The organism is Curvivirga sp. (assembly GCF_965219885.1).
In the GTDB taxonomy this organism is placed as follows: Bacteria; Pseudomonadota; Alphaproteobacteria; order UBA8366; family Aestuariispiraceae; genus Curvivirga.
Window position 1 is genome coordinate 2,618,699 of record NZ_CBDCOT010000009.1, and the last position, 115,343, is coordinate 2,734,041.

Annotated in this window: 103 protein-coding genes and 1 tRNA gene (2 of these 104 running past the window's edge); 40 read left to right on the forward strand and 64 right to left on the reverse strand. The window is 42.0% G+C overall.

Annotation, left to right across the window (positions count from 1 at the left end):
* Nucleotides 1-1,247, reverse strand: the 5' portion of a protein-coding gene (locus ACOQOA_RS17815) for a flagellar hook-basal body complex protein (RefSeq protein WP_420549943.1). Its footprint begins 19 nt before the window's first position; 1,247 of the gene's 1,266 nt are visible here — the first part of the coding sequence; it begins with the start codon at nt 1,245-1,247; its stop codon lies off the left edge, out of view.
* A gap of 212 nt (nt 1,248-1,459) precedes the next feature.
* Here ACOQOA_RS17815 and ACOQOA_RS17820 point away from each other — a divergent pair.
* Nucleotides 1,460-1,535: transfer RNA gene (locus ACOQOA_RS17820), tRNA-Glu, on the forward strand.
* Between the two features lie 67 nt (nt 1,536-1,602).
* On the opposite strand, the gene ACOQOA_RS17825 is transcribed toward ACOQOA_RS17820, so the two are convergent.
* Nucleotides 1,603-2,505 carry a LysR substrate-binding domain-containing protein gene (locus ACOQOA_RS17825; RefSeq protein WP_420549944.1) on the reverse strand — a complete coding sequence of 301 codons (903 nt, stop codon included), beginning with the start codon at nt 2,503-2,505 and terminating at the stop codon, nt 1,603-1,605.
* Nucleotides 2,506-2,622: 117 nt separating this feature from the next.
* Here ACOQOA_RS17825 and ACOQOA_RS17830 point away from each other — a divergent pair, with 117 nt between their 5' ends.
* From ACOQOA_RS17830 to acuI, 3 genes are all read left to right on the forward strand, one after another.
* Nucleotides 2,623-3,747 (forward strand): dimethylsulfoniopropionate demethylase, encoded by a 1,125-nt coding sequence (locus tag ACOQOA_RS17830; protein ID WP_420549945.1) that lies wholly within the window; start codon nt 2,623-2,625, stop codon nt 3,745-3,747.
* 88 nt (nt 3,748-3,835) lie between these two features.
* Nucleotides 3,836-5,479, forward strand: coding sequence for an acyl-CoA synthetase (locus ACOQOA_RS17835; RefSeq protein ID WP_420549946.1), 1,644 nt, complete (start codon nt 3,836-3,838; stop codon nt 5,477-5,479).
* 23 nt (nt 5,480-5,502) lie between these two features.
* Entirely contained in the window at nt 5,503-6,495 is a 993-nt protein-coding gene (gene acuI / locus ACOQOA_RS17840; protein WP_420549947.1) for an acryloyl-CoA reductase, read from the forward strand.
* A gap of 15 nt (nt 6,496-6,510) precedes the next feature.
* Here the strand turns inward: acuI and ACOQOA_RS17845 are convergent, their stop codons facing one another.
* The gene (locus ACOQOA_RS17845; protein WP_420549948.1) at nt 6,511-7,029 is read right to left on the reverse strand and encodes a hypothetical protein; all 519 of its coding nucleotides are present in this window, start codon (nt 7,027-7,029) and stop codon (nt 6,511-6,513) included.
* The gene (locus tag ACOQOA_RS17850; protein WP_420549949.1) at nt 7,029-7,544 is read right to left on the reverse strand and encodes a hypothetical protein; all 516 of its coding nucleotides are present in this window, start codon (nt 7,542-7,544) and stop codon (nt 7,029-7,031) included. The genes ACOQOA_RS17845 and ACOQOA_RS17850 overlap by 1 nt, the downstream gene beginning before the upstream one ends.
* A 154-nt stretch (nt 7,545-7,698) precedes the next feature.
* Between ACOQOA_RS17850 and ACOQOA_RS17855 the strand changes: the two genes are divergently transcribed.
* The 5 genes from ACOQOA_RS17855 (at nt 7,699) to ACOQOA_RS17875 (ending at nt 13,787) form a co-directional block, all read left to right on the forward strand.
* Nucleotides 7,699-7,962: a hypothetical protein gene (locus ACOQOA_RS17855; RefSeq protein WP_420549950.1), complete on the forward strand. Its 264-nt coding sequence runs from the start codon at nt 7,699-7,701 to the stop codon at nt 7,960-7,962.
* An 81-nt stretch (nt 7,963-8,043) separates the two neighbouring features.
* Nucleotides 8,044-9,102, forward strand: coding sequence for an N-acetyl-gamma-glutamyl-phosphate reductase (gene argC, locus ACOQOA_RS17860; protein ID WP_420549951.1), 1,059 nt, complete (start codon nt 8,044-8,046; stop codon nt 9,100-9,102).
* Between the two features lie 22 nt (nt 9,103-9,124).
* A complete protein-coding gene (locus tag ACOQOA_RS17865) occupies nt 9,125-9,667 on the forward strand; it encodes a gamma carbonic anhydrase family protein (protein WP_420549952.1) in 543 nt (180 codons plus the stop codon).
* A 153-nt stretch (nt 9,668-9,820) separates the two neighbouring features.
* Nucleotides 9,821-12,073, forward strand: coding sequence for an EAL domain-containing protein (locus tag ACOQOA_RS17870; RefSeq protein WP_420549953.1), 2,253 nt, complete (start codon nt 9,821-9,823; stop codon nt 12,071-12,073).
* Nucleotides 12,074-12,239: 166 nt separating this feature from the next.
* Nucleotides 12,240-13,787: a trimethylamine methyltransferase family protein gene (locus ACOQOA_RS17875; protein ID WP_420549954.1), complete on the forward strand. Its 1,548-nt coding sequence runs from the start codon at nt 12,240-12,242 to the stop codon at nt 13,785-13,787.
* Between the two features lie 73 nt (nt 13,788-13,860).
* Here ACOQOA_RS17875 and ACOQOA_RS17880 read toward each other — a convergent pair whose 3' ends face one another.
* Together ACOQOA_RS17880 and ACOQOA_RS17885 are read right to left on the reverse strand one after the other, a co-directional pair.
* Nucleotides 13,861-14,124 (reverse strand): hypothetical protein, encoded by a 264-nt coding sequence (locus tag ACOQOA_RS17880; RefSeq protein WP_420549955.1) that lies wholly within the window; start codon nt 14,122-14,124, stop codon nt 13,861-13,863.
* Between the two features lie 93 nt (nt 14,125-14,217).
* Nucleotides 14,218-15,069, reverse strand: coding sequence for an NAD kinase (locus ACOQOA_RS17885; RefSeq protein ID WP_420549956.1), 852 nt, complete (start codon nt 15,067-15,069; stop codon nt 14,218-14,220).
* Between the two features lie 151 nt (nt 15,070-15,220).
* Between ACOQOA_RS17885 and ACOQOA_RS17890 the strand changes: the two genes are divergently transcribed.
* Both ACOQOA_RS17890 and ACOQOA_RS17895 read left to right on the forward strand, forming a co-directional pair.
* Nucleotides 15,221-15,706, forward strand: coding sequence for a molybdopterin-guanine dinucleotide biosynthesis protein A (locus ACOQOA_RS17890; RefSeq protein WP_420549957.1), 486 nt, complete (start codon nt 15,221-15,223; stop codon nt 15,704-15,706).
* 17 nt (nt 15,707-15,723) lie between these two features.
* Nucleotides 15,724-16,143, forward strand: coding sequence for a nuclear transport factor 2 family protein (locus ACOQOA_RS17895; RefSeq protein ID WP_420549958.1), 420 nt, complete (start codon nt 15,724-15,726; stop codon nt 16,141-16,143).
* Here ACOQOA_RS17895 and moaA read toward each other — a convergent pair whose 3' ends face one another.
* Entirely contained in the window at nt 16,144-17,169 is a 1,026-nt protein-coding gene (moaA, locus tag ACOQOA_RS17900) for a GTP 3',8-cyclase MoaA (RefSeq protein WP_420549959.1), read from the reverse strand.
* Between the two features lie 163 nt (nt 17,170-17,332).
* On the opposite strand from moaA, the gene fdhD reads away from it, so the two are divergent.
* Nucleotides 17,333-18,205, forward strand: a complete 873-nt coding sequence (fdhD, locus tag ACOQOA_RS17905; protein WP_420549960.1) for a formate dehydrogenase accessory sulfurtransferase FdhD — start codon at nt 17,333-17,335, stop codon at nt 18,203-18,205.
* A 4-nt stretch (nt 18,206-18,209) separates the two neighbouring features.
* Entirely contained in the window at nt 18,210-18,845 is a 636-nt protein-coding gene (mobA, locus tag ACOQOA_RS17910) for a molybdenum cofactor guanylyltransferase MobA (protein WP_420549961.1), read from the forward strand.
* Here the strand turns inward: mobA and ACOQOA_RS17915 are convergent.
* Entirely contained in the window at nt 18,826-19,905 is a 1,080-nt protein-coding gene (locus tag ACOQOA_RS17915) for a phytanoyl-CoA dioxygenase family protein (RefSeq protein WP_420549962.1), read from the reverse strand. The genes mobA and ACOQOA_RS17915 overlap by 20 nt on opposite strands.
* 263 nt (nt 19,906-20,168) lie before the next feature.
* On the opposite strand from ACOQOA_RS17915, the gene ACOQOA_RS17920 reads away from it, so the two are divergent.
* Both ACOQOA_RS17920 and ACOQOA_RS17925 read left to right on the forward strand, forming a co-directional pair.
* Entirely contained in the window at nt 20,169-21,371 is a 1,203-nt protein-coding gene (locus tag ACOQOA_RS17920) for a threonine ammonia-lyase (protein ID WP_420549963.1), read from the forward strand.
* A gap of 174 nt (nt 21,372-21,545) precedes the next feature.
* Nucleotides 21,546-22,232: a hypothetical protein gene (locus ACOQOA_RS17925; RefSeq protein WP_420549964.1), complete on the forward strand. Its 687-nt coding sequence runs from the start codon at nt 21,546-21,548 to the stop codon at nt 22,230-22,232.
* A 114-nt stretch (nt 22,233-22,346) separates the two neighbouring features.
* Here the strand turns inward: ACOQOA_RS17925 and ACOQOA_RS17930 are convergent, their stop codons facing one another.
* The gene (locus ACOQOA_RS17930) at nt 22,347-22,529 is read right to left on the reverse strand and encodes an RSP_7527 family protein (protein WP_155153791.1); all 183 of its coding nucleotides are present in this window, start codon (nt 22,527-22,529) and stop codon (nt 22,347-22,349) included.
* 251 nt (nt 22,530-22,780) lie between these two features.
* Here ACOQOA_RS17930 and ACOQOA_RS17935 point away from each other — a divergent pair, with 251 nt between their 5' ends.
* The gene (locus tag ACOQOA_RS17935; protein WP_420549965.1) at nt 22,781-23,695 is read left to right on the forward strand and encodes a LysR family transcriptional regulator; all 915 of its coding nucleotides are present in this window, start codon (nt 22,781-22,783) and stop codon (nt 23,693-23,695) included.
* A gap of 205 nt (nt 23,696-23,900) precedes the next feature.
* Here the strand turns inward: ACOQOA_RS17935 and fdhF are convergent, their stop codons facing one another.
* The 3 genes from fdhF to speB form a co-directional block, all read right to left on the reverse strand.
* Nucleotides 23,901-26,684, reverse strand: coding sequence for a formate dehydrogenase subunit alpha (gene fdhF, locus ACOQOA_RS17940; RefSeq protein ID WP_420549966.1), 2,784 nt, complete (start codon nt 26,682-26,684; stop codon nt 23,901-23,903).
* A 211-nt stretch (nt 26,685-26,895) separates the two neighbouring features.
* The gene (locus ACOQOA_RS17945) at nt 26,896-27,276 is read right to left on the reverse strand and encodes a PilZ domain-containing protein (RefSeq protein ID WP_420549967.1); all 381 of its coding nucleotides are present in this window, start codon (nt 27,274-27,276) and stop codon (nt 26,896-26,898) included.
* 113 nt (nt 27,277-27,389) lie between these two features.
* Nucleotides 27,390-28,376: an agmatinase gene (gene speB, locus ACOQOA_RS17950; protein WP_420549968.1), complete on the reverse strand. Its 987-nt coding sequence runs from the start codon at nt 28,374-28,376 to the stop codon at nt 27,390-27,392.
* Between the two features lie 153 nt (nt 28,377-28,529).
* Between speB and pncA the strand changes: the two genes are divergently transcribed.
* The gene (gene pncA / locus ACOQOA_RS17955; protein WP_420549969.1) at nt 28,530-29,141 is read left to right on the forward strand and encodes a bifunctional nicotinamidase/pyrazinamidase; all 612 of its coding nucleotides are present in this window, start codon (nt 28,530-28,532) and stop codon (nt 29,139-29,141) included.
* Between the two features lie 24 nt (nt 29,142-29,165).
* Here the strand turns inward: pncA and ACOQOA_RS17960 are convergent, their stop codons facing one another.
* A complete protein-coding gene (locus tag ACOQOA_RS17960) occupies nt 29,166-30,251 on the reverse strand; it encodes a DUF2336 domain-containing protein (RefSeq protein ID WP_420549970.1) in 1,086 nt (361 codons plus the stop codon).
* A gap of 227 nt (nt 30,252-30,478) precedes the next feature.
* On the opposite strand from ACOQOA_RS17960, the gene ACOQOA_RS17965 reads away from it, so the two are divergent.
* Both ACOQOA_RS17965 and ACOQOA_RS17970 read left to right on the forward strand, forming a co-directional pair.
* Nucleotides 30,479-31,654 (forward strand): vWA domain-containing protein, encoded by a 1,176-nt coding sequence (locus ACOQOA_RS17965; protein ID WP_420549971.1) that lies wholly within the window; start codon nt 30,479-30,481, stop codon nt 31,652-31,654.
* A complete protein-coding gene (locus tag ACOQOA_RS17970) occupies nt 31,654-31,935 on the forward strand; it encodes a hypothetical protein (protein WP_420549972.1) in 282 nt (93 codons plus the stop codon). The genes ACOQOA_RS17965 and ACOQOA_RS17970 overlap by 1 nt, the downstream gene beginning before the upstream one ends.
* A 65-nt stretch (nt 31,936-32,000) precedes the next feature.
* Here the strand turns inward: ACOQOA_RS17970 and ACOQOA_RS17975 are convergent, their stop codons facing one another.
* From ACOQOA_RS17975 to ACOQOA_RS18010, 8 genes are all read right to left on the reverse strand, one after another.
* Nucleotides 32,001-33,227, reverse strand: coding sequence for an NADP-dependent isocitrate dehydrogenase (locus ACOQOA_RS17975; protein ID WP_420549973.1), 1,227 nt, complete (start codon nt 33,225-33,227; stop codon nt 32,001-32,003).
* 287 nt (nt 33,228-33,514) lie between these two features.
* Nucleotides 33,515-34,018, reverse strand: a complete 504-nt coding sequence (locus ACOQOA_RS17980; RefSeq protein WP_420549974.1) for a DUF934 domain-containing protein — start codon at nt 34,016-34,018, stop codon at nt 33,515-33,517.
* A complete protein-coding gene (locus ACOQOA_RS17985; protein WP_420549975.1) occupies nt 34,005-35,663 on the reverse strand; it encodes a nitrite/sulfite reductase in 1,659 nt (552 codons plus the stop codon). The genes ACOQOA_RS17980 and ACOQOA_RS17985 overlap by 14 nt, the downstream gene beginning before the upstream one ends.
* Nucleotides 35,664-35,687: 24 nt before the next feature.
* On the reverse strand, nt 35,688-36,014 hold the full coding sequence (locus ACOQOA_RS17990; RefSeq protein ID WP_420549976.1) for a DUF2849 domain-containing protein: 327 nt from the start codon (nt 36,012-36,014) through the stop codon (nt 35,688-35,690).
* A 17-nt stretch (nt 36,015-36,031) separates the two neighbouring features.
* Nucleotides 36,032-37,459, reverse strand: coding sequence for a siroheme synthase CysG (gene cysG / locus ACOQOA_RS17995; protein WP_420549977.1), 1,428 nt, complete (start codon nt 37,457-37,459; stop codon nt 36,032-36,034).
* A gap of 162 nt (nt 37,460-37,621) precedes the next feature.
* The gene (locus ACOQOA_RS18000) at nt 37,622-38,158 is read right to left on the reverse strand and encodes a hypothetical protein (protein WP_420549978.1); all 537 of its coding nucleotides are present in this window, start codon (nt 38,156-38,158) and stop codon (nt 37,622-37,624) included.
* 89 nt (nt 38,159-38,247) lie between these two features.
* Nucleotides 38,248-38,832 carry a TIGR00730 family Rossman fold protein gene (locus tag ACOQOA_RS18005; protein WP_420549979.1) on the reverse strand — a complete coding sequence of 195 codons (585 nt, stop codon included), beginning with the start codon at nt 38,830-38,832 and terminating at the stop codon, nt 38,248-38,250.
* Nucleotides 38,833-38,916: 84 nt separating this feature from the next.
* Nucleotides 38,917-39,666, reverse strand: a complete 750-nt coding sequence (locus ACOQOA_RS18010; protein WP_420549980.1) for a sulfite exporter TauE/SafE family protein — start codon at nt 39,664-39,666, stop codon at nt 38,917-38,919.
* Between the two features lie 304 nt (nt 39,667-39,970).
* On the opposite strand from ACOQOA_RS18010, the gene ACOQOA_RS18015 reads away from it, so the two are divergent.
* From ACOQOA_RS18015 to ACOQOA_RS18030, 4 genes are all read left to right on the forward strand, one after another.
* Nucleotides 39,971-40,975: a LysM peptidoglycan-binding domain-containing protein gene (locus ACOQOA_RS18015; protein ID WP_420549981.1), complete on the forward strand. Its 1,005-nt coding sequence runs from the start codon at nt 39,971-39,973 to the stop codon at nt 40,973-40,975.
* A 211-nt stretch (nt 40,976-41,186) separates the two neighbouring features.
* Nucleotides 41,187-41,891 carry a phosphatidylserine decarboxylase gene (locus ACOQOA_RS18020; protein WP_155154916.1) on the forward strand — a complete coding sequence of 235 codons (705 nt, stop codon included), beginning with the start codon at nt 41,187-41,189 and terminating at the stop codon, nt 41,889-41,891.
* On the forward strand, nt 41,891-42,730 hold the full coding sequence (locus ACOQOA_RS18025; RefSeq protein ID WP_420549982.1) for a CDP-alcohol phosphatidyltransferase family protein: 840 nt from the start codon (nt 41,891-41,893) through the stop codon (nt 42,728-42,730). Before ACOQOA_RS18020 ends, ACOQOA_RS18025 begins: the two co-directional genes overlap by 1 nt.
* Before the next feature lie 14 nt (nt 42,731-42,744).
* A complete protein-coding gene (locus ACOQOA_RS18030) occupies nt 42,745-43,350 on the forward strand; it encodes a CDP-alcohol phosphatidyltransferase family protein (protein WP_420549983.1) in 606 nt (201 codons plus the stop codon).
* Nucleotides 43,351-43,418: 68 nt separating this feature from the next.
* Here ACOQOA_RS18030 and ACOQOA_RS18035 read toward each other — a convergent pair whose 3' ends face one another.
* The 3 genes from ACOQOA_RS18035 to ACOQOA_RS18045 form a co-directional block, all read right to left on the reverse strand.
* Entirely contained in the window at nt 43,419-43,784 is a 366-nt protein-coding gene (locus ACOQOA_RS18035) for a GcrA family cell cycle regulator (protein ID WP_155154919.1), read from the reverse strand.
* Nucleotides 43,785-44,159: 375 nt separating this feature from the next.
* Nucleotides 44,160-44,522, reverse strand: coding sequence for a DUF2794 domain-containing protein (locus tag ACOQOA_RS18040; RefSeq protein ID WP_420549984.1), 363 nt, complete (start codon nt 44,520-44,522; stop codon nt 44,160-44,162).
* A gap of 102 nt (nt 44,523-44,624) precedes the next feature.
* Nucleotides 44,625-44,960, reverse strand: coding sequence for a hypothetical protein (locus ACOQOA_RS18045; RefSeq protein WP_420549985.1), 336 nt, complete (start codon nt 44,958-44,960; stop codon nt 44,625-44,627).
* Between the two features lie 312 nt (nt 44,961-45,272).
* Here ACOQOA_RS18045 and ACOQOA_RS18050 point away from each other — a divergent pair, with 312 nt between their 5' ends.
* The 4 genes from ACOQOA_RS18050 (at nt 45,273) to ACOQOA_RS18065 (ending at nt 49,228) form a co-directional block, all read left to right on the forward strand.
* Nucleotides 45,273-45,917 (forward strand): tetratricopeptide repeat protein, encoded by a 645-nt coding sequence (locus tag ACOQOA_RS18050; RefSeq protein ID WP_420549986.1) that lies wholly within the window; start codon nt 45,273-45,275, stop codon nt 45,915-45,917.
* Between the two features lie 35 nt (nt 45,918-45,952).
* Nucleotides 45,953-47,290 carry a PQQ-binding-like beta-propeller repeat protein gene (locus ACOQOA_RS18055; RefSeq protein ID WP_420549987.1) on the forward strand — a complete coding sequence of 446 codons (1,338 nt, stop codon included), beginning with the start codon at nt 45,953-45,955 and terminating at the stop codon, nt 47,288-47,290.
* A gap of 110 nt (nt 47,291-47,400) precedes the next feature.
* A complete protein-coding gene (gene der / locus ACOQOA_RS18060; RefSeq protein WP_420549988.1) occupies nt 47,401-48,822 on the forward strand; it encodes a ribosome biogenesis GTPase Der in 1,422 nt (473 codons plus the stop codon).
* The gene (locus ACOQOA_RS18065) at nt 48,809-49,228 is read left to right on the forward strand and encodes a hypothetical protein (RefSeq protein WP_420549989.1); all 420 of its coding nucleotides are present in this window, start codon (nt 48,809-48,811) and stop codon (nt 49,226-49,228) included. The genes der and ACOQOA_RS18065 overlap by 14 nt, the downstream gene beginning before the upstream one ends.
* A gap of 31 nt (nt 49,229-49,259) precedes the next feature.
* On the opposite strand, the gene ACOQOA_RS18070 is transcribed toward ACOQOA_RS18065, so the two are convergent.
* The 9 genes from ACOQOA_RS18070 to ACOQOA_RS18110 are packed head-to-tail and all read right to left on the reverse strand — an operon-like array spanning nt 49,260 to nt 59,154.
* Nucleotides 49,260-50,558: an NAD(P)/FAD-dependent oxidoreductase gene (locus ACOQOA_RS18070; RefSeq protein WP_420549990.1), complete on the reverse strand. Its 1,299-nt coding sequence runs from the start codon at nt 50,556-50,558 to the stop codon at nt 49,260-49,262.
* Nucleotides 50,559-50,562: 4 nt separating this feature from the next.
* Nucleotides 50,563-51,282, reverse strand: a complete 720-nt coding sequence (locus ACOQOA_RS18075) for an SDR family NAD(P)-dependent oxidoreductase (RefSeq protein ID WP_420549991.1) — start codon at nt 51,280-51,282, stop codon at nt 50,563-50,565.
* Nucleotides 51,279-52,733, reverse strand: coding sequence for an amidophosphoribosyltransferase (gene purF / locus ACOQOA_RS18080; protein WP_420549992.1), 1,455 nt, complete (start codon nt 52,731-52,733; stop codon nt 51,279-51,281). Before purF ends, ACOQOA_RS18075 begins: the two co-directional genes overlap by 4 nt.
* A 13-nt stretch (nt 52,734-52,746) precedes the next feature.
* The gene (locus ACOQOA_RS18085) at nt 52,747-53,424 is read right to left on the reverse strand and encodes a CvpA family protein (RefSeq protein WP_420549993.1); all 678 of its coding nucleotides are present in this window, start codon (nt 53,422-53,424) and stop codon (nt 52,747-52,749) included.
* Between the two features lie 36 nt (nt 53,425-53,460).
* Nucleotides 53,461-54,837, reverse strand: coding sequence for a DNA repair protein RadA (gene radA / locus ACOQOA_RS18090; protein WP_420549994.1), 1,377 nt, complete (start codon nt 54,835-54,837; stop codon nt 53,461-53,463).
* 22 nt (nt 54,838-54,859) lie between these two features.
* Nucleotides 54,860-55,642, reverse strand: a complete 783-nt coding sequence (locus ACOQOA_RS18095) for an ABC transporter ATP-binding protein (RefSeq protein WP_420549995.1) — start codon at nt 55,640-55,642, stop codon at nt 54,860-54,862.
* The gene (locus ACOQOA_RS18100; RefSeq protein ID WP_420549996.1) at nt 55,639-56,442 is read right to left on the reverse strand and encodes an MlaE family ABC transporter permease; all 804 of its coding nucleotides are present in this window, start codon (nt 56,440-56,442) and stop codon (nt 55,639-55,641) included. Before ACOQOA_RS18100 ends, ACOQOA_RS18095 begins: the two co-directional genes overlap by 4 nt.
* Before the next feature lie 18 nt (nt 56,443-56,460).
* Nucleotides 56,461-57,573 (reverse strand): alanine racemase, encoded by a 1,113-nt coding sequence (gene alr, locus ACOQOA_RS18105; RefSeq protein WP_420549997.1) that lies wholly within the window; start codon nt 57,571-57,573, stop codon nt 56,461-56,463.
* A 39-nt stretch (nt 57,574-57,612) separates the two neighbouring features.
* Nucleotides 57,613-59,154 (reverse strand): replicative DNA helicase, encoded by a 1,542-nt coding sequence (locus tag ACOQOA_RS18110; protein ID WP_420549998.1) that lies wholly within the window; start codon nt 59,152-59,154, stop codon nt 57,613-57,615.
* Nucleotides 59,155-59,264: 110 nt separating this feature from the next.
* Between ACOQOA_RS18110 and ACOQOA_RS18115 the strand changes: the two genes are divergently transcribed.
* Nucleotides 59,265-60,377: a hypothetical protein gene (locus ACOQOA_RS18115; protein WP_420549999.1), complete on the forward strand. Its 1,113-nt coding sequence runs from the start codon at nt 59,265-59,267 to the stop codon at nt 60,375-60,377.
* A gap of 60 nt (nt 60,378-60,437) precedes the next feature.
* Here the strand turns inward: ACOQOA_RS18115 and rplI are convergent, their stop codons facing one another.
* From rplI to ACOQOA_RS18145, 6 genes are all read right to left on the reverse strand, one after another.
* Nucleotides 60,438-61,067 (reverse strand): 50S ribosomal protein L9, encoded by a 630-nt coding sequence (rplI, locus tag ACOQOA_RS18120; protein ID WP_155154936.1) that lies wholly within the window; start codon nt 61,065-61,067, stop codon nt 60,438-60,440.
* A 12-nt stretch (nt 61,068-61,079) separates the two neighbouring features.
* Nucleotides 61,080-61,325, reverse strand: coding sequence for a 30S ribosomal protein S18 (gene rpsR / locus ACOQOA_RS18125; RefSeq protein WP_155154937.1), 246 nt, complete (start codon nt 61,323-61,325; stop codon nt 61,080-61,082).
* Nucleotides 61,325-61,762: a 30S ribosomal protein S6 gene (rpsF, locus tag ACOQOA_RS18130; protein ID WP_155154938.1), complete on the reverse strand. Its 438-nt coding sequence runs from the start codon at nt 61,760-61,762 to the stop codon at nt 61,325-61,327. Before rpsF ends, rpsR begins: the two co-directional genes overlap by 1 nt.
* 207 nt (nt 61,763-61,969) lie before the next feature.
* On the reverse strand, nt 61,970-62,791 hold the full coding sequence (locus ACOQOA_RS18135) for a class I SAM-dependent methyltransferase (RefSeq protein WP_420550000.1): 822 nt from the start codon (nt 62,789-62,791) through the stop codon (nt 61,970-61,972).
* Between the two features lie 10 nt (nt 62,792-62,801).
* Nucleotides 62,802-63,605 carry a hypothetical protein gene (locus tag ACOQOA_RS18140; protein WP_420550001.1) on the reverse strand — a complete coding sequence of 268 codons (804 nt, stop codon included), beginning with the start codon at nt 63,603-63,605 and terminating at the stop codon, nt 62,802-62,804.
* Nucleotides 63,606-63,684: 79 nt separating this feature from the next.
* Nucleotides 63,685-64,551, reverse strand: a complete 867-nt coding sequence (locus tag ACOQOA_RS18145) for a dimethylarginine dimethylaminohydrolase family protein (RefSeq protein WP_420550002.1) — start codon at nt 64,549-64,551, stop codon at nt 63,685-63,687.
* Between the two features lie 33 nt (nt 64,552-64,584).
* Here ACOQOA_RS18145 and ACOQOA_RS18150 point away from each other — a divergent pair, with 33 nt between their 5' ends.
* The 3 genes from ACOQOA_RS18150 to ACOQOA_RS18160 are packed head-to-tail and all read left to right on the forward strand — an operon-like array spanning nt 64,585 to nt 68,152.
* A complete protein-coding gene (locus tag ACOQOA_RS18150) occupies nt 64,585-64,737 on the forward strand; it encodes a hypothetical protein (protein ID WP_420550003.1) in 153 nt (50 codons plus the stop codon).
* 25 nt (nt 64,738-64,762) lie between these two features.
* Nucleotides 64,763-66,613, forward strand: a complete 1,851-nt coding sequence (gene ilvD / locus ACOQOA_RS18155) for a dihydroxy-acid dehydratase (protein WP_420550004.1) — start codon at nt 64,763-64,765, stop codon at nt 66,611-66,613.
* Between the two features lie 36 nt (nt 66,614-66,649).
* Nucleotides 66,650-68,152: a M81 family metallopeptidase gene (locus ACOQOA_RS18160; protein ID WP_420550005.1), complete on the forward strand. Its 1,503-nt coding sequence runs from the start codon at nt 66,650-66,652 to the stop codon at nt 68,150-68,152.
* Between the two features lie 126 nt (nt 68,153-68,278).
* Here ACOQOA_RS18160 and ACOQOA_RS18165 read toward each other — a convergent pair whose 3' ends face one another.
* The gene (locus ACOQOA_RS18165) at nt 68,279-70,738 is read right to left on the reverse strand and encodes a GcvT family protein (RefSeq protein ID WP_420550006.1); all 2,460 of its coding nucleotides are present in this window, start codon (nt 70,736-70,738) and stop codon (nt 68,279-68,281) included.
* Between the two features lie 245 nt (nt 70,739-70,983).
* On the opposite strand from ACOQOA_RS18165, the gene ACOQOA_RS18170 reads away from it, so the two are divergent.
* Nucleotides 70,984-72,465, forward strand: a complete 1,482-nt coding sequence (locus ACOQOA_RS18170; RefSeq protein WP_420550007.1) for a PLP-dependent aminotransferase family protein — start codon at nt 70,984-70,986, stop codon at nt 72,463-72,465.
* A 4-nt stretch (nt 72,466-72,469) separates the two neighbouring features.
* Complete coding sequence (locus ACOQOA_RS18175; protein ID WP_420550008.1) at nt 72,470-73,411, forward strand: ornithine cyclodeaminase family protein; 942 nt, start codon at nt 72,470-72,472, stop codon at nt 73,409-73,411.
* Here the strand turns inward: ACOQOA_RS18175 and ACOQOA_RS18180 are convergent.
* The 12 genes from ACOQOA_RS18180 to hutC form a co-directional block, all read right to left on the reverse strand.
* Nucleotides 73,405-73,770: a hypothetical protein gene (locus tag ACOQOA_RS18180; RefSeq protein WP_420550009.1), complete on the reverse strand. Its 366-nt coding sequence runs from the start codon at nt 73,768-73,770 to the stop codon at nt 73,405-73,407. The two genes, ACOQOA_RS18175 and ACOQOA_RS18180, sit on opposite strands and share 7 nt — an antisense overlap.
* 67 nt (nt 73,771-73,837) lie before the next feature.
* Complete coding sequence (locus ACOQOA_RS18185) at nt 73,838-74,200, reverse strand: STAS/SEC14 domain-containing protein (protein ID WP_420550010.1); 363 nt, start codon at nt 74,198-74,200, stop codon at nt 73,838-73,840.
* A gap of 103 nt (nt 74,201-74,303) precedes the next feature.
* Nucleotides 74,304-75,302 carry an ABC transporter ATP-binding protein gene (locus ACOQOA_RS18190; RefSeq protein ID WP_420550011.1) on the reverse strand — a complete coding sequence of 333 codons (999 nt, stop codon included), beginning with the start codon at nt 75,300-75,302 and terminating at the stop codon, nt 74,304-74,306.
* A 1-nt stretch (nt 75,303) separates the two neighbouring features.
* Entirely contained in the window at nt 75,304-76,326 is a 1,023-nt protein-coding gene (locus ACOQOA_RS18195; protein WP_420550012.1) for an ABC transporter ATP-binding protein, read from the reverse strand.
* A gap of 4 nt (nt 76,327-76,330) precedes the next feature.
* Entirely contained in the window at nt 76,331-77,305 is a 975-nt protein-coding gene (locus ACOQOA_RS18200; protein ID WP_420550013.1) for an ABC transporter permease, read from the reverse strand.
* Between the two features lie 18 nt (nt 77,306-77,323).
* Nucleotides 77,324-78,307 (reverse strand): ABC transporter permease, encoded by a 984-nt coding sequence (locus ACOQOA_RS18205; RefSeq protein ID WP_420550014.1) that lies wholly within the window; start codon nt 78,305-78,307, stop codon nt 77,324-77,326.
* A gap of 117 nt (nt 78,308-78,424) precedes the next feature.
* A complete protein-coding gene (locus ACOQOA_RS18210) occupies nt 78,425-80,008 on the reverse strand; it encodes an ABC transporter substrate-binding protein (RefSeq protein ID WP_420550015.1) in 1,584 nt (527 codons plus the stop codon).
* Between the two features lie 273 nt (nt 80,009-80,281).
* Nucleotides 80,282-81,874 carry a peptide chain release factor 3 gene (locus tag ACOQOA_RS18215; RefSeq protein WP_420550016.1) on the reverse strand — a complete coding sequence of 531 codons (1,593 nt, stop codon included), beginning with the start codon at nt 81,872-81,874 and terminating at the stop codon, nt 80,282-80,284.
* A gap of 100 nt (nt 81,875-81,974) precedes the next feature.
* On the reverse strand, nt 81,975-82,562 hold the full coding sequence (locus ACOQOA_RS18220; RefSeq protein ID WP_420550017.1) for a hypothetical protein: 588 nt from the start codon (nt 82,560-82,562) through the stop codon (nt 81,975-81,977).
* Between the two features lie 59 nt (nt 82,563-82,621).
* On the reverse strand, nt 82,622-84,151 hold the full coding sequence (hutH, locus tag ACOQOA_RS18225) for a histidine ammonia-lyase (protein ID WP_420550018.1): 1,530 nt from the start codon (nt 84,149-84,151) through the stop codon (nt 82,622-82,624).
* Between the two features lie 21 nt (nt 84,152-84,172).
* Nucleotides 84,173-85,846 (reverse strand): urocanate hydratase, encoded by a 1,674-nt coding sequence (gene hutU, locus ACOQOA_RS18230; RefSeq protein WP_420550019.1) that lies wholly within the window; start codon nt 85,844-85,846, stop codon nt 84,173-84,175.
* Nucleotides 85,847-85,868: 22 nt separating this feature from the next.
* Entirely contained in the window at nt 85,869-86,594 is a 726-nt protein-coding gene (hutC, locus tag ACOQOA_RS18235) for a histidine utilization repressor (RefSeq protein ID WP_420550020.1), read from the reverse strand.
* A 173-nt stretch (nt 86,595-86,767) separates the two neighbouring features.
* Between hutC and ACOQOA_RS18240 the strand changes: the two genes are divergently transcribed.
* Nucleotides 86,768-88,792 (forward strand): tetratricopeptide repeat protein, encoded by a 2,025-nt coding sequence (locus ACOQOA_RS18240; protein WP_420550021.1) that lies wholly within the window; start codon nt 86,768-86,770, stop codon nt 88,790-88,792.
* A 6-nt stretch (nt 88,793-88,798) separates the two neighbouring features.
* Here ACOQOA_RS18240 and ACOQOA_RS18245 read toward each other — a convergent pair whose 3' ends face one another.
* Together ACOQOA_RS18245 and ACOQOA_RS18250 are read right to left on the reverse strand one after the other, a co-directional pair.
* The gene (locus ACOQOA_RS18245; protein WP_420550022.1) at nt 88,799-91,141 is read right to left on the reverse strand and encodes a CHASE2 domain-containing protein; all 2,343 of its coding nucleotides are present in this window, start codon (nt 91,139-91,141) and stop codon (nt 88,799-88,801) included.
* Between the two features lie 27 nt (nt 91,142-91,168).
* Nucleotides 91,169-96,370: a FecR domain-containing protein gene (locus ACOQOA_RS18250; protein WP_420550023.1), complete on the reverse strand. Its 5,202-nt coding sequence runs from the start codon at nt 96,368-96,370 to the stop codon at nt 91,169-91,171.
* A gap of 391 nt (nt 96,371-96,761) precedes the next feature.
* Here ACOQOA_RS18250 and ACOQOA_RS18255 point away from each other — a divergent pair, with 391 nt between their 5' ends.
* The 4 genes from ACOQOA_RS18255 to ACOQOA_RS18270 all read left to right on the forward strand — a co-directional run bounded on the left by ACOQOA_RS18255 (nt 96,762) and on the right by ACOQOA_RS18270 (nt 102,651).
* Nucleotides 96,762-98,483, forward strand: a complete 1,722-nt coding sequence (locus ACOQOA_RS18255; RefSeq protein ID WP_420550024.1) for a peptidase domain-containing ABC transporter — start codon at nt 96,762-96,764, stop codon at nt 98,481-98,483.
* On the forward strand, nt 98,480-99,769 hold the full coding sequence (locus ACOQOA_RS18260) for an HlyD family type I secretion periplasmic adaptor subunit (RefSeq protein WP_420550025.1): 1,290 nt from the start codon (nt 98,480-98,482) through the stop codon (nt 99,767-99,769). The genes ACOQOA_RS18255 and ACOQOA_RS18260 overlap by 4 nt, the downstream gene beginning before the upstream one ends.
* A gap of 154 nt (nt 99,770-99,923) precedes the next feature.
* A complete protein-coding gene (locus ACOQOA_RS18265; protein WP_420550026.1) occupies nt 99,924-101,225 on the forward strand; it encodes a TolC family protein in 1,302 nt (433 codons plus the stop codon).
* A 124-nt stretch (nt 101,226-101,349) separates the two neighbouring features.
* Nucleotides 101,350-102,651, forward strand: a complete 1,302-nt coding sequence (locus ACOQOA_RS18270) for a hypothetical protein (RefSeq protein ID WP_420550027.1) — start codon at nt 101,350-101,352, stop codon at nt 102,649-102,651.
* A gap of 50 nt (nt 102,652-102,701) precedes the next feature.
* Here ACOQOA_RS18270 and ACOQOA_RS18275 read toward each other — a convergent pair whose 3' ends face one another.
* Nucleotides 102,702-103,100: a hypothetical protein gene (locus ACOQOA_RS18275; RefSeq protein WP_420550028.1), complete on the reverse strand. Its 399-nt coding sequence runs from the start codon at nt 103,098-103,100 to the stop codon at nt 102,702-102,704.
* A 283-nt stretch (nt 103,101-103,383) separates the two neighbouring features.
* On the opposite strand from ACOQOA_RS18275, the gene ACOQOA_RS18280 reads away from it, so the two are divergent.
* Complete coding sequence (locus ACOQOA_RS18280) at nt 103,384-104,139, forward strand: alpha/beta hydrolase (RefSeq protein WP_420550029.1); 756 nt, start codon at nt 103,384-103,386, stop codon at nt 104,137-104,139.
* Here ACOQOA_RS18280 and ACOQOA_RS18285 read toward each other — a convergent pair.
* From ACOQOA_RS18285 to ACOQOA_RS18325, 9 genes are all read right to left on the reverse strand, one after another.
* Entirely contained in the window at nt 104,125-105,741 is a 1,617-nt protein-coding gene (locus tag ACOQOA_RS18285) for an NTP transferase domain-containing protein (RefSeq protein WP_420550030.1), read from the reverse strand. The two genes, ACOQOA_RS18280 and ACOQOA_RS18285, sit on opposite strands and share 15 nt — an antisense overlap.
* Nucleotides 105,738-106,790 carry an XdhC family protein gene (locus ACOQOA_RS18290; protein WP_420550031.1) on the reverse strand — a complete coding sequence of 351 codons (1,053 nt, stop codon included), beginning with the start codon at nt 106,788-106,790 and terminating at the stop codon, nt 105,738-105,740. Before ACOQOA_RS18290 ends, ACOQOA_RS18285 begins: the two co-directional genes overlap by 4 nt.
* A 3-nt stretch (nt 106,791-106,793) precedes the next feature.
* Nucleotides 106,794-108,116 (reverse strand): vWA domain-containing protein, encoded by a 1,323-nt coding sequence (locus ACOQOA_RS18295; RefSeq protein ID WP_420550032.1) that lies wholly within the window; start codon nt 108,114-108,116, stop codon nt 106,794-106,796.
* Between the two features lie 9 nt (nt 108,117-108,125).
* Entirely contained in the window at nt 108,126-109,043 is a 918-nt protein-coding gene (locus ACOQOA_RS18300) for an AAA family ATPase (RefSeq protein WP_420550033.1), read from the reverse strand.
* A gap of 122 nt (nt 109,044-109,165) precedes the next feature.
* Complete coding sequence (locus ACOQOA_RS18305; RefSeq protein ID WP_420550034.1) at nt 109,166-109,957, reverse strand: FAD binding domain-containing protein; 792 nt, start codon at nt 109,955-109,957, stop codon at nt 109,166-109,168.
* Between the two features lie 12 nt (nt 109,958-109,969).
* Nucleotides 109,970-112,342: a xanthine dehydrogenase family protein molybdopterin-binding subunit gene (locus ACOQOA_RS18310; RefSeq protein ID WP_420550035.1), complete on the reverse strand. Its 2,373-nt coding sequence runs from the start codon at nt 112,340-112,342 to the stop codon at nt 109,970-109,972.
* A gap of 37 nt (nt 112,343-112,379) precedes the next feature.
* Entirely contained in the window at nt 112,380-112,853 is a 474-nt protein-coding gene (locus ACOQOA_RS18315) for a (2Fe-2S)-binding protein (RefSeq protein ID WP_420550036.1), read from the reverse strand.
* Between the two features lie 210 nt (nt 112,854-113,063).
* On the reverse strand, nt 113,064-113,885 hold the full coding sequence (locus ACOQOA_RS18320) for a dienelactone hydrolase family protein (protein WP_420550037.1): 822 nt from the start codon (nt 113,883-113,885) through the stop codon (nt 113,064-113,066).
* Between the two features lie 121 nt (nt 113,886-114,006).
* Nucleotides 114,007-114,666 carry a cupin domain-containing protein gene (locus ACOQOA_RS18325; RefSeq protein ID WP_420550038.1) on the reverse strand — a complete coding sequence of 220 codons (660 nt, stop codon included), beginning with the start codon at nt 114,664-114,666 and terminating at the stop codon, nt 114,007-114,009.
* A gap of 190 nt (nt 114,667-114,856) precedes the next feature.
* On the opposite strand from ACOQOA_RS18325, the gene ACOQOA_RS18330 reads away from it, so the two are divergent.
* Nucleotides 114,857-115,343, forward strand: partial view of a Panacea domain-containing protein gene (locus ACOQOA_RS18330; RefSeq protein ID WP_420550039.1) — the 5' portion only. It continues 44 nt past the right edge of the window; only the first 487 of its 531 coding nucleotides appear in the window; the start codon lies at nt 114,857-114,859; the stop codon falls past the right edge of the window.

The following is a 115,343-nucleotide window of genomic DNA, read 5'->3' on the forward strand; positions in this document are numbered from 1 at the left end:
GTTTGCATCATTTCATCTGCCGTTCGGATCGTAGTCGCGGCAGAACTGTATGCTCGCTGTGTAGTAATCATGTTGCTAAATTCTGCATTTAGATTTGTGGATGCGCCTTCATAGGCACCCGCTACAAAACGCGCACGAGTTGTAACCTCAGGATCATAAACGGCGATTTCGCCAGATTGACCAGTTGTTTCAAAATGCGTGCCCGAAATAGCGTTTAGACCCTCAGCGTTACGGACATCTCCAATTGCAATTTTTGCAACAGGTCTTGTCGCACCATTTGTGAATTTACCATATACGATACCATCTTCGCCAAAATAGGTGCTGCCTAAGACGCCTTCACTGAAGCCATTTGTGTTAATGCTATCAAGAGTATTCGCACCAGCGAATTGAGTAAGATCCCCTAAGTTTAAAGTGAATGTATTTGAGGCGCCTGAATTTGCCCAATTGACAGACACATCTAAACTGTTGCTTGTACTGCCGACGATTGACATTTCGGAGCCTGTTGCATCAAATTCAACCTGAAAAGGTGCCGTGCTTACAGTGCCGTTGTCACCTGTTATAGTTACATCCCATAAATCGGGAGTCGCTGACTTCGTGAAAACCATGTTAACGGTTTGTCCATCATTAACGCCATCTGTGTCACCACTACCATCTAGGACACCAAAACTAATTGTTTGGGATTCACCAACCGCGGTATCAGGCGATATATTTGCACGAATGCTGACTTCTGACGTTGCCACCGCAGCATAAGTCGTGCTCTGACGATCTGCGCGGATGGGCCCAATTGAATTGAGATCATTACCAGTGTTGAAAGTGCTAGTCGCGGGATTGTAATCCCAGCCTAACAAATAATTGCCAGAACCGTCTTTAATATAGCTAGCACCAGAACCGTCTTGTTCCAATTGAATATCAAACTGACCTGCTGCTGTTAAATAAGTTTGTCCACCAGTTAGAGAGTCACTGGTAATAAAAAAACCTTTTCCCATCAAAGCGCCATCAAGCGGGCTTTGTGTGGAGATAGTCGTACCTTCTGCGCCATAGCGATTAAACGCGACGCCTGAAGTGCCGCTATAATTCCCATAAACACTTCCATATCTCGACTCATTTGTAAGGGAGTTGGTGTGTATTTGTGTATGCTTATAACCTGCAGTATTCAAGTTCGCGATATTGTCAGCAATCGCAGCAAGAGATCGCGAATGGGCCCTCATTGCTGTAATACCTGACGTAAATGAATAATCCGATACCATATTTACTTCCTCTATCGAACCAAAGTTCAGGCAGTATTTGCCTAATTACATCTTCTCACTTATCGGTAATGCAAATCTGGTGCCAAATATGGGGCGGGGAAACGAAATTAATTTAATAAAAGAGAAGAAATATCTTTAAAAGAGGGTTGACCATTAGGGGCGAAATCTTTAAATCAACTCTCACAGCAAAGTTAAGGCTGTAAATAAAATATGTCCCCTTCGTCTAGAGGCCTAGGACACCGCCCTTTCACGGCGGCAACACGGGTTCGAATCCCGTAGGGGATGCCAATTTAAAACCGCTCGCAGAAATGTTTGAGCGGTTTTTTGCATTCAGAATAAACTATCAATGTTGTGTTTAAGAGATCACTGTTGATTGGTCTCTTAACAGATTTAACAAATTCTCACTCATCTCTGTGTGGAAAAAGCCTTCCTTGGCGACCAAGTAGTATCCGTTATTTGTTTGCATGATTGGAAAATTAAGTGGGACGAGGGCACCAGTTTCTACGAAATCCTTTACGACACCCGTCCAGCCTAAAGCAATGCCATGCCCTAGCAAAGCTTGGTTAATGGCAAGTCCATAATTTGAGGTTGAGGTTAACTTGTTGATTTTTCCATATTCAGGCGCAAATTTTTCTGCCCATTCTTTCCAACCAAGCCATCTTTCTTCTTCATCTTCAAGATAGATGATAGGGCCTTTTTCCAATAGATCTTTACCCGATAAATGTTGATATTGTTCGGCGACTTTAGGGGCCGCAACAGGAATAACTGCTTCATCAATTAATTTCACAGCATGAAACCCTTTCCAATTGCCATCACCAAAGACAATCGCACAATCCACATTTTCTAGAAGAATGTCGGAATTTTTTTCCATTGTTGTTACCCGCATAATCAAGTCAGGATATTTTTCGCGAAGCAACTGGGTTTTGGGCAGCAACCAATAAGCTGCAATGCCGGGATAAGTGGCAAGTGAAATTTCGTTATCGTTTCGATTACTACTTCTTAAACGCTCACTGGCAGTCGCTATATCATTTAGGGCAGCGGCGATTGCCTCATAGTAGGCATCTGCCTCATCGGTTGGCACGATAGCCGCACCATGTTTTGTAAACAGTTTGGTTTGTAGATCATCTTCCAGATTTCTGATTTGATGGCTGATCGCGGGTTGTTGCACATTTAGTGAATTTGCCGCACGTGTGAAACTGCGTAATCGATAACATGCTTCAAATGCACGAATGGCTCTAAGTGGCGGAAGTTGTTTCATCTTGAATTACGTTATTGAAAAAAATAATAATGAAGAAAAATTAAACATACTTCTCCTATGAAGTAAACTTGGATATAGAATTATAAGAATAAGATTAGCCTGTTTTGGAGAAAAATAATGTCTCAACCCGTTCTTGCGATTTCCCGGCGTACTCGATCAACTCCTTACTCTAACCGTGTAAGTGAGTGTGGAGTTAAGGGATATACGGTTTACAATCGTACCTTATTGCCAACTCAGTTTCGCGAAAGCGCAGAAGCTGACTATTGGCATTTGCGAGAATTTGTACAAATTTGGGATGTGACTTGTGAACGACAAGTGCAATTGCAAGGTCCAGATGCTGCAAAACTGGCTCAATTAATGACACCGCGTAGTTTGCAAAAGGCAGTTGTAGGGCAGGGCGTATATGCACCTATCGTTAACCAAGACGGTGGCATGTTGAATGATCCAATTATCTTGAAGTTAGCAGAAGATAAGTTTTGGTTATCCATTGCGGATAGCGACCTTTTACTTTGGGCTAAAGGTTTGGCATATGGCATGAACTTAAATGTGGATGTTACAGAACCGGATGTATTCCCGCTTGCTGTTCAAGGTCCAAAAGCTGACGATGTTGTTGCAAAAGTTTTTGGCGAGCAAGTGCGCGATATACGCTTTTTCCGTTTTGAAGAACTAGAGTTTCATGGTGTGAAAATGCCTGTTGCGCGTTCTGGCTGGAGCAAACAGGGCGGTTTTGAAATTTACTTAACCGATTTTTCTTTAGGAGAAGCGTTATGGGATGCCCTTTGGGAAGCCGGGAAAGAGTTCAACGTCGGTCCGGGGAATCCTAATCTGATTGAGCGTATTGAAGGGGGGCTGTTTTCTTACGGAAATGATTTTACAACGGAAAATAATCCTCTTGAATGCGGCATAGGGCAATATTGTCATCTTGATGGTGATTTTGATTTTATCGGCAAAGAAGCATTGCTTAAAATTCGGGAAGAAGGCGTAAAGCGTCGTATTCGAGGTTTGGTGATTGAGGATGAGTTGAAAACGGCCTGTTCTGGGCTTTGGCCCGTTGAAGTGGACGGCAAGTTTGCAGGAAATGTAACATCGGCCTGTTATTCACCTGCGCTCAAAAAGAATATCGCGAATGGTATGATCGAAATCGATTATTGTGAAACAGGTCAATCTGTGACGGTTCAAACACCTGACGGCCCAAGACAAGCCAAGATTTGTGATCTTCCGTTTGAAGTGCCAGAGCTTTAATATAAACTAAATTTAATATGGAAAAAGAGCTCGGCGATAAAAGATCGGGCTCATTCCAAAAAAAATAAAACAATAGGGAGTTTGCGTAATGGGATCTGCATTGAGCGCAACTGAAGGATTAGAGAAAAATCCAGCAAATTATGTACCTTTGTCACCTATATCTTTTCTTGTACGCACGAAAGATATCTTTCCATATCGGACGTCAGTCATTTATGGTGATAAAAAATATACTTGGGCAGAAACATATGAGCGTTGCGTAAGATTTGCGTCAGCTTTAAAGAAAGCAGGCCTTAAAAAAGGCGAAGTAGTTTCAATACTTTCACCAAATATCCCACCGATGTTTGAAGCACATTTTGCCGTGGCTATGGCCGGTGGCGTTTTAAATACGATAAATATGCGGCTTGAGCATGACACACTCGCTTATATTTTTGATCATGCTGAGACCAAAATTCTGATTGTTGATCGTCAATTCTCACTTCCTGTAAAGCAGGCTTTGAATGAATGTGAGAATAAGAGTTTCAAAATTATTGATATCGTTGATGAAATGGCACCTGAAGTTTCTGGTGAAGATAATAAGCTGGGTGATATCGATTATGAAAGTTTTGTTGCCAGCGGAGATGCCGATTTTGACTGGCAAATGCCGGATGATGAATGGGATAGTCTGGCTTTAAACTATACTTCCGGTACCAGTGGGCGACCGAAAGGTGTCGTATATCATCATCGCGGTGCGTATTTGATGGCGATGGGAACAATTCCGGGCTGGAACATACAAAACCATCCAACATATCTATATGTCGTACCAATGTTCCATTGCAATGGATGGGGGCATGCGTGGACAATGACTGCACTTGCAGGAACAATTGTTTGTCTGAGATATGTGGACCCGGGCGATATCTATACTGCATTATCAAAAAATAAAGTTACTCATTTTGGTGGTGCGCCTATCGTTTTATCTATGTTGATCAACGCAACTGATGAACAGCGTAAACCTTTGCATAATAAAGTTCATGCAATGACCGCTGGCGCACCGCCACCTGCAGCTGTTATTGAAAAAGTCCAAAAGCTTGGTATCGATATTACACAAGTCTATGGCTTAACAGAGACATTTGGTCATGTTCTTGAATGTGTTTGGCAGGATCAATGGGATGGATTGAATTTTACAGATCAAGCTGCGATTAAAGCTCAGCAGGGTGTTGTCTTTCCGATGATGGAAGGAATGCGTATTGTTAATCTTGAAACCGGTGAGCCCGTTGCACGTGACGGTGAAGAGTTAGGAGAAATCCAGCTACGTGGTAACACGGTGATGAAAGGCTATTTAAAGGCACCAGATGCCACTGCTGAAGCCTTTAAAGATGGGTGGTTCCACTCCGGCGATTTAGCGGTCATGCATCCTAGTGGATATGCAGAAATTCGGGATCGTCTTAAAGACATTATCATTTCCGGTGGTGAGAATATTTCTTCTGTTGAGGTTGAGGGTGTTTTATTTAAGCATCCTGCTGTTAGCTTGGCCGCTGTTGTCGCAAGACCGGATGAAAAATGGGGTGAAACTCCCTGCGCCTTTATTGAGTTAAAAGAAGGTGAAGATGTTACCGAGGACGAATTGCTTAAATTCTGTCGAGAACATCTAGCAGGTTTTCAAATGCCAAAAACGATTTTGTTTGAGGATTTACCAAAAACTGCGACAGGCAAAATCCAAAAATTTAAATTACGCGAGAAAGCACGCCATCTATAAGGTGGAAAAGGGGAGAGAATTCGATGTTTAACGCATTAATTGTGAATAAAGATGATGAAGGTAAGGTGTCTGCTGAAATTCAGGAACTGGATGATTCTCAACTTCCATCCGATGGTGATGTGACCGTTGCTGTTGAATATTCCACAGTGAATTATAAAGACGGCCTATGTTTAACCGGAAATGGTGGGTTGGTGCGAAACTATCCTCATATTCCGGGTATTGATTTTGTTGGCACTGTCGAAACGTCGAGTGATGCACGTTATAAGCCCGGTGATAAGGTGGTTCTGACTGGTTGGCGTGTTGGAGAAGTTTGGTGGGGCGGTTATTCCCAGAAAGCCAAAGTTAAAGCGGACTGGTTAGTGCCTTTACCAGATGGAATTTTCCCGAAACAGGCAATGGCTGTTGGGACTGCGGGCTTTACCTCTATGTTATCTGTCATGGCGCTTGAGGATCATGGATTAAAAGTTGGTAATGGGCCTGTTTTGGTTACTGGTGCAGCCGGTGGTGTTGGTTCTGTTGCTACAGCTATTTTGGCTAAGCTTGGTCATGAAGTCGCAGGTGTAACAGGACGTCCTGAAACAGCAGATTATTTGAAATCTCTTGGTGCTAGTCAGATTGTTGCACGTGAAGAAGTTAATGAGACAACGAAAAGACCATTGGAAACCGAAACATGGGCTGGCTGTGTTGATGCTGTTGGTGGCGCAATGCTTGCGCGGGTATTGGGGCAAATGAAATATGGTGCTTCCGTTGCTGCAGTTGGCTTGGCTGGTGGGGCTGGGTTACCTGCTACAGTGATCCCGTTTTTATTACGTGGTGTGAATCTATTAGGGATTGATTCAGTGATGCGTCCCTATGAAGATCGTCTCCGTGCATGGGAACGTATTGCAAAGGATCTTCCCATGGAGAAATTGGAAGATATGATTGTTGATGCAACTCTATCTGATCTGCCATCGTTAGGTGGGGATATTCTTGCAGGTAAAGTTAAGGGACGTGTTGTTGTTGATGTAAATGCATAAGCAAATGGAGGCGTCTTAAATCGCCTCCATTACACCGACGATATGTGAAATATTATTTGCGTCGTCCCAAAGTGGACAATCGATAGATTGGAATCTTCGTTTATGTCCAGATTGATCTATAAATTCACCTTCACACCAAAAAGCGGTCTTTGCACTTAAGATTTTCTGTAGATAGGTTATAAGTGCATCCAGATGCGCGTCGACCTTAGCTGCTTCTGTGTTAATACGGACATTTGTGTAGCGATTGCCAAGAAGGTCGATTGCTTTTTCACCAAGTACACGAACATAAAAGTCATCATCTGCCAGTATAGAATATAAAAAATACCCTTCCGCATCTTTCAGATGATCTACGATATCAAAAGACGATTTCCTTGGGATATCCGATTGATGAGAATACCACCAATTATATAGGTTCTGAACTTTTTTAGAGTTGAACCGTATATCAGGTATTACTTGATGTTCAGTAACAGATACGAGCTGTGAAAGATTTTTGCGACCCTCCACACCGTCTCGGATTATGCGATCTTGTTTCATTAATCTATTGCTTCGAGGATACCAATGATTTGAACGACATTTGAATCTTTCCCCAAAAGGGGGCAGTCAATTGATTGAAAACGGCGTAACCGGTCAAGACGATCACGGAATTTACCTGTGCATATATAGGGTGTTTTATCATCATATATCTGTTGTAAATAGGGGATCAAAGATAAGAGGTGCGGGTCATCTTTTGCTGTTTCTGCACTGACTGTTATTCCACTATATTGTTTGCGAATAATATCTGAGGCGACTTCGCCATTTAGACGTATTTCATATTCGTCACGCGAAATAACCTTATAGAGGAAAAATTCACCAGCGTCATGAATATGATGCAAAATATCAAAATCATCTCTGGTTGGACAATTGGGGTGAAAGGAACACCACCAGTCATAAAGCCGTTTAGCCTTCTGGGATTGAAAAAATGTTTCTTTTGTCGCTTTTTGGTTGAGGATCTCAACAAAACCGTTTTCTTCATGTTTCTTATTATTATTTTTGCCTGAAGAAATGGTCATATAAATGGATCACCTTTTTTACTTTTGCTGAAAGTGATTTATTACACTAACGGGGAAAGCTATACTGTTTCAAGGCGAATTAGGTATAAAAATCAACGAAACTATATTTTTCGCAATCTAATTGAACTTATTTATATTTAAGGTTGAATTTAAAATGAATAAAAATCGCGATGAGATTTTACGAGAAAAGGAAATAAGGGCAAAGGCGGAACTAGCGGAACTAGCGGAACAGGGTAATGGATTTGGTGCCGGGTTCGCGAAGGGCGCCTTGAAAAAACAACAAGTTTTGGAAGAGGAAGATGTAAAGCTTTATGAAGGAGCGACCGGAAACAAAAAATCTACCAATTATATCTTTCTTGGTTTGATGGCGATTTTTGCCCTAATTTTAATCTTTAATCTTCTTTCGCGTTTTCTATAAAAAACACTGGTCATATAGGGGATGATCATGTACCCCATATGACTTGAAATATTAATTAATCCCGATAGTTGAGAGGATCATATGTCTGAGACAAGCAAAGTAAAAATCGGTATTCTTGGAGCCAGCGGTTATACAGGGGCAGACCTTGTGCGATTGCTGATCAATCACGAGAATGCGGATATTCGATGCTTGACTGCGAACTCTCATGCAGGAAAGCCGATGGAAGACGTATACCCACATTTAGGTGGATATGATTTGCCGGATTTGGTGACTTGGGAGCAAGCTGATTGGGATGATTTAGATGTTGTTTTCTGTGGTTTACCACATGGTACCACACAAGACATTATCGCTCAGCTTCCAGAAAAAGTGAAAGTTGTTGATTTATCTGCTGATTTCCGTCTGGAAAATGTGGATACATATGCGCAATGGTATGGCCATGAACATCGTGCGCCTGATTTACAGGCAACCGCAGCTTACGGGTTAACAGAACTGAACCGTGATAAAGTTGCGAAAAGCCGTTTGGTCGCGTGTCCGGGATGTTATCCGACCGCCACTTTATTAGCATTGCTTCCATTGGTTCAATCTGGTGTCATTCAGGTTGAAGATATGATTATTGATGCGAAGTCAGGGGTGACTGGTGCTGGACGTGGTTTGAAACAAAATACCTTGTTCTGTGAAATTGGTGAGGGACTTACACCATATGGTGTTGCAAGCCATCGTCATGCACCTGAAATCGAACAGGAAATTGCAAAAGCGGCGGGTGCCGATCCATTATCTGTACAAGTGAACTTTACACCACATCTCATCCCGATGAGCCGTGGAGAGTTAATTACTGCCCATGTAAAATTATCTTCTGGTAAAACTGTTGATGATTTACGTACTGTCTTAACCCAACAATATGCCAACGAGCCGTTTGTTCGTATTCTTGGCGAAGGAAAAATGCCACAAACACAAATGGTACGTGGATCAAACAATGCGGTTATTAATGTGTTTGAAGATCGTATTAAAGGTCGGGCAATTGTAATTGCAGCCATTGATAATTTGGTTAAAGGGTCAAGTGGTCAAGCGGTTCAAAATATGAATGTGATGTTAGGGTTGGATGAGACAACCTCCCTTCGCCAGGTTGCAATGTTCCCTTAATTACGATGATAGGAAGAATATCATGAAGGAAAAAGATCGAAATATTTTACCTTTCAAAGATATTCTTCCATCTATTGACAAAACCACTTTTATCGCACCAAGCGCATATATCATTGGTGACGTTATCATTGGGGAAGATTGCGGTATATGGTATGGATGTACGATCCGTGGGGATAGTAATGAAATTCGTATTGGTAATCGGGTAAACATTCAAGATGGTACAGTCGTTCATGTGGCTTCGGAAGGTCAGGGAACTTATATCGGTGATGATGTAACTATCGGTCATATGGCCCTTATACATGCATGTACTTTGCATGATAAATGCTTTATTGGGATGAAAGCCTGTATCATGGATGGTGCGGTGGTTGAGAGCGGTGCCATGGTTGCTGCAGGAGCTTTGGTCAGTCCCGGAAAGATAGTCAAAACTGGCGAGTTATGGGCTGGAGTACCTGCAAAACCAGTGCGCAATATTACAGAAAAAGATCAAAAGTTAATGACTTGGACGGCCAATCATTATGTGGAACTCGCACAAGAACATGTCGAGTCTATATTGAAAACGGAATGAGTCCGTTTTGAAAACAAATTTAATAAAATGTGAACATTTTTTCAAAAAATACTAGATTATTTTAATTTCACTGATAAACTCTTGCTCTGGTGGAAGAAATCCGCCGATAGCCAAAAGGCTATTCTAATTATTTAGGGCAGGAGCAGAAGCAAAATGTCTAAAGATCACGTCATGGTTTCCCATGACGACGATGACGCTGAACAATTTCTAGATCTTTATTCAGGTGAAGATCAGAATGTTATAAAGCATGCATGGTGTATGCTTTTAGTGGATGATGATGAATCTATCCATCAACGTGTGCGTGACGAAATCGAGAACTTTAGATTTGAAGGATGTAAGATTGAGGTTTTGCATGCCTATAGTGCTGCTGAAGCAAAAGAGTTACTTGTAAATAACGCACATATTGCGGTTATCTTTCATGATTATGTGCCGGATATGGCAAAGGCCAGTTTCAATTTTGTTGATTTCGTGCGTAACGATTTAGGAAATTCTGATATACGCATTATTTTGCGCGGGGCTCGTTATTCAACTTTTACAGATTGGGATTTGATTTCTAGATACGATATTTCAGATTATCGATCCAAAAATGATTTAGTTGCGGATAAATTTTACACAACTCTAACCGCAACCTTACGATCTTATAAACGTCTACACGAAATTAATACCAATCGATTGGGACTGGAAAAAATCACAAAGCATACAGCCAGTCTTATGAAGGTACGTTCACCACAAGAATTTTGGCAACAATTACGTGCTTTTATGTGTGAGTCTTTTCCTGTTACTGATGACTTTCTGATGCTGACGCTGGATGGAAAAAGTAATAAAAATTTACGAGTTGTGGATTCGGGTGGGAAATACCGGCAATTACCAACCGAATGTCGTTTACATAATTTGCATGAAGATGTTGTTGATTGCGCAAGAAGCGCCTTATCAATGAGAACCAAGCAGATTAGAAGCTCAACACTGACTTTGTATCTAGAGACATCGAATGCGACTCAATTAATCATTTTCCATGGATTAAAAAGAAAGTTGCGTGAAACAGAAACACGGTTGATCGATGTGTTTGTTAGTAATGCTGCAATTGCCTTTGATAACATAGAGTTATTTCAAAATGTTCAGAGTTTAGCTTATGAAGATCAGTTGACAAAACTGGGTAATAGAAGTGCTTTTGTCGATGCTATTCGCTTCCTTTTACGAGAAATTCATCCGGGTGATGAATATACAATTATTGATGTAGACTTAGATCATTTTGATGATATTAACGATCTAATCGGACAGCGTCATGGTGACAAAGTCTTGCAGGCATTTGCAGAACATATCGAAAATGTAACACGGTCTGCTACGCGATTGTGCCGTATTTCCGGAGATGAATTTGGCCTGATTTATAAAACAAAGGGAATCGGTGCTGTTAATTTTGATCCACACCAGTTGCTTAAATCACTGGAATATAAATTAGATGTTAATGCTTATGATATAACGGTTCGGCCGAGTTTAGGGATCACCAAGTTTTCTGACCGTGGCCAGACAGCAGAATCGATTATGAGGAATGCGTGGATTGCGTTACGTCATGCAAAGGATAATGGGCGTAATGCATTTACCTATTATTCCAGTAATATGGATAGTGAGGTTGTTAAGCGTGCTGAATTGATCAGTGACCTTCGGCGTGCTTTGGTTGCGGAAGAGTTTACTTTGTTTTACCAGCCACAATATAGCCTCAAATCAGAGCAAGCTTGTGGTGTTGAGGCTTTGTTAAGATGGCAGGCACCAGACGGTAGTTTTCGTTCACCTGCAGAATTCATCCCTGCTATGGAACGATCAGGGTTGATTGTAGATGTTGGAAGTTGGGTCCTGCGCCAAGCTTGTATTGATGCAAAAAGTTGGGAAGGCACCAATTTTGGCCATATTGCGGTTTCCGTAAATATATCCGTTGCGCAACTATATCATCGTGATTTTGTTAAAACGGTTGCAACAGTGTTAGAGGAAACTCAGTTAAACCCAAAACGTCTAAAACTTGAAATTACCGAAAGCCTTATCATGCAGGATGCCGCAGAAGCAATGCAGGTTTTGCATGAATTACGCGCGCTTGGTTTAGATCTGGCTATTGATGATTTTGGCCAGGGGTATTCTTCACTCTCCTATCTACAACAGTTGCCATTTGACTATATCAAGGTCGATCAATCTTTTGTGCGTAACATGGTGGAGAACTCCGGTGATGCTGTTATCGCTGATGTGATCATTACTTTAGGCCATAGTTTTGGCATGAAAGTCATCGCTGAAGGTGTAGAAGATTTAGAACAGTTGAAGTTCTTGCGTGTATTGGGTTGTGATCAGATACAAGGCTATTACTATGCCAAGCCGATGGCAGAATCCGATTTGCGACAATTCGCAATTGATAAAAGAATCTGACCCATTGAAATTCCTTATTTTTTAAGCTTTTCCTAGGCTTATCGTCAATGCGACAAATTGATGGCGCGTGTATACTATATTTTCGTCGCGTATAGAGCGGTTTTTGTCGGTCTTTACCTGCATATGGGGATTTAGAGCAAATTTATTTTGGTGAGGAAAAATAAAAATGAGCGAAAGAGCTTCTCGTCGTCGTAGTGGTGGTGGACGCGCAGCCCGTCAGGCTTCCCGTTCTGGATCTAGTGGTGCAGCTGCACCAGCATATATTAAACGTAATATTGGTTATTTGGATGTGTTTGATGAAGAGGGCTTGGCCACAATCGAACGCAATGCAGATACAATCCTTTCTGAAGTAGGTATCGATTTCCGTGATGATCCTGAGGTATTGGATATCTGGCGTGAAGCTGGTGCGGATGTACAGGGCGAACGTGTTCGTTTTGAACCTGGTATGTTACGTAAAATTATTCAGGACAGTGCACCGTCTGAAATTACACAACATGCACGTAACCCAGAACGTACTGTAAAGATCGGTGGAAAGAATTCTGTATTCGTACCTGCATATGGACCGCCATTTGTACGTTGCCAAGATAAAGGCCGTCGTTACGCAACCTTGGAAGATTTCCAAAACTTTGTGAAATTGGCGTATATGTCTCCGGGTTTGCAACATTCTGGTGGTACTGTATGTGAGCCAGTAGATCTTCCTGTGAACAAGCGTCACTTGGATATGGTTTATTCCCATATGAAACTATCCGATAAGCCGTTTATGGGGTCTGTAACCGCGCCAGAACGTGCACAAGATACCGTTGATATGTGTAAGATTCTGTTTGGTGAAGAATTTGTTGATCAAAATACAGTTGTAATTAACTTGATCAATGCGAACTCCCCAATGGTATTCGATGACACAATGTTAGGTGCGTTGAAAGTTTATGCACGTAATAATCAGGCTTGTGTGGTGTCACCATTCATCTTGTCCGGTGCGATGAGCCCAGTAACCGTTGCTGGTACATTGGCACAGATCTTGGCGGAAGCAATGGCAGGTATGGCATTGGCGCAAATCATTCGTCCAGGTTGTCCGGTTGTGTTTGGTACATTTGGTTCTTCTATTTCCATGAAGTCCGGTGCACCGACATTCGGCACACCTGAACCATCTATGGTATTGTATGGTGCTGCTCAATTGGCACGCCGTCTTGGTGTTCCATTCCGTTCTGGTGGCGGTCTATGTGGTTCCAAGATTTCTGATGCACAAGCAGCTTATGAAGCAGCGAACACATTGCAAACAGCCGCAATTGGTGGTGTGAACTTTATGTTGCACACAGCTGGATGGCTAGAAGGTGGCCTTGTAATGGGTTACGAGAAATTTGTAATGGATGCAGATCAAGCAGCGATGTTGGGTCGTTTATTGTCTGGACCTGATTTGTCTGAGAACGGTCAAGCTTTGGATGCGATTCGTGAAGTTGGTCCTGGTAATCACTTCTTGGGTTGTGCACATACACAAGCTAACTTTGAAACAGCATTCTATATGTCCCCATTGGCTGACAATAACAGCTTCGAACAATGGGAGAGCGAAGGTTCTCTAGACATGACACAACGTGCAAATGCATATTGGAAACAGTTGCTGGAAGAATATGAAGCACCAGCTCTTGATCAAGCAAAAGATGAAGAATTGTTAGCCTTCATTCAACAAAAGAAAGATGCTGTTCCTGATTCAAATATCTAATCAGGATATGCTAAGAAAACAAAAAGGCGGGAAGAAGTTCCCGCCTTTTTGTTTTTAAAATATATTTTAAAATCTATTCTTCACCGATACGTGGTTTGCCTGAGCGGCTCGGACCGAAAGAGCGGTTTAAAACCTGAGTTGAGTCTTCAGCCAATTTGATCGCATCGCTGATATGTTTCAGAATTTCAATGTTATTGTTTAAAACATGTTGTGCTTCACTGCGTTGGTCATCAGTGATTTTCTGGCAACGAGTGATGACATCCTTACGGATGGTGTTGAGGATATCTTCTAACTTGTAACCGTCAGGTTTCTCATCAGATTGAAGAAAATGTGTCATTAATCTGCCTTCCCAAGAAAATATTCATTTGCTGATGCTAGAGTGAACCGAAAACTGTTTTGCGTCAAGTGTTTGACTTAAATACCTAAATAGTTATGCGGTGAACTGTTCTTTTAAGATGCGCTCTTCCAGATTATGTTCTGGATCAAAAAGAATGGTGACTGCTGTCTTTTGATCTTCCCAAACTTCTACTGATTTTACATCACGCACTTCCGTATCATCTGCCACGGCACTTATGGGGCGTTTGATATGTTCTTGTACAGAAAATTTAATACGGGCATTACGTGGTAAAAGCGCACCCCGCCAACGCCTTGGGCGAAATGGACTAATCGCTGTTAAGGCAAGTACACCTGATCCAAAAGGAAGAATAGGGCCATGTGCGGACAAATTATATGCGGTACTGCCCGCCGGTGTTGCAACCATAATGCCGTCACAAATTAATTCTTCCATACGCAAGACATCATCAATTTTTATATTAATCTTTGCAGCTTGTCGTGTTTCTCGGAAGAGGGAGACTTCATTAATGGCGATCGCCTCAATAAAATCCCCTTTGACCGTTTCTGCACGCATTCGTAATGGATGTAGACGAAAGCATGTTGCTCGATTTAATCGTTCAATTAAATCATCAGCGGAAAATTCATTCATCAGAAAACCAACGGTGCCACGATTCATACCGTAAATGGCAGTATTAGTACCAACATTATCCCGTAATGTATGGAGCATCATCCCATCGCCACCAAGAGCGATAATGATACCTGCATCCTCTACTGGAACTGTCGGATAGCGTGTTTCGATTTCACGTTTTGCTTCTTGTGCCTTATCGGTGTCCCCAGCGACAACGGCTATAGACCCTGACGTTGTAGGTGCAATAATTTCCCTATCCGCGAGATCCCGCGGAGATGAAACCGTTACAAGTGATTCTAAATCTTTTGGGGTTTGAGACATTTGCCCTTACCTAGTTGCGTTGTTTTACAGCACCGCTATGACATCATTTATTTGCCATCTAATTTCTTTTGATTGGATGATGGAGAATAGCCTGATAAGGTGCAAGTATAAAGTAACATTAATTATATTTTTCAGGGTGAAAGACCAGCATATGGCAAAAATTCTAAATATACTTTTGGGATCTATGATCGCCGTCATCGGTTTCTTGGGATCCGTAAGCTACGCGCAGGATAAACATGCTGGCTACTATTATCCGACACCTCAAACAACAGAAGTTTATAAAGGGCGTACCCCTGTTTTTCCTGAAGCAACTGAGTTGAGCCGTCTTGCATTTGTAACAGCTTTAACAAAGCAATCCACTTCAAGTCCATATCCACCAGAGTTTGTTATTTTTTCTAAGGGCGATCAAAATCAAAAAGCAATTATTACTGCAGTAGGTAGTGAACGATTTAATACGTTGTATCGCTTGCGGGCATTGTTGGCGATGTTAACTTCTCTTTCACGCACAACACCAATATTCAAGCAATTACAGGATAGTAAGGATTTAACTTTTCTTGACATGCTTTATATGATGGGCTTTACACAAATCACGATTAGTGATGGGGATCAAACTGCCCATCAGATTATTTTCGAGTAATTGGACTAGAAAGCCTTATGGAACAAACGCCACATATGTTGGATGACAGGCAGAAAGCGGCGCTGATTTTTGCGAATGAAGCTTTTTACGTGGCTTTTTCGAACAATGACATCGATGCGATGGAAGCCCTTTGGGCAAAAGAATTCAAAGTTACTTGTTTGCATCCGGGATGGGAACCGCTTATGGGCCGTAATAATGTTATGGCTAGCTTTAGAGCTGTTCTGCCGAATAGCCCCTCTGTTACCCCATATGCATCCAAGGCCTTTGGAGTTGGTGATATGGGTTATGTGATTTGTTATGAGAAAATCCGCGACACATATCTTCTCGCAACAAATGTTTTTATAATGGAGGATGGGCAATGGCGTATGACCCATCATCAGGCAGGCCCAACCGAAGCCCACCCAACACCATTGGAAGAAGAGGGTAGTCTAAACTAACTATCCGCCCGTTACGCTCATATGGCGTGGGTTCGAAATTTGACTATCACGATCAATAATAAAATCATGACCTTTGGGTTTTAGTTTAATTGCTTGGCGAATTCTATCATGCAATAAGTCATCATCTTTACTTGCACGAAGAGGTTCTCTTAAATCTGCAGCATCTTCTTGTCCTAGGCACATATAAAGCGTACCCGTGCATGTGAGACGAACTCGGTTGCAAGACTCACAGAAATTATGTGTGAGAGGAGTAATAAAGCCCAATCTTGCACCAGTTTCCTGAATGACTGAATAACGGGCAGGACCACCAGTTTGATAACCAGTTTCATTCAAGGTCCAGCTTTGTTCAATTTGACGTTTAACATCACTTAAAGGCCAATATTGTTCAAGACGGTCTTCATTTCCAAGATCCCCCATCGGCATTACCTCAATAAAGGTAAGATCAATATTGCGCTCTCCGCACCATTGGATCATATGATCCACTTCATCATCATTGACACCCTTTAGTGCCACTGCGTTTAATTTTACTTTTAAACCTACGCGAAGGGATTCCTCAATACCTTCTAGAACCTGAGGCAATCTGCCCCAGCGAGTGATTGTACGAAACTTTTCTTCATCAAGTGTATCTAGGGAGATATTGATACGTCTTACACCTGCATTATAAAGTTCTTGTGCATATTTTTTAAGCAAACTGCCATTCGTTGTAACTGTAAGTTCTTCAAGTTTACCAGAGTCAAGATGGCGTCCTAATCGATTAAAGAGCCACATAATATCACGGCGTACCAACGGCTCACCGCCAGTGATACGTAGTTTTTGTACCCCTTGATCAACGAAGGCAGAACATAAACGATCAAGTTCCTCTAAAGTTAGAAGGTCCTTTTTGGGTAAAAAGGTCATATCTTCGGACATGCAATAGACGCAGCGAAAATCACATCTATCGGTGACTGATACACGTAAGTAACTGACATGGCGTCCAAATGGATCAATCAGTTTTTGTGATTCTTTAATGTCGTTTGCGACTTGCATCTTGTTTCGATCCGATTTTATATCCAATTATATATTTCGATTCATATAGGGCGTTTTGTCGATATTACCAGAGATGAAAACCGAATATATAACATAATTATTATACCTCATCCCTATATCCTATGTGTGTCAGGATGTAAATTTAAGAAAGCAATAGATAGTCATGGCTGCAGAAGAATTTAAGTTAAAACCTAATGTAGATGATACGCGCTTAACAAGGCCGGTTGTGGGGATCGATCACAATGGTTGCTCAGTTAATCTAGATGTAGTGGAAGAACGCCCTTTAACTTTATTTTTGAATGGCCAGGAAATCGTAACCAATATGACTATTGGTGATTATCCGGAATATTTAGCCGTTGGATATTTATTAAATCAACATATGCTACGTCCCGATGATGAGATCACTGAAATTGATTATGATGATGAACTGGAAACTGTTATCGTTAGAACAGCGCGCGAGACAAATTACGAAGATAAGTTGAAAAAGAAAACACGTACATCAGGATGTGCACAAGGAACTGTATTTGGTGATCTGATGGAACATTTTGAAGAAATTGAGCTGCCCCAAGATGTAAAACTGAAATCTTCTTGGATTTATGCCTTGTCGAAGAAAATTAATATGGCTCCCAGTCTTTATCTAAAAGCAGGTGCCATACATGGATGCGTTTTATGCGAAGAGGATCGACCTCTCATTTATATGGAAGATGTAGGGCGCCACAATGCGGTAGATAAAATCGCTGGTTATATGTTTATGGAAAAACTGTCACCTGAAAATAAGATATTCTATACAACAGGTCGTTTGACGTCTGAGATGGTGATCAAGACAGTGAAAATGGGGATTCCTGTCTTGATATCGCGATCTGGCTTTACTGCATGGGGGGGAGAGCTTGCGAGGCAAGTGGGACTAACTCTTATTGGGCGTGCAAAAGGAAAGCGATTTGTTGTCCTTTCCGGAGAGCAACGTATCGAATTTGATGCTAATCCTGATGATGTGTCTGATGAGGCACGTAAACATGGTCGTAAGGCGGAGGAATAGGGAAATGCATAAAGGCCCTATTGTTGCTGTTGTTCTTGCAGGTGGTCTTGCACGGCGGATGAATGGAGAAATAAAGCCGCTGAAAGAATTGGCGGGAAAGCCTATTCTTTCTCATATTATTGACCGTATTACATCTCAGGTGGATCAGGTGGTTATTAACGTTAACCAGAATGAAGATTTGTTTGTAAGATATGGTCTTCCAATTACAAAAGACAGTATTGATGGGTTTGTTGGGCCTTTAGGCGGAATACTGGCGGGGATGGATTGGGTTGCGAGAAACGTTCCGGAAACTAGGTATATGATTTCTGTTCCTGGTGATGGACCATTCTTACCATTAGATTTAGTTGAGGGACTGCTATTGCCCTTAAGAGAAAATAAAGCGCAATTATCTGTGGCTGTAAGCAACGGGCGTACCCAACCCGTAGTTGGGGCCTGGGATATCTCTCTTCGTGAAGATCTGAGGACGGCATTACTGGAAGAGAAGTTATATAAAGTGGATAGATGGACTTCTCGATATCGGATTGACGAGGTAGATTTTTCCCAACCAGACTATGATCCATTTTATAATACAAATAAAATTGAGGATTTGGCGGAGGCAGAGACGCTATTTATGCAAAAGATTAAGCCTCGTAATCGATAAGTAGCTGGCATGTATATTTTACATTTGGTTGCAAGAAGTGGTCTTTTAGTTCGGGTTTAGATTCAATGAGTTGGCTGAATGGTACGAGTTGGATAGGCGTTTGAGGAAAGCAAGTTTGCCCATATTCAAACTGGATGATTTGGCGATCTTTATTCTTTGGGATCAGCCCTTTATGGATACCTGATGTATCTACCAATAAACAAGTTCCGGCAGGGCCTGTGAGGTTTACCGGTTTGGATTTCAGATACATTTCACAGTCTTCATCAGTTTTTCTAAACTCTTTTACATACCAGTTTATAAACTCTTGCGGGTTATTCGAGCTTTTAAGAATTTCTTGAAGTTTAGTCAGATTATGCGTTTCCGGATAATAGCAGTGCGGCCCAGAATGATCATCCACATCTGTAAGATATATAAAACCTTTGCAAAATCTGAAATCATCGAGATCAAAATGGAAGTTCTGCGCATTTTTCGGTTCGCTATGACCGGAAAACGACCACCATGAAGATATATTCGTTATAATAACTGGATGCCCGATATAACTTTCTGCAGTTTGAAGAAATCGGTCGCTGGTAGCAGCATACAAGATGTCGATTGATCTTATTAGGTCGCGAACCTCGTATCTTGCCATATTGTGGTTCGCTGCATCATTTAGATTAGTTGGTTTGAGGTCCTTTTGAGTATCACCAACATAAAGTGTCTGAGTGTCCAAATATTTTCTTATCGACTGTAATAGATCTGAACTAATTGATGGTACTTCTGTGTAACCTACATTTGTAATGTTAGAAAGTTCTTCAGTTTCAGTTACTTCGGTAGTCAGATTCATCTGGGTGCTAATAAAATATTTAAATGCTAAGGTAGTCGCATCTCTTAGAGGTTGATTCATATACCCTTGAATATGGTTTTTTGCGTTTGATACCACGCGTGATCTAATTTTAAGATCTGAGAACTCAGTTTCAGTGACAGGTAATAAGGGTCTTAAAGGTGAAAAATCATCTACTGCATATAGAAAATCATAGAAAGCCTGATACCATTTGGTGCTTATTTGGCTGGCATGTTTCATATGATTGCTCCTAAATTTTATACTGAAAAATCTAAAATATGTTCAGCGTATATTGAACTGTTGGGTGCTCAAACTGTTTTACAATATACCCGAGCTGCCCATTTACTAATATACTATCGGGGAATGTTCTTTTCTTAATCTTTCACTCTACCGTTTAATATATTCTTCTTCTAAGTAAACTAAAATAGAAAAATCTTGTGTTTGAGTTAAGCATTCCGTATCCATTTCTTCTTAACATAAAATAATAATGTGGAAGTTGGATTATGTTTATCTCTTTGGATGATGTGAAAAATGCGGCGGAAAAAATTAAAGATGACGTATATAACACACGTCAACGCCGTTCTATTACGCTCAGCAAAATTACAAATGCAGATGTATATTTGAAATTTGAAAATCGTCAATTTACCGCATCCTTTAAGGAACGTGGTGCTTTGAATCGATTATTGAATCTATCTGATGAAGAGAAAGCAAGCGGTGTAATTGCCATGTCTGCGGGAAATCACGCGCAAGGCGTATCTTTTCATGCAGCGAGACTTGGAATTCCGGCAACCATTGTAATGCCCAGAAACACACCGACAGTTAAGGTAGAACATACAGAGGCACATGGTGCTAATGTTATTCTGTATGGTTTGACATTGGCTGAAGCTGCAACTTATGCACATGAAAAAGCTATAGAAGAGGATTTAACATTCATTCATCCTTACGATGATGCAGATGTTATTGCAGGGCAAGGAACGGTCGCCCTAGAAATTTTGGAACAGTTCCCTGATATTCAAGATCTTATAATTCCTATTGGCGGTGGTGGATTGATTTCCGGTATCGCTGTTGCAGCCAAAACGATTAACCCCGATATTCGTGTATTTGGTGTTCAGACCGCTCTTTATCCATCTATGAAACAGATTTTAAATAAAGAAGTCCCCGTCTGTGGTGGTTCAACGATTGCAGAAGGTATCGCGGTAAAATATCCAGGTGAAAATACACGTAAAATTGTGGAAGAACTGGTTGATGATATTTTGTTGGTCACAGAGAATGAGTTGGAAAGCGCAATCTCCCTCCTATTGAATGTGGAGAAGACGGTTGTTGAAGGCGCTGGTGCCGCGGGGCTAGCAGCGGTGATTGGTAATAAGCAACTATTTGAAGGACGTAAAGTTGCAATGGTTCTTACAGGCGGGAATATCGACCAACGCCTGTTAGCGACAGTTTTGATGCGTGATATGGCGCGCAGTGGTCGCTTGGCGCGTTTACGTATTCACCTGATGGATCGCCCTTGTGCGTTAGCGGATGTGTCACGTTTAATTGGGGATAATGGTGGCAATATTGTTGAAATTTCTCATCAACGTATTTTTACACATGTTCCCGCAAAGGATACTTCTATTGAGGTTGCGATTGAAACAAGAGATGCTTCTCAATTAGAAAAGATCGTTGGCATCCTGGAAGCCGCAGATTTTCCCGTTTCTCAATTATAAGACTCTAGAGTCAAATATAAGAGAATCATTTTAGAGTCCTGATTTAAAGGACTCTTTTGTTGCAAACATGCATCACTCAGGAAAATACCCATTTAATTGTTCCTTCTATGATTGACCTGATTCGCGAATTAGATTCTTTTGATAGTGAGAAGAAATATAAGAGGGGATTTTCATATGTTTGCACCGGGCAAAGAGCTCATGGCGACAATGGAAGTTATGATTGCCAAGGAAATAGCACGTTTACTTCAAGAAGCGGACTGCTGTGTGTTTGTTGTATATGATCCATCAAATCCAGAGATGGATCCTCTTGACTATATATGTCATGAGCGAAAGTCGGGGCAGCCAATCAATATGAATGTGGCGCTGGACTATGAAGGTATCGGTGTTTGGTATCTCGTCTTTAGAAATGAAGATGTTTTTAATGCAAAAAAAGTTCTTTTACATATTGAAGATGGACAATTTATCCATGGACAGATGGGAGATTTTAAAGGCTACTGGCAAGACTTTCCAAGATACATTCTTGAAGATAGATGGGTCCAAGAGCAACTTGCAAAGACTGTATCAAACGATAGTTTCCATGTGCATGAGGTAGAAGAACATCGTGAAGCGTTTTCGCATTCAATAGATGAGTTTGTCCATGAAAATGATGAAGGTATCCTGAAGGATGAAGTCAATCCCGTGAATGCCGCCACTGTTTCTCAGAATAACTGGTTTGAACCTCCAGAGGAAAAAGAACCAGAATTGAGTCCCTTTGCGCAAGACGATCAAGAGAGTGTAGATTTGATAGATCTATATGATCAAGACGGCATACAAGTAGATGGCTTTCCAGATCAACCATTTGGTAGATTTTCTAGAAATTAATTTTAGTTAAGCGAAATATGCATGTCTTTGAAACTAAAAAGCCTGTCAGTAGTGAAACTGACAGGCTTTTTTATGCATAGGCATTGCAGCGTAGTTTTTAATTCTTGGAGGTATTTAAATCGCGCAAGTAACACCATTTTCAGTTACAACTGGTTTACGTTTGCCAATTGTAAAAAAGCTAACAATAGCTTTGAAGATTCTTGCGGCTTCCTCGCTGCGTAGTTGACGTGCGCGGGCCATAGCAGCTTCAATTTCAGAGCTAGAGAGTGTTGCGTCTAATTTATCCCAGTCAGTCATTGTCTTATCCTCAAATTCAATACTTACGTTTTCTCATTCAGTGTGTTGAGAGATAAATAAGAAAAAAACGGCTGAATGAGTAGTGATATTCTCAATTATGAGCTATGCGTATTCTGCATGGCTTTGAAAATCTTTAGGGATTATATAGATTTAGGCGTAAATAATAAGTCAGATTTTTCTTTATTTGTGACGAATAGGCACATACTATGCATGTTTAATAATGAATATATATATACTTTAGGTGATGTGAGATGGACAAGGTTGGTGAATTATCTGTTTTTGTAAAGGTTGTGGAAGAGGGTGGATTTTCTTCTGCGGCACGTGCTATGTCTTTAACGCCAAGCGCTGTGAGTAAACAGATCGGACGTTTAGAAGACCGTCTGGGCGTGCGCCTGATCAACCGTACAACACGTAGCTTGTCGCTTACACCAGAGGGGCGTAGCTTCTTTGAACGCTGTCGAACAATTTTAACAGATATAGAAGATGCGGAATCAATTGTAACGCAGTCGCATTCGACACCACGTGGTAGTCTTCGTATTACGACCGGCGTGGCTTTTGGCCGCCATCAGATAACTCCACTGTTACCAGAGTTCTTGGAACGTTATCCGGATGTTTCTATCGAATTGATTAAAACCGATAGTATCGTCGACTTAGTGGAACAGGGAATCGATGCTGCAATTCGTTTTGGTGAATTAGCGGATTCCAGTATGGTTGCTCGTTTCCTTGCGCGTAGTCGTCGGGCGATTGTGGCGTCGCCTGAATATCTTGAAAAACATGGTGTACCCCAACATCCAGATGAATTGGAAAAACATAACTGTTTAACCTTTTTCTCAATGCCTCAATTGAATGAATGGGTATTTAGGGTTGGTGAGGAAGAGGTACCATATACAGCAACAGGTAATTTCTCTGCTAATAACGGTGAATCCATTCATGATATGGTATTGAATGGTGGTGGTATTGCACGTCTTGCTGAGTTTTTGGTCGCAAAAGAGGTGCAGGATGGAAAATTGATCCGTGTCTTAACCGACTTTTATCGTGATATTGAGATACCGATACACGCGGTTTATCCGTCGCGTCGGCATTTATCGCCCAAGCTAAGATGTTTTGTTGATTTCCTTGTTGAGAAATTCAGTCCGGTTCCTCCATGGGAGAGATTGCAAGACTAGAGATTAAAGAGGCTTTCGGGCCTCTTTTTTATGTCTGGAAAACAAAAAAATAACCCGAAGAAAAATCTTCGGGCTAAGTGGATGGATTTAAGGACAGAAAAAGAAATGTCTCTCTGCTGTCGAAAACCATACTAGTTAAAATGGAAAAGGCCTTCTTTGACATAAATCAAAGAAGGCCTTTTATTAGTGACTTTGTCACATATGTTTATTCAGCTGCGAGTGCAGGTGCCTTCTCAAGGCGAGCAGCGCAATATTTGAACTCAGGAATTTTACCAAACGGATCCAATTTTGGATTGGTTAGTAAGTTTGCTGGACCCTCAGAGAAACAGAATGGCACAAACAGCATGCCTTTGGTCACATCACGATCCATACGCGCTTTTACATGGATAGAACCACGACGTGTATGCACGTAAACCATATCACCCGGTTCAATACCTTGTTCGGCCATAAAGGCAGGGTGAATGTGGACAACAGCTTCTGGTTCAATTGTATCAAGAACGGTAGAACGACGTGTCATGGCGCCTGTATGCCAATGTTCAAGCAAGCGACCTGTTGTCAGAACCATTGGGAAGTCGTCATCCGGTGTTTCCGCAGGTGGTACCAAATCTGTTGGAACGAGCTTCGCACGGCCGGATTCCGTTGGGAATTGATCAACAAAGATAATCGCGTCTCCAGGCTCACCTTCTTGTGCACATGGATAGGTCACAGAATCTTCGTTTTCAAGACGTTCCCAACTGATACCTTTCATATTATCCATCACTTCTACGATCTCAGCATAGACGTCTTTCGGATGTGTATATGTCCAGTTCAAACCAACACGATTTGCTAGTTCCTGAATAAGTTCCCAATCCTGTCTTGCTTCACCCGGCATCTCAAGAGCAGGACGTGCTAATTGAACTTCACGGTTTGTATTGGTGAAGGTGCCCCATTTTTCCTGGAAGGCGCTTGCTGGTAAGATCACATCCGCATGGAAAGCAGTTTCAGTCATGAAGATATCTTGAACAACCAAATGTTTCAATTTCGCCAATGCAGCGCGGGCATGATGTGCATCCGGATCAGACATCGCTGGGTTTTCACCCATGATATACATAGCCTGAACTTCTTCTGCATGAATCGCATCCATTGTTTCAACAACGGTCAGACCGCGTTTATCATCCAGTTTTGTATCCCAGAATTTTTCGTATTTCGCGTGGATGTCTTCCTTATCTACAAACTTATAGTTTGGATAAAACATAGGAATAAGGCCCATGTCAGATGCACCCTGTACGTTGTTTTGACCACGTAGTGGATGCAAACCTGTACCGTCACGACCAATTTGACCTGTAATCATTGCCATGGTGATCAAGCAACGTGAGTTATCGGTACCATGAACATGCTGTGATACACCCATACCCCAGAAGATGATGGATTTGTCTGCTGTTGCGTAAGCACGCGCAACCTCACGAAGCTCTTCCGCAGAAATACCGCAAATCTCCGCCATTTTTTCTGGGGAAAATTGTTTTACTTTCTCTTTAACAGCATCGTAGTTATCCACACGATTTTTGATGAATTCCTCATTTGTAAGACCTTCTTCAATAATTGTGTGAATGATAGCATTTAGCATGGATACATCAGCACCAGGTTTGAACTGTAGATGCTTCCACGCATGACGTGCCATGTTTTGGCCGCGCGGATCCATAATGACTAGTTTTGCACCACGTTTAGCCGCTTGTTTGAAGTAACTTGCGGCAACTGGATGGTTCCAGTTCGGGCGACAACCAATCATGATGATCACATCTGATTCTTCAGCCGCGCGGAATGGCGCGGATACCGCACCTGAATTGATACCTTCCATCAAAGCCGCAACAGAAGATGCATGGCAAAGGCGTGTACAATGGTCCACATTATTTGTTTTAAATGCTGTGCGGATCAATTTTTGGAAGAGGTATGCTTCTTCGTTTGAGCCTTTAGCAGAACCAAAGCCGGCAATACCTTTTGGTCCTTGTGTCGCATGAACGTCTTTCATACCTTTTGCAGCCAAATCCAATGCTTCTTCCCATGTTGCTTCACGGAAATGAGTGAATGGATTGGATTGATCAACTTCGTCATCCCAACGTTTTTCAACGCCTTCTTTACGAATTAATGGCTTGGTTAGGCGGGCAGGGTGGCTGGCATAATCCATGCCGAAGCGGCCTTTAACGCATAAACGTTGCTGGTTTGCGATACCGTTACGGCCTTCAACCTTAAGGATCTTGTTGTCTTTAACGTGAATTTCAGTTTGGCATCCAACACCACAGAATGGGCAAAGAGATTTAACAATTTTATCAGCTTTACCAGTAAAGACTTGTTTGTCATCCAATTGTGTCGCTGGCATCAAAGCGCCTGTTGGACAAGCTTGCACACATTCACCACAAGCCACACAAGTAGACTGACCCATAGGGTCGCCAAAGTCAAAAGTAATAGTGGCACCATGTCCGCGACCTGACATACCAATCACGTCATTTACCTGCACTTCGCGACATGCACGTACACAAAGGTTGCAATTAATACATGCATCCAAATTCACACGCATTGCAACATGACTGTCATCAACGGCTACTTTTTCACGCTCTGGGAAACGGCTGGTTTCAACACCCATATCTGTTGCCCAGTTCCAGAAACGAGAATCCGGATCATGTGCAACTTCTTTGGCTGGTTGATCCGCCATTAACAGTTCAAAAACCATCTCACGAGATTGTTTTGCACGTTCGCTTGCAGTTTTAACAATCATTCCGTTTTGTGGCTCACGGATACAGGACGCTGTCAGGGTGCGTTCACCTTCAACTTCCACCATACAAGCGCGACAATTGCCATCTGGTCTGTAACCGGGTTCAGGCGTATAACATAGATGAGGGATTTCTGTTCCCAAACGTTGAGCGACTTGCCAAATTGTTTCCCCTGGCTTCGCAACAACTTCGTTACCATCCAGAACAAAAGAAACGGATTTATCTTGTGTGGTGTTTTCGGACATGTGTACCGGATCCTGCAAATTACTATTTGATTTATTATATATCAGATGTACCCGAATAGAATTCAGGCCAATTTAATCACTTTTTATACGAGTTTTTACAGAAGCTATGTTCGGATTGCGTCACCGAGCATTTATGTCGCGTCATTGTGCAAAAATGGCGCAAAAAAATGTATATATAACTCACTCAAGACAATTGATTAAATTTTTGAAATCAATGAATTGATGCGGGTTGTGCATATTGGCTTTGGTTACGTCGATCCGTTTGTGCAGGTAGACCGTTTACGGTTTGCGATAGTGCAGATTCTACATCTTGTTGTCGACTACTTTCGTTTTCAAATGTAAGTCCTAAAGCTTCACCATTATTCCACATCACAGATGCATCAATACGCCCAATTTCGGGCATATTTAACATGATGCGTGAATTTGGGGCCAAAGAATAACATCCCATTATCATGGCACCTGAAATAGATAAGTTTACGATTGTGCCTACAAAAGTCTCGCCATAAGCCTGAAAATTTGCTGGGATAGATGACATATGACGTGGCATTTCCCGTCTGGGAAAATCGCTACGTGCAGCTGATGTTTCCGCCATTTCATGCTCCTCCTCAATTATACTTTACTCTTTGTCGAGTATAATATCAGATAAGCATTTATATGTCATGGCGCAATTTATAGATAACAATATCGTTTAAATTGTAATTATATTTATTCTGCGTCTGGGCGTGGATTTGGTTTCGCACCATGCTTCATTGCCATCAGACAAAGATAGTCATGAGCAATAGTTGCGGCATTCAACGCCGTGATTTCTGCATGATCATAGGCAGGAGCAACCTCAACAATATCCATCCCGATCCAGTTAATATCTGTAAAACCGCGAACAATACTAAAAGCTTGTGCATTTGTAAGACCACCAGGAACAGGAGTGCCCGTACCAGGCGCAAATGCAGGATCAAGGCAATCAATATCAAAGGTCAAATATGCTGGTTGATCGCCGACAATCTCTTTCACACGTTTCACAACGGCAGCAGGGCCATGTTCATGAACCCAAGGTGCATGCAGAATATTAAAGCCGACATCATCTGAAATGGTGCGAATACCGATTTGAACAGATTTTGAAGGGTCAACAATCCCTTCTTTTACTGCGCGTGTGAACATTGTACCGTGATTTAGTGGTTGGTTCGTATCATCCCAAGTGTCAGGATGGGCATCAAAATGTACCAAACTGATCGGCTCGCCTATTTTTTCATGATAAGCTTTTAAGATTGGGTAAGTTACAAAATGGTCGCCACCAATACATAAGGTGCTTACATCCTGATCAATGATTTCTTTGATATGTTGTTGAATTGCTTCAGGAATCTCATTGGCAAAGCCGTGATCGAAATAACAGTCTCCGTAATCCACAACGCCTAGATGTTCGAATGGATCAAAGTTAAAAGGAAAGGCATCTAATTCAGCTAATTGGACAGAAGCTGCACGAACGCCTTGCGGACCAAAACGAGCACCCGGACGAAAAGTTGTCGCTAAGTCCAAAGGAATACCTGTGACAGCCACATGCGCGCCAGTTAAATCGCGGGTGTATTTACGACGTAAAAAACTAAGTGCACCAGCATAAGTGGCTTCAAATTCACGTCCCATAATGTCTGTTTGACGAAAAGCCTGATCGCCAATATTTTTATATTCCTCAATGGACATTTTTCGATCCTTAATGATTGATTTATTAAGTTGTTATTGGAATAAAGCACCAACATATTTATCTTATAGCAGTTCGTGAAAAATACTATTGATAATGTGATCACAATCATATCGATTGATTATAGATTTTCATATACCACCATTGGAGTAGGAATGATGGACATTCGCCAAACTGATGCGCTTATTGTGATTGATGTGCAAAATGATTTCTGTGCAGGTGGTGCCTTGGCTGTACCAGATGGAGATGCTGTAGTTCGACCCATTTTGGAGCTACAATCAAAATTTAACACAGTCGTTTATACACAAGATTGGCATCCAAGCGATCATTCTTCTTTTGCCAGTCAATATGAAGGCAAAAATCCGTTAGAAACAATCGAGTTACCCTATGGAACGCAGGTTTTATGGCCCGATCATTGTGTCTCAGGTGGCCATGGTGCGGAATTTCATAAAGATTTGGATGTAAATGCGGCACAAATGATCATTCGTAAAGGATTTAGATCAGCAATCGATTCTTATTCTGCATTTTTCGAAAATGACCAAGTTACACCAACAGGATTAGAGGGGTATCTTAAAAGCCGTAATATTGATCGCGTCTTCTTATGTGGGCTGGCTACAGATTTTTGTGTCTATTACTCTGCCATAGACGCAGTTAAATCAGGTTTTCAAGCTGTCCTTATTTCAGACGCATGTAGAGGGATTGATTTAGGTGGATCCCTTTCTGCGGCTCTTGAAGATATGAAAGCAAAAGGTGTGGAAATCAAGTAATTTGTGAGAGGGAAAATCCCTCTCTTAATGAATAGGTGGATAAGATTCTCGCCAAGAGTTCAAAACCTTAACAGCACCTTCGCCGTCCATTTTTTCAAAATAATCCATTGTCTTTTTATATAAAGGATTGCTCGCAAAGATATGTGGATTTGCGTTATTTTTAAGAAGGCAAAGAATATCACTGAAATCTTGATAACTCACGCCACAAGCACGACAGCAAATTGCTAATGAATTTGGACCTTCATCATATAGGATACGGGTTACAAAACTATGTCCTAAACCTGAAAAATCAGCGAATAACTCCTCAAATTTGAAAACATCACCGTCACGAAGTGCTACAACCATTCCACGCGCATTTGCGGTATAATTTGGACTAAAGCGATCCAGGATTTCATCAAGTCCATCATTGAAACTTGTTTCTTCCATCGCATCATTGACAGCTTTTGCAACTGCATCTTCCAGTTCAATGCTCATATCTTCTTCAGAGAAACGTAATTCAAGATGTTCTTTTAAGGCATCTCCGACAAATCCATACATACGTTTTGCCATGTCTTGGTGGAGTTCTTTTCGTTTGATAAGAGCTTCTTGATAATTTTCGACATCTTGGGAATCATCGACAAGCTTATCGATAGTTTCTGTATAAATATTGGCAGAATCATTGTGGAGTAGGGAGGTAATGACCTCTACATTTTGAGTCTCTACCAATGTTTCTGATACATCTTCAGAAATATCGGGGCGGCTACTGACAGCTAACTGATGTTGTTCTGCTTTTTCCAAAATTAATTGGATAAGATCTTGATCCTCAAGGATTTTACTTTTCAAAATAACAGGGCGTGCAACATCAATTACATCATTTGCAAGTGCTAATACGAGTTCTTTTGGAACGTCCTGTTGTTCAGCAAGTGACGCGGCTAAATTTTCACGCACTTGTAATTCAACAGCCTGAAGAAGTTGCGCAACAATGTCGTAAATTAAATCTTTTTCACGTGCAGACATTTCACGTCCGGACGCAAGGCAGATATTGTTAATTGAGGAAATAAGCATATTGCGGCTTTCCGGAGTGTCATCCCGCGCAATATCTACCAATTCTGTTAAAGAACTGATATTCATGAAACTTCCCTTTCAAAGTCCATTCTGGCTTTGTTTATGTCCTGCTTCGATAAGCTAACATCTGGATCCCACAAACCAGTTATGCATTCTGCATAATGTTACCCCTCTGTAATATACATAATAATTCATATTCGCATTTCGTACAAGTTGTGACTGATGTTGCAATTTGCTAAAAGTTAAAGCTATATCATTTTGTTATACGATTTTGGGCTTTTGGATCACGTTAAATGTTTTTGAATCTGTTTGAAGACTTACGCAAGGCAGGGATACCTGTTTCCTTGAAGGAATATCTGATGTTGTTAGAAGCAATGGATAAAAACGTGGCTGATTATAGCGTAAACAATTTTTATTACCTAAGTCGTTCGGCTTTAGTGAAGGATGAAAAACACTTGGATCGTTTTGATCAAGTTTTTGCGCATGTCTTTAAAGGACTTGAAGGTGATGAAGGGCTGAATCCTCAAGAAATCCCAGAAGAATGGCTTAGGAAATTAGCTGAAAAACATTTATCAGAAGAAGATAAAGCCGCGATTGAAGCGCTTGGTGGTTTTGAGAAGTTAATGGACACGTTGAAAAAACGTTTGGAAGAGCAGCAAAAACGCCATCAGGGAGGTAATAAATGGATTGGTACAGCAGGTACATCCCCGTTCGGGGCTTATGGATATAACCCTGAAGGTATTCGTATCGGTCAACATGAGTCACGCCATAGACGTGCAGTGAAAGTTTGGGACAAGCGTGAATTTAAAAACTTGGCGGATGATGTAGAACTTGGAACAAGAAATATCAAAGTCGCATTACGTCGATTACGTCGGTTTGCAAGGCAAGGGGCTGCTACTGAATTAGATTTGGATGATACGATTAGGTCTACAGCTAGTAATGCAGGCATGTTAGATCTAAAAATGGTGCCTGAACGCCACAATTCTGTAAAAGTCCTGCTCTTTTTTGACGTTGGTGGATCTATGGATGATCATATCAAGGTTTGTGAAGAGTTGTTTTCTGCCGCCAGAAGTGAGTTTAAGCATATGGAGTATTTTTATTTCCATAATTGCTTGTATGAGAATGTATGGAAGAATAGTAAAAACCGTTGGCAAGATAAGGTTTCTACTTGGGATGTATTACGTACATATCCAGAAGATTATAAAGTTGTTGTCGTTGGTGATGCGACAATGAGTCCTTATGAGATTGTTTATCCAGGTGGTAGTGTGGAGCACTGGAATGAGGAAGCTGGGCAAGTATGGCTTCAACGTCTTTTGGGACGTTTTCCAAATGCGGTTTGGATTAACCCTCAGCCAGAAAAACATTGGGAGTATCATCAGTCTATTCAGATACTCCGAGATTTAATGGAAGATCGTATGTATCCCCTTACATTAGGGGGATTAGAATCAGCAATGAAAGAGCTAATGTAATGAAAAAGTTAATTATTTGCAGTCTGTTGGTAATTGTTACAGCTTGTGCAAATAGCCCGTCTATAACTGATAATGATAATGTTAAAGCGATACCCAAAGGATATGAAGCTGTGTCTGTATGCCATAGTGGCGAAGCTACAGAAAAGAAAGAAATAGAGCAATTGGCATTGGCTGAATGCCCAGTGGGATCGGGGAATGTACACCCTTGGGATTTTAATTGGTTTATGAATGATTGCCCTCTAACCAAACGCAAGCGTATTACTTTTCTTTGTACGCAATAAACTGGTTTAATAAATAAAAAAGCCCGAAGTTTCCTTCGGGCTTTTTTACTTAATTATCTAATTGATTACCAATTAGCATCCATAGATTTTTTCAAATTCTCATCGATCTTATCTAAGAACTGGTTGGTTGTTAGCCATTCTTGATTTGCACCAACTAATAATGCCAAGTCTTTGGTCATAAAACCTTTTTCAACTGTATCCACGCATACTTTTTCAAGCATTTCAGCAAAACGTTGTACATCAGGTGTGTTATCGAACTTACCACGATATTTCAAACCGCGTGTCCAAGCGAAGATAGACGCGATTGGGTTTGTGGATGTTTCTTTGCCTTCTTGATGCTGACGATAATGACGTGTCACGGTACCATGTGCCGCTTCGGCTTCTACGGTTTTACCATCAGGAGTCATTAGAACAGAAGTCATAAGACCAAGGGAACCAAAACCTTGAGCAACAGTATCAGACTGCACATCACCGTCATAGTTCTTACATGCCCAAACGTAATCACCATGGGATTTCAAGTTAAAGGCAACCATATCGTCAATCAAACGATGCTCATACCACAGGTCTTTGGATTTGAATGTATCTTCAAATTCTGCTTCATACACTTCTTGGAAGAGGTCTTTAAAGCGACCGTCATATGCTTTCAAAATTGTGTTCTTTGTAGATAGGTAAACAGGAACGTTACGTGCCAAACCATAATTCATACAAGCACGTGCGAAACCACGGATGGAGTCATCTAGATTGTACATCGCCATCGCGATACCAGGTCCATCAAAGTTAAAGACTTGGTGACGGATTGTCTCACCTTCTGGATCAGTAGGGGAAAATGTGATGGACAATAGGCCTTCACCCGGTACTTTAAAGTCGGTCGCACGGTATTGGTCACCGAAAGCGTGACGTGCAACAACGATTGGCTTTGTCCAACCAGGAACCAAACGTGGAACATTGCCACAGATGATTGGTTCACGGAAAACGGTACCGCCCAAGATGTTTCGGATTGTACCATTTGGGCTACGCCACATTTGTTTTAAGCCGAATTCTTCTACGCGCGCTTCGTCAGGTGTGATTGTCGCACATTTTACACCTACGCCATGCTCTTTGATTGCATTTGCGGAATCAATTGTAATTTGGTCATCTGTTTCATCACGTTTTTGGATGCCCAAATCATAATATTTAAGGTCAACATCAAGATATGGAAGAATCAATTTGTCTTTAATGAATTCCCAAATGATGCGTGTCATTTCATCGCCATCAAGTTCGACGATCGGATTTTGTACCTTAATCTTAGACATGGTAGGAACCGCTCCTTATTCAAAGTGAGGATTTATATCGTAGAAGAAGAGATGTTAAAAAGCTCTTCAATTTTTCTGCACCATACAGTGACATTCCAAAAGGTGCAAATGCTGCAAAGCAAAAAAACGTAAAAAGTTATGATTTAGCGACAGAAAATTAGGGATTTATACACTCAAGGATGTCGATAAGAAAAAAGCCTTACCGATATGTAGGGTGCGATCGGTAAGGCCTCAGTCTTTATGATCTTTGTCTCAAGGGGGAAGGACAAAGATTCTGATTATATCGTTTAAGCAGCGGCAGCTTGTCTCTTATGGCGCAAACGGTAGGCTGCTGTACCCTTATTCAAAGCAGGTTGATAGAATGTATCAAACTCTTCAATTGCAGCTTTCCATTCCGCTTCTGTTGCACGGTCAGCATCCACTGAATCAACACCGCTACGGACAAGATATAAGTATTGATCACGGATAATGTGGCCAACAGCACGAATTTCACCTGTGAAAGCGAAACGTTCACGTACCAATCGTGCTTGTGAGAAACCTCGACCATCGGCAAAGCTTGGAAAATGAACAGTGACTAATGCAACTTGGTCCAATTTTCCTTCCAAACTATCAACTTCATCATCAACAGTTAGGGCAACGCCAACAATTGAATTGCTGTCTTTAATGGCTTCATAGTTATCATGGAACTCTTGTAAGCTTAACAATGTGTTTGGCTGACCTTCAAAACTTTGACCTTCAGCAAGCGAGTTCCATTCATTTTCAATTTCGGTACCGTTCTTAATGAGTGGCATAGAGGGTCTCCTTGAATGGGGTTACACCCACACGGTTAAAAGTTTGCAGGAATGTTTCATCTTCACCCTGACGGATATCCAAATATGTATTTACGATTGTTTCAACTGCATCAACAATTTCGTCATATGAGAAAGCCGCACCAACGCGAGTTCCAATTGCTGCATTTTCATCAGCGCTACCACCCAAAGTGATTTGATAGTTCTCAACACCTTTACGATCCACACCTAAGATGCCGATATGTCCGACATGGTGATGACCACATGCATTGATACATCCAGAAATCTTTAATTTTAGATCACCAATATTATGTTGCTGTTGAATGTCCTCAAAACGCTTTGAAATCAATTGTGCAACTGGAATTGCACGGGCATTCGCTAAGGCACAATAATCTAAGCCCGGGCAAGCAATCATATCCGAAATCAAGCCAATATTACCTGTTGCAAGATCTGCTTGTGCCAGGTTTTTCCATAGCACATAGAGGTCTTCGGTTTTGACATGTGGTAATACAAGGTTTTGTTCGTGAGTAGCACGAATTTCACCAAAGCCATATTTCTCAGAAAGATCTGCAACAACATCCATTTGATCTGCTGTAATATCACCTGGTGCTTCGCCGATATTCTTCAAAGAAATATCAACAATTGCATAACCAGCTTTACGATGACCTTTCACATTGCGAGATACCCATTGAGCAAATTCACGATCTTCGAATTTATGAACTTCGTAACTACGATCATCCAAGTTGGCCTCTGGTAGGGCAGGCCCTTGGAAATAATCTGTGATACGATCAATTTCTTCCTGTGGCATTTCTAATGCGGAATCTTTGATTTGCGCCCATTCTTGCTCAACGCGATCACGAATCTCATCAATGCCACGTTCATGTACCAAGATTTTGATACGTGCTTTATATTTATTGTCGCGACGCCCATAAAGGTTATACACACGCAATGTTGCTTCCAAATAGGATAGCAAATCTTTCTCAGCAACAAATTCACGTAATGGTTTCGTAATCATTGGTGTACGGCCTTGACCACCACCAACAAGAACTTCAAATCCCAATTCGCCAGCTTCATTGCGCTTAGCAAGTAACCCAATATCATGGAACTTAATGGCAGCACGATCATGTGCAGAAGCAGTTACCGCGATCTTGAACTTACGAGGCAGGAATGTGAATTCAGGATGAAGGCTAGACCATTGACGAATAATTTCGCAATAAATCCGTGGATCAACAGCTTCACCTGCAATAGCACCTGCATATGGGTCAGATGTCGTATTACGAATACAGTTACCACTTGTTTGAATTGCATGCATTTCAACTGATGCCAATTCATCAAGAATCTCTGGCACATCTTTCAAGTTTGGCCAGTTATATTGAATGTTTTGACGTGTTGTGAAGTGGCCATACCCTTTATCATAGTGACGAGCAATATGCGCTAATTTACGCATTTGGTTTGCATCAAAACTACCATAAGGAATAGCAACACGTAGCATATAGGCATGTAGTTGCAGATATAGACCATTCATCAAACGCAATGGTTTGAATTCATCTTCTGTTAATTCGCCTGCAAGGCGACGTTCTACCTGATCACGAAACTGGCTTACGCGCTGCGTAACAAACCGGCTATCGAATTCGTCATAACGATACATTTTATTATCTTTCCTATAAATCGCTTAATAGGTGGCAATATTTTCAGCAATAGCAGGGATTTCTGCTTGTTTGCCAAATTGCGGATGGATTGTCGGGCCTTTGGCACGAATACGTTCTTTTACATGTGTCGGGATTGCAAAATCACCTTCTAAGGACACAGGCACTGTATGTGGATCAACAACTTTGTTATTAGCCAAAGCTGATTGACCTTCTTCTGTGATTGCAGCGAGTTCCTCTTCACTTTTTGCAATGCGGGCATCGGCAATATTACCGCTCCATTCATTATCAGCGGTAAGATAAACAACGCCACCTTCAATCAAGTGGTTAGCTGTTAAGATATGCGCAGACATTTTATTAATACTCCTGATTACACAGCCGCTTTTGAAGCAGCAGAAGATTCTTTGTTATTTGTAATAAATTTGTTGAAATCTGTTTTTGCAAAGCGTGTTACTTCGCCGATGACCAATAGGGCAGGACTTTGAACATTATTTGCCAAAATCATTGCTTCTAGCCCAGCAAGAGAGCCTTTGATCACGCGTTGGTTTGGGCGAGTTGCATTTTCAATAATTGCTGCAGGCATATCTGCGGGTAATCCCGCTTGCATTAATTTACCCGAAATGCGACCAGCATTATCAATACCCATATAGAAAACCAGGGTCTGGCGACTGGATGCTAAATGATCCCAATCTGGTTCTTCTCCACCGTCTTTCACATGACCAGTAATAAAGCTGACGCTGCTGGCAAAATCACGATGGGTTAGCGGAATATTTGCCGCGGCTGCTGCACCTGTAGCAGCTGTAATACCTGGCACAATCTCAACTGAGATTCCTTTATCTTCAAGATAAGCCATTTCTTCACCACCACGCCCAAAAATAAAGGGATCACCGCCCTTGAGGCGCACAACGGTTTGTCCTTTTTGTGCTGCACTTGCTATAACACGGTTAATCAAGGATTGATGAACAGTATGTTTACCCTTTTCCTTACCTACATAAAGACGTTCAGCATCACGACGGGCCAAATCAAGAATGCGATCATCAACCAAACGATCGGTCACAATAAGGTCTGCATTTTGTAATGCACGAAACGCACGCATGGTTAAAAGATCGGGATCACCTGGGCCTGCACCGACAAGTAACACACGGCCTTCGCCAATTTTACCATTAGATGCGTCATTAACGGCTGTCATTAGCTTTTCTTGTGCATCGTCTTCATTGCCTGCAAGGAAGTTGCTTGCTGCTTCACCATCAAAATAACGCTCCCAAAAAGCGCGGCGTTGACGTTCCGTTGGAAACAATGCTTTGACTGCGCCACGAAACTTTTCAGATAGATCTGCAAGGCGACCAATATTGGTAGGTAATAAAGTCTCTATTTGAGCACGAATACGACGTGCAAGGACAGGGGCTGTACCACCACTGGAAACAGCAACCATAACCGGACTGCGATCAATAATAGCAGGAAATATAAAATCAGATAGTTCTGGACGATCTACCACATTTACAGGGACATTTGACTCGCGTGCTTTTTCTGAAACTTCACGATCTAGCTCATCAATACCTGTTGCAGAAACAACAAATGCATATTCGCTGGAAATGACATGTGGGGTTTCACCTTTAAGCCATTCGATTTTGCCGGATTCTGCTTTTTCCTGTAACTCGCAACACATTTCCACCGCCATTACATGAATGCGTGCAGATGCTTTTTCTAGCAGACGTACTTTACGCGCTGCCAGCTCATCTCCACCAATTACTAACGCTGGACGCGCCTTCATGGTCATGAAAAGTGGAAAATAGCTCACGGTTTTATCCTCTAGTGAATTAGTAATGTGGATTTTATATAATAACAAAAAATAAAAGTACAATAAAATAAAACAACATAATTTTATGTGTAATATAGTGCGAGTAATAAAAAAGCCAAGGAAAACCTCGGCTTTTTGCTATTTGTTCTGTTTGGGAAAAAATTAATTGAATAAACTATCAATCGCATTTTGGTCCATAACAGTTTTTTCCGCATCTTCTTCTTCAACAATTTGTTGTGTTTCCATCTCTTCATGCACAACGCCGTTGATGATTGCACTAGCCCGTTCTGTGAGTTGTTGGACATTTCTTGTAAAACTCACGGCTTCATGGCGAATGATTTCTGGATCACCTTGAGAAATAATATCTTCAAGATGGGGAAGGCCGCTCAAAATGGCGTCATTTACCGCATCAACGGTTTTGTCAAACGGATCTTTAAATTCAATTGGTGCATGCTCATATGCCGCAATCGCAAGATCTTTATGGGTAAATACGCTATCTGCAAAATGCTCAGCATAAGTTTTTGGATGCCAAAGCTTCACTTCTTCCATCATATCAGGCATATCCGCGACCATTTCTAACAGCATAACTAGTTCATTAAAATGATTTAGATAATCAGTCGACAATAGGGATGTATTGTTGATTGTGGTACCTTCAACCAGTTTACGATAAGTTTTTGTATGTGTTGGTTGTTCAGACATTTACCTTAATTTTTCCGATCGAGTTATATTTTTTTATGATTCAAATGTTTAAACTGATTGTTAAAGCATGATTTATTAGCAAATAAAAATCAAGTCCATTTAGAGGCAATTTCGCCAGATGGGGTTGGCGCAGTTTCAAGTTGTTCAATAACTTCGTCTACAGTAGTTGCGACTGTAAACAGGGACCGGTTCTCTTCACGGGCAAATTTTTCAGAAATTTGATGATCGATTAAGGTAATAAGAGCATCCCAGAAACCATTAACATTAAAAATTACAATTGGCTTATCGTGGAGACCAAGTTGTTTCCATGTCACCATTTCGAAGAACTCTTCTAATGTACCAAGACCGCCTGGTAAAACGACAAAAGATTCTGCTTTTTCCGCCATCAGGTTTTTACGTTCATGCATGTTTTCTGTAATGATCAGCTCAGTAAGATGTTGGTGACCAACCTCATAGTCATCAAGGAATTTTGGGATGATACCTGTCACTTCGCCGCCATTATCCATGACAGCATCAGCAACGATCCCCATGATACCAACACTTCCACCACCATAAATAAGACGAGATTTATGTTCAGCTAGTTTTTGGCCTAATTGTTGACCTGCATTTTTATATACATCAGAGACATTGTTACTTGCACCGCAATAAACACAAACTGATTTTAAAGCTGACATTTAATAGATTCCTTTTGAGTATTGTTCTTAGAAAATTCGCTGATGCGCCGGATATAAGCAAGACTTAATTAAGGGAGAATTTTATTAGCTCCCAATCAAGGTGCTGATGCCGACAACAGAGAGAAGTATAAGTGTGATGTTTTTGAATATCTTAGGTGTTGCAAGGTGAAACAATTTACCACCTAAAATGACACCAAAGACAAAAAACGGAATGAAGAAAATGCTGATTGTTAAATAAGACCATTCAAACACGCCTGCGGATATAAATGTTGTCATGGCAATAATGGTGGTAAAAACAAAGTATAAAGTGATACTTGCACGCAAAGATTGCGGATTACTACCACTGGACATCAAGTATAAAATTACTGGCGGTCCTGCCATGCCAATGCTGCCGCTACAGAGGCCACTAATGAAGCCTGCTATCATCTTGGTACCAAAGGTTTTATTCCCTTTTAACTGCCAACCTTTATAAATTAATATGACAAATAGAAGAACAAAAACAGCCATTACTTTTTTGATTAAGCTTGCATCAATCGAAAGGAGTAAGGTGGCCCCCAAAGGAATACCAATTAATGCCGCTATTGCGAGGGGAATGACTGTTTTTTTATCGCTATGACGCATAGCAAAAGGAATCATCTGTAAACTTCCCAAACCATCGATGATTATTACACAAATAACGGCAGTTATTGGTGAATAAAAAAGTGCCAAACTTGGGACCATAATTAAGGCAGAACCAAAACCAGAGAAACCACGCACCATGCCCGCAATAATGATGATTAAAGCAGATGCCCAAAAAGCAAAATCAAATTCAGGAAGGATGAAAAAAGTATCCATATACTAGCCTGCTACAAAAACATGAAAGAATCGGTTGGAAGATCAATGAAGAAAATCAAAGAGTAATAAATCACAAGAACGAACTATTTACTTTTTTTGCTTCAACTGCAAGAAAACTCTGTATAGGTTTTTAAGTATTTGTTTTATAATAATAAAAAAATATTTTTTATTTATGTGATTTTAGTCAAGAGCGGAAAATGACAATCAATATCATTTGCTTCCCCACAGTGAAGTAGCTAAACTTTTAGAAATTAATACTTAAATTAGTTTTTAAATTTCATAACAAGCTTTCTGGGGTGATGCTTTGAGCCGTACAGTAATGATAGGAATTGCAGGTGTAGTGCTTATTTTAGCAGCACTTGGTCTGAATGTTTGGTTTAACGCAGAGGTTCCTGATAATCCCTCCGTAGCCGAAGCACCAGTTGTTGAAACTCCAAAAGCCAAACCACCTGAGGAAATTTCCAAAACCACTGATTTAAATCCAGGTGAAATTCCAGTACTTGATTTTGATGTCGTTCGGATTTCTAAAGAAGGCGATACAGTTATCGCAGGACGTGCGCCGGCCGGTGCGACTGTTATTATAATGGATGGCGAAATTGAGTTGGGCCGCGTTGTTGCTGATGAGGCTGGTGAGTGGGTGTTTCTTCCTGAAAAACCTTTAGAGCCAGGTAATAGAGAATTGTCTTTGCGCGCTGAAATGTCTAACGGTACCGCAGCAGAGTCCTCTAACATGGTTATTTTATCGGTGCCGGAGCGTGGCGTTGAAACTGAGAAACCTTTAGCGGTTTTAGTGCCTAAGGATGGTGGCGCTTCCAAAATTTTGCAAAAACCTGTTGAAGAGGGAGGGGTTGCTGCAAAAGCGGGAGGCCTAATCCTAGATAGTATTGATTATGATGAGCTTGGTAATGTGACTATTGCCGGACGTGGTGTTGCTGGCGCGCAAATTCGTGCTTATCTAGACAATGAGGTTTTGGCAAATACGGATGTCACGGAAAATACTTTTTGGTCTTTAAAACCTGAAAAGAAAATAGAACCAGGTGTTTATACCCTCCGTTTGGATCAACTAATTGGAAATAAAGTTGTAAGCCGTTTGGAGATTCCTTTTAATCGTGCTGAGCCTATTACAGATTTAACGGCTGGTAACTTTATAATTGTGCAGCCTGGTAATAGTTTATGGCGTATTGCACGACGTACATTAGGTAGCGGATTTAGCTATACTGAAATTTATGAAGCTAATGCCGAACAGATTCGTGATCCTGATTTGATTTATCCTGGTCAAGTGTTTCAAATTCCTTCATCAGGAAATTAAAACTAAGATTCCAGCGTTATTATTAAGTTCTTTTTGGTATAGAATAGCTAATTTATATCTATGAAGTCTTGGATAACTTAGTAAAAAGCTTATATTGAACTTGTTTATTGCGGTATTGATCCTGTAAAAGAACGTAAAGAATTTGAAAGACTTGAAACTAAATTCAAGTCTCCTTGATCTTGCTGAAGAGAACTTTTGGAGAGTTAGTAATATGGACGCGCTTAAAGCGGTGATTGTTCCCATTAATCGGGAAGGTTGGCCTTTCATTACCTTATTTGCTGTAGTTAGCATTGTTTTAGGTTTGCTTTGGCAACCTCTGTTTTGGGTTGGCTTGGTTTTAACTCTTTGGTGTACTTATTTCTTCCGAGATCCTGATCGTGTAACACCAACACGTTCTGGATTGGTGATTAGTCCAGCTGATGGTGTTGTAAACCGTATTGTTGATATTCCTCCGCCACCAGAATTGGAAATGGGTGATAAACCGTTAACTTGCATCAGTGTTTTCATGAATGTATTTAATGTCCATGTGAACCGTGCCCCTGTTGATGGTGTGATCAAGAAGCTTCATTATCATCCGGGTAAATTCTTAAGCGCAGATCTTGATAAGGCAGCCGAAGAAAACGAACGTATGTCTTATCTGATGGAAACACCACGCGAAAAGGAAGTTGCATTCGTACAAATTGCAGGCCTCGTTGCACGCCGCATTATTTGTGAAGCGGAACTAGGGGATGAGTTAAAAGCAGGAGAACGCTTTGGTCTGATCCGTTTTGGTAGTCGTGTTGATATTTATCTTCCTAAAGGGACAACACCGCTTGTATGCAAAGGTCAGTTGACTGTAGCTGGTGAAACGGTTCTTGCAGATCTTGGCAGTGGTCAACGAGGTAAAGAGGGCCCACGTGTGGGTGAGGTAAGATAATGATCGGCAAAAAGAAGCGTAGTCGCCGTCAAAGTCCGCGTCTTTCCGGCTTAACGATTAATAAAATTATCCCTAATGCTATCACTGTTTCAGCAACGGTTGCGGGGTTAAGTGGTATTCGTTTTGCGTTGGAAGGGCGATGGGAGTTTGCCGCGGGTGCAATTTTGATTGCGGCTATTCTTGATACGTTAGACGGCCGAATGGCACGATTGTTAAATGCATCCAGTGATTTTGGTGCAGAGTTAGATTCACTATCTGATTTCGTATCCTTCGGTGTTGCGCCGGGAATGATCATGTATTTTTGGTCATTAGGTGACTTGGGAGGAATTGGATGGGCCTGTGCTTTATTCTTCTCGATTTGCATGGGGCTTCGCCTTGCGCGTTTTAATAGTGTGTTGGGTACACAACCTCCATATGCTTATAATTATTTCCAAGGTGTACCTGCACCGGCGGCGGCTGGTTTATGTATGTTGCCATTGGTTCTTACTTTAGTTGATCCATCTCTGCGTGATTTCTTTGTTGCAGAAATGGTGGCGCCGTGGATTATCTTTGTGGCTTTGTTAGCGGTTAGCAGTTTGCCGACATTCTCATTTAAGAAAATGAAAATCCCTAGTTCCATGGTGTTGCCTGGTCTTGCGCTTGTTGGATTAGCGATTGCGATGCTTGTCGGTCGTCCATGGGTGACAATGTCTATTGTCTTGATTGCATATTTGGTGACGATTCCGTTTTCTGTTCAACGTTTTGCGAAGTTAAAGGCGGAGGCTGAAAGTCTTCATCAAGATGGAGATGAGACCTCTAGTGAAAATGAAGAGGGGGATACCCCATCTAATAAGTCTTAAAAGGTGGATGGCTTATGTTTGATGCGTTACTGCGCCCGATTATTGATAAGCCTTTGAATTCAACTGCCAGACAAATTGTAAAAACCAACCTATCTGCGAATGCAATTACATGGGGTGGTTTTTTTATTGGCTTAGGCGCCGCGCTTTCTATTGCGCAGGGAAGTTTTTTATTTGGTCTTATACTTATTGCGACAAATAGAATATTTGATGGTTTAGATGGTGCGGTAGCTAGATTAAGAGGGCCTACAGATTTTGGTGGCTATCTAGATATCGTCTTGGACTTTCTTTTTTATAGTTCAATCCCGTTTGCTTTTGTGGTTTATGATCAGAGTATTAATGGATTTGCTGGCGCATTTCTTATTTTCTCGTTCATGGGCACCGGTAGTAGTTTTTTGGCATATGCGATTATGGCAGAAAAACATAAGGTCACCACAGATATCCGTGGTCGAAAAAGCTTTTACTATCTTGGTGGATTAACGGAAGGCACAGAAACAATCGCAGCGTTTTTTGTTTTTTGCTTATGGCCTGAGCAATTCTATTGGCTAGCCTTATTGTTTGGTACCTTATGTTGGGTGACAACAAGTATCCGAATTTTAGCAGCGAAGAATAGTTTTAGTTGATCTAAAAAAGAAAAGCCCTGCCATAAAGCAGGGCCCGTTTCTTTTGCAGTATCAAATAATTAATTTGATTAAGCAGCGTTCTCACCAGAGGCAGAAACACGACGGTATGCAATTGCGCAATGCTCTGTGCAGTAAGGACGACCTGGCTCTGCGTTCTCTCCGCAGAAATGGAAGTCATCACTACCAGGATGGCCAATAGGCCATTGGCAGCTGCGTTCTTTTACATGATTAAGAGGATTAGGTGCAGGCGGTGGCGCCTTCACGGTTTTCTTAATCGGAGATGGGCGAGAGGAAAGACCCATACGGTGCGCTTTACCAATCACGGCATTACGTGTAACACCACCCAGCTGTTCTGCAATTTGACGTGCGGAATACCCTTTTTGCCATAGGCCTTTGAGTGTTTCCACGCGATCTTCTGTCCATTCGGTAGCCATTTTTTAACCCCTGTCATACTGACCTGACTGTACCCCGTTACTTCCTGTTGGAAGTGTCTAATCAAGTGAATTGACATTAAATCTATTACAAGTGTTATTGAATGCAGATACACTAGATATAGGGATTGTGCCTGAAATTGGGATCACATCAATATATTGTGTCTTTCTGAATTCTGCTCACAATATACGTGATTAATTGACTTTTTCAAGCGATTTTTGATTCGATTTTGAATCGCAGAAAACTGCGGATTCCTACTAGGTGTAGTAGGTTTTTACCTGTGGATAGAATGAATTTGGTGAAAAATAGGATTCCGAGTCGCAATACAGAAAATATAGGTTTCTTCTGTGGATAAGATTTTTGATTCGGAGGAAGTCTTAAACAAGCTTAAGAGGATCTTTTAACAGGTTGAGAATAGTAGATAATTCACGACTTCTTTTAATTATTCGATGTTGTGTGTTCAGTGAAAATTCCCAATGCTTGTTATTCTTACGTTTGCTGATCTGGAAGATAGGGGTTTCGTAACTATGTCTAAATATAGAAAAACATGCTTTATCGCTATTACAATCGATCGCATAATCTTTCCATTCTCCCTTGGCGACATGTTCGGAATAAGTGGCAAGAATTTTACGAAATTCTTCTTGGGTGAAGAATATCTGCTTAGGGCCGCGTTTAGATTGTCCGGAAAAGGTGCGTTTGGTTTCAGAAAACTTTTTGGACAGATCAATTAAGTTGCTCATGAATGTTACGTTGCTCCTAAACGACAAAAGCGATTACTGTTGATGTAATCGCTTTCAAGTTTAACGTATGATTGGTTCAAAACCAAATAAGATTTTAAAACCTTATTGAACTGGTGTTTGGCCATTTCCATATGGGTCTGGTCTTGTGTAGCAGTTTACTGTCCCAAGTGTGTTGTAGCAATAAAGAGGCTGCTCCACTACTTTCCCGTAATCTGCAGAGCGGCATAATGGACCACCATCGTCTAATTGGCGGATATAAGAACAATCTTCACCTGTGTAGGCTTCGGCAATGTAATCAGTTGGCAATTTATCATCCATCACAACGCCTGAAGTGGTTGCCAGAAACACCATAGCAGGTTCTACACCAGTGCATGCGCTAAGGCCTAAAGAAAGAATGACTGTGGATGCCTTAAGAATAGTATGTTTTGCTTTCTGCATTATTTTATTCCTATTTAAATTACCAAGCGGCAACAATTGCCACATACGCTAAGAGTTAATATGTGTTAATGCAATTAGCGGGCCAAATATTGTTGGTATGTTGGTTTCCAATTGGAATATTTTTTTGATAAACATGTGAAACCGTCAAAAAGAAGAGTAACAAGTCTTGACCTTTATGCTGTGTCGGGCGATGTAAGTATCTTCCAAAAATTGTCGTACTTTACTATATTGTGCGCCGATGACATGCTTCTTGGCTGTAAATTGCCTTTATGCTCTATAACGTTGAATGATAAAACCAAAGGAATTGATATCGTGTCCGATATTTTTGATGAAGTAGAAGAAGACTTGCGCAAGGATAAAGCGGAAGAGCTTTGGAAAAAATATGGTAATTACGTTATTGCGTTAGCCGTGTTAATTGTGGTTGCAACAGCGGGATATAAAGGTTGGCAAGCGTATGATGCGAGTGTTAATGAAGACTTAGCTAATCGATTTGATCAAGCTGTCCAGATGGGACGCGCTGAAAACTATGTTCAAGCAGATAGTGCGTTAGCTCAGTTGGCACAAGATGGTAATGCCAGCTACGCTGCTTTGTCACGTTTACAGCAAGCCGCACTTAAATCTAAGTCCGGTGATATAGAAGGTGCTATTGTTATTTATGATGCGTTAGCTTCGGATAATGCTGTAGAAGATTTATATCGGGATTTGGCTGTAGTCATGTCTGTGATGCATCAAGTGGATACGGGGGATGCGTCTCAATTAATAGAAAAAATAGAACCTCAAACAACAGATATAAAACCTTGGCGCTTTACCGCACGTGAGTTAGCAGCGGTTTTGGCGATGAAGAAAGGCGACAAAACACTTGCTGCTGATTATTTATCACGAATCACAGATGATGCTGATGCACCTCAATCTGCCCGTCTTCGCGCAGGTGAGTTGTTAAAGGTTGTTGAAGGTTAATACAGAGCTAGATGGCGGTATAAGGTCAAAGATTCATGAGTTTGATTACAAAAACTGGAAAAGCTACGAGACTTATTGTGGCATTATCTGCAATGGCAGCGTTATCCGCTTGTGAAAGTTGGATTGGTGAAGATGAAGCGCCGCCGTTACCTGGGGAACGGTTATCTGTTTTACTTATTGATTCTGATCTGGAACCAGATCCTCGTTTGGCTGATTTGACTGTTAAACTACCTAAACCATATAAGAATCGTGATTGGCCTCAACTGGGTGGATATTCTGATCATGCAATGCACCATCTTGAAGTCGGTGGTATTGAGGAAGCGTGGTCAAGAGATTTTGGTGATGGTGGTGATGACGAAGCGCGTTTGTTATCAACGCCTGTAATTGTGAATGGTGTGGTATATGTAGTCGATATCGATTACATGGTGAGTGCGTTTGATGCCGAGACTGGTAAACGTCTCTGGGAAGTTGATGTTGAAATTCCTGAAGAGGATGAAGAGGCTTTCGGTGGCGGTTTGGCTTATTCTCGTGGACGTTTATTTCTGACCACAGGGTTTGCATCCTTGATTTCATTAGATGCAAAAGATGGAACCGAATATTGGCGTATTGATTTATCCGGACCTGCCAGATCAGCACCTGCGGTGAATGAAGATGCTGTTATAGCGATAAGTATTGATAACCAAACTTTGGCGGTTGATCCTGCAACAGGTGAAAAGAAATGGTCCCATGCTGGTTTCTCTGAAGTAGCTGGTATGATTGGGGGCGCTAGTGCCGCAATTTATAAAGATGTCGCGTTGATACCATATACGTCAGGCGAAGTCTTTGCGATTCGGGTATCAAATGGCCGATCTTTATGGAGTGATAGTTTAACATCACTACGACGTTCTGATGCTCTTTCTTCTTTATCGGATGTACGTGGTGCGCCGGTTATCGATAGAGGTGTCGGATATGCCGTAAGCCAATCAGGACGCATGGTTGCTTTAGATATGCGTAGCGGTGGACGTATTTGGGATCGCCGTGTTGGTGGTATCAATACGCCATGGATTGCTGGCGACTATTTGTTTGTTTTGGCAAATGAAGGCCATTTGGTTGCGATGACCCGCCGTGGTGGTCGCGTTTTATGGTTACAGAGCCTTCCGATTTGGGAGGATGAAGAAGATTTAGAAGATCCAATTAACTGGGTCGGCCCTGTTTTGGCTGGAGATCGTTTGATCTTGGCTAATAACTTGGGCGAAGTATATACAATTTCACCATATTCTGGTGAATTTCTTGGTAAAATTAAGGTAAGTGGTCCTGTTCGGGTGCCGCCTGTTGTTGCTGACGGGGCGGTATATATTCAAACTGAAGATGGTGTGCTCCACGCTTATCGATAGATGAAACAGTTACAGTTATTGCTGTAATTTTAAGTCAGGAATGTGAAATGAACTAGCCCGGTAAACTATCCCGGGCTATAGTTCGTTGAGACCTGAAAAGGAAAGAAAAAATGAGTTTCACAGTTGCCATTGTTGGACGACCAAATGTTGGGAAATCCACTTTGTTTAACAGACTAGTGGGAAAGAAGCTGGCGATTGTAGATGATCAGCCAGGGGTAACCCGTGACCGTCGTGAAGGCGATGCAAAATTAATCGATCTACGTTTTCGTGTTATTGATACTGCAGGTCTGGAAGAGGCATTTGACAATAGTCTAGAAGGCCGTATGCGTCGCCAGACTGAGCAAGCTTTAGGCGAAGCAGATGTTGCTTTACTTTTAGTAGATGCCAGAGCTGGTCTCGTACCTTTAGATGAACATTTTGCAGGGTTCTTACGGAAACATTCCACACCTGTTATCCTTGTTGCAAATAAATGTGAGGGAAAAGCTGGTCAGCCAGGCCTAATGGAATCCTATGGCCTAGGTTTAGGTGAGCCTGTTCCATTTTCTGCCGAACATGGCGAAGGTGTCTCTGATCTTTATGAGGCACTCTTACCTTATGCGGAAGCACATGGTGAGGAATATACGCCGATTGAAGCAGAATTAATTGAAGCGGCGTCTTCAATTTCCTTAACCGATGAAGAAGGTAAGGATATTGAAGAAGAAATAGTACTTGATGATCCTGAAAAGCCCATCCAATTGGCAATCGTAGGTCGTCCGAATGTTGGTAAATCTACTTTAGTAAATCGTTTGCTGGGAGAAGATCGGCTATTAACAGGGCCTGAAGCCGGTATTACCCGTGATTCAATTGCAATCGATTGGGAATGGAAAGGGCGACCGATTAAGTTGATTGATACTGCGGGGTTGCGTCGCCGAGGTCGTATAACGGATAAAGTGGAGAAACTCTCCGCAGCTGATACGCGTCGCGCTATTCGTTTTGCTCAGGTCGTTGCATTGGTATTAGATGCTGATGATATGCTTGAAAAACAAGACCTTACCATCGCTCGTCAAGTGGTTGAAGAAGGTCGCGCTTTGATCATTGTCGCTAATAAATGGGATGCGGTAAAGGATAAGCAAGAAGCGTTGGATAAACTTATGGATCGCGTACAATTCTCCATGCCTCAAGTACGCGGTATTCCGATTGTAACGGTTTCAGCGAAAGAAGGGCGTAATTTGCCAAAGATGTTGAAGGCAGTCTTTGATATTTATGAAACATGGAATAGGCGTGTTCCTACGTCGCGTTTAAATGAATGGTTGTTTGATATGACTGAACGTCATCCGCCTCCATTATCTAAAGGACGCCGTATTAAATTGCGCTATATGACGCAGGCTAAAACACGTCCACCGACCTTTGCAGCCTTTGTTTCCATCCCGGAAGATCTGCCAGATTCATATACCCGCTATCTGATTAATGGATTAAGAGAGGATTTTGATCTTCCTGGCGTCCCACTTCGTTTTTATACACGTAAGGGTAAGAACCCTTATGCTCCAAAATAAAGAGGTTATCTCCATGAAGTTGACTGGTTTTAAGAAGGTTTGCGCGATCGCTTTTGCAACTATCCTTGCAGCGTGTAGCGCGACAGGTGGTGCGGGAAACGCATATGATGGTGTGTGGAGCGGACTTATTACACTTAATATTGGCGATGAAACTTGTATGCGTCGTGAAAACTTTATTGTGAAGATTGAACACGGATACATGACTGGCAAGACACGTACAATCAAATATAAAACCAAGATTACAGGTGGTATTGATGAAAACGGTGACGTTGAATACGGAGAATTTGATCTTGGTACTGTCGCCCGTGACGCGGTCATGACCGGGAAATTCGAAGGTAAAGAAGCTGCCGGGGAGTGGCAAAGTAAACGTTGTAAAGGTAAATGGACCTTACGTCGCATACAATAAATTAAAGGCACTCAATTGAGTGCCTTTTTTGTTACCAACCAAACTTATCTTTTATCGCATACCACCAGATAATTGGAGGCACGAACCAAGGGGTGCCATTATATAAAGGGCGAGTTTCGAAATCGGATTTAGAGAAAGTTGTGTTGCTTTTAGATGAATCTAATAACATCAGAGCCGTCTTAGTACCGACCCAAGGTGCCCAAACAACACCTGAACCACAATATCCGCCTGCATAAACGATATCTTTTTGTTGTTTGATATGGGGCATATGGTCAAAAGTGTAACCTGTATATCCAGACCATGTATGGCTAATTTTAACACCATCAATTTCCGGGAAAATATCAATCAATTGCTTATAGAGATGCCGGCCAGATCGAACCGGGTCATCACGGTCGGCCCCGGATCGTCCACCAAAAATGATCCCTTTACCATTAGGGGCCGGACGAAAATAGTTATATAAATTTAATGTCGTTCCATGCATACGACGCTTAGGAAAGAGTTTATCAATGACATCTTCTGCCATTTCTTCTGTTGCAATGATTTGGCTCCGAATGGGAATTATTCTCTTTGCCATCCAGTTCATTGGACTGAGATTACTATACCCATTGGTCCCTACAATTACTTTTGATGCTTTGATATCTCCATAAGATGTTTTTACTATACATCCAGAAGTGTTTTGAATGACCTCATTTACCTTGATTTGACTATGAAGAGAGACTTTTGCTTCTTGTACGCGATTTAACAAACCTCTGTGGAATTTCGCTGGATGAAGGCCGCCGATGTCTTCTCGAACAGCGCCACCGAAATACAGATCGGACCCTATTTCATCATGCTGATCTTGCTTGGAGACCATATAGGATCCAAGGTTGATTTTTTCGTTTAGATAGTCGCTTTCTTTCGCCAGTTTATCATAGTGGCTTGGATGGTTTGCACCGGAAAAACGGCCAACCATCTTGAAGTCGCACTCTATGTTTTCTTCCTCAATTAGATTAGCAAGAAACTTGCGGGCTAAAACACCTTCTTCATAAATTTCTTTGGCAAAATCCATCCCGTAGATATTTACTAGAGTTTCTAAGCTTGGTTTCAAGTTACCACTGCAAATCCCACCATTTCTGGAGCTGGCACCTTCGCCAAAACGTTGAGCTTCAAGTATGGTTACTTGTTTCCCCGCACGTGCGAGTGTGAGGGCTGCTGATAAACCTGTGAATCCACCGCCAACGATAACAAATTCACTTTCCGTTGGAAGGTTTTTACCGTTTGGATTTATGTCGGAAAGGGGGGCTTCTTCCCACCAGTAAGGTGTTGTTTTGAAATTGGAAGAAGCCTGCATCTCTTTATTCCTTTACGGTGGCGTTAAATATTTCACCGGTGACTTCTAAATCTGTAGAAGCCAATTTGACGAAGATATCCGTTATTTCAGATGGCTTTGGTAGATCGTCCGGTTTTATACCCGGATATGCTTTTGCTTGCATAGCTGTCCATACACGACCCGGGTGAATAATATTAGCTTTGATATTGGATTTGGACATTTCCTTGGCATAGGCCATAACCATGGCCTCTAAGCCTGCTTTTGAAGCTGTATAAAGTGCCCAGAATGGATTTTGTTCCTCAACTGCAGCTGACGACACAAAGATCGCGCGTCCTGCATCACTTTGCTGAAGAAGCGGGCCCAAAGAACGTATCAAACGATAGTTAGCTGTCAGATTGATAGAGATAACGCGATCCCAAACTTTTGGTGAAATATGCCCAACAGGTGTCAATTCACCCAACATGCCTGCATTTCCAACCAGGATATCAAGTTTACCAAAACGTTCATATAGAGACGCACCAAGCGCATCGATGCGGTCATGATCACTTAAGTCCATTTGGGCAATTGTGCATTGACCGCCAGTGGCCTTGATTTCATCGTCTAATTCTTCCAGGCCACCCAAGGTACGAGCTAAGGCGATAACATGTGCGCCTTCGCTTGCCAAACGTTTGGACACTTCATAACCAATACCGCGGCTTGCACCAGTAACAAGCGCAAGACGACCTTCAAGAGAGTTTGAACTCATCGTCTTTGTTCTCTTAAATTGGTGAGTTGTTGACCTGTACCTTTGTTTTCTTTGTCCACCAAAGCGATAGGATAGTCGCCGGAGAAACAAGCATCACAATATTGTGGAGCGTCATTATTACGACCATCTTCACCCATCGCACGATACATACCGTCCATTGTGACGAAAGCAAGGCTATCTGCACCAATCAATTCGCGCATCTGTTCAATTGTATTGGAAGATGCAAGCAAGCTTTTACGTTCTGGTGTATCAACACCATAGAAGCATGAATGGGAAGTTGGCGGGGAAGAAATGCGCATATGAACTTCTTTTGCACCAGCGTCTCTTACCATTTCAACAATCTTACGTGATGTTGTACCGCGTACGATGGAATCATCGACCAAGACAACGCGTTTGCCTTCGATATGCCCACGATTGGCGTTATGTTTTAATTTAACACCTAAATGGCGGATTTCATCTGTAGGCTCAATAAAGGTACGACCGATGTAATGGTTGCGGATGATACCTAATTCAAAAGGAATACCGGATTCCTCTGCATATCCAAGTGCGGATGGCACGCCACTGTCTGGGATTGGAATTACCACATCGGCTTCCACCGGGAATTCCATCGCTAATTCTTTACCAATATGTTTACGTGCGTCATATACAGAACGACCTTCAATGATGCTGTCTGGACGAGAGAAATAAACATATTCAAAAATACAGAAGCGACTGTCTGTTTTGTCTAACGGGAATTCAGATGTTAGACCGCTTTCATCCACAGTGATCATTTCACCGGGTTCAACTTCACGAATAAATTCAGCGCCGATAATATCCAAAGCTACGGTTTCAGATGCAAACATATAGGCATCGCCCAGTTTACCTAACACCAATGGGCGAACACCGCGTGGGTCACGCACACCAATTAATTTTTTTCGTGTTAGCAATACAACTGAATAGGCACCTTCTATTAAACGAAGCGCTGTGATCAAACGATCTCTTACTTTACCTTTGCTGGTCGCAATCAGGTGAATAAGAACTTCAGTATCTGTTGTAGACTGGAAGATAGAACCTGTTTGAACCAGTTCGTTTCTCAACGAGATCGCATTGGTCAAGTTACCATTATGTGCAAGTGCTAAGCCACCAAATGCAAAGTCTGCATAGACGGGCTGAACATTTCGTAAATTCGGTTCACCCGTTGTGGAATAACGGGTATGGCCAATTGCGGCTTTCCCTTCAAGGCGTTCCATAACACGATGGTCACCAAAAACATCGCCCACCTGTCCTAGGGCACGGTGGGCGTTAAATTCATCTCCATTGTTACATACAATGCCGCAGGCTTCTTGGCCGCGATGTTGTTGTGCATGAAGGCCAAGCGCAGTATGGGCAGCCGCATCTTTGGTGCCCCAAATGCCGAATACGGCACATTCTTCTTTTAGCTTGTCATCGTCGAAAGGGTTGGTTGTCAGCATTGGTGATACCCTCTTATTCGCTGTCGCGTATTAGTTCGTCCAGCTGGTTACGGTCATCCTGACTGTAACCGGATTGATCCTGTGGTTGGTTTGTGCCGGAAGGCGCCGGATTATTCAAGCGTTCTTTTAACTCAATAAGCTGTCTTGTGTCTTCTATGGCGTTTAAACTGCGATCTGTGGCGCTTTCATATCGTTCTTGAATATAGTCTGGTAAGAAAGAAACGATAGAATCGGTGGTTTTAACAACGTAAGGGTAACCGCGACTCTGTGTAGCCACATCAGGCATATTTTTTTCTTCTATGATAAAAGTGGTCGCCACATAAATAATACAAAGAATAAGCACACCACGGGCAATACCAAATAAAACGCCTAGTGCCCGATCCAATGGTCCAAGCGCGCTATCTTTGACATTCTTTGAAATTGAATGGCTTCCCATCCAGAAAACAACGAGTGAAAGCAGGAACAATACGAGGACTGTACCAAATTTCTGCAGAATAACGATATCTGTTAACTGTTCTGCAAAGGGCAGGGCAGGTTCATATCCGTACATGGTTACCAGTACCGCGCCGATGATCGCACCAATGAAAAGAACTTCATGTACAAAGCCACGAGCCGCAGCAAAAACGGCGGAAACCAGAATTATTACAAGCGCAATAATATCTAAAACAGTGATGGGTAGGTTTTCCAACATGGGGTTCTTTATTCCTTTGCTGTCATACAGCTTAAATTAATCTTCAGCGAATAGAGTATTTAAACCATGCAAATCTGGCAATTCCGTGACATTGATTTTCCCTTTTTTCGCCTTATTTTGTTTTCGACGTTTTGGACTAAGGGAAGATGCAAAGCCAAGTTTCTCAGCTTCTTTTAATCTTGTATCCATTTGTGCAACAGATCTTACCTCACCACTTAAACCGATTTCTCCGAAAACAACCATATCTGAGGGTACAGGAATTTGGGTGAGGGAGGAAACAAGTGCAGTTGCAACAGCCAGATCCGCAGCAGGTTCTTGGATGCGTAAACCACCAGCGACATTTAGATAAATATCATTACCAGATAGTGAAAACCCTGCGCGGGCTTCCAATACAGCTAAAACCATCGCCATACGATTGTTATCCCAACCGACCACAGCACGTCTTGGAGTTGCAAGTGGAGAAGGTGCCACAAGTGCTTGAATTTCAACTAACATTGGGCGGGATCCTTCCATGCCTGCAAACACAACAGCACCTGCAATACCGTCTTGTCGATCTGCAAGGAAAAGCTCAGATGGATTTGGAACTTCCATCAAACCTTGTTCGGTCATGTCAAAGACACCGATTTCATCTGTTGCACCAAAACGGTTTTTTACGCCGCGCAAGATGCGGAATTGGTGACCACGTTCGCCTTCAAAATAAAGGACTGTATCAACCATATGTTCCAAGACACGGGGGCCGGCAATTGCACCTTCTTTCGTTACATGTCCAACGATCAAGATAGATACATCATGTTTTTTGGCGACACGGATCAGTTCTTGGGCACAGGCACGTACTTGCCCGACAGTACCCGGGGCAGTTTCCAATGCATCAATAAACATGGTTTGAATTGAATCAATCACGGCAACTTTTGGCCCATTTGGGTCTTCAAGTGTCGCTGTGATGTCGCGTAAATTTGTGGCTGAGGCTAATTGCACAGGTGCATCAGAAACGCCAAGTCGATCTGCGCGCAATCGGACTTGATCAATTGCTTCCTCACCAGAAATATAAGCACATGGGACTTGTTTTGCGAGGGCTGCCATGACTTGAAGAAGCAGGGTGGACTTACCGATCCCCGGATCACCGCCAATCAAGGTTGCCGATCCATTTACCAAACCACCACCCGTTACACGATCAAATTCTGCAATACCTGTACGCAGGCGTGGTTTCTTTTCCTCAGCCCCTTTGAGGCTTACAAATTCAATTTTTCGACCTTGGGATTTTGATTTAGACGCTTTGCTACCAAGCGGTGCAGCTACTTCTGCAGCTTCTTCCGAAATTGTATTCCATTCACCACAATTATCGCAACGACCTGCCCAACGGGTATAGACCGTCCCACATGATTGGCAGACGTAACTAATGCGGGCTTTTGCCATAAGAGTAAACTTTCAAAAACAATTAACGGGATATATCCAACTCAATCGGGCCTTCGGCTAATCCGTTGATAAACTGATGCACATAAGGATTACCTGAGTCGTCTAATTGGTCCACGGGGCCAGTCCAAATATTTTTACCTTGATATAACATTGTCACTCGATCCGCGATGCGGCGTGCTGATGCCATATCATGGGTGATGGTTAAGGCAGAGGCGCCAAGCGTTTTTACACAATGTGTAATTAAGTCATCAATCACGTGCCCCATAATAGGATCAAGACCTGTTGTTGGTTCATCAAAGAAAATAATATCTGGCTCATGTGCTATTGCACGGGCTAACCCTACACGTTTACGCATTCCACCAGACAGTTCAGCAGGTGACATATCGGCGACTTCTGGTGAGAGACCAACAAGAGAGAGTTTTTCTATCGCAATCTCTTTTGCTTTTTTACGTGGAAGCTTTTCACCTTCCATAAGGGCAAAAGATACGTTTTCCCATACATTTAAGGAATCGAATAAGGCCGCATTTTGAAATAGCATACCAACACGGTTATTCAGTTTTTCTCTTGCGCTTCCTGACATGGATAGAACGGACTTACCATCGATAGTAATATCACCGGAATCAGGTGTAAGCAGGCCAAGAATTGATTTTAAGGAAACAGATTTACCAGACCCGGACCCGCCTATGATAACGACAGATTCGCCCTTTTTAATTTCCAGATCAAACCCATCCAATACGACTTTACTGCCAAAAGCCTTATAGACATTTTTCATCTCAATACATGTGGGTGTCATTATTTCGGTCATTGAGAGAAGAACGCCACAGTCAGTAAATAATCAGAAATCAGGATGAGGATGGAAGCGGTTACCACCGCATTTGTGGTTGCAGCACCAACACCTTGGGCGCCGCCTTTACTTTGATATCCGTGATAACATCCCATCAAGGCCACAATGAAACCAAATGCTGCTGCTTTTACGAGACCAGAAAAAACATCCATAAAACTTAGGAAATTCCATGTGTTTTGAATATAGGTTGCTGCATTAAACCCAAGGGTATGTACACTTACCAAATAACCACCTAAGACCCCAATAATATCACCTACAAGTACAAGCAAAGGTAACATGGTGATACCCGCAATTAGGCGGGGTGCGATTAGGTATTTAAAAGGGTTCGTAGATAACGTTTGTAAGGCGTCAATTTGTTCGGTCACGCGCATGGTGCCAAGTTCAGCAGCCATTGCCGCACCAATACGGCCAGCAATCATTAGGCCGGCAAGAACGGGGCCTAACTCACGGGTGATGGAAAGGACAACCACATTTGGAATAGCACTTTCTGCACCAAAGCGGGCGAAACCTGAATAACTTTGTAAAGCCATAACCATACCAGCAAATAATGTGGTTAAACCAACAACTGGTAAGGAGTAAAAGCCGATATCAATCATTTGACGTAAAATCAAACGCGGATAATAAGGCGGGCGTAGCATATGACAGACGCTATTCACCATGAATAGGAAGAGGCGGCCCGTTATCTCAAAGAAAGACAGGCTAGTGGCACCGACAGATTGAAAGACGGAAGCTATTTTCTGTGTCAGAGCTTCTGAACTCATATGCATTATCCTCAAAACTTATTCACCGCCAATATAATGACGTGCATAGCGTTTGCCCAGACTGGTTAGAATTTCATAAGGAATTGTTCCAGCCTCTTTTGCGAGATCATTAATGTCATGATTCGGACCGATAAGATCAAGCATATCACCTGTTTTTACCGCATCCGCTGTATTTTCCAAATGAGTCACGTCAAAGGTTAAGACATCCATAGAGACACGACCAACTAGTGGAACCGCTTTTTCATTCTTATAGGCCGTTGCTGTATTACTTAATGAACGGATATATCCGTCTGCGTAACCTGCCGCAACAGTTGCAATTAATCGGCGATCTTTTGCTTCATAAGACGCTGCATAACCCACAGTTTCTGGCGCATTTACTTCGCGCATCTGGACCACTTTACCTTCAAGCTTAATAACTTGTTTCATTGGATTGGGAGCATCTTCATTTGGACGACCACCGTAAAGGGCAACGCCTGGGCGGACCATATCGAAATGCCAATCTTCTCCAAGGAAAATCGCACTGGAAGCTGCTAACATGGCAGTTGCTTTTGGAAGTCGGGCGATGCCTTTTACAAAATCTTGTTGTTGTTTGCGATTTAAAGGATGGGATGGTTCATCTGCACAAGCCATATGGCTCATAATGAATTGAAGGTTAATCCCATCTAGCTGTGATAAATCATCGCATAATTCATTTAGTTCTTTTGGCATCAATCCAAGACGGGCCATGCCTGTGTCGAATTGAAGGTTGGCTTGCGGTAGACTATCATTTTCTTGGCAGAATTTTTGCCAGATTTTCACTTGATCTAAGCTGTTGAGGGTAGGGACCAAGTTATATTCTTTATAAACAGTTTCTTCACCAGCTAACAATCCATTCATGACACTCACAGAAGCATCTGGGATAGCTTGTTTTACGGCGATAGCTTCATCGATATGTGCAGTAAAAAATGCACGACAACCTGCATCGTATAAAGCTTTTGATACAATAACTTCTCCAAGCCCATAACCATCTGCTTTTACCACCGCCCCTGAACGGGAGGGGGTTACATAATTGCAGATGGTTTTATAATTGTCTTGTATCGCATTTAAATCAATGGTCAGACGGCTTGGCGCATAAGAAGTATTTGCAGCCATAAGGCACCTCAAAGGGAATAAAGAATGATAAAGATTTAACTAGAAACCGTCACCTTCATGATGGCGATCAAGGTCTCCAAATCTTGCATAATCGTTGTCGAAGAAAAGTTCAACTGTTCCGATTGGACCATGACGCTGTTTCGCAATGATGAATTCAGCTACATTGCGTGCTTCAGCCAAACGTTGTTCATGGCCTTGCAGGCGTTCAAGGAATTTATCCTGTGCTTCTGCTGGACGTTGTTCAGGATGTTCTTTTTGCAGATAATATTCAGGACGATATACAAAACTCACCATATCCGCATCCTGCTCAATGGAGCCAGATTCACGGAGGTCGGCTAGCTGTGGACGCTTATCTTCGCGGTTTTCCACCTGACGGGAAAGCTGTGATAAGGCAATCACTGGAATTTCCAGTTCTTTAGCAAGCATTTTCAAACCACGGGTAATCTCGGATACCTCTTGTACGCGGTTGTCATTTTTCTTATCAGGTGGACCTGAAAGAAGCTGTAAATAGTCGACCACCACACCATCAAGGCCGAATTGGCGTTTCACACGGCGTGCACGTTGACGCATACCTGTGATGGATAAGCCGGGTGTATCATCAATAAATAAAGGAATATTTGCCAATTCCTGTGCGGCCATTGCAACTTGTTGGAACTCTTCTTCGGTGATTTCACCGCGACGGATTTTATCACCAGATACTTTGGCTTCACCTGAAAGGATACGACCTGCAAGCTGTTCGGCGGACATCTCCAGACTGAAGAAGAGCATTTTACCGCCTTCTTGAATGGTGTTTCCTTGTTCATCCTGAAATTCACGGAAAGCTTTCGCTGCATTAAAGGCAATAGAGGTTGCAAGCGCTGTTTTACCCATCGCAGGACGACCCGCCAAAATTAACAAGTCAGACGGATGTAAACCACCAATCATATTATCGATATCGCGGAAACCTGTTGTAACACCGACGATGTGTGAGTCACGTTTATAAGCTTCTTCCACATGTTGCAGGGCAATCATGGTTGCATCGCCTAGTTTTGTAACAGAACGATCCATATCACCGGATTCAGCCAGATTATAGAGGCGGCTTTCCAGTTTTTCGATTTGGGTTTCTGCCGTATCATCCAAATCATTGGTATAAGCATCATTAACGGTATCTTCGCCTAAACCAATTAATTCGCGTTTTAAGAAAAGATCATAAATCGTTTTAGCATAATCAGCCGCGTTGATAACTGTAACTACATTGGCTGCTAAGTCATAAAGATAATCGGCGCCACCGACTTCTTGAAGGCTCGGTTCGCTCTCAACAAGATGCTGTAAGGTTGTTGGGCGTGCTTCTTGACCGGCATCGACCATACGTTTGGCAAGTCCGTAAATTAGCTGATGTTCTGGTGCAAAGAAATGTTCTGCGCGCAACATATCGCCGACTTTTTCAAAGGCACGGTTGTTACGCAATAATGCACCGATAAGCGCCGCTTCTACTTCCACATTGCGAGGTGGTTGGCGAATCAGTTTAGATGCCTCATCAGATTTTTGATTGGCTGGAATGTTGTCCTGGTCCCCAGAAACAGCGGCAGAAATGTCTGTCATTGTGATTATCCTTTAACTAGCGACATTCTAACAGGCCTGATCATCTTCGTCATCTCTTACCTACCTGTGGATAACGTGGATAACGGGGATAACTTAGTAAGGAATGTCATATGACTCCGCAAGAACAGCTTAATGCGTTGATGGATAAAATTGAAAAAGAACCGCAAGTGACTGAAAACTGGCTGAACCTTTCAGGCATTTTTTTATCAAATAAGCTTTGGGATCCGTTTGTCAGTTTGTTTAATCAACGTGAAATGATGTTGCAGGATGGTGCGGAGTTAATGATCCAAATGCTGTTCAGTGAAACGGTGGCAATGGTACCACAGCTTCATACGGCCTTGTTATCATACGATAAAACCGATCTGCTTAGTAGTAACCAGTTAATTTTACGTTATGCGGCATCTGCCATGCAGATTAATTCAGGTGAAATTGAGAAAGGCCGTGAAGGTTTTTTAGCTATTGAGAAGGCCCTAAAAGAACATCCTGCTTTTGGTGACGGTTTACCTCATTTGAATAGTTTGGGTAATTTTTCGAGGTATTTTAAAACTTTCGATGAATTAGAAAACTGCCAATTTGGTGAGATGACAACTATGAATTGGCTAACAGCGCAAGCTACAGCAACCTCATCACAAACGCCGATTGTTGCAACATCTATTTCTTTGGAGAATGCAGAAGAAGAAATCAAAAAATTCTGTTCTTTATTTGATGAAAGCTATCCAAAACATTTTCATATCTCTGAAGCTTCTCAAGATGATATGGAGAAACTCCAAAAATATATTTCAGATCATCAGATTTCATTTTCTTCTGATGATAATAGTAGTGAGGAGGTTTCACTGTTTCTGCGTAGTGGGGAGATACTCGCACGTCAACAACGTGCTCTTGTGCTAATGAATAGAAATATTACGGAAGTATTTGATGTTGAGAGGCTTTTTTTACAGGCAGATCAAAAGGATATTACCCTTTTTAAAGATTTAACCATCGTGCCTTGGTTGTCAAATAATGCCTCATTCATCTATTTGAAAAATAGCGAATATACGATGCAATATCTGTTTAAACTGACCGCTTTGTTATCAACATTAGAGAATGAAGAGGGGCCAATCGTTGGGTCGATCCTGAATTGCTTAAACCAATATGCAGATGCCAAATTATCAGGTGGTTCAGTCCAGTTATTGGATCGAGTTAGTGGCTATAAATTTGAAGATTTCTTTAAATTGAATTCATAAAAGAAAACGGCCTGAGAAATTAATCTCAGGCCGCTAAACTTTTGCTTAGAAAAGCAGTGCTTATTCAGCAGATGCTTCTTCTGTAGCTTCAGCTTCTTCTTCAGCAGCAACTTCAGCAGCAACCGCAGCCATAGCAGCAGCTTGTTCAGCAGCTTGCTCAGCAGCTTCACGTGCGTCCATTTCAGCAGCTGTAAGCAATGCAGGCTCACCGCGTGCAACGCGATCAGCTTGTGCTTGAGCTTCTTCTTCAGACTGTGCAACGTTTACAGAAACAGTTGCGGAAACTTCTGGGTGCAATTTGATGCGGAAGTCGAAAATGCCAAGATTTTTCACTGGACGCTCAAGAACAACTTGGTTACGAGCGATAGTGAAACCAGCTTCTGTTACGGACTCAGCAATATCGCGAGTTGTTACAGAACCGTACAATTGACCAGCGTCAGATGCAGAACGGATGATTGTAACTGTAATACCATCCATTTTGTCTGCAACAGCTTGAGCTTCGTTTTTACGCTCAAGGTTAGCAGCTTCCAATTGTGCTTTTTCAGCTTCGAACTTAGCAATGTTTACTTTGTTCGCACGAACAGCTTTGCCAGATGGCAACAAATAGTTACGTGCATAACCTGTTTTTACAGAAACAACGTCGCCCATTTGGCCGAGTTTTTCTACACGTTCCATCAAAATGATATCCATGGTAACTACTCCTTACTTAATAACGTATGGAAGCAGACCCACGAAACGGGAACGCTTAATAGCAGATGCAAGAGCACGTTGTTTCTTTGCAGAAACAGCTGTGATGCGAGAAGGTACGATCTTGCCACGCTCAGAAATGAAACGTTGTAACAATTTCACATCTTTGTAATCGATCTCAGGCGCGTTAGCACCAGAGAATGGGCAAGTTTTCTTACGACGGAAGAATGGGCGGCGTGCGCCTTGTGGACGTGCAGACATTATTCGTCACCTCCTTCAGATTCAACCTTTGGGCCACGGGATGGACGGTCAGAACGGGAACGATCTTGTCCACGTGCTGGACGATCACCACGATCACCACGGTCGGAACGGTCATCACGACGTTGCATCACAACAGAAGCTTCTTCAATTTTCTCTTCTGTACGTGTGGTCATAAAACGCAGAATGTCTTCAGACAAACGCATGTTACGTTCCATTTCAACTACAGCAGAATGTGGTGCTGCATAGTTTACCAAAACGTAGTGACCTTTACGGTTTTTCTTGATGCGGTACGCTAGGTTGCGAAGACCCCAATATTCACGGCGAGAGATTTCGCCACCTTCAGCGGTCAGGAAGCCGATAAATTGATCAGCTAGTGCTTCTGCTTGAGATGCAGATACATCCTGACGCGCAATAAGCAAAGTTTCATAATTGCGCATAATATAACTCCTTATGGCTAATAAAAAATGAACAGCGCAGTTTCCTTAATAAAATCAAAGCTCTGCCGCCTGTTCGTAGCTGAAAGACAGATTGCTTAAGTCCGTCAAACAGCAAGGAGTGAAACAAAAAGAAGGTCCGACAAAATTGTCAGACCTCAATTTGATGGGAGGCTTATACGCCTCTAATATAAGAAATGCAAGTGTTTTCTATGGTTTCTGACCCGTAACAAGACGCATGGTCAGATGCATTTGATAGCCTTTATCAGTTACAGCAAATTCCTGTAATCTTTTTTCGATTTCCTGATCTAGTTGATCGAGTTGTTCTTTGGATAATTCTTTAATCGCATGACCAAAGCTGAGCTCTAACTGAGATGTCCAGAATTTAACGCCCTTAGGTGCAATGGGTGAAAAAGTAATTTGTTTATCTGCGATAATTTCAAATCCGGAACTAGCCATCATACCGGAGAGATGCCCTTCGGCATGAAGCGCAAATATTTTGTCGTAATCTTCATCCATCTCAATGTTAAAACAGGATTTCAAAGCTTTACGGATAAGATGAAAAATACGTTGTTCTTCCTGTTTTCCCCAAACTAGGAAAGAGACTTTACCTTGCGGTTTCAATACCCGAAAACATTCTGCCAATGATTTTGATTGGTCAGGTACAAACATAATACCAAAGCGACAGGAAATATGATTGAAGCTATGATCAGCAAAGGGAAGGGATTGCATATCTGCTGCAGAAAAGCGCAGAATGTCTGAACCTTCACGCTTTTTAAGCGCTGATAACATTTCAGGAACCAGGTCAGTGGCAATCGTAAGGCCCGATGAACCTGATAACTTGGCTTCAGAAAAAGCGGGCTCACCAACACCGGAGGCCAAATCAAGAATATGATCACCGTCCTGAATATCTAGACTATCCAAGATGGGTTGATTAAGGCCAGCCGCCAGTTTCGCCATGGGGTCAGCCCAATTCGACCAATCCTCTACCTTGCTTGCCCAATAATCTCTTACAAATTTCGTTTCGTTCATATTTTATATACTAGTTATTATAATGTTCATTAGGATTAACAAAATCGCCTGTTCCGCAGGTTAAACCCATACTTTTGGCTTTTGCGACCGCATCGGGATTTCCGGTTGTATTCCAGGTTTTTATCGATGGTGTTTTATTTTTATTTGGCCGCCAATCTGAATTTGTAGCTAAAGCGCATAATTTATCGTCAGAGGTCATAACAATATCGCTTTTTGGTTTTACCGATGGCTTACATGCGTAGTTATTTGTTTCTAAAATATCTACAAGATTTGGATATTGTTCAGGCGAAATTGAAATTGAAGCACATAAAACGCTTAAGTTCGATTTACTTATCTTTTCATAAAGCTCAGTTTTACAGAATGCTTTTCGTGAAAAAACCTCTTCGGAATAGTAAGGAGCTGAATGATTGTAGCCATATTGTCCCCAACTAGCTTGTCTACATAAGTCTTTGTCACTTACATGTTTAAGTGAATTGTTAGTTGCATGTACCTTCGGTTGATATGGTGATGGCTTAGGAATATTTTTTCGATGAGCGATATAATCTTCTATTCCTTCAGACTTATATGGAAAAATTTGACCATCACATTTTAGATCTCGCACTTGTAATTCCATCAAGGCATAGAAATCAGTTAAACGCCATCGTTTCTTTGTTTTATCATATGTAACATTACATATTTGTACGTCACTATAGTATTTGAGGTAATCAATTCGTTCTGAATAGTATTCTACTTGAGAGTTATCTGGTGTTCTTGGGGCTATACAGGCAGATAAAGCGAAGATGCATATTACGGACGAAATAAATAATTTATACATAAGAAACTCCCCATACCTAAACCCATTAAAGAAGCTATAGAAATAGATATGGGGGAGTCAATTTTTATAATAAATTATGTTAGGAACGCACTAATGGACGCGTTAGGCAGGTTGGGCCACCTTCACCTTTGCGGCTGATTTCATCACCCTTATAAGTATGAACCTTACAACCAGCATCTTCCAATAAGCCTTTGGTTAATGGCAGTTTATCCAACATCACCACTTCACGTGGGGCAATAGCCAGTACGTTACATGCCATCGGCAAGAACTCTTCTTCAGGCACTTCAACAAAGCCGATACCATGACCTTCCAGCCATTCGATAAAATCGTCTGGCATTAGGGGGCGATAAATGACGGCTAAATCTTCAGCGACTGGTGAAATCATACTCATCAAATGGAAAACGTCATCGGGGTGACTTGGGTCTGGAAGAGGGCAGACGAATAAATCAACCTCATCACCCAACAGCGCTTTAAGTTGATCAATGCCTTCTTGGTTTGTACGTGGACCAAGGCCGATTGCGGCTGCTTTTTCGTTTACCCAGATGAAATCACCACCTTCAACTTTCCCCGGAGCTTTAATCTCGCCCAGAATGTTGACGCCGCTTGAACCTAGAATTTCTCCATGAATTTTTGGTTCATTATTACGAGAAGCACGGCCCATATTCATAAGGATGAGACCTTTTGGCGAGATGATAGCAGCATCACGCACGTAAATCGCATCCATTGTCAGATCGTCATTCGCAGGTAGCTCATCCAATTGGATATTGGCATCTGTGAAGATTTTTTTGAAAGCTTCATATTCATTATAAGCTTCGTTTACATCTACATTCTGGTGAAAACGCAAATCTTCCCATTCGGCATCTGCTTGTGCTTGGGATTTAAAAGCATTTGAGGCAGGACGGATCGCCATACGCTCAATTTTGCCAAACTCGTTAAACTTACTCATTTGAATTATCCTTATTGTACAAGTGTATAATTAATGCATGTATTATTAGCTTTCTTCGCAAAACTGGCAAGTGATTTTTATAAATATTTTATGTCTGGTGGAAAAAGCGTTGTGATATTGCGTGAATCTGTCGAAACACGCTTTCCACAGGCAGAGAAAATAGGTAATCTCCGCAGCAATATTTAATAACTAAAGATTTGAGGTCAGGAAAATGCCCGAATATCGTTCAAAAACAAGTACCGGCGGACGTAATATGGCAGGTGCCCGCGCACTTTGGCGCGCGACAGGCATGGGGGATGATGATTTTGGTAAACCGATTATTGCCGTCGTCAATAGTTTTACCCAATTTGTTCCAGGCCATGTCCATCTGAAAGATATGGGGCAACTGGTTGCACGTGAGATTGAAAAAGCAGGTGGTGTTGCAAAAGAATTCAATACAATTGCTGTGGATGACGGTATCGCCATGGGACATGATGGTATGCTGTATTCCTTGCCGTCCCGTGAGGTGATTGCAGATTCAGTTGAATATATGGTGAATGCGCATTGTGCCGATGCGATGGTTTGTATTTCTAACTGTGACAAGATTACTCCGGGTATGTTGATGGCAGCGATGCGAATTGATATCCCAACTATCTTTGTATCTGGCGGCCCTATGGAAGCGGGGAAAGTGATCCTGCAAGAAGGCGAAAAGATGGTCGATCTTGTAGATGCCATGGTGGAAGCCGCAAATCCGAACCGTTCTGATGAAGAAGTTGAAAAATTTGAACGCTCCGCATGCCCAACATGTGGGTCTTGTTCTGGTATGTTCACAGCTAATTCCATGAACTGTTTGGCTGAAGCTCTTGGCGTCGCGCTTCCGGGGAACGGATCTGTCTTGGCAACGCATGCAGCGCGTAAAGCATTGTTTGAACGTGCAGGCCGTGAAATTGTGGCACTTACCAAACGTTATTACATTGACGAAGATGTAACCGCGACACCACGTGGTATCGCAACATTTGATGCCTTCGAAAATGCAATGGCCTTAGACATCGCCATGGGTGGTTCCACTAATACTGTATTGCATCTTTTGGCGATTGCGCATGAAGCAGGTGTTAACTTCACCATGGAAGATATGGACCGGATGAGCCGTAAGGTTCCATGTTTATGTAAAGTGGCGCCGAATATTCCAAATATTCATATGGAAGATGTCCATCGCGCAGGCGGTATCATGGGTATTCTTGGTGCGCTAGATCGTGGTGGTTTGTTACATCGTGAATGTAGCACTATTCATGCAAAAACGATTGGTGATGCTATTGATAATTGGGATATTGCTCGCACCGACGATAAAGACGTTGATGAGTTTTATCGTGCGGCACCGGGGGGTGTTCGTACAACCGAAGCATTCTCTCAATCCCGAATGTATACTGAGGTAGATAATGATCGTGAGAACGGTATTATCCGCGATCCGGAACATGCTTTCACAAAAGAAGGTGGCTTAGCTGTTCTTTTCGGGAATATTGCCAAAGACGGTTGTATTGTCAAAACAGCTGGTGTTGATGAATCCATCTTTAAATTCACAGGTTCTGCAAAAGTGTTTGAAAGCCAAGATGCTGCGGTTGCAGGTATTCTAGGTGGTGAAGTTGTGGAAGGTGACGTGGTTATCATCCGCTATGAAGGTCCGAAAGGTGGCCCGGGTATGCAAGAGATGTTGTATCCGACCAGTTATTTGAAATCTATGGGATTAGGTAAAGCTTGTGCTTTGTTAACTGATGGGCGTTTCTCTGGTGGTACATCAGGTCTTTCTATTGGTCATGCATCACCAGAAGCAGCCGCAGGTGGTGCAATTGGTCTGGTTGAACCAGGTGACCGGATCGAAATCGATATTCCAAATCGTAGCATCAATTTAGTGATTTCTGATGAAGAACTTGCAGCACGTCGTGCAGCCATGGATGCGAAAGGTAAAGATGGTTGGAAACCTGCACAGCCACGTAAGCGTGCGGTATCTACAGCCTTGAAAGCTTATGCAGCATTTGCAGCATCTGCGGATAAAGGTGCGGTTCGTGTGTTACCTGATGCGGATTAAGCTAAGTTATTGAAAATAATATTATAGGATAGCCTCATGGCAACAATTGCGGTTGGCGGGTTTCAACATGAAACAAATACTTTCGCGCCTGTAAAAGCGAGTTTTGACAAGTTTGAACAGGCAGATGGCTGGCCAAGATTATGTCGTGGGGCTGATCTTTTAAAAGAGACCAAAGGGGTGCATTTACCCCTGACAGGCGCGATGGATACATTAACCACTTATGGTCATGATCTATATCCGCTAAGTTGGTGTTCAGCAACGCCATCTGCCCATGTGACCGAAGATGCATTTGAACGTATTTCGGGCCAAATTATCGAAGATATTGAAAAAGCAATGAAGCGTCCCGGTGGTCTGGATGGTGTATATCTGGACCTTCATGGTGCGATGGTTTGTGAACATACGGAGGATGGAGAAGGGGAGCTTCTACGTCGTGTCCGTGATGTGGTAGGCGAAGATATGCCGATTGCTGTCAGTCTTGATCTTCATGCCAATGTCACTGATTTGATGGTTGAAAAAGCTTCTGTGATTGAGATTTACCGCACCTATCCACATGTGGATATGGGCGAAACGGGTGCGCGAGCTGCGCGCCATTTACATAGTTTACTCAATACGGGGGAAAAATGGGCGAAAGCGCATATTAAACCTGATTTCCTTGTCCCGCTTGTATTTGGATGTACCTATCTTCCAGCTCCAAGCGAGATGTATAATGTGGTTTTGCCTGAATTGCTTGAAAGTGATCCATCTGTGGCGGCGCTATCATTTGCTTGTGGATTTAATCTGGCTGATATCAAAGAATGTGGTCCTTCTATTATTGCCTATGCAGAAACGCAGGAAGATGCTGATCGGGTCGCGAAAGCTTTATCTGATGCTTTGGATGAACGTCGTAATGGTTTTGGTGGCAAAATCTTTACACCTGATGAGGTCGTAGCAGAGGCTCAGAGAATTGCGGCATCTGCTGACAAACCTGTTATTATTGCGGATACACAAGATAATCCTGGTGGAGGTGGCCCCGGTGATACAACTGGATTGTTACGTGCATTTGTCTCAAATAAAGCTTCTGATGCCTTAGTGGGCATCTTTAATGATCCGGCTGCTGCTTCAAAATGTCATGAAGCTGGCGTTGGAGCCGAGATTGAATTATCTATCGGCGGTAAATTACAGCCGGAAGATGAACCATTTATATGTAAGGTCAAAGTCTTATCTCTTGGGGATGGTATCTTTACAGGTACAGGCCCGATGTGGGGTGGTGCGAATTTCCAAATGGGGAATATGGCACTTGTTGAATTGGAAAGCGGTGTACGCGTTGCGATGATGTCAAAACCCATGCAGACAGGTGATACGTCTATGTTGCGTCATTTAGGCATAGAACCTGAAAATGAAAAGATCATTGCCGTGAAAAGTTCCGTTCATTTCCGGGCTGATTTCCAACCAATCGCCTCAGAAGTTTTAGTCGTCGCAGCAGAACCAGGCCCTGTGCGTGCCGATGCAAATTCTTTGAATTATAAGAGCTTACGATCAGATGTTAGTAAAACACCTTAAATCATAAAACAAAAAAAGCCGTCTAAATTAAGACGGCTTTTCTTTTGGGAGATGATCAAAGCTTAAGGTTGTTACGCCCTTCAAAATCCCCGATAGCTACTACTCCATCGGGGGAGCTCAAAGGCCTTACGCTTTGATACGCTCACCCTTTGGATCATACCAAGGGGCAAGTTGTACTTTGGCTTTATGCTTTTCCCATGCGATTTCAATTTCAAAATCACCTGTTTCGATCCAGTCTTTTGTGACTTTATCGTCGCTGTGGATGTAGCCCATGCCGATAGATTTGTTGATTCGATGTCCCCAAGTACCGGATGTAATAGAACCAACGATCTCACCATTACGGTAAATTGGTTCCTCATGATACATAAGTGGGGCAGTTTCACTGTCATCTTCCAACTGAATTTGAACGAGACGTTTGCATGGAACGCATTTTTCTTTCTGGGCTAGAACTGCTTCTTTACCAATAAATCCGCCTTCTTTTTCAAAGTCACATGCGAAAGCCAAGCCTGCTTCGACAGGTGTATCTTCTCCGGCAATATCATGACCCCAGTGACGATATCCTTTTTCGGAACGACAAGCATTCATGGCAAAATAACCAGCATGACCAAGGCCGAACTCTTTACCTGCGGTAACAATCATATCGTATACCTGTTTTGCAAATTCTGCGGGTACATAAAGTTCCCAACCTAATTCACCAACATAAGTTAAACGGTTCAGGCGGACACGAGCATAGCCTATTTCCAATTCTTGGTTGGTACCAAATGGGAAGGCCTCGTTACTAAGATCAGCACCTGTTAGCTTCTCAAGTAATGCGCGGGATTTAGGTCCCATCAAACCGATCATTGGTAAACCTGATGTAATATCGGTTAGGAACGCATGGGCATCTTCCGGGATATGTTTTTTGATCCAACTGAAGTCACGTGTCTGTGCTGCACCTGCCGTCACAATCATAAATTCATTTGTATCTAAGCGAATAACTGTAACATCGGCTTCGATGCCACCATGTTCGTTAAGCATCTGTGTGTATACAGTCTTGCCGATTTCCGTATTCACATTGTTACACATGATACGGTTTAGAACCGTGCAGGAATCTTTACCTTGAAGCAAGAATTTTGGGAATGGGGATTGGTCAAATAAAGCTACGTTTTCCATCATGTTTTTGCATTCAGCATCCACATATTTCCACCAATTTTGACGACCATAACTATATTCGATTTCAAAATCTTCGCCTTCTGGGACGAAGAAGGCAGGACGTTCCCATCCGGCTGTTTCTGACCACCATGCGCCTGCTGCATCAATACGATCATGTAAAGCGGTATGACGGGCATTACGGGCCGTTGTGTTTTGGTAATAAGGCCAGTGCATTGCGTAAAGAAGGCCTAATGTCTCAACCGTACGATCATGTAGGTAGTTCTTATTACTTTGGAATGGCATCATGCGTTTGATATCTACATCTGCAAGATCCATCGGTGGTTTACGGTCACGGATCCAATCCGCGACAACTTTACCAACACCACCGGATGATTGAATACCAATTGAGTTAAAACCGGAAGCAACAAACAGATTTTCAACTTCTGGCGTTTCACCAATCATATAACGATCATCAGGTGTAAAGCTTTCTGGACCGTTGAAAAACAAACTAATTCCGGCATCAGCAAGGGCAGGGTAACGGTTTAGAGCCATTTCCAGAATTGGTTCGAAATGATCGAAATCTTCCTGAAGGCTGGTAAACTCAAATTCAGGATCAATACCATCCATGCCCCAAGGCTTCGCGATTGGCTCAAAACAACCTAGCATTAATTTACCTGCATCTTCCTTATAATAAGCGCATTCATCAGGCACACGAAGTACAGGGAAGTTAGAATTCATTTCGGCCATTGGTTCCGTCACGATGTAGAAATGTTCTGCTGCATGTAAAGGAACATTTGCACCGACTTGTGCGGCTAAATCACGGCTCCACATACCGCCGGCGATAACAACGGTGTTGGCACGCAATTCACCTTGTTCGGTCATCACGCCAACGGCTTTGCCACCTTCTTTGATAATTTTTGTCACCAAAGTGTTTTCAAAGATTTTTGCGCCACCCATACGTGCGCCTTTTGCTAAGGCCAAGCAGGTATCAATCGGGTTACATTGACCATCGGCTGGCAAATAAACACCGCCAACAGCGTCTTCCACATTCAAGCCCGGCCAACGTTCAGCAGCCTCCTCAGGGCGAATGACATTAACTTCCAAGCCGAAGTTAGAGGCCATAGATGCACCACGTTTCAATTCAGTGAAACGTTCTTCATGTAAAGCAAGGGAAACACTACCGCGGACACGCAAGCCTGTTGCCTGACCTGTTTCTTCTTCCAGATTATTGAAAAGTTCGGCGGTGTATTTTGCTAGCTCAGTCATATTCCGGTTCGCACGAAGTTGTCCAACCAAACCAGCGGCATGCCAGGTTGTACCAGATGTGAGTTGTTTGCGCTCTAAAAGAACCACATCGGACAAACCAATTTTTGTTAAGTGATATGCAATGGAACATCCTGCGATACCACCACCAACAATCACAACATCAGCTTTTGTAGGAAGATCTTTAGCCATAAGGGAAGCCTCTTTATCCTGTAAGTCTTAATTTAAGGTTTCAAATTTAATCTCTGTATTTTGCATACAGGTTTTTTTTCAAAACCAACAATCTTTTTTCCATATATAAATCATAAGTTAAACTTATAAATCTCCATTATATTGGATTAAAAGTTATCATAAATATGTGCTGTGATGGCGTTTTTCGCTTTTGTTTATGGAGGATAACATTCTATAATCGCCGAACTATTTTTCTTGAGGATGATATGCGCGAAGCCATCTTTCACTTGGAACGCACTGAAGGTGGTTCCATACAAACTCAGTTACGCCATATGTTGGTGGATGCAATTTTATCCGGTCAATTGGAAGCGGGGAAAGCCGTACCTTCCTGTCGTAAACTTGCCCAACAATTAAAAGTATCCCGTAACACAGTCGTAATGGCCTATCAGGGCTTGGTAGATGATGGATTTTTGGTCGCGCGTGAACGTAGTGGTTATTATGTGGATCCCGATATAACGGTAGATCGTCTTTCCGGTTTAGATGAAGAAGCCGAAACAGAAGAAAAAGTAAACTATGACTGGGAAAGTCGACTGAACTTCAAACCCGGACGACGCAAGCATAAAAAGCATTTCAAGGATTGGCGTGAGCAACCCTATCCATTCGTTGCAGGACAGATGGATTATACGCTTTTCCCATTGGCATCCTGGCGAGAATGTTCCCGACAGGCGATGGGGCGCAAAATTATGGAAGATGTGTCTTTCGATGCCTACGATGAGGATGATCCAGAACTACTGGATCAAATTCGTACACGTTTGTTACCGCGGCGTGGCATTAATGCGAAATCTTCGCAAATTTTGGTCACCATGGGCGTGCAAAATGCTTTGTATCTTATTGGCGCATTGATGATTTCAGAGAAAGATACTGTCGGTTTAGAAGAACCAGGATATCAAGATTCATATATGCTTTGTACCAAATCTGGTGCCAAGATTAAGTCCTTACCGCTGGATGAAAATGGTGTAATTGTCGATGAAAAGTTGAACGGCTGTGATTATGTTTATGTAACGCCAAGCCATAATAGCCCGACGACTGTGACATTGAGTATGGCACGTCGAAAAGCGCTACTTGAAAAAGCATCGCAAGAAGATTTCTTAATTCTTGAAGATGATTATGAACCTGAAACCAATTTCATAGGTAACCCGACACCAGCTCTTAAAAGCCTCGATAAGGAGGGGCGGGTTATCTATATGGGAAGTCTGTCAAAAAGCGTATTTCCAGCCCTTCGGATGGGATATATTGTCGCGCCGGAACCTTTAATTCGTGAATTACGTGCGTTGCGCCGTCTAATGTATCGTCATCCGCCCAGCAATAATCAGCGTACAGCTGCCTTATTCTTAGGACAGGGGCATTATGATTCTTTTATTGCCCGCCTGAAGCGTATCTATAAGGAGCGTTGGGAAATCATGCGTGAGGCATTAGACCGCTATTTACCAGGGGCATCTGTTGCGCCGACATTTGGTGGGACTTGTTTTTGGGTAAAAGCGCCAGAAGCGGTGGATTCCTCAGACTTGGCAGAAAGTCTTCGGGACGACGGAGTTTTAATTGAGCCTTGTGAAGATTTCTTTTTTTCAGAAGGGGCGCCAAGTAACTATTTCAGGCTTGGATATACATCTGTTCCGAATGAGAAAATTGACGCAGGCATAGAACTTATAGCTAAACATATCAAAAAGTTAAGTGAGAAGCAGGGGTAAGGTCGTGAAAATTTTAGATGAAGCACAAACACGTGATGCATTGCCATGGAAAGAACTAGTAGAAGCATTACGTGATATGTTTGAAGCAGGCTGTGAAATGCCTGTTCGTCATCATCACGATATGGAAGTGCCGGGTGAAGATGATGCTACATTACTTCTTATGCCAGCTTGGTCCTCGGGTAACTATGTCGGTGTTAAAGTAGTCTCTGTTTTTCCGGGAAATATGGAAAGAGGTTTACCAGCGATTTACGGAAACTATATGCTTTCCAGTGGTAAAACAGGTGAAATGTTAGCGTTAATTGATGGTGGCGAATTAACAGCACGTCGAACTGCAGCCGCATCGGCATTGGCCGCAGATTATCTCGCAAAGAAAGATGCGAAAACTCTTACAATCGTTGGTACTGGTCGCTTGGCTGTGAATTTGGCACAAGCACATTCTTCAATTCGTGATATTGAGAAAATTCAGATATGGGGACGAAAGTTTGAGAAAGCCAAAGATCTTGCAGCAACATTAGTTGCGCAAGGTATGCCAGCAGTTGGTATTGAAGATTTACAAGAAGCTGTAGAAACAGCCGATATCGTCAGTTGTTGCACGTTATCCTCTAATCCTCTTGTTAAAGGTGAATGGTTAAAGGAAGGCGCACATCTAGATTTGGTCGGTGCCTTTAAACCCACCATGCGTGAAAGTGATGATGAAGCAATTCGTCGTGCTTCTGTATTTGTTGATACTGTTGATGGGGCAACAAAAGAAGGCGGGGATATAGTTCAACCAATTGCGGATCAGGTTATGACCAAAGAAGATATTTGTGCAGATTTATATGACTTAACCCGTGGCAAGCATAAAGGCCGTCAGAATGATAAAGAAATTACTTTATTCAAATCGGTTGGGGCAGCTCTAGAAGATCTTGCTGGTGCGATTTTAGCTTATGAAGCTTCAAATCAATAATCTTCCGAGTTAAGCCATTCTTTAGCTTGATTTATATCTGAAAAAACTTTTGTAGGAAACGGGTTTTTCATAATTTTCATGAAAAGTGCGGCGAGCACGAAACCTAACTTTGTCGTTGGGACAATGGCAACAGCCTCTGATAAATTTACCACGCGTTCAGAGGCTGATAATTCTTTAACACCCCCATCTAAATCAAGGGCGCCCTGAGATATAATAATGACTTTACATTTAACGATGCCAGTCAGTTTCTCATGCATTCTGATAGCTTCTGTCATCGATTCTACTGAAACCAGTTCCATACCAAAATCAATGATGACAATGTCATTATCTAGATAGACTCTTAATCTGTCTGAAATCATAGAATGCCAATCTTAATCTATTAATTGGCATATGCTAACATATGGCGCTGAAAAATTATATGCCTAATCACCCAATCGAATTTAGCCAGTCCTTTGCGTTCTCTATCTCCTTAAAGACTTGAATTGGATAAGGAGAAGAACTGGATGATAAAAAGGTATTTGAAATAATAGCTGCAGCTTTACTTGTTGGGACAATCGCAACAGCTTTTGTATGTTTAATAACTTCGTCTGATATAATGAAGTCTTGTACTTCCTGCCCAAGGGAGGAGAGTGCATTAACCTTCAATAGAACCAGAGATTCTTTGTCGTTTGCAATTGTACGACGTTTATTAAAACTTCGTTTGATGACATCTAAATCAATTAGAATATCTTTATAGTCCGTAATTACTATGCCATCTTCAAAATAGGTATCAGGTTCTATCGTAATCATAGATCAATCTAAATAGTTAACAAATTATTAACGGAGTTTAGATACTATTTTTCAGGGTTTGTACAGTAGAAAAAAGCCCCTCATTTGATGAGGGGCTAACATTTTAATTGTTTCTGTTTTCTTCTACGGCATGACAGGAAACCTCTGCTCTATCCAACTTTATTAGAGATGGAGGTTCCGTCTTACAACGATCATTTGCCATTGGGCATCGCGGATGGAAACTACATCCGCTAGGCATGTTAATCGGGTCAGGAATTTCCCCAACGACAGCATCTGCTGTTCTACCAAATGCATCTACACGAGGGGCTGCATCGATTAGCATACGCGTATACGGGTGCTGAGGTGCTTCAAACAGTTTATCGCGATCCGCAATTTCAACTAATCGACCTAGATATAGAACACCAATTTGATCCGCCATAAACCGTACTACGGATAAATCATGACTGATGAAAAGGTAAGTTAATCCTAAGTCTTTTTGCAAATCTTTCATCAGGTTTAAAACCTGACTTTGCACCGATACATCAAGGGCAGATGTAGGCTCATCACAGACGATAAATTCTGGATTGGAAGCAAGCGCACGTGCGATAGCAATACGTTGTCGTTGCCCACCAGAAAACTCATGAGGATATTTCTCTCCATCAGTTGCTGCTAAACCAACTTGTTCCAGTAATTCAGATGCGCGTGTTTGAATTGCCTTACCTTCAAGTAGGTTAAATGCCTTAATAGGTTCAGCAATGATGTTTTTAACACGCCATCTTGGATTTAGGCTGGCATAGGGGCTTTGGAAAATCATTTGAATACGACGACGCAAAGCCATGTGAGCTTTTTTGTCCTTGGGATTAAATAGATCTTCACCGTCAACAGTTACATTACCACTGGTAGGGTTTAAAAGGCCAACGACCATTTTACCGATCGTAGATTTACCCGATCCACTTTCACCAACCAAGGCAAAGGTTTTACCTTTAGGGATATCAAAATGAACCTTGTCAGCAGCTGTAAGGAATTGCTTTTCAGAACCTTCCAAAACCCGGTTTAACCAAGGTTTAGAAACGTCAAAAACTCGACCCAGATCAGATGCTTTTATTAAAGAATTTTCACTCATTTTACGCCCCTTCTTTGAGTTGCGTTTTATTTTGTTCCGCAGCTTCGTCCTTGTAAGCTTCATCATAAAGCCAACATGCAACATCCGTTTTATCTACTGGTTCAAGTATAGGCAGATGTTTGAAACATGCAGAGATTGCTTTTGTACAACGCTGATTGAAGGCACATCCTTGCGGGATTGCTCTTAAGTTAGGCATAGATCCCGGAATTTGGCTCAAACGCTCTGTACTGCCTGTTGGAGACGGTGTAGATGCCATCAATCCGATTGTATATGGATGAGATGGGTTACTTAATACATCCTTTGTTGGGCCGATTTCTGCAAGACGTCCCGCATAGAGCACTGCAACGCGGTCTGTTGTTTCTGCAATGACACCCATGTCATGGGTAATCAGCATCACTGCCGTGCCACGTTCATGACAAAGTTTCTTAAGCAATGCCATGATTTGCGCTTGTACAGATACGTCCAAAGCTGTGGTTGGTTCATCTGCAATAATGAGTTCCGGTTCAGCAGCAAGCGCAAGGGCAATTACAACACGTTGACGCATACCACCTGAAAATTGATGGGGATAGGCATCAACACGACTGGAGGCCGCAGGAATACCTACTTCTTCCAAAGCAGCAATTGCACGTTGTCTCGCTTCGGCTTCGGATACTTTGAGGTGAACACGGATGGTTTCCATAATTTGTTCACCAACTGTCATCAAAGGATTTAAGCTGGTTAATGGATCTTGGAAAACCATACCGATACGTCGGCCACGAATTTTACGCATTTTCTCATGAGAGATATTATCAATGCGCTCATCTTGAAGTCTGATCTCGCCACCTGTGATACGACCTGGCCGATCAATCAAACCCACAATCGCAGAACCGCACATGGATTTACCGGCACCACTTTCACCTACAACACCAAGAATTTCACCTTTCTTGATATCAAAGTTGACGCGATCTACAGGACGTAAGATACCCTTTCTTGTAGGAAACTCTACAATCAAGTCTTCTACTGTTAATACAATTTCTTCTGACATAGGATTACCTTAGCTTAGGGTTCAATACATCGCGTAACCAGTCACCGAACAGGTTCACTGATAACGCAAGCGCCAATAAGGTTACGGATGGGAATAGAAGAATCCACCATTCACCAGATAAAATGAACTGACGGCCAACATTGATAAGTGTTCCCAATGAAGGTTCAGTTTTTGGCGCGCCTACACCAAGGAAGCTTAATGTCGCTTCAGCAATAATTGCCAAAGCCAGACTAATGGTCGCAATCACAAGGATTGGCCCTGTCACATTTGGCAAAATATGACGTAACATGATTGCCCATTTAGATAGACCAATTAAATGTCCCGCTTGAACATATTCTTTTTCACGTTCAACCAAAGTTGCACCACGTACAGTACGGGCGAATTGTACCCATTCAGAAAGACCGATTGAGATAATCAATACAACCAATGCCATTTCATCACGAAGATCTGGTGGGGTTAATCCTTTACCAACACCATAAAGAAGCATCGCAACCATGATAGAAGGGAAGGTCATTTGGATATCAGCAATACGCATGATGACACCATCTACCCAGCCACCTAGGTAACCAGAAATCAGACCAAGGATCACACCCAAGGTCATCGCAAATAAAACTGCTGCCAGTCCCACAAATAAGGAAATACGCAAGCCGAATAGAATTGTTGAAAATACATCACGTCCTTGATCATCGGTACCAAGGAAGAAATAATCACCTGTAAAATCATTCTTTGACATTGGTTCCGTAAAACCATTCATCAAATTTAAACTACCTGGGTCAAATGGGGTATATGGAGAGATTAGTGGGGCAAAAATTGCGCTTAAAATCAATGTTATAAAGGCGATAGAAGCGATAATAATTACCGGAGATTTCTTGTAGGAATGCCAAATGTCTGTATCCATCCAGCGTTTCCAGAATGGCAGATGCTCGTCCTCTTTAAAAACAGGACGGGCAGATGCTCCTCTTTGTGTTTCTTCTGTCATTTATTTTGATCCTGTTTCTTAATGACCTTTTGAACCGCCGCCAACTTTCAGGCGCGGATCAATTGAAAAATACAATAGGTCTACGATGAGGTTGATTGTTACGAAAATCACCGCAACCAAAAGTAAATATGTAGACATGATCGGAATATCCACGACATTTACCGCATTAATGAATAACAAACCAACACCAGGCCATTGGAATACGGTCTCAGTAATGATCGCAAAGGCAATAATGGAGCCTAGTTGTAGGCCTGTTACCGTAATTACCGGAACCAGAGTATTTTTAAGGGCATGGCGGAAATTAATCGCTTTGTTGCTTAATCCACGTGCACGGGCAAAACGAATAAAATCGGTTCGTAAGACTTCCAGCATTTCAGATCTTACCAAACGCATAATCAAGGTCATCTGGTATAAGCCCAAAGTAACAGCTGGTAGGATCATTGATTTCAAACCATCCAATGTGAAGATAGAAAGCGGTACACCGAATACATCAACTGTTTCACCACGTCCATAAGAAGGTAATACATTCAATTCAACGGCGAAAATCCAGATGAGGAATACACCAATAAGGAATGTTGGTAGGGAAACACCAATGAGGGAGGTTGTCATAATGAAATGAGCAACAAATCCATCACGTCTAATTGCAGTATAGATACCCAGAAAAATTCCCAAAGATATAGCAATGAGGCCTGATAGAAGCGCTAATTCCAATGTAGCGGGTAGACGATCCAAAATGATCTCTTCTACAGGTAATCCGACTCTGTATGAAATGCCGAATTCTCCACTTAAAACTCTTCCTAGATAGGCCACATATTGAACAGGGAAGGGATCATTGAGACCAAGACGTTCTCGTAATTCCTCCTGATCTACCAATGTGGCTTCCTGACCCACCATGCTTTGGATTGGGTCTCCCATGAACTTGAACATGGCAAAAGAAACCAAGGCGACTATGAAAAGTACCAGTAAAGCTTCTCCGACACGTCGAATGACAAAAGCAAGCATAATAAATTGCCTATTTATTTAGAGGTTAAAATAAGAAGAAGGGGCTTTGCAGCCCCTTCTTTCATTTTTTATTGTTTTTCAGACTGTTACCAATTTTCAAAACGATAATGACTTATTTTAATTGAAAGTCATAAATTTGAAATATGGTTGATCTTCAGGCTGAACTTGGAAATTGATTTTGTTTACCATACCCCAGTTCAATACTTGATTGTGAACTGGAAGGTGAACAACGTCTTTTTGATGTTGTGCCCAAATATCAGCGATCAACTCATTACGCTTATCCAAATTTGTTTCGGAAGATAGAGCAACGATCTTCTTATCAATTTCAGGATTAGAATAACGGTTACCGTTATAAGAACCAGATTTTTCGCCTTCTGTTTGCATTAGGAAGTTGAAGATATATGCAGAGTCAAATGTTGGAACACCCCAACCAAGCATATAGAAGTCTGTTGTACGTTTTGTAATTTGAGGGAAATGTTGTGCTTTTGGTTTCGCATCTAGGGTTACACGGATACCAATTTGACCCAACATACCTACTGTAGCCTGACAAATTGCTTCGTCATTTACATAACGGTTATTTGGACAATGCAATGTAATTCCAAAACCATCAGCATAACCAGCATCAGACATCAAACCTTTTGCTTTCGCGATGTCATATGGTGGAATAGCATCTAATTCTTCTGTCCAACCATTTACGAATGGAGGCATAATAACCCCTGTTGGATCAGATTGACCGCGCATTACGACTTTTTTGATCGCTTCACGATTAATTGCCATGTTCATTGCTTGACGAACGCGAACGTCAGCTAGTGGGTTTTTGCCTTCAACGTCATCATTTACCAAATCAGCATCGCCTTGGTTCATGCCGAAGAAGATAACGCGATTCTGCGCACCAGTTTCGAGCTTCAAACCGTCAGTGCCTTCTACGCGACCCAAATCTTGTACCGGAACATCTTGAATGAAATCTACGTTACCAGCAAGCAAAGCAGAAACACGTGTCGCAGCTTCTTGAATTGGTGTGTAAATGATTTCAGTTACTTCTAACGGGAAAGTACCTTTACCCCAGTAGTTTTCGTTCGCACGAAGAACTGTTTTTTCATCTTGTGCACGGCTAACCAAAATGTATGGGCCTGTACCGTTTACAGAACGCACACATGCATTATCACCGTTATTTTTGAAATCTTGTGGTACTTCACAATTTTTAGATTTTGTCCAACCCTCATCCATCATGAAGGTATTTGTTAATACGTTCGGTAAAAGTGGGTTCGGACCATGTGTCTCAATATGAACAGTATAGTCGTCAACTTTACGTGCATCTTTAATTGTATTGATTACACCGCGCATTTCAGCAGTGTCCATCAAAGCACGCTTAATTGAGAAAACCACGTCATCTGCATTGAAGTCTTCTCCATTATGGAATTTAACGCCTTCACGTAATTTAAATTCCCATACGGACGGGTTATCAGTTGCAGCCCATTCGGTAGCCAGTGTTGGAATAATTTTACCAGTCATATCTCGCATAAGGAGAGGTTCATACATTTGATGTGCAAGACCGTGTGTTGCACCTTCATTTTGTGAATGTGGATCAAGTGTTAAAGAATCCCCTTTACGTGCCCAACGTAGAGTTTCTGCATTTGCGGCGGTCATCGCAGTTGCAGACATAAGGCCAGCAGCTGCCGCCAAAATTAACAATTTTTTCAATGTATTCTCCCTCAGAAAGAAATTTTATTTTTTTAGTGACCATTGATGATCATCTCTTAGACCAATTTTTCGTGCTTTAAGAATCAATTATAAAATCAGTTCCTGCAGCCTTCAAAAAATCCAGTCAAAAGATGAGCACGACTAGCTTGTAGAGTCAACCGTGTAATATACTGAAATAGACGCATATGAGATAGTTATGTCGCAATTGAAAATAAAAAAATAAAAAAATTAGTTTCCTTAGTATTTTATTTCACAATATTTGTGATTTTACGATTACGATCTCTCTTTCGTTTTATCAAATTTAACATCTGGATGGTTCTGAATCTGATGATTCAGCTCCCATCCATTTCGGGCTAAAAAGACAGGGGCGCCGTCACGGTCTTCACCCATTGCTGAACGATTTGAATCCATAAATGTCTTCAATTTCGCAGAATCTTCACTGCTTACCCAACGCGCTGTTTCAAATGGTGCTGTTTCAAGAGATACATTAATGGAATATTCTTGTTGAATACGTGTAACCAAAACGTCTAACTGAAGCTGGCCGACAACACCCACAATCCAGTTTGCACCTAAAGCAGGTTTAAATACTTGGGTTACACCTTCTTCAGCCAAACTTTCTAAAGCTTTTTGAAGATGTTTTCCCTTCATTGGGTCATCAAGTCGGACACGACGAAGAATTTCTGGTGCAAAATTTGGAATACCTGTGAAACGAATAGTTTCACTTTCGCTTAGTGCGTCACCTACACGTAATGAACCATGATTTGGAACCCCGATAATATCTCCTGGCCAAGCTTCTTCCGCTAATTCGCGATCCTGGGCAAAAAACATGATTGGGTTATAAATCGCCATTGGTTTGCCTGAACGTACATGTTTCAATTTCATACCGCGTTTAAATTGACCAGACACCAATCGTACAAAGGCGATGCGATCACGATGGTTTGGGTCCATATTGGCCTGAACCTTAAATACGAAACCAGTTACTTTATTTTCACCGGGATCAATCACGCGTTCTTCGGTCGGTTGTGGACGTGGGGAAGGGGCAGCCATACCAATACCGTTTAGTAATTGGCGCACACCAAAGTTTTTTAAACCACTACCAAAGTAAACAGGACATAAATGTCCTTCGCGATAGCTGTCCATATCGAACTGCGGACAGGCTTCCATAGCGAGCTCTGCTTCTTCTTGTAAGCGCTCCCATTGATCAGCGGAGATCATATCGCCAAGTTTAGGGTCATCTGTACCTGACATTTCATGAAGGACAGGACCATCTTCTGTATATTCTACGAAATGATTCTTATGCAGATCATATACACCACGGAAATCGATACCTGAACCGATAGGCCACACCATTGGCGCACAATCGAGTGCGAGTGTCTCAGAGATTTCATCCATTAATTCAAATGGATCTTTGGTTTCACGGTCCATTTTATTAATGAAGGTGATAATTGGAATGTCACGTAAACGACAAACTTCGAATAATTTCTTTGTTTGCGGCTCAATACCTTTTGCGGCATCAATGACCATAACTGCAGAATCAACTGCTGTTAAGGTGCGGAATGTATCTTCGGAGAAGTCTTCATGGCCCGGTGTATCAAGCAAGTTATATGTGTTTTCGCCATCAATGAAGGTCATCACAGATGTGGTCACAGAAATACCACGTTGTTGTTCGATCTTCATCCAGTCTGAACGTGCGCGGCGACGGTCACCCTTTGCTTTCACTTCGCCAGCCATGCGTATCGCACCGCCCATCAACAATAACTTCTCAGTCAATGTGGTTTTACCAGCATCCGGGTGAGAAATGATCGCAAAGGTTCTACGTGAATCTGCTTCGGCTTTTACATTTGGGGCAATTGCAGGGCTGGCCATGCGTGTTACTCCTAAAGAAATGAGAGGGGACTTAATATTGGGGAGGGTCATAGAGACTTAGACCCATAAACTCAAGTAATAATATTACAAGCAAGAGAAATTATGGTTCTTGAAGGATTTCTTGGACAACTACATTTGCTTGCTCAAAAGCTTCTTCACTTTCACCATCAATTTCAATTCGCAGGATATCTCCTTCATCAGGATAAGGGAGATCATGTCGTTTTAAACGTTGTGCGATTTCTTCTTCACTTTCACGTCCACGTGCTTTTAGTTTTTTGAAACTTGTATCAAGTGGTGTTTCGATATGAAAAATTCGTACAGGAAAACCAAATTCACGTGCTTGTTCGACCATTGTGCGGGATACGTTGATCATCACATGTTTGCCATTTTGCAATTCGATCAAGGTATGGCCAGGGATGCCGTAGCGATGCCCGTGCGTATGCCAGTGAAGGGAAAAAGCACCACCTTCTTCTGCGTTCGCAAAAGCTTCGATAGTCGCATGGATATGTGTTTCATCGGGCATGTGAACAGCACGTGTAATCACGCGGTTTGGAAAATGAAATCGTTCATCAGTTTCATAGGTTTCACGAAACCGTCTAAGAAGTGGTCCTTTGCCGGACCCGCTGGGTCCGACAAAAAGGAACAATGTACCTGATTTGGTTTTGTCATGATCTGTAGGATTGGCCATGACATCTCCATCCCTATTGAGGTTCACGTGGTAATGTGCACTTTATTTTAAGTTGTGCCTTATTGGCTAGGTAGCGCACTGCTGGAAATAAACTTAAGGAATTTTCCACCTAAAACCAAGCTTTTAATTGCTTCAATATCTGGTGCAAAATAACGATCTTTATCATAATAAGGTGCTTTCTCACGGATCATGGACATCGCTTCTAGCAAGTCAGGCGAGGTTTTCATTGGTTTATGGAAGTCAATTCCTTGAGCTGCTGCCAGTAATTCTACGGCGACAACACCAGCCACATTTTCTGCAATGTCAGTTAAACGACGCGCGGCAAATGTGGCCATGGATACATGATCTTCCTGATTTGCGGATGTAGGTAGCGAATCAATACTTGCAGGATGAGCTAAGGTCTTATTTTCACTTGCCAAAGCTGCAGCTGTAACCTGTGCAATCATGAAACCAGAATTAACACCTCCGTCTTCAACTAAGAACGCTGGTAAACCGCTAAGAGCAGGATCCATCAATAGGGCAATTCGACGCTCAGACAAGGCACCGATTTCAGAAAGTGAAATGGCTAAAACATCTGATGACATAGCAACAGGTTCTGCATGGAAGTTCCCACCGGAAATCACGTCACCATTATCCGTAAAGACGAGAGGATTGTCAGAAATTGCATTGCTTTCTATTGCAAATGTATTGGCTGCGAAACGCAAATGATCCAGACAAGCACCCATGACTTGTGGCTGACAACGCAGGGAATATGGATCTTGAACACGATCGCATTCCAGATGGCTGTTACGAATATCGCTTCCTTCTAATAGGTTACGATAAAGTTCTGCCACGTCAATTTGACCGGAATGCCCACGTACAGTTTGAATACGTGGGTCAAATGGTGCATCTGATCCCATAGCTGCATCCACAGAAAGAGAACCACCAACAATAGCCGCTGCAAATGTGTTTTCAGCGAGGAATAAGCCCGCCAAAGCTAAGGATGTGGAAGCTTGGGTACCATTTAACAAAGCTAAGCCTTCTTTTGGACCAAGATCGACTGGTTCTAAGTTAAGCTTCTTTAACCCATCGGAGGCTGGGATAGTGGAACCTTGATAATCCACATCGCCAATCCCCAATAAAGCACATGACATATGCGCAAGCGGACCAAGGTCACCTGATGCACCTACGGATCCTTTTTCAGGGATAACAGGATAAACTTCATTATTATAAAGAGTTACAAGGTTTTCCAAAACTTTCCACTGAATGCCTGAATGCCCGCGGGCCAATGCATTTACCTTCAACGCCATGATTAAACGTACAACGGAATGACGCATTGGTTGACCAGTACATGTCGCATGGGACATAACAAGATTAACTTGTAATTCCTTTAATTTATCCGCCGGAATGCTAGTACGTGCAAGGCGGCCAAAACCAGTATTGATACCATAGACTGTTTCGTCATTATCAATGATATCTTTAACAGTTTTAACAGATGCTTCCACAGCAGGACGCGCCGCAGAATCGAGTTCGATTTTTGCTCCATCATAAATTGCACGACAATCCGCGAGTGTTAGATGACCAGGAGTGATTTTGATTGTTGTTGTCATTTTCGTAAATCCGTTAAAATCTTATTTCATCATTGGTAAGTTTAGACCGTGCTCTTTTGCACAATCTTTGGCGATATCATAGCCTGCATCTGCATGACGCATTACACCTGTCGCTGGGTCATTCCACAGAACACGACCAATACGTTCAGCTGCTTCATCCGTACCGTCACAGCAAATCACCATTCCGGAATGTTGGGAGAATCCCATACCAACACCACCGCCATGATGTAGACTTACCCATGTAGCACCGCTTGCAGTATTTAATAATGCGTTTAGGAGAGGCCAATCTGATACAGCGTCAGAACCATCCATCATCGACTCAGTTTCACGATTAGGGGATGCAACAGAACCACTATCCAAATGATCACGCCCAATGACGATAGGTGCTTTTAACTCTCCATTCTTAACCATCTCATTGAAGGCAAGGCCAAGTTTATGACGTAAGCCTAATCCTACCCAACAGATACGTGCAGGTAAGCCTTGGAAATGAATGCGTTCTTTCGCCATATCCAGCCAATTATGTAGATGAGGATCATCTGCGATGATTTCTTTTACTTTCTGGTCTGTTTTATAAATATCCTCTGGGTCACCACTCAAAGCAGCCCAACGGAAAGGACCAATTCCACGACAGAAGAGGGGGCGAATATAGGCCGGTACAAAACCGGGGAAGTCAAAGGCATTCTCAACACCTTCCTCTAATGCGACCTGACGGATATTGTTACCATAATCAACTGTTGGAATCCCCATATGGTGATAATCCAACATTGCCTTTACATGCACCGCCATTGATTTCTTAGCTTCGCGGGATACTTTTGCCGGGTCATTTTGACGTGCATCTTCCCATTCCTGCAATGTCCAGCCTGCAGGTAAATAACCATTTACTGGATCATGGGCAGATGTTTGGTCCGTTACCAGATCAGGTTTGATCCCTTGTTTCACCATTTCAGGAACAATGTCAGCTGCATTACCAAGCAAGCCAACAGAAATAGCTTCGCCATTCTCAACCGCTTCATTGATCATCTGCATTGCTTCTTCTAAGCTATCTGCACGTTTGTCTACATAGCCTGTACGGATGCGAAAATCGATACGACTTGGCTGGCATTCAATCGCAAGACAACAGTAACCTGCCATAGTTGCTGCTAGTGGCTGTGCACCACCCATACCGCCGAGGCCTGCGGTTAAAATCCATTTCCCTTTGGTATTACCACCAAAATGTTGACGACCTGCTTCTACGAAAGTTTCATAAGTCCCTTGTACGATGCCTTGGCTGCCGATGTAGATCCAGCTACCTGCGGTCATCTGGCCATACATCATTAAGCCTTTTTTATCCAACTCGTTAAAGTGATCCCATGTCGCCCAGTTAGGTACTAAGTTCGAATTTGCGAGAAGAACGCGAGGAGCATTAGAATGAGTTTTAAATACACCAACAGGCTTGCCGCTTTGAATAAGAAGTGTTTCATCTTCTTCCAATTCTTTAAGAGATTTTACAATAGTGTCGAAGCTTTCCCAATCGCGTGCTGCGCGGCCAATTCCGCCATATACCACTAGTTCATGAGGATGTTCAGCTACATCTGGATCAAGGTTATTCATTAACATGCGCATTGGCGCTTCTGTTAACCAGGATTTACAATTTAGTTCAGTACCTGTTGGGCTTTGAATTGTTCTTGCATTATCTAATCGAGATGTATTGGACATATGTCGACCTTTCTAAGAAAACTTAGAAATCGACAGCCTCTTTACGGGAGTGAAAATGAGCCCCCAAGCTGTAGCGATTTCCGGGATGATAGAGTTTTGCTACAGAAACAACTTGTCCAGATGACCATGTGCGACGATTAAGAAGTAAGCATGGTTCTCCATCTTTCATTTGAAGATGGGTAGATGTTTCTGCAGATGGTAGTTGGGCTTCTACAAGATGCTCAACCTCATCAGCCGGATTTGTTGCAACCAGATATGCATTAGGCGTGGTTTCAGCGAAATCACATTCTAAATAATCTGGCGCTGTTTTGGGGTTAACCAAACGATCTTCCAACTGTAAAGGTAAACCATTCTCCTTGTGAAGCAGGATGGTATGAAACAAGTCGTCACCTTCAGAAATATAGAAGGTTTGTGCCTGATCCTTAGAGGCTTGAACTGTTTCTTTCATAATGATTTCAGTGGAATGTGTATTGCCGCGTTCACGGATGTCATCGGCGATATTACGTAATTCCAACAAAACGGATGCAGGTTGAGGGCCCGCAACAAAGGTTCCTAATCCCTGTACACGTCTTAAAACACCTTCGGCGGTTAACTCACGTACTGCACGATTTACAGTCATGCGGCTAACGCCAAGCTCTTTTAGAAGTTCGTTTTCTGACGGGATTTGAGAATCAGCAGGCCATTCACCGGAACGGATATGGTGAATAATATGATCTTTGATTTGTTTATATCTTGGTTGATCAGTCATATTTAGCCTCGTTTTGTAAGTTGTATATACAAGTAAGTTTTAAAGATCGTCAATATCTTTTTTTGCCACTATATAGCATAGATCATGAATTGCAGAATCTTCAGCAATTTGCCATAGTAATTTCAAGAAGTTACCTCAATGAAATAAAGTTACAGGGCGAACTGGGGGTGAAAATGGATAGTGATACGCGCAGTGAGCATTTCAGGAAGTTAGAACACCTGATTAATGTGAATCGATTAGTCGATGCAGAAGGTATGGTGAAATCCATGCTATCGGAGAATACACGAGATGCTGATGCACTTAATTTTTACGCAGTCATCGCTTATAAAGCAGGACAATTACCACAGGCAATTCAATTTGCTGAACAGGCCGTTTCAATTGAACCAGATAAAGTTCAAATTTTAAATACGATTGGTTATTTAAAACGTGTTGCAGGTAAACTTGATGAAGCACAGGGATATCTAGCGAAAGCGGTTTCATTAGATCTAAATAACGTAGAAGCCTTAAATAACTTAGGCATCGTATATTTTGAAAATAATAACTTCAATGAAGCGATTAAAGCATATCACCAAGCATTGAATATTGATAACAAAAGAGCTGATGTTTTAAATAATCTTGGAAATGCATTGGTCAGATGTGAAAAGTTTGGTGAGGCCTTAGATGCATTTGATGCCGCAATTAAAGTGTCTCCTGAATATGCGCAAGCTTGGTCTAATAAAGGAGAGACAATCCTTAGGCATATGGGCTTAGGCGAAGAAGAGCGCCAAGAAAAATACCGTGAGTGTATTGAAAAAGCCGCTGGTCTTGCGCCTGATTGGTTAAGCCTTCAGTATAAATACGCAAACTTATTGTCTGGAAAAAAAGAAAACGAGAAAGCAGAACAGGTTCTGCGTGATAGTCTTTCAACCATTAACTTTTCTATCCAACATGTGCCTATGATGGTTCATTTGGCTCGATTACTTGATAATAAGGTGGAGCTGGACGAGGCACTGTTATGGGTAAGGCAAGCATTAATCTTTGATCCTGATAATATTGGCGCCCTGCAAGTAATGGCACATATTTCGTTACGTATTGGACATCCTGTTGAGGCTATTCAACTTTATAAAAAAGCAATTTCGTTAAAACCTGAACTTGCTGATCTGCATTATGGACTAGGAAATGCCTATATGCGCCTTGAACAAATTCAAGAAGCTTTGGACTGTTATCTTAAAGTACATAATATGGATCGAAATAACCCACGTGGTGTTTTTGCGCCTGCTGCTTGTTTACTTTTAAATGGGGAATATGAAAAAGGATGGGCAGCTTATGAATCTAGATACAGAGTTGATGGTTTTAAACCTAATGTACCAAATGTAATGGATCGACTATGGGATGGATCACCCTTAAAAAATAGACATCTTGTTGTTCATGTAGAGCAAGGATTTGGGGATACATTTCAATTTTGCAGATATCTTGAGGTTTTAAGAGAGCGGGAAGGAAAGGGATGCAAAATTACCTTGCTGTGTGAACCTGAAACAATCAGGTTACTGGAAAATCTAACAGGTCCTGACGAAGTTCTTTCCTTAGGGGATAAGCATCAAATTAAATATGATGTGCAGATTCCTTTACTATCTTTACCTCATCGCATGGGGACAAGTTTACAGACAGTCCCTGCTAAAATACCTTATGTCACAATTCCCAAAGAATGTAAGAATACTCTTAAAAAAGTAGATGGTTCCGAATTAAAAGTTGGTATTGTCTGGGCCGGACGCCCCACACATTCAGATGATCGATATAGAAGTGTTGATATAAATATTTTTTCTAAGATTTTCGATGTTAAAGAAGTTACTTTTTACGCATTACAATGGGGAGAGCGGGCAGGGGATTTAAAGCCATGGCTTGATACACATGCGAATGTTGTCGATGAACGCGAAGGATTGAAAGATTTTGCAGATACTGCCGGCTTAATTGAACAGCTTGATCTGGTTATTGCTGTTGATACATCTGTTGCTCATCTTGCAGGTGCTATCGGTAAGCCTGTATGGACGTTAATTCCTTATGGCGCTGAATGGCGATGGCTCTTAGGACATGAACGTACACCATGGTATCCAACGATGCGTTTATATAGGCAAAAAGTCCTGGGGCATTGGGGACCCGTCTTTGATCGTTTGAAACAACATTTATATGACGTCTTAGAAGAGAAGAAATCTGAAAATTAACTGTCTTTACTTAGTCGTGGCAACGAAAACGCCATCCCAATCTTGAGGTGGTGGTGTATCGCGATAGGTTGCAACACGTTCTAGATAGATATCATAGAAGTCATCCATAATCGTATCGACGCCACCTTTTAGGGATGATATTTGTTTCTCTACCAAATCCCAATTTTGAGCACGGAAATTTAAAATCATTTCATCATGCTTTTCTTTATGCTCATTGAAATGCTGCATATCCATTTCTTCACTACTGCCAAGCAAAGTGAAAATCTGAACAGCTTCTGTTTTACCTTTTACCGCAATAAGATCCAATTCAAGGATTGCATATTCATCACTGGCCTCTGAGGCTGTTTCCGGTCCCAAAACAATTCCAACACCATAACTTTTTGATTGCCCTTCAAGACGCGCTGCAAGATTCACTGCATCTCCAAGAACTGAATAGTCAAAACGTTGATCTGATCCCATATTTCCAACAACACAATCACCAGTATTTATACCTATACCGATATTAAGTGGGAGAAATGGGAAATTTCCCTCTTTTGCTTCTTGTTCTCTGACTGCGTTTAGCTCTTTTAGAGACTTGAACATAGCAAGGGCAGAAGCACATGAGTTATGCTCCTGATCAGGGGCTGCAAGGGGGGCATTCCAAAAGGCCATTATGCAGTCACCCATATATTTGTCGATTGTGCCACGTCTCTCCAAAATCTCATTTGTAAGTGGTGTTAGAAGACGGTTGATCAGACGAGTAAGGCCTTGCGGGTCCTCTTTATAACTTTCTGAAATCGTGGTGAAACCTCGTACATCACAAAATAGAAGTGTCATTTTCTTGGTTTCGCCACCAAGGGCAAGTTGATCAGGATTTTCAGCTAATTGCTCAACTAAATCAGGAGATAGATACTGACCAAATGCGGTTCGTACCTGTTTCTTTTCTGCTGAGTCACGTGCATAGTTTGCGAAAGTCAGCATAGCATAGATAATGACCACTGAAGCACCGGGATAGGTGATATCCAACAGTAAAAGTTCATTCACATATAGATACCAACTTGAACCGACTAAACCACCAAGCACTAAAGTTAATCCGCCCAGCGTCCACATCGGTCCAACCCGCGGAATAAAGAAAATCATCAATATGCCGGCTAGAAAAAGGACACCCATCTCAAACCCCTGCATTTTTACAGGATAGGCGAGATATTTTTTTTCCCAAATTGTTTCAATCATATTGGCATGAACTTCTACACCAGGAAGGCGTGCGTTGATTGGTGTATTACGAATATCCAGTAGACCGACCGCTGATGTGCCTACCAAGAAGAGGCGCCCTGCTAATTTTTCCGGACCAACACGATCATTGAGAATATCTGTTGCGGACACATACCAACGTCCACTGTTATCAACCTGATTAAACAAATCTGATTCTGCGAAATATACCCAAACTTGACCACGAGGGTCTGTTGGTATGATGTAATTGCCTTGAGGGGTCTGTAATCTTACATCTTCTACACCACCGTCATTTACGGTAACAACGATAGAGTTACCACCAAGTGCAACATTTAAAACTTCTACGCCTAATGCTGGTTTGGGGACACCTTCGATGACAGAAACTGCAGGAACGCGCCTAACAACTCCGTCTACTTCTTCCTCAACCGAGAAAACGCCATGTCCGGTAGCAGCTTGTTCTAAAACAGGAATATTGTGAACGAGAGTAGGTTGGTTAACTAAATAGGATTTAGGGTCAAGTTCAGTATCAATGATACGTGTATCTCTAAATCCCTTAACGGAACTATCATGGGCATCGAGCACTTTTTCTGTACTCGAATCTGTTTTTTGGCTGGCTTGGCCCATAACAACACGAAATGTCCGCATGACATTGGCCATGGTTTCATCGTTACTTGGCAAGGATTTAAGATTTTTGACTGTTTCAGGAGACGCACCACGCAGATTTTCTGCAATTATAGACGGATTGGTTTTGTCAGGTTCAGCAAAGACAACGTCAAAGCCTGCCACAACAGCGCCAGCATTTCGCAGCTTTGCAAGAAGTTTTGCGATTTTATGGCGCGGCCAAGGCCACTGACCTTCTTCTGCCAGGGTACGTTCATCAATATCGACAATACCAACGATGGGATTTTGTCCGGCAGGCGTTGTTATTTCACGTGGGGCAAGACGGTTGTATAAGTCGAAAGTTTTCAGTCGAAGCGCTTCAACCGGATCAGGATCTAGAAAACGAATTCCAGCCATAGACAGTAAAATCAGAACGGCACCATATGTACCGATCTTTCGCCACCACCATGCGGCAGCTCGACGGTTTTTTCCTTCAACGCTTTCGGTTTCGGATTCTTCGTTAGATAAACTATCACTCAAAGCAAAATTACCGTTAGGGCTGTAGTTTTAATCATTACCAACACTTACATTTGAGCCCACATATACAGTCGCACCGGTGGATGTATCCTGATAAATTGTATAGCTATCTGAATAGCTCCCCATACTTGCTGTGTCGCTCGTTGTAAGTGTTCCACCGCTTACCTGAGTGAAACCTCCTGTTAGAGTGATCGAAGATGCGCTACTAGAATAGAATATTAAAGCGTTTTCCGTATAACCTGAAGCAGCACCAATGCCGCTTAATGCCGCATTTGTATCCTCGGAGATTGCAAAAACGGTATCTGAATTAACGGAAATCTGACTGTCTTGTCCTGCAATATCGATAATTTCAAATTCATTGATATGCCAGTTATTGGTATCCAATGTTTCATAATCAAGCACCAAGACATCTTGTCCACCCGAGCCACCGTTAATGTAATCAGTGGTAGAGGCATCACCTAATGTAAAGGTATCATTCCCGCCATTGCCATAAAAAACATCACCGCCACCATCGCCGTCTGTTGCAACATCATCGCCTGATCCGCCATAAAACACATCGCTACCAGATGTACCAGTGAAGGTGAGGTCGCCTGCATTATTGACACCGTCGGAGGTGACATAGACCAAATCAAGCGAGAAGGTGTCCAAGCCATTATTATCAACGAGTGACAGACTACCAACGACAGTTGTACCATTATTGGAGCTGCTATAAGTATCAGTTCCGTCTTCATTCATAACTAAAATTTCATGGAAATTATCTGTGATTGTATCAGCAGTCATAAAATCCCAATCCGCATGATTTATATCATGGGTGTCATCCAAACGTAACTCGACTGTGCCCGACCCGGTAATTGAGGATCCGTCATTTGGTGTATCATTCACTATATTTGAAAACTTCAAAGTACCAGACGCATCAATGGTTTTCGCAAGATAGTGCGTGTCGCTACTGAAGGTGAGATTGCTGTTTGCACTTCCATCAATCGTCCCACTATTTGTTAGGTTGCCATTAAGGGTAAGTGTTGCACTGCTCGCAAGATTTACTGTTTTATCTTGGTCAATGGAGTGATTATCACCTTCAAAAGTGACATTATTACTGATATTTGTATCTGAATAAATAATGGTTCCCGTAGAGGCAGTGACGGAACTATCGATATTTAGAGTAATATCCGTGTCATTCACTTGGAATAAACCTGACTCAACAACTAGATAATTGACGTTTAGTTGAGCCCCTGAATCTCCCGATAGGCCAGTATTATTACTAACAGACAAGGTTGATGCATAATCACCATTATGAAATTTCATTGTGGAATTTGATGCAATAAACAAATCACCATTTGTTGAATCCACATGACCATCAATATCGATTTGGGCACTGGTATTATCTAAGGCAATGGTCCCTGTATTTACAAAATCGCCATCTATGGTCAGAGTTCCAGTACTTGCCGCGCCAAAACTAAAGCTGCCTGCGTTTGTGAATGTCGCACCACTGGTATAAATCATTGCATTCGTACTTGTAACGCTGTCATCCAAGGTAAAGGTTGCCAGGCCATTGTTTAGGAAGTCATCACTAATAGATAAGGTTGAACCACCGAGAGTACCTGTTGTGAAATCAAGAACAGCATTGGTTGCAATCGTACCACCAGTTTCAGCAATAAGCTCAGAGTCCTGTATTTTTAGGACACCATGATCCGCAATATCTATATCCAAGTTATCAGTGGTTAATGTACCGCGATAAATCTCTAATATACCTTGATTGCTAGCATTACTGCCACTTACTTCAATTGTACCGCTGTTTTCACTGATTAATTGGGAATTTCCTGCGAATTTTGTTGTGCCTTGATTATTCGTCGTTAACGTTGATCCGTCCAAAGTAAGATTTGCATCCGTGATTTCGATAGTACCTGTAGACGACGAATTAGAAATATCGTTTGTTAGGGTTACATCACCTGAATCAACAATGATTTTTCCTGTATTAGCAATACTAGTCGTTAGCGTGCCGCCGTTAAGGTCCAATGTGCCCCCGGTATTGTTATTAATAACACCGTTACCAGTTGTATTAGCAATACTACCCAGGCTGCCAGTGTTATTAAAAGTGCCATCCACATCCAGAACACCGGCATTATAAAAATTAAAATCAACCGTATTATTGAACGTTTGACCAGACGCGACTGAAACGGTGGAGCCACTGTAAGACGCAAAGTTAAAAGAAGAGTTCAGAATGCTTGTATTTGTGCCTAATTCCAGCAAAGCACCTGATAATAAAGTTAACTTACCAGAACCATCATAAGTGGCGCTTTTTGCGTCAAAATTACCTGATGAATATCTATGATAGGTTGATCCTAAGATATTGATTTTTCCGTCTAGTTCAAAGTTACCTGAGAGGTCGATACCACTGCTGCCATTTGAGCTCATTTCGGAGTTTGCACCAAAACTACCGCCGTTTAACAAGTGTAATGTACCACCAGATGTTAATATATCGCCATCTGACATATTAAAGACTGTGGTTATTGAATTAGTATTGGTAGAAGAAAGTGTTGAGCTATTCGCGAAATTAAGTGTACCTGATCCATTGATATGGGAATTCCCACCTAAGGACAGCAAGGAAGATGTACCAGTATTTGTAATATCACCATTGATCGTTGCGGTTTCACCTGATGATAAAACTAAATCATCATTATTTGTCAGATTAGCTGATAATGTCAGAGTATCTAATGTTAATGTTTCGTTATTAATAACAGTACCCGACCCTTGAATGGTCAGGTCGCTATTCGTTGCTGTGGCAAAAGCTAAATTTAATTGGCCATCAACATTCAGCACAGCACCGCTTTGCAGGTCAATTTTACTTGCAACGTCATCGTCTACGGAGAAAATTTGGCCACTGTCAACGCTAAGGGTAGAGCCAGTTGTCATAGTAATGGAAGTAGACACATCCAAACTGGTACTATCAGATAGCTTAAGTTCGGTCCCACTGCCAAAATCTGTATTCTGAATATCTAATGTGCCTTGGCTAGAATCTAAAACACCACTGCTAACATTTGAACTATTAATAAGTAATTTGCCATTATTGACAAAATTTAACTCCATATTGGATGCACTAACAAAATCCAGTATGGAACTGGCACCAAGTGTGCCATCTGAAATTTCACCTAAAAGTGTAAATGTAAGATTGGTGCTATCATTCCCATTTTGGAAAGAAGCATATGTTGAAGCTTCGGTAATGGTTTCAACATTTGTAAGAGTTTGGGTATATGAACCTTGTGTTACGACGACTTCATTCCCATTAGCAACAAGGTTGTCTAAATCAGACGCGCTTTCATATTCTACAGTATCATTTCCGTCTTGTGCATCAACATTTATGGCAACGGACTCACTATTAGTATAATTATTTACCGTAATTGAGTCATCACCAGCACCGAGCAATAAGTTATTGAAATTGGTAAATACATCATAGTCAATCACGCCAGCACTTGCATCTGTTACAGTACTGAACATGTCGCCGTTACTATTTTCACCAAAAGCTGCTAACGGGCTTGGATCACCAAAAGCAGCATGTCCCGCACTATCAGTCCCGATCAATCCATGACCTAGTGTTACTGTCAGGTCGGTCCCACTTCCTACACTTGGATATTCAAGTAGATTATCACCTGAACCGCCATCATAACTATCATAACCATTACCTGTACCTGCGGTTACGATGTCATTACCAGCTCCTGCGCCAATGGTATCGTTCCCGGCACCGGCATAAATAATATCGCTTCCGGCACCTGTTTGGATATCATCGTCGCCATCACCGCCAGTAACATTATAGTTTGTTGTATCTCCTGCGGATGTTGAGAATGTACCACCACCAGATGGAAGGGATACAGGTGTGAATACAATTCCGCCACCACTAGGAGGAGGATCTTCTGTAGAACCGGATGTTTCTGAGTTGTTATTGGTGTCGTCAGGCGTTGGATCCGGTTCAGGGTCGGGATCTTGATCATCAACAACAACAATATCCGTCTGTGTATCTCCATCGTCTTCTTCGTTATCTAATTCGATAACAATTTCAATTAAGTCGCCTTCCAATACATCGTCAAACTGACTTTGGTCGTCGTCAGAGGAATCATCACCCTCAGTATCCGTGCCGTCTTCTTCGCCAGCCTCTAAAAGATTGTCTAATTCGATATCAACTTCTTCGCCGGTTGCGGCTTCAATTTCTTGTTCAATAATTTGTTCTAGGCGTTGTAAGTCTTCTTTACCCAAAGCATTTAAGGCAACATTATTGCCACCTATCACTTCTGCTTGGGTACGACTAACTTCAAATGTTCTTATTGACCCGGACGAATCCAGTTCACCAACAGCTGTATCAAAGTTGTTGGTGAGCGAAATTGTCTCACCACCAGCTGTAATATCAATACTTCCTTCTAATACAGAAAAGGTAAATAGCTCTTCACCATCAACTAATACTGACCCCGTAACGGTTGTGCCACGAATACCAATGGTAGCTACAGGCGTATTTACCTGCATATTGTCATAGTTATCATGTGCAATCTGACCACTGACAAATACAAAACTACCTTTCAGGATCGAAAAGGCGGAATTACCGTTTGTTTGTGTCGGATTATATACCAATTCATCAAGTGCAAGTCGCGCGTCTTCGCCCAAGGTAAAGATTGTTTCATCAGCAAAGCGTAGTTTTATAGAGCCGTCGGAATTGGTTTCTATTTGATCTCCTTGGTAAACAGGGTCACCAAGTTTTAGTTCTACACGGCTGCCATCTTGTCTTACTGCAAAAGCATTGCCGGATAAGAATTCAACATTCCCAATGGGATCTCCACTTCCGCCGTCAATCGTTTGGGCGACCTGTCCTGGGGCAACAGGAAGAAGGAAGGAGCCAACGAGTTGAGGGGTGAGCTTTATGCCTTCATTCGCTATTAGGTCAGGTGGGGAAACTTGATCAAAATAATTTTCGATCACGACAGTTTCGCCATCGGATAGTTTGAGATGTAGATCATGCCCATCACGATACATCTGTGCATCGGTGACAAACTTTACATCAGGTATGGAAAGTTCACTTTGATTTTCAGCGTTTAGATAAAGAGGGGGCGTGTTAGTTACAGGAACAGTTGATTGATTTAACCCTGAAGGTGTCAATGATGTGGATCCCATTAAAGAAGATCCTGAATTCATATTTTCTGATGATTGATTACCGCCAATCCCGGTAAATATGTCGTTCGTCAAGCGCGCCATGACGTAACCTCAACCTTCCCAAACTAATTTCTATAAGCGACTTCTAGAAACCAAATTAAGTATAAAAGAGAACACTGGTTATCATTAATAAATACCAACGTAGTGATCTTTGATACGCAATAACGTTTTCCCAAGTCGTATTGCAATTCAGCTTATTTGCTTATATCTCCACTCTGCCCAATAATATTCTTGCATATTTTCCGTAAAAATAAAAAGAAAAAAAGATAAAATGCAAGACAAATGCTGCTCATTGAATGTGCGATACTCATTTGACTTGATTATTGTCAATTAGAAAGGGTCATGAAGTTATTTGGCACTAAAAATAAAAGTTTTAATATTCTGTACTATTCGTAAGATAAGCCGAGTCATTATTTAAGAAAGGCAGGGGTCCATGAAGGAAAGATGGCTTCGATCATTGATATTCGATAGTAAAGCTATTTTAATTGAAGCTTTGCTTTCTTCTTTCTTTGTAAACTTACTTGCCTTAGCCATCCCCGTATTTGTATTGCAAGTATATGACCGTGTTGTTTTCAATGCCGGATACACGACCTTGCAGGGATTGGTCATCGGAATGGTTCTTGTGATACTGTTTGATGGGGTTTTACGTTATGGGCGTGTTCGATTATTTCAATCCTTTGGTATTCAGTTGGACGGTCTAATTGGTCGGGCATTGATTAGGAAAATTCTGAATTTACCTTTAAGGGTTTTAGAGAAACGAAATACCGAAAACTGGCAACAACTATTTAAAGATTTAGATTTTATTAGAAACAGTTTGAGCGGGGCTTCTGCCGCGTTGATATTCGATCTACCTTTTGCCTTCCTGTTTCTTGGTGTTGTTTATTTTATTGCTCCGTCGCTAGGTATCGTTTTTCTGGTAATTGTACCGATGTTTATTCTTTTGGCCTGGGTATCAGGTTTTATGCATCGAAAGATGGTGACGAAAGAGCGTGAATCTCAAATTACTAGGGACCAACTCTTAAGTAATATTTTACAAGCGCGTACGACAGTGAAATCTTTGAATATGGCTCATAGCCTACAGGAAAAATGGGAAGAATTACATGCTTCTGCCATAGTACAATCTTCAAATCGTGGTCGGGTTGGTGATGCGCATCAGGTACTTGCGGGACTTATGGCGTTAGTTTCAACGGTAGCCATTACTTCTGTAGGGGCCTTGTTGATTTTGCAGCAAGAGTTAACAATTGGATCTTTGATTGCTTCTAATATGTTAGCTGGGCGATTGATTGCTCCGATTTCTTCTCTCGTGTCTCAATGGAAAGGTTTTGCCCAAATGAGATTGGCAAAGGATCGACTTGATGAATTATTTGCATTGGAAGAAGACCGTGTTGAGGCCAGTATCGAATTGCCAGAGCCAAAAGGACAATTCAAATTTGAAAATATCTCTTTTCGTTATTCTGAAGGGGGAAAGCCTGTCATAAATGGAATATCAGGAAGTATAGGGCCAAAGGGGCTTTATTGTATTATTGGAAAGAATGGAAGTGGGAAATCTACATTCTCCAAACTTCTAGCTGGTTTATATCAACCAGAAGATGGTCGAGTAATGTTAGATGAAGGCGATATGAAACAATTTACGCGCTCTCAACTTTCAAATTGGATTGGTGTTTTACCACAAGATACGGCATTGTTATCTGGTAGTGTTAAGCAGAATATTATAGCATCGGGTCAAGATTTTCCTGATGATCAAATAGTAGAAGCTGCAAAGTTTTCAGGGATACATGAGGTTATTTTGGATCATCCAAAAGGTTATGATGCTGAAGTAGGGGAAAATGGTAGCTTTATGTCAGGGGGCGAACGGCAACGTCTTTGTTTGGCACGGACAGTTATCGGAAAACCTGCAATTCTGCTACTTGATGAACCGACCAGTCACTTGGATAGCGAACTAGAAACTCAGATAGCTAAGCGTTTACATAAGTATGCAAGAGAACATACTGTGATTTGTGTAACGCATTCACCTGCTATTCTGAATAATTCTGATTTCATATTGTTATTAGATAAAGGTCGGGTAGCCTTGGCAGGACCTTCTAAGAAAGTGTTAGAAGAATTAAATCAGAAAAATGGTTCAGCTAATTCCATAGCGACAGGGGCAAATTCATGAATAATGGCCTCGACTCATTATTAACCAGAGAAGCATATACGGGAAAAAAAACAATCAGATGGATTGTTATGTTCCTTCTGACATTCTTCAGTGTTTGGGCCTTTTATACAGATTTGGATGAGGTGGCGGTAGCTTCAGGAGAAGTCGTACCTCAAGGAGAGCTGAAAATTGTTCAGCATTTTGAGGGAGGGGTTATTGATGAGCTTTCCGTGGAAGAGGGGGATTTTGTTGAGGAAGGGCAAATTCTGCTTAGATTGAATCTCGCAGGTTCAGCCCTAAACCGTGACGAACTGAAAGTTCGTTTAGATGGCCTTCTTCTACGTAAGCAACGTGTTCAAGCTCAGTTGGAAAATAAAAGATATGTTCCTAGTGAAGAATTGGCTGTGTTATATCCAAACCTAGCTAATTCCGAAATAAATACGTTTCATGCTGAACAAGCTGCTCATGAAGGAACTATTTTGTTGATTGAGCAAAAAATCAAGCAAAAAGAGTTGGAAGTCGAAGAGCTAATTACGCATTTAGAAACGGTTGAACAAGATCTGTCTTTTACTTCGCAACGGTTGGAAATGTCACAAACTTTAATCGTAGATGGGTTAATGTCAAAAATTGAACATTTGCAAATTTCTAGTGAGGCCGAAAAATTACAAGGACAAGCAAATGTATTGCAGAAATCTATTCCACGTGCACAAGGAGGCGTGGATGAGGCTATTGCGGAAAAAACTGAGGCTCAGCTAAAACGACATGCGCGGCTTTCAAATGTACTCATTGAAACGGAGACCGCGATTGCTTCTGTCCAGGAAACCTTGAATCTTGCAACCGATCAAAGTCAACGTGCAGATGTCAGAAGCCCGATTAATGGGACAGTAAAGAATATTCGTCATAATACCATTGGAGGAGTTGTACGCCCTGGAGAAGCTATTTTAGAAATTGTTCCCGCTGGTAATGACTTATTAATTAAGGCGGAGTTAAGTCCTGTAAATCGTGGATATGTAGAAACTGGACAAAAAGCTGTGGTAAAGATTTCCACTTATGACTTTGCCAGATATGGTGGGCTGGATGGTGAAGTTGTTCGCATTAGCGCTAGTACAAATACTAATCAAGATGGAATACCATTTTATGAAGTTATTGTTAGAACAAATAAAACCTATCTTGGAGAAGAGGGAGACTATCCAATTTCTCCGGGTATGCAGGCGACGGTAGATATTCATACTGGGACGAGAACGGTGTTTGACTATTTGATACGACCAGTACTCAAGTTGAAACATGAAGGTTTCAGAGAACGTTAGTTTTTATGAATACTTGGTTTTTCTTGGTTTAACTAAAGTTTTTCTTAAAATGCTAGTCAGTTTGTGAAATCTAATGTAAGCTGTGGCGGTTGAAGAAGAATTCGGGAAACAAATCGTTGAATAATAAAGATTTTCGGCGATAGGGGTAAATTAGATGCGACATATATTGTCTGCTACATTACTTATGTCTGGTACTATTTTGGGCTTAGGTAACTCTGCATTTTCACAAAGTTTAGAAGAAGATTTGCGTGATTTGTTAAAAACGCACCCTGCTATTGAAGCTGCACGTCATGGCTTAGATGCGACGGAAGCCGTGTTAGATGCAACAGGAAGTAATTTATTACCAACAGTGTCATTTTATGGAGATCTAGGCGAGGAGAGGACTGATAGTAAAGTTCGTCGAGACAGTTCTTTGGGAGATGCCAACTGGTCGCGAGATAAGTATACGATCACCTTACGTCAAAATTTGTTTAACGGGTTCTCTGATACTGAGAATATCGCGGCTGAAGAAGCGACAGTGCAAGCTTGGGAAAGTGAATTAGCTGAAGTTACTGCTGAAGAAATGTTACGTGGTATTTTGGCTTATATTGATATCTTAAAATATTCAGAAATTGTGCGTCTGTCTCGTGAACGTGAAGAAACAATTGCGGAGCAAATGCAGCTTGAAAACGAACGAGTTGAACGTGGCTCAGGGATTGCTGTTGATGTTTTAGAGGCGAAATCCCGATTACGTAGTGCCAAAGAAAAAACAGTTGCTCATATTGTTGATTTAGAACAAGCTGAAGCAACATACGAGCGCGCTTTTGGCAGATCTGCAAATATCTTTGAGATGAAAGACGTGCAAGCGCCTTTTGAATTATTGCCATCTTCTGAAGAAGAAGCATTGTCTATGGCCATTGATTTACGCCATTCGATTAAAGTTGAAGAATTTGCCGCAGAGCGCTGGCGTCATCTGACAGAAGCAGAAAAGGGCGGATATTATCCTTCTATAGATTTGGTCGGTAGTCATGATTATGAAGATGATGTTGGCGGCACTGCAGGTGCGACAAGAACTTCTTCTATCATGATGCAATTAAATTGGGAGTTGTTTTCAGGATTGGAAACCGACGCTCGTGTTCGTGAAGCTTCTTATAACGCTTCATATTATTCTGGTTTAGCGCTGGATGAACGTCGCAAAGCTGAGGAAGATGTTTTACAGAGTTGGAGTGAACTTCAGCGCAGTCAAGAGCGACATGACCTTCTGCTAAGTGCTGTGGATATTGCCGAGGAAGTTTTCGCATCTCGACAGAAGTTACGTGATGCTGGGAAAGAAACTACAATTAATCTTCTTGATGCTGAGAGTCAGGTATATGAGTCTCGGATCAAGTTAATTGAAATGGATTATGTTTCACGCGCAGCTGTTTTCAAAGTGCTTGAGGCGACTGGTTTATTACAACCAGAAAACCTTGCACTATGATCTGATTTAATATGCCTATCAATTTGCGTTTTCAAATTTAGTTTTGCCAATATGCTGAAATTACTGGAATTTATGTGCTGATTCAGGCATCTTTTGTTTAGGTACAAATTAAGAAGTAATTATTGTGGTTAAAAAATCTCATTTTTCTTTAAAGAATGTTGCGACAACGGTTATTGCTAGCGGCATCTTAGCTGGTTGTACAACTGTTATGGTATCTGAACCAGAGATAGATACCGTCGAGCGTGATTATACTGAGGAACAAGTTCTGCGTCCGGTGAGCTTGATCCCGGGAGATCGATTCCGCTGGGATAATCCTGATATGACTTGGACGGTTACTTCTGCGGAACAAGATAAACTTCATTGGGAAAGTGATACAGGGGCGCAACAAGAAACCTCTCTGAATCCTCTGTTTCCTGCTTTAGCGTGGAGTAGCGATGCAGGTGCAGGTAAACGATTGCTCTCACAGCTTCAAGGTAGTTTCTTCCCGATGGAAGTTGGTGCACAAGTTCTCTTTAAGTCCACAGTAAGTACTGATAAGCCGCCATATGCTTGGGAGTTTGATTGGGCGTGTATTGTTGCTGGGGAGACACGTGTTAATTTACCAATGGCTGCCTTTGATACATTTCGTGTTGAATGTTCAAGGCAAAAACCAGAAACTTGGACTTTTTATTACGCACCAAGTCTTGGCTATTATGTGATGACTGAACATGTGGGTCGAACTGGCGGTGCTGTAAAAAGGCGCATACTTACGGGATATGACCGTCAAGGAGTTGTTGTGGGCTCCCTCGCACCTCATGAAGGTGACAAAACAGCACCAGATGGAACAATGGTGATGTCACCACAAGATATTCCATCTGCAGAAGGCGAAACTCCACCTCCACCTATGGTGATTCAGGAAGCTAAAACCGCAGATGAGGTTACCGTAGCAGAAAGTACTATGGTCGCTCCAGAAGTGACAAACGCACCTGTTGAAGAAATTATGGTCAAAGAAGAAGATATCGTCGAAGCAAAATCAGAACCTGTAAGTTCTGACGAAGATATTATGTCCCTAACACCTGAAGGTGGTAGTGTTACAGTAGCTAAAACTGAGGTGGAAGAACCAGCTCCAACCTCTCAATCTGCTGTGAGCACTGCTAGTAAACCACAGGAAATAGTGATTTCAGCCCCTCCGACTGGATATTATTTACATGTTGCATCGTATAGCAAGGACGCAAATGTAGTTCGTGGCTGGGATATTTATCAAAAGAAATATGAATTGGAACTAGGTGGTATGTCTCCACATAAACTGGTTGTAGAAGTTCCTAATAAAGGTCGATTTACACGCTTAATGGCAGGACCTGTATCAGGTGGAGATGCTCAGGCGGTAAACTTATGTAAAGCATTGAAGGCACAAGGGCAGTATTGTTCGGTTTACCAGCAAAATTGATGTAAAAGAAAAGCCTGCAAGAAGCAGGCTTTTTTGTTAATGATCTAATCTCAGTTCATGGACATTGAGGACGGATCTTCTATATTCTCGATATGATGTGTTGTATCTTCCAGAATATTAAGGAAAGCCCAACTTCCGCCAGCCATGATACCTACGAAAATACCAAAAATCACAAGTAGCATTGTCATGATATTGGACATGGTTTTCTTTTGTTGTTGAAGGTTGCGTACCTCTGCAAGTAATTCTGTTACCTTGGCATCCACGTCGTCGGTTTTCGATCCAACATCTGATTGAAGACGAATTAGGGCAGATGATAAATCCGCGCGAAGAGTGCTATGGGCTTGTTGAACCGATTTGGATTCGGCTGCAACAATTCGAAGTGCTGCGCGAACTTGTGCTTCAACTGCTGATAAATGTGCTTTTAATTCTTCGCGAGAGAGGTCGCTCATGCCTAAGTCCTTGTAATTAGGATAAAATCAATATGTATTAAATTTTATGCAATTAGAATAAAATAAAACTATAATAAATTGCAAAGACTTTATTTCACATTTACTTAGCTTAACTTAAAATAACTTGAAATTGGTAATGTTTATAAAACTTACTAATATGTAAGAAATTAAAAGTTGTATAAGATAGATTTTACATATGTCCTACGTCCAAAATCACCCATTTATAAGTATATTAATTGGTGGGGTCATTTTATACCTACTGCTTCTTCTCTGTATGTATAAAATGCAACGCAGTTTGATGTATCATCCTGATGATACAATTCCTACTCTTCAGGAATATGGCTTATCCCAGAATGCAAAGGCTGTTTATATTCAAAGCCATGATGGATTAGGATTGTTAGGTTGGTATTTGCCTCCAAAGGACACAAGCAAACCACTAGTTGTGTTTTTTCATGGGAACGCAGGACATATTGGGGATCGGGCTGATCGCTTACGTATGTTCCGTGATTTGGGTTATGGTTTTTTGATCGTGTCATATCGTTATAACGCAGGTATAGGAGGTTTGCCTAGTGAGGAAGGGCTATTACGAGATGGTCAGAATATTATCAATTGGGCCGTTAGTCAGGGGCATGCGACAAAAGATATGCTGCTTTATGGAGAGTCTTTGGGGAGTGGTCTTGCTGTTTCACTTTCTCAAAATAACGTGACCAGAGGTGTTATTCTTGAAAGCCCATATTCATCCATTACTGATGTTGCAGCGGATCATTATTGGTACTTGCCAGTAAAATATTTACTCAAGGATCGTTTTGAATCTTATAAATATATTGGTAATTTAATAGCGCCTGTTTTAATTCTACACGGTGCAAAAGATAGGACTATTCCGCTAAAGTTCGCACAAAAACTTTATAATTCTGCGGATTCAGATAAAGCAAAATTAGTGATTTATCCAGAAGGCGAACATGTAGGATTATATGATTTTGGTGCCTTGCAGGAAGTTATACAGTTTATAGAAAATAATCCGCCTTTATCGGGTATGTAAGGCATTTAATGCCTCTGGCGTGTCTGTATCTACTAATATCGCATCATTTGGCATCGGAACTTCACATACCGAATCTGGATAGGCATTGATAATCGGTTTAGCTCCTATATCGCCAGATAGTTCCATGATTTCCGAAAAGAAGCGTTTTCCAATTAAGACAGGGTTACCCCTTTTTCCTTCAAAGGTAGGAATGCATATTTCTCGGTTATCTTCTACGGAAAAACTGGCAAAAACCAATTCAAGATCCTGAGGACTAAGAAGCGGCATGTCACTTAAACATATCATTGCGGCATCACAATCATCTGGAAGATTGGATATTCCTGCTTTTAGTGAAGACGCAATACCTGTTTCATAGTCAGGATTATGTACGATTGACACTTTATATTTAGAAAGAATGACGTCTATTTCTTTTGGGTTATGGCCTGTGACGACAGTTATATAGTCAACGTTGGTTTCTTGAACACATTCCATGGCGTGATCAAGCAAAGCTTTATTGTTATATTGAGTCAGCAATTTATTATCTTTTCCCATACGTCTAGATTGCCCTGCGGCTAGCACGACAATACCAAATTTCGCTACTTTGCCTGATGAATAATCTTGTTCATATTGATAGCGGGGGGCAGGGCGGCTTGGTATTTCTTTCAATAAACCACCAACTGACATTGTTGCCATATCGCGCCTGTTTATAGGTATCTCCGCACATACACGCTGTAAAACCCAATCAAAACCATTTAACTTTGGAGAGCGTGCACAACCGGGCATGGCAATAATAGGTATATCCCTGTAGGTGCCTAACAAAAGGAGGTTTCCGGGATCAACGGGCATGCCATATTGCTGGATTACACCCCCAACCGAATTAATTGCTGCTGGAATAATGTCGCGTTTATCAGTAATAGCAGATGCGCCCGTTAAAATAATTAACCTTGTATCATCTGATATGCGTTCTATAGCGTCTTTAACGCTCTCAACTTGATGCTTAACACGTTCCTCATGAATGATTTTTGCTGACAATTGATTCAATCTATTTTCAAGCGTGCGCGTAGTTTTATCCAATACCGATGTTTTTACAGATGGAAGTTCCGTTTGAATTAAGGTTACTTTTTTTTGTCGGAAGACATGAAGTTGAAGTTGTCCTTTTGTAAGATGCTCGATCGCTTCTTCTAGTTTGCTACTCGGTACGGAAAAGGGAATGATTTTTATCGTAGCAACCAACTGTTTAGATTGTACAAATGAATGATTGGGTAAAGTCGCAATGGTAATACCTTCATCAATCATATTAAAACTGACTACATCTTCGGCGGAAAATGTAAAGATTCCTGAATGTTTGGCGCTAATGTTTACTCTGCCAGTGAATGGTGCTGTGACATCTAGAGATGCAGTATCTATTGTTTTTGATAAAAAAGCAGCGGCTTGATCTTCATGAATATCATCTTCTTCAAGAATAGCGACTGTTAGAGCCTTAATTTCTTCGGCATTAAGGCTCTGAATATCTCGCTCTGAAAGAGAGCGGCCTTTCTTAAAATTTAAGTTTTTTGTCTTTAAGCTATGGGCCAAAAGAAAACCTGGTTCTAATGCTGATATGGAGCAGTCTTCAAATCTCATTTGTTGCCCTTTGCACCGCGTAAAGAAAGGGTGACTTGCCCAAGGATAGCGACGGCAATTTCCGCAGGGGAGGATGCACCGATATCCAAACCGATAGGGGCATCAATTCTATTTATTTCTTCTTGATTGAAACCTTGATCTTTAAGACGTTCAATACGTGCTGCATGCGTTTTTTTACTACCTAAAGCACCGATATAAAACGCTTTGGATTTTAGAGCAGAGATTAACGCCGGATCATCAAGCTTTGGATCATGTGTTAAGGTAACTACAGCACATCGGTGATTAAGGTTGGCTTCGTCTAAAACCTCATCAGCCCATCTTTGTTCTATCTTAATATTAGGAAATCTTTCCTCTGTTGCCCAGGCGGTCCGATGATCGATCAGTATGACGTCGTATCCAGTCGCTTTTGCCATCGGTGCAAGAGCTTGCGAGATATGGACCGCGCCAGTGATATACATGCGCATTGGTGGATTAAAGGGATTGATGAAAACCTCTGTGTCATCTTCCAAAGTCACTAAGTGACCTTTGTCCATACGGATTGCTTTATCTACATTGTCATTTAATTGCAGGTATGTTTCTGGAAGTTCATCATTTAATTGGTAGGCAAAAGAGGAACCAGTGCGAAGGTTTGTAAGGCATACAATTGCTTTTCCGTCTTTTTGTGCTTCAATAACTCGATGAAAGGTAGGTAATGTTTGTTGATTAATACTTTCTACATACACTTTGACCGTACCACCGCAGGCCAGTCCGACTTCCCAGGCCATTTCGTCTGAAACGCCAAATTCCATAATTTGAGGATCAGCGCCATCCATAATATCTAAAGCTTCAGTGACAACAGATGTTTCAATACAACCGCCTGAAACGGAACCTTCAAATTGAGCATCTTCATTGACAATTAGCTGACTACCAACAGGTCGAGGGGAGGAGCCCCATGTGTGAACGACAGTTGCAATGGCAACTTTTTTCCCTTCTTTCAGCCATTCCTCAGCTTTAAGAAGTAATTCATTTTTTGAATGAATTTGCTGCGTTATGCAGGTTTTCCCTGTCATTTTCTAATCCTGTTCGCTTAATGCTTTTTGACGCCATTGAACCATTGCTTTGTGATCCATTACATGGTCATCAGCAAGTGCTTTTGCAAGTTGTGATAAGCTTTCTAAATTATGAATTGGGCGGAAATCGTCAACATGTTTAATAAGAGCCTGTGCACCCTTGGTCTTTGGCGCATATTCATTGTATCGAAGTAATGGATTTAGCCATACCAATCGTCGACAAGATTTATGTAATCGCTCTATTTCGGTTTCAACACCTTCCGCACCTTGGCGATCTAGTCCATCCGTGATTAACAAGACCCAAGCACCTTGTCCTAAGACGCGACGTCCCCAAAACTTATTAAATTCGTGAAGGCTTTGACCTATGCGGGTGCCTCCTGACCAGTCCTTCACATTTTCCCCAATTTTGGCAATAGCCTCATCTGGATCCTTATAACGCAGATGTCGGGTGATATTATTCAGTTGAGTTCCAAATAAGAAACTGTGCACTCTGTCTCGATCATTGGTTAAACTATGTAGGAAATGTAGAAACATTCGTGAGTATTTTTCCATAGATCCCGAAATATCACAAAGCACGACCAATGGCGGCGGCAAAGTGCGTGGTGTCTTGTGGCGAAGCCAAATCATATCACCACCGCGACGAGAGGACGCACGCAACGTCGATCGCATATCCACTTTTTTGTTCAAGTGACTACGCTTGTAACGGCGTGTCATAACTTCGCCAATAGGAAGCGTTAATTGAGACATGACCTGTTTGGCTTCAGCAAGCTCTGCATTGGTCATCTTTTCAAAATCTTTAGTCGACAATACTTCCTGTCGGGAAAAAGTCATGGAAGCATCTAATTGCACTTCTTCACCCATATCATCCAAATCTGGCAAAATCGGAGGGGGCTTCTCACCTTTCATTGCTTCTGCAACTCGTGGCGACATATTATCGCGAAGGTTTTCCTGAACCATGTCATCGGTTTTGAAACTAGGCAGCATCATCTGCATCATTTTTTCAAGAAAATTTGGATTTCGCCAAAAGACATGGAAAGCTTGATCGAATATTTCTCTTTGATCACGCCTATGTACAAAGACTGCATGTAAGGTCCAATAGAAGTCTTCACGCGTCCCTAAACCTACCGCACATATTGCTTCGATTGCATCTAGGGTTTTCCCCGGTCCTACTGGCAGTCCTGCTTTACGTAAGACACGTGCAAAATGCATAATGTTATCCGCCATACGTCCGCCATCAGCCTGATGCATAAATAAATTTGCTGCAGGTAAGTTGGCTGCCGTCTTATCTTCGGCAAGTTGGAGGTTTTTAGGCGTTGTATCAGACATCGGCGAAATCTAGCTCGCTTTCATCATGTCAGCTTTTACTTCTTCAAGAAGTCGGGACGCTTCTGTTCCCTGAATCCGTTGAATGTCATCTTGATATTTCAAAATTGTACCAAGTGTATCGTTGATCGTATCCGGATCCAAAGCCATGCGATCCAGTTGAGTGAGAGCATGAGCCCAATCTATGGTTTCCGCCACTCCGGGAAGCTTAAATAAGTCAAGGTTGCGAAGTTTATTGATAAAACCAACAATTTGTTCAGATAGTTGTTCTGGCGCATCGGGCGCTTTGCGTTTTAAGATATCTAGTTCGCGTTCTGCGCTTGGGTAATCTACCCAGTGATAAAAACAACGACGTTTAATTGCATCATGAATTTCACGCGTTCTGTTAGATGTAATGATTACAATGGGCGGTTCCTTAGCTTTAATTGTGCCAATTTCGGGCACGGTTACTTGAAAGTCAGAAAGCACTTCCAACAAGAAAGCTTCAAAAGGTTCATCTGTACGATCCAATTCGTCTATGAGTAAAATAGGCGGACCTGCTTCTTGTTCTTCCAAAGCTTGAAGAATAGGGCGTTTTATAAGGAATTGGTCAGAAAATAAATTTGATTGTAGTTGCTTCTTATTCATTTCCTGAGAGGCTTCACTCATACGAATTTCAACCATTTGACGCGCATAATTCCATTCATAGACCGCGGAACTCACATCTAGCCCTTCATAACATTGTAAGCGAATTAATTTACGCCCGAGACATTGGCTTAACACTTTAGCTATTTCTGTTTTACCCACACCCGCTTCACCTTCAAGGAAAAGAGGGCGCCCAAGTTTCAATGCAAGGAAGAGAGCATTCGTTAAAGAACGATCAGCCACATAATTTCCTTGTTCCATAAGACTTAACGTCTCAACAACGGATGATGGCATAGAGTGTGACATGGTTCCCCCAAAATATAGTTTTCTTATTCACAGAATAATAAGTTTTGATGGCTTCGGCTATATGCAAAACTAAAAGGCGCCCGAAATTTCAGGCGCCCTTAATGAATTAGATACAATAATGGCTAACAAGCTTGCACGGCACGTTTAGCCATCACACCAATCAGGTTTTTTCGATAAGCCGCAGAAGCATGTAAATCTTCGATCATCGCATCTTCTGGCATTGGAGAAACATCAACAGCATCCGCTGAAAAATCAGCTGATAAAGCTTCTTCCAGCTTATGAGCACGAAAGACGCCATCATTTCCAGCACCAGTTACTGCGACACGCACATCGTTCCCCGTTTTGGCCACAAAGACACCTGCTAAAGCATAACGAGACGCAGGGTTTGGGAATTTTTGATAGTTAGCGCTATCTACTTTAGGGAATTTTACTGCCGTGATGATTTCGTCTTCATCCAAAGCGGTCTCAAACAAGCCTGTAAAGAATTCTTCTGCAGATAATTCACGCTTAGTCGTGATGATCGTTGCACCTAACCCCATGCAAGCTGCAGGATAATCAGCGGCAGGATCGTTATTTGCGATCGACCCGCCAATTGTACCACGGGTTCTCACTTGGTTATCACCTATATTCCCTGCCAATTCTGCAAGAGCAGGAATCACAGATTGAACATCTGAACTACTCGCAACTGTGGCATGCGTGGTCATGGCGCCAATTACAACGATATCACCATCAACAGCAATGCCGGATAACCCGGCACTCGCCAGATCAATCACATCTTCGGGGGCTGCTAAGCGTTGTTTCATTGTGGGGATTAATGTTTGCCCACCGGCTAGAACTTTACCATCGTCACTTGCTGCTAATTTGCTTGCTGCATCCGCAGCGGAACTAGCTTTGTCATAATTAAATTCATACATGATCAAATCTCCTTATTCTGCGGCTTGAGCCATTTTAGCATCTTGGATTGCCTGCCACACTTTCTGTGGTGTCGCAGGCATGGAAATATCGGTGACTCCTAAATCCCACAGTGCATCAACAATGGCATTGATAACGGATGGAGGAGAACCAATGGCGCCGACCTCACCACATCCTTTTACGCCAAGGCTGTTATGGGCACAAAGCGTTTCAGATGTTCCTACCTTAAAGCTAGGTAAGTCATCCGCACGTGGCATGGTGTAGTCCATATAGGAACCATTTAAAAGCTGACCGCTATCTTCGTCATAGACAGCGCCTTCAAGTAAGGCTTGTCCAATACCTTGCGCAAGACCGCCTTGAATTTGGCCTTCCACGATCATTGGATTAATAACGCGCCCAACATCATCCATCGCAGACATGGATACAATTTCCGTAACGCCTGTTTCCGGATCAATTTCCACTTCACAGATATGACAACCGCCAGGGAAGGTGAAGTTGTTAGGGTCGTAGAAAGCTTGTTCCTCAAGCCCTGGTTCTAATTCATCATGTGGGAAATTATGCGGCACATAAGCTGTGAGTGCGACATCGCCAAAAGCCATTTCTTTATCAGTACCTGCAACAGTGAATTTACCATCGGCAAATTCAATGTCGCCTGCATCCGCTTCAAGAACGTGAGCAGCAATTTTCTTTGCTTTATCAACAACTTTATTTAGGGCCTTCATCATGGCTTCGCCACCAACGGCGAGTGACCGAGACCCATAAGTGCCCATTCCAAATGCAACTTTGTTAGTGTCACCATGACTGATATCTACATTTTCAATTGGAATGCCAAGTGTATCAGATACCAATTGTGCAAATGTCGTTTCATGACCTTGACCGTGACTATGTGAACCTGTGTAAACAGTAACTGAACCTGTTGGATGTACACGAATATTAGCAGATTCAAATAAACCCGCACGTGCACCAAGAGAACCAACCACAGCACTAGGCGCGATACCGCATGCTTCAACATAAGTGGAATAACCTAGGCCGCGTAACTTACCACGGTTTGCTGCCTCTGCTTTACGAGCCGCAAAACCATCCACATCAGCCATTTTTTGCGCACCTTCAAGTGTCGCAAAATAGTTACCGCTATCATATTGCAATGCTACCGGTGTTTGATATGGAAAGGCGTCCGTTGGAATGAAATTCTTACGACGAATTTCGTCTTGTGGGATACCCATTTCACGTGCAGCACGATCAACCAATCGTTCTAACAGATATGTTGCTTCTGGACGACCAGCGCCACGATAGGCATCAACAGGCACCGTATTGGTAAATACAGCTTTTACATTACTGTAGATCACAGGTGTTGTGTAAACACCTGCCAACAACGTGGAATGCAGATATGTTGGAACACAGGTGGAGAAGGTAGACAGATACGCCCCCATATTGGCTTTTGTATAAACGCGCAATCCGATGAACTTACCATCCGCATCTAGCGCCAATTCACAATGGGTCAAGTTATCACGACCATGTGCATCAGAAACAAAGGCATCTGCGCGTTCACATGTCCATTTAATCGGGCGTTTTATCTGACCTGCTGCCCATGTCACGATCGCTTCTTCGGCATAGTGATAAATCTTCGTACCAAAGCCGCCGCCAACATCAGGTGCCACAACGCGCAATTTATGTTCAGGGATTTGTAATACAAATGCCCCCATGAGTAGACGGATCACATGTGGGTTTTGTGAGGTTGTAAATAATGTATATTCACCTGTTGCTGTATCATATTCACCGATAGCTGCACGCGGCTCCATCGGGTTTGCAACAAGCCGATTATTCACGATATCAAGACTAGTGATATGATGCGCTTTATCAAAAACAGCATTTACTTCTGCTTCGTCACCTAATTCCCAGTCGTAGCAAAGGTTACTTGGTACATCATCATGTACAGCTGGACCGCCATTTACAGCATTTTCCATGTTTATGGATGCTGGTAGTTCTTCATACTCAACTTCCAATAACTCGGCTGCATCTTTAGCCTGGGCATATGTTTCTGCAATCACAATCGCAACTTGATCGCCAACATGGCGAACTTTACCTTGGGCAAGGGCAGGGTGGAATGGTTCATTCATAGGACTGCCGTCCTTATTATTCACACCCCAACCACATGGGATGGAACCCACTTGCATATCCTCACCTGTAAAGACGGCAACTACACCATCTGCTTCTTTGACAGATGATGTATCTATCGAATTGATTTTTGCATGTGCATAGGGGCTTCGGACAATATACCCATAGGTTTGATTAGGACGATTGATATCGTCTGTGTAATTTCCTTGTCCAGTTAGAAATCTAAAATCTTCTTTCCGGCGAACTGCAGCGCCGATTCCTGTATCACTCATGGTTTGCTCCCATAATCGAATGTTAAGAATAGGCGGCTTATTCAGCTGCTTTCATTGCGTTCGCGCCGTCCAGCACAGATTTCACGATATTGTGGTAACCAGTGCAGCGGCAAATGTTGCCTTCTAGGCCTTCGCGTACCAATTCTTCTGTGAGATTGGCATTTTTATTGGCAAGATCAATTGCACTCATCACCATGCCTGGCGTACAAAAACCACATTGTAATCCATGGTTTTCTTTGAAAGCTGCTTGCATTGGATGCATATCTTCACCATTTGCAAGACCTTCGATTGTGGTGATGCTTGATCCATCAGCCTGGACGGCTAACATGGTGCAGCTTTTTGCTGAATCGCCATCTACATGCACAACACAGGCACCACATTGGCTGGTGTCACATCCAACATGGGTGCCAGTTAGTTTGAGATGTTCACGAATAAATTCGACAAGTAGTGTACGAGGAGAAACTTCCCCCTCAACGGCTTTGCCATTCACAGTCATGGAGATTTTGACCATGTGCTTCACGCTCCTCCTGTTTGAGATCCAATCCCTCAGATTAAAATTTCACTTGAAATAAAATGTCGCTCTGAGGCAGTTTTTTGTTTTATTTTTTACAGTTTGCGGCGGAATGAATTTCAGGTCAAGAAGAGAAAAGTTAATTTGTTATTCAAATAAAATATGTCGCGCCGCACAATCACGACGCGACATCGAAAATAGGTATAGAAACTATAGGTTTTTATGCAAAAATGCTAATGTGCGGTGCAGGGATAATTCTGCATCATCAGCGTCATACCTGCTGCCTGTAGGATTGGCAAAAGCGTGATTGGCCGTATACCAATGGACTTCCAATAGGTCAGATTTTCCTGCTTCATCCATTCGGGCTTCAAACTCACCTACCATTTTTGCATCGATTGATTTATCTAAAGTACCAAAATGACCAAGTACAGGCGCCTTGAGTTTTTTAAGATCTTCTACGCTACGCCCTAAGCGACCATAATAAATCACAGTTGCATCAACATCGGCCACAATAGAGGCATTTAAGGACCAAGCTCCACCAAAACACCAGCCAAGTGTCGCAACTTTGCCTGTCGAATCTTTATGATTACGCAAGAATTCTGCCCAGCTCTTAAGCGTATCTTCTGCTTCTGCCTGTTTAACTGATTTCATCAACGCCAAAGCTTCTTCCCGTTTAGTGCCTACACCACCGTCGTAAAGATCAACGGCCAAAGCAATGAAGCCGTGTTTTGCATATTCGGCTGCCATTGCTTTGATATTGTCATTTAATCCCCACCATTCATGAATAAGGATCACTGTTGGGGCTGGAAGTTTTTCGGGCATGGCAATTGTTGCTTTAACTTCTTTACCCATACCATTTTTAATGATCACTTCGTCCAGCATAGATGCTTGGGCCGATGCAAGTTCTGGATGGAACAAAACTGTTGCAATTGGTAACGCTGCCATACCTTTTAAGAAGGTGCGTCGTTGATCATCAGTAATTTCAATTGGGGGTAGGTCGCTGTCTTGATTGCAGCTCATAATATCACACATTTGAGTCTCCTGTTCATAGATGCGTTCTAAGTTTAATCTTGAATCACTATACGAGATCACAAGAATATTAGATCGAATTGTAAAACAGGCATATTCAGTGTCGAATGAAATATTCGTGAGACTAATTTTGTATCAAGTGACCTGTTTTTACAAAAATTGTACAACCTTCTTTTGTGAAGGGATGGTGAGAACTACCATCAGGACTGCGTATCCAAGTTCCTTTGGGATAGCTTCCATGTTCGTCTTCAAATGTACCGTCCAGCACATATATTTCTTCGCCACCCCAATGTTTATGAGGATTAAAAACAGTGCCTGCATCCCATTTAACCAAAGCCACATTTTCAGTTTTGTAATTATGTAGCGGCATAACCTGTAAGCCAGAAACTAAGCCTGGTAACCATTCTGACTTCTTTGTATCCTTTTTGACCCAATCTTGGTCTTCTTCTTCCATCTGCCATAATTTTACTAAAATGGTACATCCATCTTTTGTATAGGGCTTATGTTTGGATCCAATAGGGTTTCTGATATACATGCCGGGGCCGTAATCACCGGTTTCATCAGAAAAAACACCTTCCAGAACTAAAAATTCCTCTCCGCCTGGATGACCATGTTCTTCAAAGTAACTGTCTGGGGCAAATTTTACGATACTGGTTGCACGGCCGGATTCTGCGCCGTCACGGTCTAACATACGTCTCTCAACGCCATTCATGCGTGTTTTTACCCATTCTATTTCATCAGTGTTTAAAACGACACGTTGAGTTAAATCGTGATTGATTTGCATATCTTATACTCCGTTTCACAACTTTACCGCATATTGGGTTGAATGGGAAATATTCAAGGAATAACATATATGACAAATTCGTGAGTAAAGTGATAATATCTTATTTAAGTGGTACAATATTTGCTTTGGTTTACTTGTTACTTTATTCTTAAGTAATGGTACCCTTAAATCATACTTTCGTGGAATATAGATGACCAGTTCTATTATATTTTCTGCAATTGATGTTGCTCTTTGGTTTGCTGAACAAGCACGAAAAGAAGATATGTATCTGCAACCGCAAAAACTGCAGCGCATTCTTTACATTGCCTACGGATCATACGCCGCGATGCATCATGGTCGGAAATTAATGCCGGCTACCTTCATTGTGGATGACACAGGCCCGATCGAACCAAATGTTTATCGAATGTTAGAACTAGGTGCACCTAAGGGAGATAGGCCGCCTTTGCCGCCAGAAGTTGAGCATTTTCTGTCAAACATCTGGCGTAAATATTGTCATCACAATACTGAATATCTGAATGAACAAATTCAAAATCATAAGATATACAGAGAGGCCATAAAACGTGGTGTGAATGAAGAAATCCCACATCGAGTGATTGCCCGTTTCTTTACTGGTCAAGATCAGAAGAAATTAGAAAAAACTGTGACTGCGCCAGATGGTCGTAAACTGGCTAAGTGGT

What these genes read in the sequence shown, in the direction of transcription:
- ACOQOA_RS17825 (WP_420549944.1), bottom strand. Translation starts at nt 2,505, where the DNA reads ATGAAACAACTTCCGCCACTTAGAGCCATTCGTGCATTTGAAGCATGT.
- ACOQOA_RS17830 (WP_420549945.1), top strand. Translation starts at nt 2,623, where the DNA reads ATGTCTCAACCCGTTCTTGCGATTTCCCGGCGTACTCGATCAACTCCT.
- ACOQOA_RS17835 (WP_420549946.1), top strand. Translation starts at nt 3,836, where the DNA reads ATGGGATCTGCATTGAGCGCAACTGAAGGATTAGAGAAAAATCCAGCA.
- acuI (WP_420549947.1), top strand. Translation starts at nt 5,503, where the DNA reads ATGTTTAACGCATTAATTGTGAATAAAGATGATGAAGGTAAGGTGTCT.
- ACOQOA_RS17845 (WP_420549948.1), bottom strand. Translation starts at nt 7,029, where the DNA reads ATGAAACAAGATCGCATAATCCGAGACGGTGTGGAGGGTCGCAAAAAT.
- ACOQOA_RS17850 (WP_420549949.1), bottom strand. Translation starts at nt 7,544, where the DNA reads ATGACCATTTCTTCAGGCAAAAATAATAATAAGAAACATGAAGAAAAC.
- ACOQOA_RS17855 (WP_420549950.1), top strand. Translation starts at nt 7,699, where the DNA reads ATGAATAAAAATCGCGATGAGATTTTACGAGAAAAGGAAATAAGGGCA.
- argC (WP_420549951.1), top strand. Translation starts at nt 8,044, where the DNA reads ATGTCTGAGACAAGCAAAGTAAAAATCGGTATTCTTGGAGCCAGCGGT.
- ACOQOA_RS17865 (WP_420549952.1), top strand. Translation starts at nt 9,125, where the DNA reads ATGAAGGAAAAAGATCGAAATATTTTACCTTTCAAAGATATTCTTCCA.
- ACOQOA_RS17870 (WP_420549953.1), top strand. Translation starts at nt 9,821, where the DNA reads ATGTCTAAAGATCACGTCATGGTTTCCCATGACGACGATGACGCTGAA.
- ACOQOA_RS17875 (WP_420549954.1), top strand. Translation starts at nt 12,240, where the DNA reads ATGAGCGAAAGAGCTTCTCGTCGTCGTAGTGGTGGTGGACGCGCAGCC.
- ACOQOA_RS17880 (WP_420549955.1), bottom strand. Translation starts at nt 14,124, where the DNA reads ATGACACATTTTCTTCAATCTGATGAGAAACCTGACGGTTACAAGTTA.
- ACOQOA_RS17885 (WP_420549956.1), bottom strand. Translation starts at nt 15,069, where the DNA reads ATGTCTCAAACCCCAAAAGATTTAGAATCACTTGTAACGGTTTCATCT.
- ACOQOA_RS17890 (WP_420549957.1), top strand. Translation starts at nt 15,221, where the DNA reads ATGGCAAAAATTCTAAATATACTTTTGGGATCTATGATCGCCGTCATC.
- ACOQOA_RS17895 (WP_420549958.1), top strand. Translation starts at nt 15,724, where the DNA reads ATGGAACAAACGCCACATATGTTGGATGACAGGCAGAAAGCGGCGCTG.
- moaA (WP_420549959.1), bottom strand. Translation starts at nt 17,169, where the DNA reads ATGCAAGTCGCAAACGACATTAAAGAATCACAAAAACTGATTGATCCA.
- fdhD (WP_420549960.1), top strand. Translation starts at nt 17,333, where the DNA reads ATGGCTGCAGAAGAATTTAAGTTAAAACCTAATGTAGATGATACGCGC.
- mobA (WP_420549961.1), top strand. Translation starts at nt 18,210, where the DNA reads ATGCATAAAGGCCCTATTGTTGCTGTTGTTCTTGCAGGTGGTCTTGCA.
- ACOQOA_RS17915 (WP_420549962.1), bottom strand. Translation starts at nt 19,905, where the DNA reads ATGAAACATGCCAGCCAAATAAGCACCAAATGGTATCAGGCTTTCTAT.
- ACOQOA_RS17920 (WP_420549963.1), top strand. Translation starts at nt 20,169, where the DNA reads ATGTTTATCTCTTTGGATGATGTGAAAAATGCGGCGGAAAAAATTAAA.
- ACOQOA_RS17925 (WP_420549964.1), top strand. Translation starts at nt 21,546, where the DNA reads ATGTTTGCACCGGGCAAAGAGCTCATGGCGACAATGGAAGTTATGATT.
- ACOQOA_RS17930 (WP_155153791.1), bottom strand. Translation starts at nt 22,529, where the DNA reads ATGACTGACTGGGATAAATTAGACGCAACACTCTCTAGCTCTGAAATT.
- ACOQOA_RS17935 (WP_420549965.1), top strand. Translation starts at nt 22,781, where the DNA reads ATGGACAAGGTTGGTGAATTATCTGTTTTTGTAAAGGTTGTGGAAGAG.
- fdhF (WP_420549966.1), bottom strand. Translation starts at nt 26,684, where the DNA reads ATGTCCGAAAACACCACACAAGATAAATCCGTTTCTTTTGTTCTGGAT.
- ACOQOA_RS17945 (WP_420549967.1), bottom strand. Translation starts at nt 27,276, where the DNA reads ATGGCGGAAACATCAGCTGCACGTAGCGATTTTCCCAGACGGGAAATG.
- speB (WP_420549968.1), bottom strand. Translation starts at nt 28,376, where the DNA reads ATGTCCATTGAGGAATATAAAAATATTGGCGATCAGGCTTTTCGTCAA.
- pncA (WP_420549969.1), top strand. Translation starts at nt 28,530, where the DNA reads ATGATGGACATTCGCCAAACTGATGCGCTTATTGTGATTGATGTGCAA.
- ACOQOA_RS17960 (WP_420549970.1), bottom strand. Translation starts at nt 30,251, where the DNA reads ATGAATATCAGTTCTTTAACAGAATTGGTAGATATTGCGCGGGATGAC.
- ACOQOA_RS17965 (WP_420549971.1), top strand. Translation starts at nt 30,479, where the DNA reads ATGTTTTTGAATCTGTTTGAAGACTTACGCAAGGCAGGGATACCTGTT.
- ACOQOA_RS17970 (WP_420549972.1), top strand. Translation starts at nt 31,654, where the DNA reads ATGAAAAAGTTAATTATTTGCAGTCTGTTGGTAATTGTTACAGCTTGT.
- ACOQOA_RS17975 (WP_420549973.1), bottom strand. Translation starts at nt 33,227, where the DNA reads ATGTCTAAGATTAAGGTACAAAATCCGATCGTCGAACTTGATGGCGAT.
- ACOQOA_RS17980 (WP_420549974.1), bottom strand. Translation starts at nt 34,018, where the DNA reads ATGCCACTCATTAAGAACGGTACCGAAATTGAAAATGAATGGAACTCG.
- ACOQOA_RS17985 (WP_420549975.1), bottom strand. Translation starts at nt 35,663, where the DNA reads ATGTATCGTTATGACGAATTCGATAGCCGGTTTGTTACGCAGCGCGTA.
- ACOQOA_RS17990 (WP_420549976.1), bottom strand. Translation starts at nt 36,014, where the DNA reads ATGTCTGCGCATATCTTAACAGCTAACCACTTGATTGAAGGTGGCGTT.
- ACOQOA_RS18000 (WP_420549978.1), bottom strand. Translation starts at nt 38,158, where the DNA reads ATGTCTGAACAACCAACACATACAAAAACTTATCGTAAACTGGTTGAA.
- ACOQOA_RS18005 (WP_420549979.1), bottom strand. Translation starts at nt 38,832, where the DNA reads ATGTCAGCTTTAAAATCAGTTTGTGTTTATTGCGGTGCAAGTAACAAT.
- ACOQOA_RS18010 (WP_420549980.1), bottom strand. Translation starts at nt 39,666, where the DNA reads ATGGATACTTTTTTCATCCTTCCTGAATTTGATTTTGCTTTTTGGGCA.
- ACOQOA_RS18020 (WP_155154916.1), top strand. Translation starts at nt 41,187, where the DNA reads ATGGACGCGCTTAAAGCGGTGATTGTTCCCATTAATCGGGAAGGTTGG.
- ACOQOA_RS18025 (WP_420549982.1), top strand. Translation starts at nt 41,891, where the DNA reads ATGATCGGCAAAAAGAAGCGTAGTCGCCGTCAAAGTCCGCGTCTTTCC.
- ACOQOA_RS18030 (WP_420549983.1), top strand. Translation starts at nt 42,745, where the DNA reads ATGTTTGATGCGTTACTGCGCCCGATTATTGATAAGCCTTTGAATTCA.
- ACOQOA_RS18035 (WP_155154919.1), bottom strand. Translation starts at nt 43,784, where the DNA reads ATGGCTACCGAATGGACAGAAGATCGCGTGGAAACACTCAAAGGCCTA.
- ACOQOA_RS18040 (WP_420549984.1), bottom strand. Translation starts at nt 44,522, where the DNA reads ATGAGCAACTTAATTGATCTGTCCAAAAAGTTTTCTGAAACCAAACGC.
- ACOQOA_RS18045 (WP_420549985.1), bottom strand. Translation starts at nt 44,960, where the DNA reads ATGCAGAAAGCAAAACATACTATTCTTAAGGCATCCACAGTCATTCTT.
- ACOQOA_RS18055 (WP_420549987.1), top strand. Translation starts at nt 45,953, where the DNA reads ATGAGTTTGATTACAAAAACTGGAAAAGCTACGAGACTTATTGTGGCA.
- der (WP_420549988.1), top strand. Translation starts at nt 47,401, where the DNA reads ATGAGTTTCACAGTTGCCATTGTTGGACGACCAAATGTTGGGAAATCC.
- ACOQOA_RS18065 (WP_420549989.1), top strand. Translation starts at nt 48,809, where the DNA reads ATGCTCCAAAATAAAGAGGTTATCTCCATGAAGTTGACTGGTTTTAAG.
- ACOQOA_RS18070 (WP_420549990.1), bottom strand. Translation starts at nt 50,558, where the DNA reads ATGCAGGCTTCTTCCAATTTCAAAACAACACCTTACTGGTGGGAAGAA.
- ACOQOA_RS18075 (WP_420549991.1), bottom strand. Translation starts at nt 51,282, where the DNA reads ATGAGTTCAAACTCTCTTGAAGGTCGTCTTGCGCTTGTTACTGGTGCA.
- purF (WP_420549992.1), bottom strand. Translation starts at nt 52,733, where the DNA reads ATGCTGACAACCAACCCTTTCGACGATGACAAGCTAAAAGAAGAATGT.
- ACOQOA_RS18085 (WP_420549993.1), bottom strand. Translation starts at nt 53,424, where the DNA reads ATGTTGGAAAACCTACCCATCACTGTTTTAGATATTATTGCGCTTGTA.
- radA (WP_420549994.1), bottom strand. Translation starts at nt 54,837, where the DNA reads ATGGCAAAAGCCCGCATTAGTTACGTCTGCCAATCATGTGGGACGGTC.
- ACOQOA_RS18095 (WP_420549995.1), bottom strand. Translation starts at nt 55,642, where the DNA reads ATGACCGAAATAATGACACCCACATGTATTGAGATGAAAAATGTCTAT.
- ACOQOA_RS18100 (WP_420549996.1), bottom strand. Translation starts at nt 56,442, where the DNA reads ATGAGTTCAGAAGCTCTGACACAGAAAATAGCTTCCGTCTTTCAATCT.
- alr (WP_420549997.1), bottom strand. Translation starts at nt 57,573, where the DNA reads ATGGCTGCAAATACTTCTTATGCGCCAAGCCGTCTGACCATTGATTTA.
- ACOQOA_RS18110 (WP_420549998.1), bottom strand. Translation starts at nt 59,154, where the DNA reads ATGACAGACATTTCTGCCGCTGTTTCTGGGGACCAGGACAACATTCCA.
- ACOQOA_RS18115 (WP_420549999.1), top strand. Translation starts at nt 59,265, where the DNA reads ATGACTCCGCAAGAACAGCTTAATGCGTTGATGGATAAAATTGAAAAA.
- rplI (WP_155154936.1), bottom strand. Translation starts at nt 61,067, where the DNA reads ATGGATATCATTTTGATGGAACGTGTAGAAAAACTCGGCCAAATGGGC.
- rpsR (WP_155154937.1), bottom strand. Translation starts at nt 61,325, where the DNA reads ATGTCTGCACGTCCACAAGGCGCACGCCGCCCATTCTTCCGTCGTAAG.
- rpsF (WP_155154938.1), bottom strand. Translation starts at nt 61,762, where the DNA reads ATGCGCAATTATGAAACTTTGCTTATTGCGCGTCAGGATGTATCTGCA.
- ACOQOA_RS18135 (WP_420550000.1), bottom strand. Translation starts at nt 62,791, where the DNA reads ATGAACGAAACGAAATTTGTAAGAGATTATTGGGCAAGCAAGGTAGAG.
- ACOQOA_RS18140 (WP_420550001.1), bottom strand. Translation starts at nt 63,605, where the DNA reads ATGTATAAATTATTTATTTCGTCCGTAATATGCATCTTCGCTTTATCT.
- ACOQOA_RS18145 (WP_420550002.1), bottom strand. Translation starts at nt 64,551, where the DNA reads ATGAGTAAGTTTAACGAGTTTGGCAAAATTGAGCGTATGGCGATCCGT.
- ACOQOA_RS18150 (WP_420550003.1), top strand. Translation starts at nt 64,585, where the DNA reads ATGCATGTATTATTAGCTTTCTTCGCAAAACTGGCAAGTGATTTTTAT.
- ilvD (WP_420550004.1), top strand. Translation starts at nt 64,763, where the DNA reads ATGCCCGAATATCGTTCAAAAACAAGTACCGGCGGACGTAATATGGCA.
- ACOQOA_RS18160 (WP_420550005.1), top strand. Translation starts at nt 66,650, where the DNA reads ATGGCAACAATTGCGGTTGGCGGGTTTCAACATGAAACAAATACTTTC.
- ACOQOA_RS18165 (WP_420550006.1), bottom strand. Translation starts at nt 70,738, where the DNA reads ATGGCTAAAGATCTTCCTACAAAAGCTGATGTTGTGATTGTTGGTGGT.
- ACOQOA_RS18170 (WP_420550007.1), top strand. Translation starts at nt 70,984, where the DNA reads ATGCGCGAAGCCATCTTTCACTTGGAACGCACTGAAGGTGGTTCCATA.
- ACOQOA_RS18180 (WP_420550009.1), bottom strand. Translation starts at nt 73,770, where the DNA reads ATGATTTCAGACAGATTAAGAGTCTATCTAGATAATGACATTGTCATC.
- ACOQOA_RS18185 (WP_420550010.1), bottom strand. Translation starts at nt 74,200, where the DNA reads ATGATTACGATAGAACCTGATACCTATTTTGAAGATGGCATAGTAATT.
- ACOQOA_RS18190 (WP_420550011.1), bottom strand. Translation starts at nt 75,302, where the DNA reads ATGAGTGAAAATTCTTTAATAAAAGCATCTGATCTGGGTCGAGTTTTT.
- ACOQOA_RS18195 (WP_420550012.1), bottom strand. Translation starts at nt 76,326, where the DNA reads ATGTCAGAAGAAATTGTATTAACAGTAGAAGACTTGATTGTAGAGTTT.
- ACOQOA_RS18200 (WP_420550013.1), bottom strand. Translation starts at nt 77,305, where the DNA reads ATGACAGAAGAAACACAAAGAGGAGCATCTGCCCGTCCTGTTTTTAAA.
- ACOQOA_RS18205 (WP_420550014.1), bottom strand. Translation starts at nt 78,307, where the DNA reads ATGCTTGCTTTTGTCATTCGACGTGTCGGAGAAGCTTTACTGGTACTT.
- ACOQOA_RS18215 (WP_420550016.1), bottom strand. Translation starts at nt 81,874, where the DNA reads ATGGCCAGCCCTGCAATTGCCCCAAATGTAAAAGCCGAAGCAGATTCA.
- ACOQOA_RS18220 (WP_420550017.1), bottom strand. Translation starts at nt 82,562, where the DNA reads ATGGCCAATCCTACAGATCATGACAAAACCAAATCAGGTACATTGTTC.
- hutH (WP_420550018.1), bottom strand. Translation starts at nt 84,151, where the DNA reads ATGACAACAACAATCAAAATCACTCCTGGTCATCTAACACTCGCGGAT.
- hutU (WP_420550019.1), bottom strand. Translation starts at nt 85,846, where the DNA reads ATGTCCAATACATCTCGATTAGATAATGCAAGAACAATTCAAAGCCCA.
- hutC (WP_420550020.1), bottom strand. Translation starts at nt 86,594, where the DNA reads ATGACTGATCAACCAAGATATAAACAAATCAAAGATCATATTATTCAC.
- ACOQOA_RS18240 (WP_420550021.1), top strand. Translation starts at nt 86,768, where the DNA reads ATGGATAGTGATACGCGCAGTGAGCATTTCAGGAAGTTAGAACACCTG.
- ACOQOA_RS18250 (WP_420550023.1), bottom strand. Translation starts at nt 96,370, where the DNA reads ATGGCGCGCTTGACGAACGACATATTTACCGGGATTGGCGGTAATCAA.
- ACOQOA_RS18255 (WP_420550024.1), top strand. Translation starts at nt 96,762, where the DNA reads ATGAAGGAAAGATGGCTTCGATCATTGATATTCGATAGTAAAGCTATT.
- ACOQOA_RS18260 (WP_420550025.1), top strand. Translation starts at nt 98,480, where the DNA reads ATGAATAATGGCCTCGACTCATTATTAACCAGAGAAGCATATACGGGA.
- ACOQOA_RS18265 (WP_420550026.1), top strand. Translation starts at nt 99,924, where the DNA reads ATGCGACATATATTGTCTGCTACATTACTTATGTCTGGTACTATTTTG.
- ACOQOA_RS18275 (WP_420550028.1), bottom strand. Translation starts at nt 103,100, where the DNA reads ATGAGCGACCTCTCTCGCGAAGAATTAAAAGCACATTTATCAGCAGTT.
- ACOQOA_RS18280 (WP_420550029.1), top strand. Translation starts at nt 103,384, where the DNA reads ATGCAACGCAGTTTGATGTATCATCCTGATGATACAATTCCTACTCTT.
- ACOQOA_RS18285 (WP_420550030.1), bottom strand. Translation starts at nt 105,741, where the DNA reads ATGAGATTTGAAGACTGCTCCATATCAGCATTAGAACCAGGTTTTCTT.
- ACOQOA_RS18290 (WP_420550031.1), bottom strand. Translation starts at nt 106,790, where the DNA reads ATGACAGGGAAAACCTGCATAACGCAGCAAATTCATTCAAAAAATGAA.
- ACOQOA_RS18295 (WP_420550032.1), bottom strand. Translation starts at nt 108,116, where the DNA reads ATGTCTGATACAACGCCTAAAAACCTCCAACTTGCCGAAGATAAGACG.
- ACOQOA_RS18300 (WP_420550033.1), bottom strand. Translation starts at nt 109,043, where the DNA reads ATGTCACACTCTATGCCATCATCCGTTGTTGAGACGTTAAGTCTTATG.
- ACOQOA_RS18305 (WP_420550034.1), bottom strand. Translation starts at nt 109,957, where the DNA reads ATGTATGAATTTAATTATGACAAAGCTAGTTCCGCTGCGGATGCAGCA.
- ACOQOA_RS18310 (WP_420550035.1), bottom strand. Translation starts at nt 112,342, where the DNA reads ATGAGTGATACAGGAATCGGCGCTGCAGTTCGCCGGAAAGAAGATTTT.
- ACOQOA_RS18315 (WP_420550036.1), bottom strand. Translation starts at nt 112,853, where the DNA reads ATGGTCAAAATCTCCATGACTGTGAATGGCAAAGCCGTTGAGGGGGAA.
- ACOQOA_RS18320 (WP_420550037.1), bottom strand. Translation starts at nt 113,885, where the DNA reads ATGTGTGATATTATGAGCTGCAATCAAGACAGCGACCTACCCCCAATT.
- ACOQOA_RS18325 (WP_420550038.1), bottom strand. Translation starts at nt 114,666, where the DNA reads ATGCAAATCAATCACGATTTAACTCAACGTGTCGTTTTAAACACTGAT.